The organism is Streptomyces sp. NPDC049597 (assembly GCF_040675505.1).
Taxonomy (GTDB): Bacteria; Actinomycetota; Actinomycetes; order Streptomycetales; family Streptomycetaceae; genus Streptomyces.
In genome coordinates, this window is record NZ_JBFAOY010000010.1 from 42,411 (window position 1) to 154,899 (window position 112,489).

Consider the following 112,489-nt stretch of genomic DNA (forward strand, 5'->3'; position numbering starts at 1 on the left):
TCCCCCGGCGAGGCGGCCACGCCCGCTGCCCCTCACTGTCGTACACCCGCAACAACCGGGCTGACGTGGACCTTCCATGACATCGCTTCCCCAACGTCGCGCCGGGTGCGCCGCGACGCGTCTCGCTCACCGCGAACCCGTGTTCGCCACCGCCCCCGAGCGCTTCACGACATGGCTGCTCGTCGAGCATCCCGGCCCCTGGCCGCCGCACGACCTGCCGCCCGGCCTCCCGCACGAGGCCGGCCTTGTCTGGAAGGCCGCCAAGGAGGCGGGAATCCGGCCGCAGTTCATCCGCAGGGTCCGCGACCGCCGCGGTCCCGTGTCGACCGTGATCACGGCCCACCACGGAGCCGGGGGAACCTGGCTGGAGCGCCGGTCCCTGGACGACCTCCGCGCGCTCGCCGACCTCGATGTCGACGCCCTCGCCGCCGGACGACCGCCGGGCTTCGGCGAGGCGAGCGAGGACCGGGTGGCGCTGGTCTGCACCCACGGCCTCAAGGACGTGTGCTGCGCCCGGCTCGGCCGCCCCGTCGCCGTCCTGCTGGACCAGGCCCTGCCCGGACAGGTCTGGGAGACCAACCACGTCGGGGGCGACCGGTTCGCCGCGAACGTCGTGACCCTGCCCGACGGCACGTACCACGGCGGCGTCACCACGGCCGACGTCAGCCCGCTGGCGGCGGCCTTCGGTTCCCGCCAGGTCATGCTCCCCCGCCTGCGCGGCCGTGCGGGGCTTCCGGCGCCGGTCCAGGCCGCCGAACACCACCTGCGCGAGCGTCTCGACCTCCGTTCCCTGGACGCGGTCCGGCCGTTGGACCACTCTGCGGTGGACCCGGACGGTACGGTGCGCGTCGATCTGGCGGCCCACGACGGCTCGCGGTTCCGCCTCCACGTCCGCCCGCGCCGGCCGGAACAGGAACGCCTCACCTCCTGTGCGAACGCAGGCACCTTCGACACCCCGGCCACGTTCGACCTGTTGCGGATGGAGACGCTGCCCCCCGGGACGTCCGGGACGTCAGACTGAGCGCCCCTGCTGCACCACCGGCAGACGAGGCCCTGCTGGTGCGGCACTCCCCGAACCCGGTCAGCCGGACGACTGGACGGACGTGTCGTCCGCGCCCGCGAGCATGCGCAACTCGAGCGCCGCGTGCCTGGCCGGGTCCGGCCTCTCCCGCCCCATCACCGAACCGAGCCATCCCAGCAGAAAGCCCAGGGGGGCCGAGACGATGGTCGGGTACTGCATCGGGAACAGACTGAAGTCCATGTCCGGGAACAGTGCGGTGGGGCCTCCCGACACCGCGGGTGACAGCACGGCCATGACCACCGAGGAGACCAGTCCGCCGTAGATGCTCCACAGCGCGCCGGTGGTGGTGAACCCTCGCCAGTACAGCCCGTACAGCAGCGCGGGAAGAATCGCCGAAGCGGCGACGCAGAACGCCAGACCCGCGGCGAAGGAGACGTTGAGGCGCTCGGCGAGAAGGGACAGACCCACCGCCGCGCAACCGATCAGCACGACCGCACAGCGGGCGACCATCAACTCCCTCCCCTCAGTCGCGCGCCCGCGCTTGAGCACCGCCCCGTAGATGTCGTGCGCCACGGAGGTCGCGGCGGCGAGGGCGATGCCCGCCACCACCGCCAGAATCGTGACGAATGCGACGCAGGCCATGACGGTGAGCATCCACGACCCGCCGAGGGAGTGGGCGAGCAGCAGGGTGGCCGTGTTCCCCGAGGGGCTCCCGGCGAGGATCGCCTCCGGGCCGAGCACTGCCGCGGCGCCGAATCCCAGCACTCCCGCGGTCACGCAGAAGACGCACGTCAGAACTGCCGTCCACTGAACGGAGCGCCGGGCGGCGCTCGCGGAGGGCACCACACACATGCGCATCAGGAGATGCGGGAGTCCAGCCGCTCCGAGCAGGGCTCCGAGCTGGAGGCTCAGCCTGTCCAGCGTCTCCCAACCGGTCCCCTGGGAACGGGCGCCGGGGGCGAGGAAACTCTCCCCGACGCCGCTGCGGCGGGCCGCGGTTCCCAGCAGGTCACTGGGGTTCCAACCGAACTTCGCCAGCACCAGCACCGCCAGGAAGACGCTCGCCACCAGCAGGACGGCCGCCTTGAGCAACTGGACGAGCGTCGCTCCGTGCATACCGCTGAGGGCCACATAGATGATCATCAGGATGCCGAGGAAGACCATAAGGCAGTTCTGGGCCGCCTCGCCGGAAATGCCCAGCAGCGGTGCCGCGAGCGCGCCCGCCCCCACGAGTTGGGCGGTGAGGTAGAACAGTGAGATCACCAACGTGGCGAGGCCCATGGCCAGTTGGACGGGCCGTGGCCGCAGCCGGCGCGCCAGCACGGCGCCCACGGTGTAACCGCCGGCGTTGTGGAACGGCTCGGCGACCAGCAGCAGAATGACGGCCCAGACCACAACGGGCCCCACCAGATACGGTATGCCGTCGAAACCGGCCAGCGCGATGAGCCCCGGAGTGCCGAGAAGCGTCGCCGCGGAGATGAAGTCACCGAACAGGGCGATTCCATTGCGCGCGGCCGGCAGTTCGCGGCCGCTGACGAAGAAGCGACGGGGGCTGTCGCTGTCCGCCGCACCCCACAGGGCGATGAGGATGACGCAGACGACGAACACCGCGAAGACGATCAGGGTCGCTCCGTTGCCCGCGACCTGCGAGGAAATCTGAGAGGCGCTCACCGACGGCTCCCTCTCGGCCCGAGCCCTGCCCGCACCCTCGCGGCCAGCGGATCCAGAGTGGTGCCGGCGTGACGCGCGTACCAGCGGCACACCAGGAGCGTGCCGGCGCACTGCAGGAGCGCGAGGGCGAGCCCGATGTTCAGGTGGCCGACCAGCCGCGCAGCCATCAGTCCGCCGGCCAGGTTGGCCAGGAGGGCGTTGAGCAGGTAGAGGCCGACCACAGCGGCGGCAACGGGAAAGACCCTGGAGCGGCGCTCGCCGCGCAGCCGTTCGACGTCCGTCGGGACGTCCGGCTCGGCGTGGGGGGTGTGCGGATAGGGGCTGTGCGGATAAGGGCCGTGGACATACGACGGTGGCCGTTGGAACGGGTCGAAGGGACTGGACATGACGACGTCAACTCCTCTTGGCTGCATGCCGCGGCGAGGGCGAGGCGTCACGGCAGGGGCAGTCGACCGGGTCGGTGTCTGCCAGGGCACGACTCGGTGTCCGAGTCGTGATGCAGTGACGTGCTCAGCTCTTGTGGGTCCTGATCTCCTCGATCAGCGAGGGATGTCGACCACGGTCCTGAGGCTCACGGGCGGCCGCCGTGGAACAGAACGAACGGGCGAAGGACACGCCGCACGGCATCGACTATGCCGAACAGCGTTCGGTTGGCGAGCTTAGAGGTGCCCGGGGCGCAGGACAAGACGTCGTCGCGCAGTCACCCTCCGCGTCCGCCTCGGACACGCCGGCCGCGGCGCCGTGACGATCAGGAACCGGCAGACCGCTGCGGTGCCGTGACGCGGGCGTGCAGAGCGGTGAGGCCGTCGAGGAACATCTCCAGGGCGAGTTCGAAGCTGTCCCGGTCGATCACGTCTGCCCGGCCGCGCAGGCGGTGAGCCCCCGTCAGGTGCGGATAGCGCTCGACGTAGACCTGGACGTCCTCCTCGAACCCCCCGGCGAACGAGCTCATGGCGGAGCCGACCACCAGGTACTTGGTCGAGGCTCCGATCAGTGTGGCGTAGCGCGGCGGCCAGCCGGCGCCCACCAGGCCGCCGTGGATGACGTCGGCGCGCCGCAGGGAGGCCTCACGGCGGGCGGGGCCGTACGCCAGGAACGGGACGATCTGGGGATGGGCAGCCAGCGCGGCGCGGTAGGAGCGGGCCCAGGAGGCCAGCCCGTGGCGCCAGTCGCCGGTCTCGAAGCCGGAGACGTCCACGTCCTCCATGATGGTGTTGGCGACCTCGTGGAGGACGTCGTCCTTGGTCTTCACGTGTTCGTACAGCGAGGAGACCTGAACCCCGAGTTCCCGTGCGAGTCCGCGCATCGACAGTTCGGTGAGCCCGTCCCTGTCCACGATCGCGAGCGCCGTGGCGCAGATGCGCCCGCGGCTGAGAATCGGCTTGACCGGTCTGCCCACCGACGCACCCCCACACCGTGAGGCGCCGCAGTCAGCAGCGCCCTGCTTCTGGTTTCACCTTACATGCATTCCACTAACCGAATACTGTTCGGTGGGTTGTCCGGCCGCGATCCAAGCGGAGGCGCGCGCCGGTCACCCGGGACGTTGCGACAGGTACGCCAGGATGCCGCAGACTTCCTCGATGATCTCCTGAGCCTCGGCCCTGTCCGGGCAGTCGCTCAGCTCTCTGGCGGCACCCGCGATCACCGTGGTCAGCACGACGCCCCGGACACGGCCGATGCGCCGCGTCTCGTCCACCTCGAGCAGCCTGGCGTTGCGCCGTACCCACGAGCGGTCCCACCGGCGCCGCAGTGCGTCGAAACCAGGAGGACCGTCCTCCTGCTGCAGGAGCCCGCCGATGCGGCGGCGCACCCAGGCGCCCTCCAGATAGGCCCGCGCCCCGGTGAGGAACACCGCGACCGGGTCGGTCACGCCCTGGCCGCGCGCCGCGGCGACCCCCGCCGCGGTCCGCTGCTCCTGCTCCTCCTGGAACTCCTCCCACAACGCCAGATACAGGCCCCTCTTGCCCCCGTAGTGGTGGAAGAGACTGCCGACGGCGATGCCCGAACGCGCCGCGATCTCCGTCACGCTCGCGTTGGTGTAGCCGCGCTCGGTGAACACATCGAGCGCTGCGTCCAGCAACGCGCGCCGCGCCGAGACCTCCGCGGCGGCCGCGACCTCCGCAGGAGTCCGCGTCGTCTCCACCGCCGCCTCCACCCCCTCCACCACGTTCTTCGCCGACGCCTTCGGCGAGTCGGCCGTCCGCTCCGGATGGGTCCGGCTCACTGCACGTCCTCCGTTCCCGAGGCCCCGTCACGGATGGCGAGAGCGACCAGCAGTTCCATCAGATCGGCGATCCGGCGGGGGTTGCGCCCGGTGCGCTCCTCGATGCGGCGCAACCGGTAGTGCGCCGTGTTGTGGTGCACCCGCAGCCGCTCCGCCGCCAGCCTCAGGTTCAGATCCGCCTCGGCGAACGCCCGTACCGTCGCCGCGAGCACACCGCCGCGCCGGACGTCGTCCTCCAGCAGGTCGCTGATCCGCGGGTCGACCAGCTGGCGGGCGATGTCGTCCGCACGCAGGGCGAGGTACTGGAACGGGGACAGCCGCGGCAGGGCCGCCACCCCTCCCCCGCTGGGGACGAACTCCAGGGCGGCTCTGGCCTCCTGGTAGGCCCGCGGCAGCTCCGCCACGCCCCCGGCCACCGTGCTGATCCCCATCGCCAGGACCGTTCCGTCCCTGGCCAGCTGCCGCTGCACCTCTTCGAAGCGCGCGCATACCTCGTCCGGCTCGGTGCCCGTACGCAGCACCGGCACGGCCACGACCTCGCCGTGCCGCACGACCACCAGGACCCTGGCTGCCCGTACGCCGGCGGCGGAGATCGCCGCGCTGGTGATGTATCCGCTCTCGGCGGCCGAGTCCGCGCTCCCGTGCCCCGCGCCGTCGACGCAGACCGCCGTGACCACCATCATCGGCACCTGGGCGCCGATGCCGTAGGCCTGCGCCGCGGCCATGAGAGGCCCCCGGACCGGCATGTGGCCCGCGAGCAGTTGCTCGAGCAGGTCCCGGCGCTCGCGGTCCGCGTCGGCCACGACATGCTGTTGGAACTCCAGGTACGCCTGTGCCGCCTGGCTGCTGGCGAAGTCCATGTACCGCATCAGCGGGGCGACCAGGGTGAGCACGGCGTCCTGCCCGGCGGCCGACGGCCCCGCGCAGTCACGCAGGGCCTCCCAGAAGGCCTGCCGGCCGACCCGGTACGCACTGATGAAGTCCTCCAGCGCGAACCCGGCGCGTGCCCTGCGCATCGCGCCCGCCCGGCTGAAGGCCAGCTCCTCCAGGGCGAAGCTCCGCTCGCCCGCGAGCAGCGCCAGCTGGACCCGGTAGTGCGAGAGCAACTGCTGGCGCACGTCTTCGAAGAAGTGCTCGTCCTGCACCGCGTAGGCCGGGATCTCGGCGCGCATCATCGCGAGCGCGGACTCCGCCACCTGCTCCACCTGCTCTTTTACGGCGCACAGAATCCGCAGCCGCTCCTGACGCAGCTGCTCGGTCATGGGAGGCACGCTCGGCACTATCGCGTGACGCATGGGGGGATCGTCGCCTCCGAATCGTTACCAGTCAACAGGTTCGGAGCCTGTTGCTCCCCGCGGACTGTGCGCGGCGCACAGTCCGCGGGCCGCGAAGTTGAGTGCTCGCACCCAATGCCCGCGTGGAGCGGCCGCACCTACTGTGACGCTCTCCCACCCCCCAGAGACCTTGTTCGAAAGGGCGGCCCGCATGCTCGCGGTCGACGGCATCACCATGCGTTTCGGCGGAATCACGGCTTTGGACGGCGTCGGATTCGCTGTCGACCAGGGCACCGCAGTGGGCCTCATCGGGCCCAACGGAGCAGGAAAGACCACGCTCTTCAACTGTCTGACCCGGCGGTGCACGCCCGACGAGGGCACGGTGCACTACGAGGGCCAGGACCTGCTGGCCCTGCCCCCGCACACCGTTGCCGGGCAGGGCATCGCCCGCACCTTCCAGAATCTGGGCCTGTTCCAGCACCTCACGGTCCGGGAGAACGTGATGGTCGGCGCTCACCACCGGGGCAGCGCGGGATATATCGCCGCCGCACTGCGCCTGCCGCGGGTGCGGCGTGAGGAGGCGCGGCTGCGCCTTCTCGCGGAGGAACTGCTGCAGCGGCTGGGCCTGGCCGACGTCGCGGACCATCCCGCCTCCGGCCTGCCCTTCGGCACGCTCAAACGGGTCGAGCTCGCCCGGGCGCTGGCCGTGGAGCCCCGGCTGCTGCTGCTCGACGAGCCGGTCAACGGCCTCAGCCACGGCGAGGTCGATGCCTTCGCCGACCTGATCAGGGAGCTGCGCGAGGACTTCGACCTCACCCTGGTCGTGGTCGAGCACCACATGGGGTTCGTCATGGGTCTGTGCGACCGCGTGGTGTGTCTGGACTTCGGACGCACGATCGCCGACGGGCCGCCGGAACAGGTGCAGCGCGATCCCGCCGTCATCGAGGCGTACCTGGGGGCGGCGGCATGAGCGAGGAGACGAAGGACTCTTTCGCCGGCGAACCCGCGGCACCGGCCTTCCTCGAGGTCTCGGACCTGCACGCCGGCTACGGCCAGGCCCGCGTCCTGCACGGCATCGGCTTCTCCGTCAGCCGCGGCGAGGTCTGCGCGGTCCTCGGGCCCAACGGCGCGGGCAAGACCACCATGCTGAGGGCGCTGAGCGGCATGGTCACGGGACGCGGCTCGGTGACGCTGGACGGCGCCCAGTTGCTGGGGCGCTCCCCCGAGCAGGCCGCCCGGCTCGGTGTGGCCCACGTACCCGAGGGCCGGGGCACGTTCAACGACCTCACCGTGGAGGAGAACCTGCGCGTCGGCGCGTATCTGCGCCACCGTCGAGGGCGCGGGAGCGATCGGGCGGCCGTGGCAGCGGACCTGGAGCGGGTCTACGGCTACTTCCCCAAACTGCGCGATCGCCGCCGGCAGGCGGCGGGCAGCCTCAGCGGCGGCGAGCAGCAGATGCTCGCGATCGGCAGGGCGCTGATGCTCCGCCCCGCTCTGCTGCTCCTCGACGAACCCTCGCTGGGCCTGGCGCCCCTCGTCACCCGCGAGCTCTTCCGGATCGTCCGTACCGTCAACGAGGAGGAACGCACGACCGTGGTCGTCGTCGAGCAGAACGCCCAGCTCGCGCTGGACATCGCGCATCAGGCGCACGTACTGGAGTCCGGCCGCCTGGTGCTGTCGGGCGCGGCCGAACAGATCCGCCAGGACGGCCAGGTCGCCGAGGTGTACCTCGGCGTCTCCGTCCGGTCCGGCCGGGCGGGGGGTGGCTCGTGAGCGAGTTCCTCCAGCAAGTGGTGGAAGGACTGGGTGCCGGCTCGGTCTACGCGAGCCTGGCACTGGCCCTGGTCCTGATCCACCGGTTCACCGGCATCGTCAACTTCGCCCAGGGCGAGCTCGCCATGATCTCCACCTATGTGGCGTGGCAGCTGGTCGCCTCGGGGATGCCGTTCTGGCTGGCCCTGCCGGTCACGCTCGTGATCTCCTTCGCGGGCGGCATGCTCATCGAGCGAGTGCTCATGCGGCCGGTCGAGGGAGCGCCGGAGCTGACCGTCGTCATCGTCACCGTGGGCCTGTTCATCTTCGTCAACGCGGCCGCGGGCCTGATCTGGTCGTTCACCGTGAAGGACTTCCCGCAGCCGTTCCCCGACGGCGGTCTCGCCGTGGCCGGGGTCGGCATCAGCTGGTCGACGCTGGGCGTCATCGGCGTCGTGGCCGTGGTGATGGGGTTGTTGTATCTGCTGTTCCAGCACACCAGGACCGGCCTGGTGATGCGGGCGGTCGCCGTCAATCCCGTCTCGGCCAGGCTTTCGGGCATCCGGGTGGGCCGGGTGCTGATGCTGGGCTGGGGACTGGCCGCGACGGTGGGCGCTCTGTCCGGCGTCCTGGTCGCCCCCCTGCTGTTCCTGGAACCCAACATGATGGGCGGCGTCCTCATCTACGCCTTCGCGGCGGCCACTCTCGGCGGCTTCGACAGCCCGGTGGGAGCGGTGGCGGGCGGCCTCGTCGTGGGGGTCGCCGAGACCCTGGCCGGGGCCTACGTCGGATTCGTCGGAGCCGACCTGAAGATCGGCGTACCACTGCTGATCATCCTCGTGGTGCTGCTGGTGCGGCCCCAGGGGCTGTTCGGCCGAGCGGCGGTGGAGCGGGCATGAGCACAGCAGAACTGATCACCACTCAGGTGGCGCGCACCGCGCGCCGGGCACGTCCGCTCGCGGCGCTGGCCGTCGCGGCCGCTCTGCTCGCGGCGCCCTACTACTTCGCCCCGTTCCGGGTCTTCCAGCTGACCATGGTGCTGCTCTACGCCGTCGTCCTGGCGGGCCTGAACCTGCTCGTGGGCTACGGCGGGCAGATCTCCCTCGGACACGGCGCCTTCTTCGCCGTGGGCGCCTACACGGCGGCCGTCACGCTCGACCGGTTCACCATCGGCCACCTGGCCACGCTGCCGATCGCGGCCGCGGGATGCTTCCTCCTCGGTCTGGGCTTCGGGGTGCCCGCGCTACGGCTCCGCGGCCTGTATCTGGCCCTGGTCACCTTGGCGTTCGCCGTGTTCCTCCCGCCGCTGCTGAAGCGGTTCGAGCACGTGACGGGCGGCTCCATGGGCCTGACCGTCCCCAAGCCGCAGCCGCCCTCCTGGACCGGTCTGGCCGAGGACCAGTGGCTGTACTTCCTCACCCTCGTCGTCGCGGTCGTGACGCTGCTGGTCGTGCGCAACCTGGTGCGCTCTCGGGTCGGCCGGGCGCTGCTCGCCATCCGGGAGAACGAGCCCGCGGCGGAGGTGATGGGGGTGCGGCTCTCCTTCCACAAGACGCTCGCGTTCGCCTGGAGCGCGATGTTCGCGGGTGTCGCCGGGTGCCTGTACACCTGGGTGATCGGCTTCGTGTCTCCTGACTCCTTCAGCATCAACCTGTCCATCACCCTCCTGGCCGGCCTCGTCGTGGGCGGCCTGGCATCGCCGTACGGGCCACTGCTGGGCGCGGCCTTCGTGATGTATGTGCCGAATGTGGCGCAGGACATCAGCCCGGCCGCCCCAGGCGTCGTCTTCGGCCTGCTGATCATCGCCGTCATGTATCTGGCCCCCACCGGTCTGGCCGGCCTGGCGGCCCGTGCCGGACAGGGGGTCCGGAGGCGTGTGGAGCGACGCCTGCGCCACACCCGCCGCCGACCGGAGCCGGCCCCTCCCGAGGAACCGCCCGGCACCCCACAGCCCGACCCTCAGCCCCTCACCGCACCGCCCACCACCGAAAAGGGATGATCCGGATGCGCCACACCACCGCCCTGCGGGCAGCCGCCGCAGGCGTCGCCGCCCTCCTCACCGCCACCGCCTGCTCCAGTCAACGCACCGAGGAAGACGCCGCCGCCTCGGCCGACGGCGCCTGCAAGGGCCAGCAGACCACCGGCATCACCGACAAGAGCATCAAGCTCGGCGGCATCTACCCGATGTCCGGACCGGCCTCCGCGTACGGCACCATCAGCAAGGGCGTCAGCGCGTACTTCCAGTACGTCAACGCCGAGAAGGGCGGTATCGGCGGCCGCAAGGTCGAGTTCGTGGTCCGTGACGACGGCTACCAGCCGCCGAAGGCCGTGGAGGAGGCCCGAAGACTGGTGGAGCGGGAGAAGGTCTTCGCCGTGTTCCAGACGTTGGGAACGCCCTCCACCTCAGCCGTGTGGGACTACCTCGACCAGCAGAAGGTGCCGCAGCCGTTCGTCGCCACCGGCGCCTCCAAGTGGGGTACGGACACCAAGCACCCCTGGACCATCGGCTGGCAGCCCAACTACGTCGCCGAGTCCCGTATGTACGCCGACTACCTCAAGAAGGAGAAGCCGAAGGCCAAGGTGGCCGTGCTCTTCCAGAACGACGACTTCGGCAAGGACCTGCTGGGCGGCTTCCGAGCGGCAGTCAAGGGCAGCGACATCACGATCGTCGCCGAGGAGAGCTACGAGGTCACCGACCCGTCCGTCTCGGCCCAGATGACCAGTCTCGCCCGCTCCCGGGCGGACGTGCTGCTGAACATCACCACGCCCAAGTTCGGCAGCCAGGCCCTGGCCGCGGACGCCAAGAACACCCGGTGGAACCCGCTGCACATCGCCAACAGCGTCTCGGCGTCGACCAGCGTGCTGAAGCCCGTCGGCTTCAAGAACGTGCAAGGCGTCGTCTCCGCCACCTACTTCAAGGACCCGGCCGATCCCCAGTGGGCCGACGACCCGGAGATGCGGACCTACCGCACGGCGATGAAGAAGTACGCCCCGGACACCGATCCCTCGATCCAGTTCAACGCCTACGGCTGGGCCGTGGCCTCAAGCCTGCACAAGGCGCTCGACGCCATGGAATGTCCGACGAGAGAAGGGCTGAGGGACTCCCTCCAGAAGCTCCAGAACGTCGAGGTGGGCATGCTGCTTCCCGGCGTCGCACTGAACACCGGCCCCGACGACCGGTTCCCCATAGAGACCATGCAACTCGTGCGCTTCAAGGGCGAACGCTGGGTCCTGTTCGGTGAACCCCTCGACACCCGCGCGAAGTTCGGCCCCGTCACCGGCTGACACCGGCCGACCGGGAGGGACCGGCCCTCCCAGAGCGGCCGGCCCTCCCTGTCCCCGCGGACCTGCCACGCCCGTCCCCGCCCACGCGCCCGGTCACACCGCGCGGTACGCACCGCCCTTCGGCGCGCGTGGGCACCTCACTTTGGAGGCTCCATGCCGGAGCGACACCCTGTACGGCACGGCAAAGCCCTCCCGCGACTCGGGCCCCTGCCCGAGGACGACTGGGATGCGCGGACCCGCCACCTGCTGGCCGCCGCGCCTCGGGACCCGGGGGGCCGGGTTCCGAACATCTTCACCACTCTGGTGCGTCATCCCGAGCTCTACGAGCGGTTCATGCCCTTCGGAGGTCAGTTGCTCCGCCGGGGCCGGCTGCCGGGAAGGTTCCGTGAACTGCTGATCCTGCGCACCTCGTACAACACCGGCGCTTCGTACGAGTGGGGACGCCATGTCCCCCTGGCCAAGGCGTCGGGCCTGACCGACACGGACATCGACCGCATCGTCCAGGGCCCGGAGGCCGGCGGGTGGACCGACCTCGAAAGGTGGCTCATCCGGGCCGCCGACGAGCTGAACCGTGATGCGCGGCTCGGCGAGGCCACGTGGGAGGCGCTGGTCGAGCACTTCGGCGACGAGGAAATGATCGAGATCACCATGCTGGTGGGCCAGTACCACATGGTGGCGCTCTTCTTGAACTCCGCCGGTGTGGAGCTGGATCCGGGCTTCGACAGCGCGGGCCTTCCGGAAGGGAGCGGAAGCGATGAGTGAGGCACACCCGGACCGCGCGGCCCGACGGCTCGCGGGCCGCAAAGTGCTGGTGGTCGGCGCGGGCACCCGTCCCGGCGACGCTCCGCGGGCGCCCGTCGGCAACGGCCGCGCGATCGCCGTACTCGCCGCCCGCGAAGGTGCGGACGTGGCCTGCGCCGACCTCGTCGGCCCCGCCGCCGCCGTGACCGCCGACCTGGTCATTGCCGAAGGCGGCCTGGGTGTTTCCGTGGTCGCTGACGCCACGGACGCGGAGCAGTCGGCCGCCATGGTCGCCGAGGCGGTGCGCGGGCTGGGCGGGCTGGACGCGCTGGTGGTCAACGTGGGGGTGGGCCTCGGCACCGGGCTCGCGGGGTCAACACCCGAGGAATGGGAGGAGGTTCTCGGCGTGAACCTGCGTGCGCCCTTTCTCGCCGCCAAACACGGGCTTCCGTCGATGGCTGACGGCGGTGCCGTCGTGTTCATCGGCTCGGTCGCCGGACTGCGTGCCGCGACCGACTCCCCCGCCTACGACAGCTCCAAGGCCGGCCTCTTCGGGCTGACCCGCCATGTCGCGAGGGAGGGAGCGGCACGAGGCATCCGCGCCAACATGGTCGTCCCCGGCCTGATCGACACGCCGATGGGCCGCCAGGCATCGGCGAAACGGGCCTCCCGGACGGCCTCCTTCACCCGCATCCCGCTCGGCCGTCAGGGCACCGCCTGGGAAGTGGCGGAGGCCGTCACGTTCCTGCTCTCCGATCGGGCCTCGTACATCACCGGTCAGAGCCTGGTGGTGGACGGCGGTCTCACGGCGGTGTGACAGCGGGGTCGTCCGGGACGACGTCCTGGGCGCGGGCCGGACAGCGGCGGCCGCCCCACGGTCGGACGGCTGCGGCTGTCCCACGGTCGGACGGCCGCGGCTGCCCCACGGTCGGACGGCCGCGGCTGCCCCTTCGACCGCGAACAGAGGTCACTGGCCGCCGCTCAGGACTGGCTGTTGAGGAACCCGATCGCCACAGCCCCCCACCAGCCCACCTGGGACACGGCGGCGGACATCGCCCCTCGCACCAGCAGGCGTCTGTCCACCCGCCCTCCCGCCTGCTCCGCGAGGGAGCGGTGCAGAGCGTGCGCGTGCACGCCGTTGAGAGCGACCAGGAGAACCAGCCCCAGCTTCACCCGGGTGGCTGCCAGTGCCAGGTCCGGGCCGAGGACGGCACCACTGATCACCATGCCGGTCAGTCCGGACCAGACGAGCACCTGCAACGGCCTGGTGAAGTCCAGCACTTGACGCAGACTGCGCCGTCCCAGCAACCAGAGCAGCCCGTAGTAGTCAATGGTCTGCACGGTGCCGAGCCCCAGGATCAGCGCTGCCAGGTGCACGAAGAGTGCCGCGGCGCGCAGCGCTGGGCCGGCTTCGAGGTGCGGCGCCACCCACACGCCGGCCGCCCACACCAGACAGACCAGGGCGCCGGCCGCCCCAGCCGTCCGGCCGGGTGCCGGTCCCCGGAACCGATCCGTCCCACGCCCCTGCGGCACTGGTCAGTCCTCGGCCACCCAGCCGGCCATGATGCCCATGACGCCGCCGTGCGCGTGTCCTGCGCTCTCGTACCTGCTGGTGATCTGCAGCACGTCACCCCGCTTGACGGTGCCGAGCGCATCTCCGCTGCACGGCGGCATGGCCGATATCTCCGTGTTGCCGTGGAGGTCGATGAATTCGGGGCTTCCGCCCTCCTCCGCCACGATGTTGCACAGCAGCTTTCCCGTGCTGAGGTTCTCCGTGCGGACAGAACGGCCGGCGTGGTGGAGGTGGCCGCGCATGTGGACGAGCCTTCCGGAAATGGTGGAGCGCCACCGCCTGACCTTTTCGCTGGTGCCCACCGGAGCGTCGTACACGCTGCCGAGACAGCCGCCCGCATCCAGCCAGATCGGCGTCACGGGCTGGAGCCGCGAGCCGGCGGCGGGTTCATGGGTGAAGGTGAAGGTGATGTAGACGGTCTTGCTCTGGGGTGCGTGGTTCATGAGGTCGTAGAGCATGTTCCAGCGCTCGCCCCGGCGCACCTCGATGCCGTATCCGGCGGGCAGGACACTTTCCACTCGCTCGTTCCCGGAGGCGAATTTCCGCTGAGGCCCGCGGCAGACGACATCGCTTTTCGCGTGGGTGCCCAGCACCGCGTGGTGGAGCATCGGGCCGGTGTTGACGTTCGCGTTCGACCCGTCCGCGTACACGAGGTTCGGCTTGAAGCCCGTGATGAAGCAGTCGTCGCACGGCTTCTGGACGTTCAGCGCAAGGCGGTTGCCGGTTTCACCGTGGTCGTGCCCTGAGGCGGCGGGAAGGGCGAACGGCCCGTAGCGCACGGTCGTTGTCGTGCCGGCCTCAGGGGCTCGCTGCACTGCGGACGTGGACGCCTGCGCCGTGGCGGGGACCGGGGCGGCCGCGGTGACGACCAGTGCCGCAGTGGCCCCTAAGGCGGTAGCGATCAGTGGGGCAGTGCGGGGCAGACTTCGCCGGGACATGTCTGTCTCCTTTTCGGATCGGAATTCGGCTGCCGGAGCGGGCAAGGACCTGACACGGAACATCGGTGCGGTATTCCCGGGCCGCCGAACCGGTTTCTCCGCCGATCACGCTCCGAGGAGGAGATCGGCTTTACCGAAAGGGGAAATACGGCCCTGAATGTGCGCCGGTTCACGTGTGTACGGCCTTGCCGCGGCTCACCGGTAGAGTGACGCGCGCCTTATGCGGTGTCAACGCAGAGTAATGGCAGGGAAATCCGTGTGCGGCGCACGTGAGGCACTGACCAGCATTCTTCCTGAATTCCAGGCAGCACTGACCGGCACAGGACCGGTGACTTCACCGATTCGCGGCCGTGCCCCGCCGGTGATCGAGGTGGCGCGGACCCGTCACCGCGCCGCCGCGGCGGGCCACTTCACGAAGTCATTCGGCAGCGCCCAGCTGTGCGAACAGGAGGTGCACCAGCGACCTCCAGGCACCGTGGTCCGGCCTCTGCGCCCTCACTGCGGCAAGCACGTCCATTCCCAGGGACACGCACAACACGAGGCGGGCGCAGGCCGCCGCATCGATCTGCGGGCCGAACCTGCCGCTTCGCTGGGCGAGTTCGACCAGGCTCCTCAGGTTGCTCTCCACCCGGCCCAGCGCGGCGTGGACCCTGCGGGCGACCTCGGCGTCCCGCCTGGCGGCTGTGAGCGCTTCGCTGACCAGCGGCGCCCAGGTCTGCTGACGTGGATCGGAGAGATCCGTGACGACCAGCGCGAGGACATCGGCGGGTCCGGCACCGCTGCCCAGGGCCTGGGTCAGCTTGTGCGATGCCGCCCCCAGGCCGTAGTCGACCGCCTCGGCGAGCAGTTCGGCCTTGTTGCGGAAGTTGCCGTAGATCGCACCGGTGGACAGGCCGGCCCGGCGGGCTATGTCCTGCACCCTCGCGCGGTCGTAGCCCTGCTCGACGAACTCCTGGACAGCAGCCTCGACGAGGCGTTCACGGATCACCGGCCTGGACGGCCTCGCGAAGGATTCAGGCTCTGCCACGAGCCCAGCCTAGGCCCTCTCCCGTGCCTCTCGCGCGGCTCGTCCGCGTCTCGGCCACGAGCGCCGGACAGGGCCGCTCTCTTGCACTCACGGCCGCGAATAACCACTATTCTTGCGCGGGGTCAGCCTATCCAGGAGGCGTACGTCATGGCGTACGGCACCGAGCACACCATCGTCGGCAGAGGGGCCGAACTGCGGCAGCTGATCGCGTGGATCGAGGCCTGCCGCAGTGCGAGGAAGGGCGGTGCCCTGCTGCTGACGGGGGATCAGGGAATCGGCAAGACCACACTGATCCGGCACGCCACGCACCTCGCGCAGGGGTTCCACACCGTGCGCGCCGACGGAGTGCAGGCGGAGCAGGGCCTGGACTACGCAGCGGTACAGCGCATGGTCCGTCCCTTGGCCGCCGGTGTACGCCGTCTCCCGCCGCACTTGGCCGAGTTGCTGGAGGGGGTACTTCTCGGCATGGTGCCGCCGCCCCGGGAACGGTCGCTGGTCTCCGTCGCGGTGCTGGCCCTGCTGTCGCGGAGTTCCGTCAGGCGACCGGTGCTGATCACGGTCGACGACCTGCAGTGGGTCGACGCCGAGTCACAGCACGTCCTCGGTCTTGTGGCCCGTCGGATCAGCACCGAAAGGGTCCTGGTCCTGGCCGGCGCGGACGGCGCGGAACCCCTGCTGATGCCGGGGGTACCGGTGCTGCGTCTGACGGGCATGAGCGACCGCGACTGCCTGCGGTTGATCGCACAGCACCACCCGTCAGCGGTGGCGCCCGCCGTCTGCGAGGTACTCGTCCATGCCGCGCACGGCAATCCCCTGGTCCTTCTCGAGCTCCTGCGGACGCTGAAGCCCGGTCAGCTGGCGGAGCTGCCGCAGCTGCCCGATCCGCTTCCGCTGGGGCCGCGAGCGACCCGGCTCAGACTCGCGCCGCTGCGCGGGCTCTCCGACGACTGCCGCCGACTGCTCACACTGCTGGCCACGGAACCGCGTCTGGATCCCCCGACGCTGTACCGAGTGGCCCGGCTGGCGGCGATCGATCCCGCGGCCTTGAAAGGCGCCGAGGTGGCGGGGCTCGTCACCGTGTCCAGGACGACCGTGTCCTTTCGCGACGCGGCCCTCGCCCGGGCCGTCCGCCAGAGTCTGGATCTGGCCGAACGGCACTGGGCACACGAACTCCTGGCGCGCGCGTTCGCGGCCGGCCACGACGACCGTCGCGGCTGGCACGAGGCCGCCCTGTCCACGGAAGCGGACGCGGGGCTGGCCGACGAACTGGAGCGCCAGGCCGCCCGTGCGCGTCGGCACGGCGAACCGTGCCACGCTGCCGCGCTGATGGAACGCTCGGCGGAGTTGACCCGTGAGGACGGTCCGCGGGCCGGCCGCCTCGTCGCCGCCGCCGCCTGCAGCAGCATGGCCGGGCGTCTGCGGCGTGCCGCCCGGCTGCTGGAGCAGGCGGAGGTGCTGGCCGGTGCGCAACACCCCTCCCTGCGCGGGGACATCGCTCTTCTGCGGGGCGTGCTCTCGCTCCACCAGGACCCACCGGACGACGCCTTCGACGCACTGCTGACCGCCGCGGACGTCCTGGCGGACGGCGACACCCGTCTCGCGGCCAAGGCACTGGCCGCGGCGGGAGAGGCCGGTCTCTACGCGGGAAGCGAGGGCATGCCGGTACGGGCGGCCCGGCGGGCGCGGGCGCTGCTCGGCGGGTCCGAGGTGCCGGACGAGCCCGACGCCCGGCTCGCCGCCCACTGCCTCCTCGGAGTCGCCGAGTCGTTACGGGGACTGCCGACCGCCGGCATCCGGCTGCGCACGGGCGTCGCGGATGCCGCGCAGGCGCAGGACCCGCTCCTGCTCGCCTGGGCGGCCCATGGAGCGCTGTTCACCGCCGACGACGCCCACGCCCGTTCCCTCGCGGCACGTGCGGTGGCACTGGCGCGCAGGGCGGGCGACATCCCGACCGCGGCGCACGCCATGCAGTACCTGGCCTATTCGGAGTGCTGGTTGAGCGGACCGGACTCCGCGCGTCTCGTCGCGACCGAGGCGCTGCGGCTGGCCCGCGGAACGGGCCAGCTCACCTGCGTACGCAACGTGATGGGGATGCTGATGCTCGCCGCCGGGCTCGCCGGTGACACCGAGACCTGCGAGCGGTACGCGGACCGGGTGGTCGACGAGGCGACGGAACACGGTAACGGGCTCGCCTGCGCCCTCGGCCTGTGGGGCCTGGCGCACATCGATCTCGCCTCCGGACGGTGGGAGGAGGCGGCTGCGAAGCTGCGCCGGATCACCCGCATGAAGCCGGGGCACCCCGGTGTCGCGCTCCAGGCGGTGCCCGCCTACGTGGAGGCCGCCGTCCGCGCCGGGCTCCGGCCGCGGGCGGAACGGGCCGCCGCGGTGTTCGCGCGATGGGCGGAGGGGGTCGGCCGGGGCTGGCCGACCGCGGTGGCGGCCCAGTGCCGCGCGGTCCTGGCAGGCGACGACCCCGAGGAGCACTTCCGGCTCGCGCTGCGCCTGCATGCGCCTGGTGACCGTGAACTGGAACTGGCGCGCACCGCCCTCCTGTACGGCGAGTACCTCAGGCGCGAACGCCGGCGGGCGGAGTCCCGTGCCCAGCTCCGGGAGGCCGCGGAGATCTTCCGCAGGCACCGTGCCCGGCTGTGGCTCGACCGGGTCCGTGCGGAGCTGCGCGCCGGCGGTGACCACGCGAATGCCGAAGCCGGGGACGGAACGCACGCGGCCGATGCGGCGGGAACGGAGAGCCTGACCGCCCGTCAACGCGAGATCGTCCGGCTGGTCGCGACGGGCGCGACCAACAAGGACGTGGCAGCGCGGCTCTGCCTGAGCCCGCGCACGGTCGACTACCACCTTCGCCGCGTCTTCCAGCAGTTGCGCATCACCTCGCGCGCCGAACTCGTCCGGTGGTTCGGCGCCGAGTCCGTCCGGAGCCGGTGACTCGGCTCGGCCGGCCGGACGTCCCCGGCGCGAGAGGGGCTGCCTCGGAGCAGCCGTTCGCCGCGGCGAGGCAGTGAGCGGGCGGTGTCATGACGTCCTCGGCGGCTGGATCCACCCCAGGGACCGCTCGACGGCTCGCTGCCAGCAGTCGTACTCGCGCTCCCGCCGTTCGGCGTCCATGGCCGGCAGCCACTGGGCGGCCCGGTGCCAGTTGCGGCGCAGGACCTCCATGTCCGGCCAGTAGCCGGCCGCGAGGCCGGCGGCGTAGGCGGCGCCGAGCGAGACCGTCTCGGCGACCAGGGGCCGTACCACGGGAACGTCGAGCACGTCGGCGAGGAACTGCATCAGCAGGTTGTCGGAGGTCATGCCCCCGTCCACCTTGAGCTGCTTCAGGGCGAGGTCGGAATCGGCGTTCATGGCGTCGACGACCTCCCGCGTCTGCCAGCCGGTGGCCTCCAGGACGGCTCTGGCCAGGTGGCCCTTCGTGATGTACGAGGTGAGGCCGACGATGACGCCGCGGGCGTCGCTTCTCCAGTGCGGTGCGAACAGACCGGAGAACGCGGGGACGATGTAGCAGCCGCCGTTGTCCTCGACGGTGCGCGCCAGGGTCTCGATCTCGGGTGCGCTGCTGATCAGACCCAGCCGGTCGCGGAACCACTGGACCAGCGAGCCGGTGACGGCGATCGGCCCCTCCAGGGCGTAGACCGCGGGCTGATCCACGATCTTGTAAGCGACGGTGGTGAGGAGACCGTGGCGGGAGCGGACGACGTCGGAGCCGGTGTTCATGAGCAGGAAACTGCCCGTCCCGTAGGTGCACTTCGCCTCGCCGGGCGAGAAGCAGGTCTGCCCGAACAGGGCCGCCTGCTGATCGCCGAGAGCGGCCGTGATCCGGGTCCCCGGGAGCACGGAGCGGGCCTCGCCGTAGCACTCGGCCGATGGCCGTATCTCCGGCAGCATGCGGCGCGGAACGCCGAAGAAGTCCATGAGCGCGCCGTCCCAGGTCAGCGTCCGCATGTCGATGAGCATGGTGCGGCTGGCGTTGGTGGCGTCGGTGATGTGCAGGCCGCCGGCCGCTCCACCGGTGAGGTTCCAGATCAGCCAGCTCTCCATCGTGCCGAACAGCACCTCGCCGTCCCGGGCCCGCTGCTCCAGCCCGTCGACGTGATCGAACAGCCAGCGGATCCGGGGCGCGGAGAAGTAGGTCGAGGGAGGCAGGCAGCAGCGTTCGAGGAAGAACTCGTCCCCGGGCCGGTTTCTCAGCTCGTCGACGAGCGGAGCGGTGCGGGTGTCCTGCCAGACGATCGCCTTCCCCAGCGGAGCACCGGTGCGCCGGTCCCAGAGCACGGTCGTCTCCCGCTGGTTGGCGATCCCGATGGCGGCGATCTGCCCGGCGTCCACACCGGCGTGGGACAGCGCCTCGGGCACCACGCGCTGCAGATTGCGCCAGATCTCGACGGCGTCGTGCTCCACCCATCCGGGCTGGGGGAAGTACTGGCGATGCTCTCGCTGGGCGACCGACACCAGCCGCCCGCTGTGGTCGAACAGGATGCATCGAGTGGAGGTGGTGCCCTGGTCGATGGACATCACATACCGAGCAACCATGATCGGGCCTGCCTTCCGATGTCGCGCGAGCCGCGGGTGCCTACCAGCGGGCCGCGCCCAGGTCTCTGGAGATCGCCCGTGCGGCCTCCCTGAGCAAGGTGATCAGGGCCGGTTGCGGCCGTCCTCCCGTGTCGCAGATCCGCTCCACCGGGCCGGACACGCCGAGCGCGCCCACCACGAGGCCGCCGTGCCCCCGGATCGGCGAGGCGATTCCGGCGTCACCCATGCTCATCTCCTGCACCTCGCAGCCCCAGCCGAGCTCGCGGATCTCGCCGAGCGCCCGGTCGAGCTCCTCGGGGAGCACCAGGGTGTGCCGGGTGTACGCCTCCAGTCCGGCCTTCAGCAGCGGCTCGACGGGCGTGGCCCCGAAGGCCAGCAGGACCTTGCCGAGCGAGGAGGCGTGGAGCGGCAGCAGCGCGCCGACGTCCAGGGTCTGGAGGGTGTCGTCCGGCCGGAAGACGTGGTGGACGATGAGCACCTTCCCCTCCAGGGGTGTGCCCAGGCGGACGGCCTCCCCGCTGCGGGCGGCCAGGGCGTCGGCCCAGTTGATCGAGCGCGAGCGCAACTCGTTGACGTCGAGGTAGCTGGTGCCGAGATGGAGCAGAGCCGCTCCGAGCTGGTACTTGCCCGTGGCCGCGTCCTGCTCCACGAAGTCCACGTGCTGGAGGGTGCGCAGGATGCCGTGGGCGGTGCCTTTGGCCAGTCCCAGCGACGACGCCACCTCGCCCAGCCCCAGCCTGCGAGGACCGGTGGCGAGCAGACGCAGGATCGCCGCCGCCCGTTCTATGGACTGGACCGGGCCGACCATAGAACGATGGTAGTCCGAGTCTTCGACCGAAGACCTCCGTTCGACAATGCCGACCGCTGTTCATTGACCGACCGCTGCCCCCTCCTTAGTTTTTCATCACGCCCGGCCACCGGCCGGCAGCGCTTCCCGAGGAGGACGGGCCATGACAGTGGTGCAGCTCAGCGCAGAGCTTCCCGAAGAGGTCACGCACGTCTTTCCGCTGCTGCACGCCCCCATGACCGCCTCGGTCGTGCGTCGGCGTGTACGCGCGGTCCTCACGGACTGGCGCCTGTCCGCCGAGGTCGCCGAGGACGTGCTCCTGCTCGCCTCGGAGCTGCTCACCAATGCGATCACCCACGCCCTGCCCCCGGCGACGCTGCGGCTGTCGCAGGTTCTGGTGGACGGGCTCAAAGCCGTGCACATCGAGGTGACGGACGCGGGACCCGCGGCCCCGGCCGACCCGCCGGCTTGCGGTCCCGACCCGGACGAGCACGGCCGGGGCATCGGAATCGTCATGGCGCTGTCGGCCAGGTACGGCGTGCGAGAGCATGCCGACGGGACCAGCTGGTGGGCGGACGTGGTCGTGAGCTGACCTCGGCGCGACAGGATCTGCCCGACGGGAGTGAGACCCAGACGGGAGGGAGACCTACCCGTCGAGCGGCCGCACCCGCACAGGCCCCACGCGCACGGTCGCACCCCGGAGGGGGAACCACGGCCGGGGACCGAGGACCACCACCGCCCGGAAGGCGTACACCACCGGTTCCTCCGGCTCGACGTGCGGCGGCCTGGCACGTGCGGGACGAGGCGTCGTGGCGGTGCGCGTCGCGTCGTACGCCGCGCGCCGCCGCGGGTCGCGCAGGACGTCGTACGCCGCCAGCACAAGATCCAACTGCTCCCGGCGTCCCTGGGGGTCATCGGGGCGGACATCAGGGTGCAGCGCCCGGACCAGCTTCCGGAACGCGGTCGTGATCTGCGTCGGCGACGCCGTGGGCGACACCCCCAGCACCGCGTAGTGGCTCTCGTGTCCCTGCTTCGGCACTGCTCTCACCTCCCCCAGGAAGGCTGCGGCGGCTCCCGGCTCCCTGAACGGGGCCGGGCGCTGGACGGCCGGAAACCGGCGGTGACCTTTCCTTTATACAACCGGCACCTCTCGACTTGACAAGGGCCCACTCGACCCGGCACACACGACAGTGACGGCCGACGAGTCCGGCCCGTCGGCCGGGCCGGGAGGGACATCCCCCAGGCCTCCTTGGCCGGCCGCACCCCCCGCTGGCTCACACCGCCTCGTGGGGCGAGCATGAAATAGCGCTTTCCCGGCAGCACCCGGAGACTCGACGGATCAGGGAGGCATCATGAATGCCGACACCACGTGGGGCGGAGTGACGCCCGACAAGCATCTCCACGCCGGCTCGGAGGGAGAGGTGACCGCAGAGGACGTGGTTCTCGCCTCGGGCCGGGAGATCACACCGAAGAATCTGGAATGGGCGCAGCGCCGCATTGCGGAGAAGGGCCGCGCCGCTCTCGACGAGTTGCTTCCCTGAAGGCTTCGCCCCGCCCCGGGGGAAGCCGGCTGCGCGCTCGGCACCTTCCGGGGCAACGGCTCCCGGCGCTTCGCATCAGGGTCTGGCGACGTATGCCACGATGAGGGACCGTCCGGGCCGCCCAGCCCGGCCCCAGCAAGAGCGGTCCCCATGAAGGAACACATCCACGTCCGCCTCAACCGGGGCATCGCCGTCTCAGAAGAAGGCGAACTCGTCGAGCAGCTCGGCTGCCGATGCGGAGCCACCTGGACCAGGACATATCGAGCAGGAACCACAGAGCCGGAGTAGGGGCGGCCCGCCGGGCACGCGCCAGGCGCCCGCACCCGTCGCCGCCCGGCTCGACGCGGTGACCGCGCCGACCGACCGGAAGGATCACTCGTGCGTGTGGGCGTGTCGTCGCCACAGGAAGCCGGACAGCCATGACGATCGCTTCGCACCCCGACACGGATTCGTCCCGTGTCCGCACGGAGGAGAACAAGCACGATGGCTACCGGCACCGTGAAGTGGTTCAACCCGGAGAAGGGCTTCGGCTTCATCGCGCAGGACAGCGGCGGCCCGGACGTGTTCGTCCACTACTCGGCCATCAACGCGACCGGATTCCGCGAGCTCATGGAGGGGCAGAAAGTGCAATTCGAGGTCGTCCAAGGGCCGAAGGGGCCCCAGGCCGAGAACGTCACCCCCGCCTGACCCTCTCCTGCTCCGGCGCCCCGCGATCAACCGACGCGGGGCGCCCGCATGTGCGTACCGGGATCCCCGCCGCACGGCGTCAGGGAAGGGGCTGCTCGGTCCAGATGACCTTGCCGTCAGGCGTGTAGCGGGTCCCCCAGCGCTCGGTGAGCTGGGCGACCAGGAACAGTCCGCGTCCGCCCTCGTCCTCGCTCCTGGCGCGCCGCAGCCGGGGCGAGGTGCTGCTGCCGTCGCAGACCTCGCAGATCAGCGCACGGTCGCGGATCAGCCGCAGCTGGACCGGGCCGGTGGCGTGGCGGATGGCGTTGGTGACCAGCTCGCTGGCGACCAGTTCCGTCGTGAAGGCCAGCTCGTCGAGGCCCCAGGCGGCGAGCTGACCGGTGACCGTCGCACGGGCCCGGGAGACGACCGCCGGGTCGCTCGGCAGGTCCCACTGCGCGACCCGCTCGGGCCCGAGCACGTGGGTACGGGCGACGAGCAGGGCCACGTCGTCACTCGGCCTGCTCGGCAGCAGTGCGTCCAGAACCGCCTCGCAGGTGTCCTCCGGCGGCCGGTCGGCGCGGGTCAGGACAGTGCGGAGCCGGTTCAGGCCGGAGTCGATGTCCCGGTGCCGGTCCTCGATCAGACCGTCGGTGTACAGCACCAGCTGGCTGCCTTCGGCCAGGTCCAGCTCGACGGTCTCGAAGGGCATCCCACCGAGCCCGAGCGGCGGCCCGGACGGCAGATCGACGAACTCCGCCGTGCCGTCGGGCCGGACGACCGCGGGCAGCAGGTGCCCGGCGCGGGTGAGACTGCAGCTGCGCGACACCGGGTCGTAGACGGCGTACAGACAGGTGGCTCCCACGATCCCGGAGTCCGGCTGGGTGTTCTCCGCCGCCCAGCCGTCTTCCCGGTCGAGCCTGCCCACCAGGTCGTCGAGGTGGGTGAGGAGGTCCTCGGGCGGCAGGTCGAGGGAGCAGAAGTTGTGGACCGCGGTCCGCAGTCGGCCCATCGTGGCGGCGGCGTGCAGGCCGTGACCGACCACATCGCCGACGACCAGCGCCACCCGGGCGCCGGAAAGCGGGATCACGTCGAACCAGTCACCGCCCACGCCGGCCTGCGCGGGGAGATAGCGGTAGGCGACCTCGACGGCACTGTGCTCGGACCGGCCCCGTGGCAGCAGGCTGCGCTGCAGGGTGAGGGCGGTGTTGTGCTCGCGGGTGTAGAGGCGTGCGTTGTCGATGCAGACGGCCGCACGGGCCGCCAGCTCCTGGGCCAGCGACACGTCGTCGTCCTCGAACGGAGCGGGCTTCTCGGAGCGGTAGAAGCTCACCACGCCGAGGCTCACGCCCCGGGCCCGCAGCGGCACCGTGATCAGGGAGTGGACGCCGGCCGCCAGGACCCGCCCGAGGCGCTCAGGGTCCTGGGCGATCCAGCCGTCGGCCCGGGGCAGTACGGGTTCCAGCACCGACTTCCTGCTCTCCAGGCTGCGGGCCTGCGGGGTGGACGGGACGTAGCGGACCGTGTCGCCGACGCCGTACAGATGCGACTCCTCGTGGACGGCTCCCAACGCGACCCTGCGCAGCGAGGTGTCCGCGCCGAGCGGTCCCGGCTCGTCGCCTTTCAGCACGGCGTCGGGCAGATCCACGGCGGTGAAGTCGGCGAACCGGGGGACGGCCACCTCGGCGAGCTCCTCCGCGGTGCGGGTGACGTCCAGCGTGGTGCCGATCCGGACGCCGGCCTCGTGCAGGAGCTCAAGGCGCCTGCGGGCCAGCACGGCCAGCCGGCCGACGCCCGGCTCGCCGAGGAGCAGCAGCCGGCCGGTCGCGCCGTCGTCCGTGACCGGTACCGGACGGGCGGTGGGTGCGGGCGGCCGTGCGGGGGTGAGGGGGACGGTGGGCACGGCGGGCACGGTCACCGGTGCCGGAACGGCCGTCTCCGCGGGCACTACGGAACGCAGCCGTGGACCGCCGAGGACGCGTGCCTCGACGACCACGCCGGTCTCGCCCGCGGCGGCCTCGACCTGGCGGCGCAGCAGGATGGCGGTCCGGCCACCTGAGAGGGTCACCTCCTCGTGGGTGCGCTGGGGGGAGGCGATGAGTTCCTCGGCCTTCTCCCGCAGCACGACGCGGTCGATCCGGCTGAGGTCTCCGCCGTCGTGGCCCCTCCCCCGTCCGCCCGGAGGTGCGGACTCGGGCTGCCTCGGCCAGTCGCCCGGGGAGGGGCCGGCCCGCTGGTAGGCGGCGAGAAGGGCCCGTTCACGTTGGGTGGCCTGCTCGAGCAGCCGCGCCTCGATGTCATGGGCGGCTTCGCGGACCAGCCGCAGCATCGCGGGGTCGCCGTTGTCACGCAGGCAGGTGAGATCGAGGATGGCCTCGATACGCCCGCTGAGGGGGTCACGGACGGGCGCTCCCGCGCAGGCGAAGGGCTGCAGGCAGTCCGCGAAGTGCTCACGTCCGACGACGTAGAAGGGCTTGCGCTCGGCCAGGGCGGTGCCGACGCCGTTGGTGCCGATGACCAGTTCTGAGGCATCGAATCCAGGGGCGAACCGCACATCGTCGAGGCGGCCGCGCAACTGCGGATCGCCGCCGAGCCGCTGGACCATGCGGCCCTGTCCGTCGCACAGCACGACCGTCATGCCCACGTCGGACAAGGACGCGGTCAGGTTCTTGAGGACGGGTTCGGCCGCCAGCAGGAACCGGTCGTCCAGGGCCAGGTCCGACGCGTAGGGGGCAAGCAGCCGGTCCGGGGCGAGCCCCGCGTGCCGGCACCGCTTCCAGGAGTCGAGCACCGAGTCCCGGACATCCGTGTCGACCCGCGCGCCGGCGAGGAAACGCTCGTGGGCATCGACGAGCCCGCCGATGTCGTCCCAGGCGACGGACAACGGGATCACTTCCCTCACCCGGGGGCCCGTCGCGCGCCGCCACTCGGCTCGCCGGCCGGCGGGGTCTCCCGGCCCATTCACCCTAGACCTTCCGTGAGCCATATCACAACATCGGCAAAACGGCTTCCCCGGGGGGTCGAGCAGCCGCGGTTCCCCCACGCCGACGACGTCGACCCGGTCGTGGCCTGCGCCGTCTCCGCGCGTTCGCCGACGTGCTGCTCGTACAGGCCACCGGGGCGACCGCGCACGGCGTGGACCGAGGGCGAGCAGAGGGCCGCGACCGACCGGGGGTTCACGGCCCTCGCTGCGCGCGGTTCCGAGAGGCACCGCCCAGCCCTCAGGGCATGCGCAGCCGCACCACATCGCCGGCGTCTCCGCCCGCCAGCACCTCGATGCGGGCGCCGCTGTCCGGGTCCGTGAAGATCTGGCCCGAGGTGTGGGCCGCCAGGTCGAGCGCGGTGCACCCGGCGGGCGGGGTCTCGGACGGCTTGCCGTTCACGACCCGGATCGGGCCCTCGCCGGTCGGCGTCGCGGAGTCGACCTTGTAGATGAGGACGCCGGCCGAGCAGGCTCCCCGGTCGATCCCCTCGCGGCGGCGGGACTCCGCGACGTACGCCGTGGTCTCGCCGGTCCGCAGTACGGCGATCTTGGTACCGCCGGGCCGCTCGACCGGGGTCAGACGGACGGCACGGTGCCCGGAGGCGTCGAGGCAGGCGACCTGGGCGTCGCGGGTCCAGCCCAGCTTCCAGGTGTGCCAGCCCAGGTACTGGGGAGCGTGGCCGGCGATGTTGCCCATCACGTCCCAGCCGCCCACGTACTGATGGGTGGGGCCGGTGAAGGAGTACAGGTCGGGGAGGCCGAAGGTGTGGCCGGTCTCGTGGGCGACGACTTTGTGACCCCAGCGCCAGAGGTCCTGTCCGAAGGTCACCCCCCACTTCAGGCGGGTTCCGTCGGCGGTCACGCCGGGCGTGTGGGGATCGTAGAGGTAGGTCGGGGAGAAGGAGATCGCGGACGCCGCCCTGGTGGGAACGACATAGACCATGTCGTAGCGGGAGAAGTCCGCGTACGGGTCGGCGGACTCGATCGCGTCGCGTACGTACTTCTCGTGCGTCTCGAAGGTCAGGCCGCGTTCGAAGCCGTACGTGTGCGACTCCGCCGGCATGCGGATCCAGCGGTGCAGTGAGGTGAGGGACAGACGGGAGCGGCCGTAGCTGGCCGTACGCATCCAGTCGGCGGCCGGGGCCAGTTGGGCGGCGTACTCGTCCGTGGGCTCCGTCGCCCGCGCGTCGGGGAAGTCGACGAACAGGGTCAGCACCCGCCGAGTTCCTGTGGAGGGCTGGAACTGGACCGGATCGGTGGCGTGGCCTTCGTCGGTCCACCCGGTCTTGCCGGGGAGGGCACAGGCCGAGGCCGGAACGGCGGGCCGGTGCCCAGGAGTTGGGGCGGCCGCGTTCGCGTTGGCCGGGACGGTCAGGGACGAGCCGAGGACGAGAGCCGCCGTGAGGGAACGCAGGCGGATCGGCAGTGCAGGCATGAAACCCCCATCGGATGCGGGTGATTGCTGAGGGGAAAGGAGACGAAGGCGGGGAAAGCGGACGGCTATGCGCGGCCGGCCGCCAGGTCCATCAGCCGGGCGAGCACACGGCCACCGGAGGCGGTGACGCCGTCGTGTTCCCACTCGTTGGTGACCCAGGTCCGCGTGGCACCGACTTCGCGTGCCGTGCGCAGGGAGAGGCCCGCGTCAACGTACATGTCGTCGTGGTAGACGACCGCGGCCAGCGGGACCTGGTTGGCGGCCAGGCGGCGAGGGTCGTAGAGCGGCGGCCAGTCGGTGCGCCGGGCCAGGAGGTCCGCGGCGTCCGCGAAGGGGCGCAGGCCCTTGATCTCCCGGAACATCCAGGGGTAGATCATTTCTCCGGTGAGCAGGAGCGGGTCGGCCTCATCGGCGAACTCGGGGAAGCCGTCGAGCGCCCGGGAGGCCGCCCAGCCGGTCGGACCGGCGCCCTGCCCGTACAGCGTCTCCTGCAGGACGGCGAAGAGCGGGTTGTCGGTGAATCCGGTCAGGGCCTCGGCCTGGTGGAGGAAGGTGTCCGTCAACTCGCCGTTCGAGTCCAGGGATTCGTCGAGCAGCCAGTGGATCCGTTCGTGGCCGTCGCCCATGCCGAGCGCGAGGCCGAGGGTACGCAGGCGGCGGGTGGTCAGGCGGTCCCCTCCCGGCAGCCGGATGTCGTCGGTCGCCAGGAGATCGGCGATCCGGCGCAGTCGGGGGGCGTCGTCCGGATAGCGGGCGTAGAAGTCGAGGACCCGCTCCCGCACCCGGGGGTAGGTGCGGGCGTACACGTCGTCGGCGGTCGCGGTGAGGCCCGGCAGGCCGCCGCTGACGTAGCAGGCCCGCAGACCCTCCGGCTTCTGGGAGAGGTAGGTGAGGGTGACGAACCCGCCGTAGCTCTGGCCGAGCGTCTCCCACGGCTCGTCGCCGCACAGGCGGCGGCGTATCAGTTCCGCGTCGGCGACGATGGCGTCGGCACGCAAGCAGGCCAGATACGCGGCCAGTCGGGCCGGCGAGTCGAACCGGGCGGCCGTACGGGCGGTGATCGGGGTGGAACGGCCGGTGCCGCGCTGATCGAGGAGGAGCACCCGGTGGGTCTTCAGCGCCTGGGGAAGCCACCCCGGCGAGCCCGCCGAAGGCCGTGGCGCCTTGCCGCCGGGACCGCCCTGCAGATAGAGCAGCCACGGCAGTCGTTCGCCGGTGCGGGCCGGGTCGACGACTTCACGCGCGAACACCTGGATGGTCGGGCCGGCCGGAAGGGAGTGGTCCAGCGGGACGGTGAAAAAGTGATCGGTGACGGCGTACGCCGGGTTCATAAGTCCCTTCCCCCATGGGAGTTGCACACGGCGAGGACCGAGTGAAGTGTGACATTGCATGAACGAGCGTGATTCAGCGGGCTCGTTCCGAGAAGCTCTCACTCGGGCATAGCAGGGTGTTATGGGTCCTGGGGCGCCTCGGGCCGACCGCCGTGCCCCCTCAGGCCGACCGCTTGATCCGGGCCCTTCCCGAGCCTCCGGCCGGAGAGGACCCGCCCCCGCCGGCCCACAGAGAGCGCACATGACCCAAGTGCCGGGCCATGCACTTCTCGGCCCCCTTCGCATCACCCGCGAGCATCAGGTCGAGCAGCTCCAGGTGCTCCTCCGCCGAGGGGATCAGCTCGCCACCCTCGTCAAGGGCGGTGAGGCCGTACAGCCGGGAGCGCTTGCGCAGGTCTCCGACGGTCTCGACGAGGCGGTCGTTGCCCGAGAGCGCGAGCAGCGACAGATGGAACCGCCGGTCGGCCTCCAGGTAGCCGACCAGGTCGTGGTCGCGGGCGGCCCGGACGATCTCCTCCGCCACCGGACGCAGCGCCTCCAGCTCCTCGCGCGCCGCACTGCGGGTGACTCGGCCGACGGTGGGGATCTCGATCAGGGCACGGATCTCGGTGTACTGGTCGAGGTCGCGCTCGCTGACCTCCGTCACTCTGAAGCCCTTGTTCCGGACGGGCTCGACCAGGCCCTCACGGGCCAGGTCGAGCATCGCCTCGCGGACGGGGGTGGCGGAGACACCGAAGTCCTCGGCGAGAGCGGGCGCCGAGTACACCATGCCCGGGCGCAGCTCACCGGAGATCAGGGCCGCCCGAAGGGCGTGGCTCACCTGGTCGCGCAGCCGCTCGCGGGTGGCGTTGAGATCGGTCTGCTTCAGGTGGCCCATGGAGGTTCTGGTCCCTTCGGTCCGGTAAGCACCCACCGTACAATGTCATGTTGCCCGGGGAGGGGTCAGGGTGTAGGTGCGGCTTGAGGTGTAGAACTCCAGGGCCGCCCTGCCCTGTTCGCGAGGCCCGTGACTCGACGCCTTGGCACCTCCGAACGGCAGATGGAAGTCGACGCCGGTGGACGGTGCGTTGATCCTGATCATTCCTGTGTCGAGCCCGTCGAGTCCGCCGAGGGCGGTGTTCAGATCGGCGGTGTGGACCGACGTGACCAGGCCGTACGGCACCGAATTGGTGATCTGGACCGCGTGGGCCAGGTCCTCGGCGGGCAGCAGGGCCGCCACGGGTCCGAAGACCTCCGTGCGCAGCAGGCGGTGCTCCGAGGGGACCTTCTCGACCAGGGTCGGGGCCGCGAACCAGCCGGGACCCTCAGGCACGGTGCCGCCGACCAGTGCGCACAGGCCGTGCCAGGAATCGCGGACCTGGTCGCGGGCGTGCTGGTCGATGAGCGGCCCGCTCACGGTGGCCGCGTCGGCCGGATCGCCGAGGGGAAGGGCCCGGAGCGCTTCCGAGAGCGCCTCGCGCAGGGGGTTCAGGGCCGCTCCGACCGCGATGACACGGCTGGTGGCGGTGCATTTCTGCCCCGCGTAACCGGCGATCGCGGCGGCGATGTGGGCAGCGGCCGTCTCGATGTCGGCGTCGGGGAGGACCACCGCCGCGTTCAGACCCCCCATCTCGGCCTGGACCGGGATGCCCCGGGCCGCGCCGCCGCGTGCGACGGCCTGGCCGACGGCGGTCGAGCCGGTGAAGGAGACGACATCGGCGGAGGAGACCAGCGCGTTGCCCTCCGTCGCCCCGCCTGGCACGACGGTGAAGACGCCCTCCGGCAGGGCCCGCTGGACGATCTCGGCCAGGCTCATGGCGCACGCGGTGGCCTCGGGGGCGGGCTTGAGGACGACCGCGTTGCCGGCGGCGAGCGCCGGGGCGGCCTTCCAGCTCGGAATGGCGAAGGGGAAGTTCCAGGGCGTGATCAGTCCGGCCACGCCGTGCGGCCGACGGCGGGTGAGCAGCAGACCGGCGCCCACGGCGGGCTCGTGGACCGCCCCCACGGGCTCGTACGGTGCCTGGGCGTAGTAGCGCCAGATCGCGACCGTGCGCGCGACCTCGGCGCGGGCTTCGGTGAGGGGCTTGCCCACCTCACGGACGGCGAGCGCGGTCAGCTCGGGCCCCGCGGCCTGGATGGCGTCGGCGGCCGACGCCAGAGCGGCCGAGCGGGCGGCCGCCCCGCCGAGCAGCCACCTCTGCTGGGCGGCTCGCGCCCGCTCCACGGCGTCGGCCGACGCGGACGCGCCGGGCGACGGCATCTGCAGCAGCACGTCGGACGGGTCGGCGGGGTTGCGCGAGGTGATGACGGGGCGTTCGGTGGCGGTCACAGGAGGAAACCTCCGGGGAAGGGGTCGTCCGGATCGAGGAAGTACTGGGCTGTGCCGGTGATCCACGCGCGTCCGGTGACGGTGGGGACGACGGCGGGTCCCCCGCCGACCTCCGTCTCGGCGACCAGTCGTCCGGTGAAGCGGGTCCCGATGAAGGACTCGTTGACGAAGTCGCGGTGGAGCGGCAGTTCACCGCGGGCGTGCAGCTGCGCCATGCGCGCGGAGGTGCCGGTACCGCACGGGGAGCGGTCGAACCAGCCGGGGTGGATGGCCATGGCATGGCGGGAGTGGTGGGCGTCGGAGCCGGGGGCCGTGAGGTGGACGTGCTTGACTCCGGCGATCTGGGGCTGTTCCGGGTGGACGGGCCGGTCCGGCGATGCGTTGATCGCCTCCATGATCGCAAGTCCTGCCGTGAGCAGCTCGTCCTTGCGGGCGCGGTCGAACGGCAGGCCCAGCGCGTCGAGTTCGACGAAGCCGTAGAAGTTGCCGCCGAAGGCGAGGTCGTAGGTGACCGTGCCGTAGCCGGGCACGGTCACCTCGCGGTCCAGGCCGACGCAGAACGACGGCACGTTGGTGAGCGTGACCGACTTCGCCGCCCCGTCCTCCACCTGTACGTCGACACAGACCAGGCCGGCCGGGGTGTCGAGCCGCACGGTGGTGACCGGTCCGGTCACCGGGACCATGCCCGTCTCGACGAGGACGGTGGCAACGCCGATGGTGCCGTGGCCACACATGGGCAGGAGCCCGGACACCTCGATGTAGAGGACGCCGTAGTCGGCGTCGGGCCGGGTGGGCGGCTGGAGGATCGCGCCGCTCATGGCCGCGTGCCCGCGCGGCTCGTACATCAGGAGCGTCCGGAGCCGGTCCAGGTGCTCGATGAAGTGGAGCCGCCGCTCGGCCATGGTGGCACCGGGGATCACACCGACGCCACCGGTGATCACCCGTGTGGGCATCCCCTCGGTGTGCGAGTCGACGGCGTGGAAGACGTGACGCGTGCGCACGGGTCTTTCCCTTCCCTTCGGTCGGAGGCGGACCGGTCAGCGGTGACCGTCGGCCACGGCCTTCTCGGTGGCGCGCCGGACTCCCGCCTCGGTCTCCCCGGTCAGCGGGAAGCGGGGCGGGCGGGTGGGGCCGCCGGGCCGGCCGACGATGTCCATGGACAGCTTGATGGACTGGACGAACTCCGTCTTGGAGTCCCAGCGCAACAGGGAGTGCAGGGACCTGTAGAGCGGGAGGGCCGTCGCCAGATCACCGTCGACGGCGGCGCGGTACAGCGCGGAGCAGGCGGCCGGGAACGCGTTGGGGTATCCGGCGATCCATCCGACGGCGCCGGCCAGGGCGAGTTCGAGCAGGACGTCGTCGGCACCGATCAGCAGATCGAGTTCCGGGGCGAGCTCGGCGAGTTCGTAGGCCCGGCGGACGTCCCCGCTGAACTCCTTGACCGCGACGATGCTGCCGTCGGCGTACAGCCCCGCGAGCAGCCCGGGGGTCAGGTCGACCTTGGTGTCGATGGGATTGTTGTACGCGACCACGGGCACGCCGGCCCGGGCGACCTCGGCGTAGTGGGCGCGTACGGCGGGCTCATCGGCCCGGTAGGCGTTCGGGGGCAGCAGCAGCACCGAGCCGCAGCCCTCCACGGCCGCCTGCTCCGCCCAGCGCCGGGCCTCGCCGCTGCCGTAGGCGGCGACACCGGGCATGACCCGGGCCCCGTCGCCCGCTGCCTCCACGGCGGTACGGACGACACGGGCGCGCTCCTCGGCGGTGAGGGTCTGGTATTCGCCGAGCGAGCCGTTGGGCACGACGCCGTCACAGCCGTTGTCGATCAGCCAGCGGACGTGCTCGGCGTAGGCGTCGTGGTCGACGGACAGATCCTCCCGCAGGGGCAGGGTGGTGGCGACCATGATGCCGCGCCAGGGGGTGGCACTGTTCCAGTTCTTGGCAGTCATGTGAGGCCCTTTCAGTAGAGTGTGACATTTCATGAGCGTTCATGGCGTCCCAGGAGGGCGGGAACGCCTACCGCTGCCGGATGTCCCCGGCCTCGGCGCTTTCGGGATCGGCCCTGCCGGCGTCGGCCTGATCGAGGGCGGCCAGCACCGAGAGGGGAACCGGTGTGGCGAACGGGCGGCGTTCAGCCGGGGGCTCGGCGTCGCCGTCGCGCGCCGCGAGGCAGGCCACGGCCGTCCCGCACATCCGTCCCTGGCACCAGCCCATGCCCGCCCGCGTGAACAGCTTGACGGTGCGCGCGTCGCGCGCCCCGAGCTCGGCGACCGCCTCACGGACGCGCCCGGCGGTGACCTCTTCACAGCGGCACACGTCCGTGTCGTCGCTCAGCCACCCCGGCCAGCCCGACCCGGGTGCGTGGGCGGCGGCCATCACCTCGGCGAAGGCACGCATGCGGTCCCGACGACGGCTCAGTCCGCGGATGCGGCCCCCGGAAACCCGACTCCCCCGCAGCCGGACGGCGGCCGCGACCCCCGCCAGCTCGCCCTCCACACGGGCCAGTTCAGCGCCTCCCACGCCCCCGGCCTCGCCGGCCGCCCACAGGCCGCGCACCGAGGTCTCCTGGAGAGAGTCGAGGGCGAGCGCGAGGGTGCCGTCGGGCACTGTGCGGGTGGCGCAGCCGAGCGCCACGGCCAGTTCGATCTGCGGGACGAGCCCGTGCCCGACGGCCAGCGCGTCGCAGGCGATCCGCCGGCCCGACCCCTGTACGGGCCGCCAGTCGCCATCGAGGCGGGTGACCGTGACGGCCTCCACCCGGTCGGCGCCGTGCACCTCGGTGACGGCGCTGCGGGTCAGCGGCCGCACACCGTGCCGCAGCAGCGCTCCTGCGTGCAGGAGCGCCTCGGCCGCCTTGTGCGGGTTGGTGACGAGCGCCCGAGGGTTGCGGGCGTAGCGCAGGTACCCGGACGCCTCCACCACCGCCGGCACCCGCGCCCCCGCGGCGGCCAGCGAGGAGGCGACGGCGAGAAGCAGGGGGCCGCTGCCCGCCACGACGATCCGTCTGCCTGGCAGGACGAGGCCGGATTTGAGCATGGCCTGCGCTCCCCCGGCACCGACGACACCGGGCAATGTCCAGCCGGGAAAGGGAAGTTGCCGCTCGTACGCGCCGGCGGCGAGCAGGACGGCGCGGGCACGCACACGGGCGTGGCGTTCGTCCGCCCCGTCGGGGCCGACGACGGCGTGAACCGTCCAGGGGCCGTCGGCGGCCTCGTCGCTCCTGGTCACGCTCCATGCGTGGTGCCCGGCCAGATGGGTCACGTCGCTCTCGGCCAGGCGTCGGTGCAGGTCGCGGAAGGCGGACCAGTCGTGGTGCAGGGCTTCGGGCCGCACGGCGCCGAGGGTCGGCGCCGGATGCCGGTAGAACTGTCCGCCGATCTGCGCGGAGGCGTCCACCAGGGCGACGGACAGGCCGAGTTCACAGGCGGCGACGGCGCCCGCGATTCCGGCGGAGCCCGCTCCGATGACCACGAGGTCGTACGGTTCACACGCCGAGGCGGTCATGGCCGTGTCCTTCCTGGGTGGTGATCTCGTCGCCGGGGCGCGCGGGAACCAGGCAGGCGCGACGGTTGGGCTCCCCGTTGATGGTGGCCAGGCAGTCGTAGCACTGGCCGATGCCGCAGAACGCGCCGCGCGGCCGGCCACCCTTCCGGGTCGTGCGCCAGGCGAGGATGCCGGCTCCCCACAGGGCGGCGGCCACGGACTGCCCGGGCAGGGCGGCGACGGGACGTCCGTCGAAGGCGATGTCGAACGACGGATCGGGCTGCGCCCCGACCACGTCGGCGGGGGTTCGGGCCACGGATCCTCTCCTTTCGTGACGGTGCGCGTGGGTTCAGGAGGACGCCGAAGCGAATCGCCCGGGCCTGAACGGTTCGATGTCGAGCGGGAGTTCACCCCCGGTCAGGCACCGGGTGACGATCTGTCCCGTCACCGGTGCGAGACCGATCCCCGCCCCTTCGTGCCCGCATGCGTGCAGCAGGCCGGGGACGCGGGGGTCCGGACCGATCGCCGGCAGGTGGTCCGGCAGATAGGGCCGGAATCCGGTGTACGTGCGTATCGCCCGCACGCCGGCCAGCACCGGGAACAGGGCCGTGGCCCCGGCCGCGAGCCGCCGCACCACCTCGGCGGAGAGCGACCGGTCGAAGCCGACCCGCTCCCGGCTGGCACCGATGAGGACCGGTCCCGCCGGGGTGCCCTCGACCACGGCCGAGGTCTGCAGCGCCGCCGACCCGCTGGCCACGTCCGCCACGTAGTCGGCGGCGTACACCTTGTGGCGCACCACCCGCGGCAGCGGTTCGGTCACGAGGACGAGGCCCCGGCGGGGCAGGACGGGAAGCTCCACCCCGGCGAGACGCGCGAGGTCACCGCCCCAGGTTCCGGCGGCGTTCACCACGTACGGGGCGGAGATCTCCCCGGCCGTCGTCCGGACGCCGCGCACCTCTCCGGAGGCACCGGTGACGATCGCCTCGACCTCCTCGCCGAGCCTGAGCCGGACGGCATCGCGACCGCCGCCACGCTCTTGGCCCGCACGCAGCAGGTGGGCGGCGGCGAGGGCGGGCATGACCTGGGCGTCCTGCGGATAGTGGAAGCCGCCGGCGAGCCGGGGGGCGATGTGGGGTTCGAGCTCGGGCAGCAGGTCGGCCGGGACCTCCCGGGCGTCGACACCGGCCTTGACCTGTCCGGCGGCGAACGCCCGCAACGCGTCCATCCCATCCTCGTTCGAAGCGACGACGAGCCCGCCCTTGGGCTCGTACTCGATGTCCGGCGGGAGGAGCTCGGCCAGCTCTCGCCACAACGCGCTGGAGAGCAGGGCGAGTTCGAGTTCCGGGCCGGGCTCCTTGTCCGAGACCAGGAGGTTCCCCTCCCCCGCCCCCGTGGTGCCGCCCGCGACGGGGCCGCGGTCGACGACGGTGACGGTGAAGCCGGCCCGGGCGGCGTAGTAGGCGCAGGCCGCGCCGACGACGCCCGCGCCGACGACGACGAGGTCCGAGCTTTTTCTCGTGAGCACGGCAGTAACATTTCACATTGCACACCGCCCGACAAGTCCCCCGTCACCCCGAAGCCGGCGAGCCGCGTCGGACACGGATGGGTAACAGGGTCCCCGATGGGTTGTCAGTGCAATTTCACATTACTATGTTACGCGTCACGTTCCAGTCGCCGCTCGCCGCCGAGCCCGGCTGTCCGACTCTGCTCTCGGAGTGATCACTGATGGACAAGCGCACCCGTACCGCACTCGCCACCGCGCTGGTGGCCGCCCTCAGTCTGGGAGCGGCCGCCTGTTCCGGCGGCAAGAAGGCCGACGACGGCCGTGGAGCCAAGAATCCCGCGACCGCGAACAACGGCGCGGTGCTCGGCGGTACGCCGCAGAAGGGCGGCACCCTGACGATCCTGTCCAACCAGGACTTCACCCACCTCGACCCGGCCCGGAACTGGGTCGTCAGCGACATGGACTTCGGCACGCGCCTGCTCTACCGCACCCTTGTCACGTACAAGTCGGAACCCGGGGCGAAGGGCGGGGAGTTGACTCCCGACCTCGCCGAGGACCTCGGCACCTCGTCCAACGGAGCCAAGACCTGGACCTTCAAGCTCAAGAAGGGGCTGAAGTACGAGGACGGATCGCCCATCACCGCCCAGGACATCAAGTACAACGTCGAGCGGTCCTTCTCGCCCGACCTGCCCGGCGGCCCCGACTACGCCGCCCGCTACCTCGCCGGCGCCGAGGGCTACCAGGGCCCGTCCCAGGGCAAGCAGCTCGACTCCGTCAAGACCCCCGACGACCACACGATCGTCTTCGAACTGCGCAAGCCCTTCGCCGAGTTCCCCTACGCGACCGTGCTGCCCACCTTCGCCCCCGTACCGAAGGCGAAGGACAACGGCCCCCAGTACGACAACCGTCCCTTCTCCTCCGGCCCGTACAAGATCGAGTCCTACTCCCGCGACAAGCAGCTCACCCTGGTCCGCAACACCCACTGGGACCCGAAGACGGACACGGTGCGCAAGGCCTACCCGGACAAGCTCGTCATGACGATGGGCCTGAAGGCCACTCAGATCGACGACCGGCTCATCGCCTCCTCGGGCGCCGACGCCTCTGCCGTCCAATGGCGCAAGCTGAGCCCGGAGAGCACCTCCAAGGTGCTCACCAAGGCCGACGTCAAGGCGCGGCTGCTCGCCGAGTCCAGCAACTGCACCGAGATGGTGCAGATGCACACCGGCCGCGCCCCCTTCGACAACCTCAAGGTCCGGCAGGCCGTGCAGTACGCCCTGGACCGGGAGGCGGTCATGACCGCCTCGGGCGGCCCCGCCCTCAACGATCCGGCCACCGCCCTCATGCCGGGGTCCCTCTTCGCCGGCAAGCAGCCCGACACCCTGAAGATCCCGCTCACCGGTGACGTGGAGAAGGCCAAACAGCTTCTGAAGGAGGCCGGCCGGGCGAGCGGCTTCTCCACCAGCATCACCGTCTCCAACGGCGACAAGGGCGTCGGGGAGGCGATCCAGCAGTCCCTGGGCCGGGCCGGGATCAAGGTCGTCATCGAGACCGTCGACCCCTCGGCCTTCTACGACACCATCGGCGACACCAAGAACCGCACGGACCTCGTCTACACCGGCTGGTGCCCGGACTATCCCTCCGGCTCCACCTTCCTGCCCTTCGTCTTCGACGGCCGCTACATCAAGGAGAAGGGCAACTCAGGCAACCACTCCCTCTTCCGCGACGACGCGACCATGAAGCGGATGGACGAGATCGCCGCCATGACGGATGCCGGCCAGGCCGACAGGGCCTGGCAGGAGCTGGACGGCCAGATCCTGGCCAAGGCCCCGACCGCGCCCGCCGTCGTCGAGCGCATGCCCCTGCTGATCGGCACCAACATCGCGGGCGCCTTCGGCCACACCTCCTTCGGCGGTCAGCTCGACTACGCCACCATCGGCCTCAAGGACCCTTCCAAGAGCGGTAGCTGAGTGTCCGTCATGTCCACCACCTCCGCACCCGCCGCCACCGGCAGCGGCCCCTGGCAACTCGCCCGCGCGGAACTGCGCCGCCGCACCTCTGTGAAGCTCTCGCTCGCCGTGGTCGCGCTCTTCACGCTGATGGCCGTGGCCGCCCCGCTGCTGAGCGCGCTGGGCGGCTGGGGGCCCGAGGAGTTCGACAAGAGCGCCGTCGATCCGTACCTGGGCGGCCAGCCCATCGGTCCGCTCGGCGGAGTCTCCGCCGAGCACTGGCTCGGAGTCGAACCCGTCACCGGCCGCGACCTGTTCGCCCGGGTCGTGCACGGCGCCCAGGTCTCCCTGCTCATCGCCTTCGCCGCGACCGCGATCGTCGTCCTCGCCGGGACGGCGGCCGGCATCGCCGCCGGGTTCTTCGGCGGCCGCACCGACGCCGTGCTCTCCCGGCTGATGGACCTCACCATGTCCTTCCCCTCCCTCATCTTCATGATCGCGATGATGTCGGTGGCCCGGGACGTCAACCGGATCCTGTTGATGACCGCCGTCATCGGCCTCTTCGGCTGGCCTGGCATCGCCCGCGTCGTGCGCGGCCAGACCCTCTCGCTCAAGCACCGCGAGTACGTCGACGCCGCCCGCGTCGGCGGATCGGGGCCCTTGCGGATCCTGGTCCGCGACATCCTGCCGGGTGTCGCCGGGCCCGTCATCGCGTACACCACCCTGATCATCCCGGGGATGATCGCCACCGAGGCGGCGCTGAGCTATCTCGGCGTCGGCGTGCGCCCGCCCACCCCCTCCTGGGGCCAGATGATCGCGGAGAGCGTCGCGTACTACGACACGGATCCCATGTACTTCGTCGTCCCGAGCATCTGCCTCTTCCTCACGGTGCTCGCGTTCACCCTGCTCGGGGACGCGCTGCGGGACATCCTCGACCCGAGAGGAAGCAGCGCGTGATCCTCTACCTCGGCCGCCGGCTCCTCGGCGTGCTCGGCGTCCTGATCGCCATCGCCGCCGTCACCTTCACCATCTTCTACGTCCTTCCCTCCGACCCGGCGGCCTCGGCGTGCGGCAAGTCGTGCAGCGTCGAACGCCTGGAGGCGATCCGCGCCCACATGGGCCTGGACGACCCGCTGTGGCGGCAGTTCACCGACTTCGTCACCGGCATCTTCACCGGCCGCACCATGGGCAGCGGGCAGTACGCCCTGCACTGCGAGTTCCCGTGCCTGGGCTACTCGTACGAGAACAGCCAGGGCGTCTGGGACCTGCTCGTGGACCGGCTTCCGGTCTCCGCCTCGCTGGCCCTGGGCGCTGCCGCGATATGGCTGCTGCTCGGACTCACCGCGGGGGTCACCGCCGCCCTGCACAAGGACACGTTCACGGACCGCGCCCTGATGGTCGGCGCGGTCGCCGCCGCCTCGCTGCCCGTCTACTTCACCTCGGTGATGCTGATCTACGGACTGATCCGGGTGGCCGGACTGCTGCCCTATCCGCAGTACGTCCCCTTCGGCTCCGACCCGGTCGCCTGGGCCTCCAACCTGCTGCTCCCCTGGCTGGCGCTCGCGATCCTGTACGCGGCCATGTACGCCCGGCAGAGCCGCAGTTCGATGATCGAGAGCATGGCGGAGCCGTACATCCGCACAGCCCGCGCCAAGGGTCTCCCGCGCCGCACGGTGGTCGTCAAGCACGGACTGCGGGCGGGCATGACGCCCATCCTCACCATCTTCGGGATGGACCTGGGCGGTCTGCTCGCGGGCGCGGTGATCACCGAGTCCATCTTCGGGCTGCCCGGCATCGGACGGCTCTTCTACGGCGCCCTGTCCACCGGGGACCAGCCGGTCATCCTCGGGGTCACGCTGCTCGCCGCCGCCTTCATCGTCGTCGCCAACCTGGCCGTCGACCTGCTGTACGCCGTCGTCGACCCGCGAGTGAGGTACTGATGGCCGACTCCTCCCCCCTGCTGTCGGTACGAGCCCTGACGGTCACCTTCCCGACGAAGCGCGGCCCGGTCCGGGCCGTCGACTCCCTCGCCTTCGACGTGCCGCGCGGCCGCACCCTCGGCATCGTCGGCGAGTCCGGCTCCGGCAAGTCGGTCACCTCGCTGGCCGTGATGGGCCTGCACACCGGCGCCGAGGTCACCGGCTCCGTCACCCTGGACGGGCAGGAGCTGATCGGTCTGTCCGACCGCGAGCTGAACGCTCTGCGCGGCCGGAAGATGGCGATGATCTTCCAGGACCCGCTCTCCAGCCTGCACCCGTACTACACCGTCGGGGAGCAGATAGCCGAGCACCACCGGGTCCACTTCGGCTCGGGCCGGAAGACCGCCCGTGAGCGGGCCGTGGAGGCGCTCGCCGAGGTCGGTATCCCCGAACCTCGGCGCCGGGCCGGCGAGTACCCGCACCAGTTCTCGGGCGGTATGCGACAGCGGGTGATGATCGCCATGGCGCTGGTGTGCGAGCCCGAACTCCTCATCGCCGACGAGCCGACCACCGCCCTGGACGTCACCGTCCAGGCCCAGATCCTGGAGCTGATCGCCCGCCTCCAGCAGGACCGGGGGCTCGCCGTCGTCATGATCACCCACGATCTGGGAGTGGTCGCCCGGGTGGCCCACGACGTCCTGGTGATGTACGGCGGCCGGGCCGCCGAATGCGCCCCGGTGGACGACCTGTTCGCCGCGCCCGCCCACCCGTACACCCGTGGTCTGCTCGACTCGCTGCCCCGGCTCGACGACCACGACGACGCCCCGCTGCGGGCGATCCCGGGCAGCCCGCCGTCTTTGCTCGACCCGGCACCGGGCTGCGCGTTCGCGCCCCGCTGCCCCCGGGCGGCCGCCGGCTCCGCGGAGGAGCGGGCGCGCTGCGCCGGCGAACGCCCGCTGCTCGGCGGCCCGGACGGGCATCCGGCCGCCTGCCACTTCCCCGCGTACGAAGGCATCGCCTCATGACGACGACCACGACCACAGCCACTGCATCCCCGCCCCTGCTCCGGGTGCGGGACCTGACGATGACCTTCCCCGGGCGGCGGGCCCGCTCGGCCCCGGTACGGGCCGTCGACGGCGTCGGCTTCGACGTGGCGGCGGGCGAGACCCTGGGGCTCGTCGGCGAGTCCGGCTGCGGCAAGTCGACCACCGGCCGCCTGATCGTCCGGCTCCTGGAACCCACCGTCGGCTCCGTCTCCTACGAGGGACGCGACATCAGCCATCTGTCCCAGCGGGAGCTCAAGCCGCTCCGCCGCGATCTGCAGATGGTCTTCCAGGACCCGCACTCCTCGCTCAACCCCCGGCACACGGTGGCCCGGATCATCTCCGACCCGCTGATGGTGCAGGGGAGTTCGGCGTCCGATGCGCGCAAGCGGGCCGTGGAGCTGATGGATCTGGTCGGACTCATTCCCGAGCACGTCGACCGCTATCCGCACGAGTTCTCCGGCGGTCAGGCCCAGCGCATCGGCATCGCCCGCGCGCTGGCCACCAGCCCCCGGCTCGTCGTCGCCGACGAACCCGTCTCCGCCCTGGACGTCTCCGTCCAGGCCCAGATCGTCAACCTGATGGAGCGGCTCCAGCGCGAACTCGGGCTCGCCTACCTCTTCATCGCCCACGACCTGTCGGTCGTCAAGCGGGTCTGCGACCGGGTCGCCGTGATGTACCTCGGCCGGATCGTGGAGATCGGCACGAAGGAACGGGTGTACGCGGCCCCCGCCCACCCCTACACCCGCGCGCTGCTGTCCGCCGTGCCGCTGCCCGACCCCGCGGCCGAGCGGACCCGGGAGCGGATCACGCTGCTCGGCGACCCGCCGAGCCCGGCTGCTCCCCCGTCCGGCTGCACCTTCCACCCGCGCTGCCCCAGGGCCCAGAACATCTGCCGGACCGAGGCCCCGCTGTTGCGCGTCGCCTCGCCCGGCGAGGCTCGCCAGGTCGCCTGCCACTTCCCCGAAGCAGGCTGAGGCACGGCTGTGCCCCGGCTCCTGTCGAGGAGCCGGGGCACAGCCGTACGCGTACGGGTCACGACTTGGTGATCCGCACGGTCTCTCCGTACCCGTCGGCGCTCACCACGTCGATCCGGACACCGGCCATGGCGTCGTGGAAGGACTCGCCCGCCCAGTAGGGGGCGTCGTCCAGCGGGCGGCAGCCTGCGGCCGGCGTGGCAAGCGGCTTGGCGTCCATGACCCGGATCGGCCCTTCGCCGGTCCGCACCGAGGTGTCGATGCGGTAGATCAGCGCCCCCGTGGAACAGACGGCCGTGTCCGCCTGGACGCCCCGCCTCGATTCGACGACGTACGCGGTGGTGGAACTGGTGCGAACGACGGCCATCTTGGTCCCGGATCCGTACTCCACGGCGGTGAGATACACCGTGTCGCTGCCTGCCGAGGCCCGGCAGACGACCTGGTTGTCCTGTGTCCAGCCGAGCTTCCAGGAGTGCCAGGCGAAGTACTGCGGCCCCGCGCCCCCGACCAGGCCCATCACGTCCCACCCGCCCACGAAGCGGTGCGCGTCGGTCCCGGCGTCGAAGGCGTACAGATCGGGCAGCCCGAAGGTGTGGCCGGTCTCGTGCGCCACCAACTTCCTCCCCCAGTGCCACATGTCCTGACCGAACGTCACCGCCCACTTGATCCGACTCCCGTCGGCGACGACGCCCGCCGTTCCCGGGTGGTACACGTAGGTGGGGGTGAAGGAGATCGCCGCCGCGTTCCTCGTCGGCACGACGTACACCATGGCGTATTCGGAGAAGTTCACGTAGGGGTCGGCTGCCCTGACCGCGTCCTTGACGTACGCCTCGTGGGCTTCGTGCGTCAGCCCTCGCGCGTAGCCGTAATCGGTGGACACGCGCGGCATCCTCACCCAGCGCTGATGCTGGGTGATGGCCAGCCAGGCCTTGCCGTACGAGGCGTTCCACAGCCAGTCCGCACCGGGAGTGATCTGTGCCGCGTCCTGTGCGGGCGTCTCGGTGGCGGGCGCGTCCGGGAAGTCCACGAAGATCATGGCGACCCTGATGTTTCCCGACGGGCGCTGGAACACCGAATAGTCCGTGTCGTGTCCCTCGTCCGTCCAGCCGGTGGTGCCGCGCAGAGCGCAGGCCGACACACTGTCCGCGGCCGTGGCGGCGCGGGCGTGAGGAGGGCTGAGAAGAAGCGGGAACGGAAGCAGGCCGGCGAGCAGCAGTGGCGACAGCGACGGCCGGTGGATCGACGGGAGACGCAGGAATCTCACGTGATCACCACCTCTCCATGAATGGTGTGTGACATTTCACTTACGATTGCGGACGCACGGGGCTGTCCGGAAGCTGTCGCCGGTCCATAACATCCGCGCCATGGACCTGGAGATACGGCACCTGCGCGTGGTGTGCACGATCGCCGATGCGGGGAGCCTCACCCGCGCCGCCACCGAACTCCACATGACACAGCCGGGGATCAGCGCCCAACTGCGCCGTATCGAGGCCATGCTGGGCGGGTGCCTCTTCGACCGGCGACAGCAGGGCACGGTCCCCACGCCTCTCGGCGAGCTGGTACTGGGCCGAGCCCAGGCCATCCTGCCGAGCATCGACGAGCTGCTCACCGACACGGCCCGCGCCACCCGGCGCATGTCGGCCGCCGCCCGGATCCGCGTCGGCTCGGTCGGAGCCCCGCTGCTCGGGCATCTCCTCCTGGCCGTGAAGGCGTTGCTGCCGGAGGCGGAAGTGACCTCCCGCTGCCGGTACTCCCCTCTCGACCTCCTCGAGGACCTCGCCGCGGGCCGGCTGGAAGTGGCGGTGCTCGGCGATCATCCCGGCCAGGAGCTGCCGCGGCCCGAAGGGGTGGCACTCCACACGATCGCCACCGAGCCGGTCTTCGCGCTCCTGCCGGCGACCCATCCGCTCGCGGCGCGGGACGAGGTCCCACTGCCCGAACTGCTTCAGGAAGACTGGGCGGTTCCCCGGCCCGCTGCCGACCGCACCCGCGAATACTGGTCCTCCGTCTCCGCTCTGACGGGCCGCACGCCGTGCGCCCCCTATGAGGCGGAGGGGCGGCAGCTGATCGAGATCGTACGGGCGGGCCTGGCCGTCAGCCTCTGCCAGTGCACGTTCATCGAGGTACCCGGCGTGGTGGTCCGCCCCTTGGCCGGGAACCCTCTGTGGTACCGGCACATTCTCGCCTGGCGCGACGACGGACCTCTGGCGGCCGCCGGGACCGAGATCCTCAGCCGTGTCGTCGAGGACTACCGGTCCGCCTGCACCACGAGCCCCGCTTACGCGCTCTGGCAGGAGCGGAACCGGGGCGCGCCGCGCGCCCCGCACCACTCCTGACGATCGCCCAGGGGGTGCGAGGGGACAGCGCGGAGGGCGCCACTGGAGCGAGGCACCAACGCTCGGACTACTCGGTGATCTCGACGGCTCCGTTCGGGGACGGCGTGGCAGCCGCGCCCCCGGCCGGTGCCGGCTTCTTGTGGGTGAGGCCACTGCCGGAACACGGCAACCGTCACGCTCCCTTGATGCCGTACTCGTGAGAAGGCCGAGCGCATCGGGCGCGTTCGCTGTGCCGGCGACGGCCCGGCGGGGGCAGCCCCCGCCGCGGAGGCGCTGCGCTGTCCTTTGCGCGGCTGGGACGATCGCCCTAGCCGCCCGGCGGGCGGGCCCAGGCGAACCGGTGCTCGGGGCGGCCCTTCTCGCCGTAGCGCAGGCTCAGACGGACCCGGCCGGCCTGCTCCAGCAGCTTCAGGTACCGCTGCGCCGTCTGCCGGCTCAGCCCCGACCGGGTGGCGATGTCCTGGGCCGAGAGGGGGCCCTCGGCCTCCCGCAGGACCTCCCGCACCAGATCGGCGGTGAGTGCCGAGTGCCCCTTGGGCAGGTTGGCCGGGCCCGCGGCGGCGCCGCGCAGCGCGGCGAAGATACGGTCCACCTTGTCCTGTTCGGCCTCGTCCCCGCTGTCGAGCGCGCGGCGCATCGACGCGTAGCCCTCGAGCTTGACGCGCAGCCCGACGAAGGTGAACGGCTTGACGAGGTACTGCAACGCTCCGTGCCTCATCGCGGCCTGGACGGTGGCGATGTCGCGCGCCGCTGTCACCATGATCACGTCTGTGTGCAGCCCGCACTCCCGCATCCGCCTCACGAGCGCGAGGCCGGTCTCGTCCGGCAGGTAGTGATCGAGGAGGATGAGGTCGACCTCGGTGTGCTCGAAGAAGGCCAGCGCCTCGGCGGCCGAGTGCGCCCGCCCCGCCACGCGGAAACCGGGCACCTTCGTGACGTAGGCGGAGTTGATCTCGGCGACGCGGAAGTCGTCGTCCACGACGAGTACGTTGATCACGGCCGGTTCCCCACCGTCGCAGGGCTCCGCAGTGGGAGCACCTGGGGAATGCCGCCGCGAGGCCGGCCGATACGCATCCGTCCGCCTCCGTCCCGCCGCGGAGCGTCCTTCCGTACCGGTCGTCTGCACGAGGGGTACGGGGGCAGCGGCAATCCCTGCTGTCATTGCTCATGGGAGTTGTAACGCGAGCGAAATGAGCACAACAGGGGCGTGCGCCAAGTCGTTACCGAGACCTCCTGCTGATCACCGAGCCGGCGAGGCTCGCGGCGTCGACGACGATCCGGGCGGCGGGCCTCCGACGTGCCCGCCGGCTGGGGCCCGGCTCCCCGTCCGAGGCGCCCGCCGTGCTCCCGGCAGCCGGTTGAGTCGCCCCGAGCAAAACGAGATTCCGAGAGCAGAAAGAGCAGAAATCCCGTACGTGTCGGGACCTCAGGGCACCGACCTAAGCTTCGGTCTCAGCGCTTTGTGATCGGCGCGGCAGGGAAATGCGGGAACCCGTACACACGATTGGGTAGCCAGTGCTCTTCAGAACCTTCGGCTGGTCCTTCGGCGTCACCGCCGCCGGACTCGCAGGCGCCGCCGTCCTCTGGGGCTGGGAAGGCTTCGCCGTGGTGGCGATTCTCAGCATCCTCGAGATCTCGCTGTCGTTCGACAATGCGGTTGTCAACGCGGGCATCCTGAAGAAAATGAATGCCTTCTGGCAGAAGCTCTTCCTTTCTGTCGGAATTCTCATCGCCGTTTTCGGAATGCGCCTGGTCTTTCCGGTCGTGATCGTCTCCCTCACCGCCGAGGTCGGCCCGATCGATGCCGTCCGGCTGGCGATGGACGATCCGGAGCGGTACGAGATGCTCGTGACCGACGCCCACCCGGCGATCGCCGCCTTCGGCGGGATGTTCCTGCTCATGATCTTCCTCGACTTCATCCTCGATGAGCGCGAGCACACCTGGCTCGGCCGGATCGAGCGCCCGCTGGCCAGGCTCGGCCGGATCGAGGGACTGTCGATCTGCACCGGGCTGATCGTCCTTCTGGTCACCGCGACCACCATCGCCCACGAAGCGGCACAACACGGCGGCACGCACGTCGACAAGTCGGCCACGGTCCTGCTGTCGGGCGTCGCGGGGATGATCACGTACCTCGTCGTCGGCGGACTGTCCGGACACTTCGAGAACAAGCTCGAAGAACAGGAGGAGAAGGAGCACGAGGCCGAGGGAGCGGCCCGGAAGGCGGGTCGGGAGCCCTCGGTGGTGGGCCTTGCCGGCAAGGCCGCGTTCTTCATGTTCCTCTACCTCGAAGTGCTGGACGCGTCCTTCTCCTTCGACGGCGTCATCGGGGCCTTCGCCATCACCAATCACATCTTCTGGATGGCGCTGGGTCTCGGCATCGGCGCGATGTACGTCCGCTCCCTGACCGTCTACCTGGTCCGCCAGGGCACCCTCGACGACTACGTCTACCTGGAGCACGGCGCCCACTATGCGATCGGCGCGCTGGCCGGCCTGCTGCTCGTCAGCATCAAGTGGCACGTCAACGAGGTCGTCACCGGCCTCATCGGTGTGGCCCTGATCGCCGCGTCCTTCTGGTCGTCGGTGCGACACAACGGCAGTCAGGCGGTGACGCGGACGGGTTCCGACGAGAGGCGCGAGGTGACATCCGGCGTCTGACGGTCACGCCGGGGTGCGATCACCTCACGGCCGGCACGGACTGCCGGCGATCGGCGCGGAGAGTGCGGAAGGAAGAGAGCGGGACGATGGCGTGCGTGACTCGGGTCGTGATCATCGGTGGCGGCCCCGGCGGCTACGAGGCTGCCCTGGTGGCCGCCCAGCTCGGTGCGGAGGTGACCGTCGTGGACCGCGACGGTCTCGGCGGGGCGTCGGTGCTGACCGACTGCGTGCCCTCGAAGACGTTGATCGCGACGGCTGAGGTCATGACGGCCTTCGACTCCTCCTACGAGGAACTCGGCATCGTCGCCACCTCAGGCATGCCGCACGCCGGCAGGGCAGCGCGCGTCATGGGTGTCGACCTGGGCAGGGTGAACCACCGTGTCAAGGGGCTCGCTCTCGCCCAGTCGCACGACATCACCACCGCCGTCACCCGCGCCGGCGTCCGCGTCGTGCGCGGGCGCGGGCGGCTGGAGCCGGGGCAGGCGCCCGACGGTTCCCGCAGGGTGACCGTGACGGCCGCCGACGGCTCGACCCGGACGCTGGTCGCCGACGGGGTGCTGGTGGCGACCGGCGGGCATCCCCGCGAGATCCCCGACGCCCGGCCCGACGGCGAGAGGATCCTGAACTGGACGCAGCTGTACGACCTGGACGAGCTGCCCGAGAAGCTCATCGTGGTCGGTTCGGGTGTGACGGGCGCCGAGTTCGCGGGCGCGTACCAGAGCCTCGGATCCGAGGTCACGCTGGTCTCCTCGCGCGACCGGGTGCTGCCGGGCGAGGACCCGGACGCGGCCACCGTGCTGGAGGACGTATTCCGGCGGCGCGGCATGAAGGTCATGGCGCGCTCGCGAGCCCGGTCGGCCAAGCGCACGGGCGACCGGGTGGAGGTCACCCTTGCCGACGGGCGGGTCATCACCGGCACGCACTGCCTCATGGCTGTCGGCGCGATCCCCAACACCTCCGGCGCGGGTCTGGAGGAGGCCGGGGTCGAGCTGACGGACTCCGGGCACATCCGGACCGACGGTGTGTCGCGTACCACCGCGCCGGGCGTGTACGCGGCCGGTGACTGCACCGGTGTCTTCGCTCTCGCTTCGGTCGCGGCCATGCAGGGCAGGATCGCGATGTACCACCTCCTGGGCGAATCGGTCACGCCGCTGAACCTCAAGACCGTCTCGGCCAACGTCTTCACCGACCCGGAGATCGCCACCGTCGGCCACACCCAGGCCGACGTCGACAACGGCCTCATCGACGCCCGTGTCGTCACGTTGCCGTTGCGGCGCAACCCGCGCGCGAAGATGCAGGGCATCCGGGACGGCTTCGTCAAGATCTTCTGCCGGCCCGGCACGGGCATCGTGATCGGCGGCGTCGTCGTCTCGCCGCGTGCGAGCGAGCTGATCCATCCGGTGTCGATCGCGATCGACGGCAACCTCACGGTGGAGCGGGTCGCGAGAGCGTTCACGGTCTACCCGTCCCTGTCCGGGTCGATCGCCGAGACCGCCCGGCAGTTGCACGGACACGGCCTCTGAGGGGCCGGCCCCCACCGGGCCGGTGCCCCGGAATCCGTGTGCACGGCCGGCCGGGACCCGGGCACGCGCGGTCCGGCTGGTCGGTTCGGCCGACGGCGACGACGGTGCGACAGCCGTCCGCCGGCTGCCGCCCGTCGTCGCGTCGTCACGGCGCCATCTCGTACGCCCCGGACAGGGCCTCCACTCGCTCCCAGACCCGGGCCGAGCGGCCCTGGTCGGCGGCCGGGCGCCGGATCGCGCCGAGTGCCCAGATCTGCTGCTCCTCCGTGGCGGAGTCCTTGCCGTGGAGTTCGACGGCGTGCACGGAGAAGTCGCGTACGAGGACGGCGAACAGTTCGTCCAGCACGTCCTCGTCGAGGCCGGTCAGGCGCGCCTGCTCCAGGATCAGCTGACCGTGGACGACGAGCGCGAACAGCTGGCCGACGGAGAGCAGGAGATCGAGGTCGCGGCTCTGCTCCTTGTCGGGCGCCGCGGTGGTGACGAACTCGCACAGCGCGTCCGCCTGTTCGCGCAGCAGGGTGACGTTGGGCAGGGCCGCGTAGGCGTCGTATGCCGCGCGCCAGTCGTGGAAGCGGACGGATCCCAGGCCGCGGGCCGGTCCCTGCTGGAAGAGGAAGGTGTCGTCGGCCGCGTCGAGGCGGGTCGGGACGGGCGCGTACTCGGCCGGGTCCAGCAGGTGGTTGCGCATGAACTTGAGGATCAGCGCGAGATTGACGTGGACCGTGCCCTCCAGCTTGGGCAGGCCGCGGATCTCGACGGCCGCCTGGGCGAAGTAGTTGTCCTTCTCGAAGCCCTTGGCCGCGATGACGTCCCACATCAGATCGATGACCTTCTCGCCCTCCGTGGTCACCTTCATCTTCGTCATGGGGTTGAAGAGCAGGTAGCGGCGGTCGTCGGGGCCGGCGGTGCGGAAGTAGTCGACGGCGCGGTCGCTGAAGAGTTTCATGCCGACGAGACGGACGTACGCGTCGGTCAGCTCGCGGCGCACGTGCGGGAAGGCGGTGACCGGGCGGCCGTAGAGGATGCGGTTGTGCGCGTGGGTGACGGCCTCGTACATCGCGTGCTCGCAGATGCCGATGGAGGCGGTGCAGAGGTTGAACTTGCCCACGTTCACGGTGTTGAGGGCGGCGTCGAACGCGGCGCCGCCGGTGTGCAGGACGTCGTCCGGGCCGACCGGGTAGTTCTCCAGGCGGAACTCGCTGACGTACTTGGAGGAGTCGACGACGTTCTTCACGAGGTGGTAGGCGGGGTGACGGCTGTCGGCCGCGAAGAAGACGTATCCCTCCGGGCCCTCAACGTCGGTGCGGCGGCCGAAGACGGAGACCAGCCCTGCGGCGTTGCCGTTGCCGATGTAGTACTTGGAGCCGCTGGCGAGGAAGCCGCCGTTGCCGTCGGGCTCCAGCAGCATGTCGGTGGAGTAGATGTCGGCGCCGTGCGCCTTCTCGGAGAGGCCGAAGGCGAACACCTCGCCCTGGGCGAGGAGTTCGGCCGCACGGGCGCGGGCGTTCGCGTTGCCGCTCTGCCAGACGGGGCCGAGGCCCAGGATGGTGACCTGCCACGCGTACCAGTAGTCGAGCCCGTAGAAGCCGAAAATCTCGTTGAGGGCGGCGATGCGGGCGGTGTCCCACCGCTTGTCCTGGTGCCCGTCGGCGGCGGAGGCCGGGGTGAGGAACGTCGCGAAGAGGCCCTCCTTGGCCGCGAACGCCAGGAAGTCCGCGAGCCAGGCCCGCGAGCGGTAGTCCTCGATCAGCCGGCGCTTGCCCCGCTCCTCGAACCAGTCGACGGTGGCGCGCAGCAGCCTGCGGGTCTCGGGGTCGAAGTGCGCCGGGTCGTAGGTGCGCGGGTTGAACAGCAGGGTGTCGGCCATGGAGGTTCGCCTTCCGGGGAGTCGAGAGGTGCGGGTTGCCGGTCGGGAGGAGAGGACGGGCAGTTCAGGTACGCGGGCGTGACGCGACGAGCCGGTGGACGGTGGCGAGCACGTCGTCGAGCCAGGCGATCGTCATCCGTTCGTACGCGATGCCGCCGCGCAGCACGACATGCTGCAGTTCCCGGCCGGCGTCGGGCGGTGCGGGGGCGCCGGGCCCGGTGAAGTCGCGCATTTCCCCGGCGAGGTAGTGCGCAAGCCGGTCCCTGTGCACCTGACGGTGCCGCTCGATCTCCCTGATCAGCGCGGCCGGGTCGTCGAAGGCCGCGCCTCGGATCTTCACGGCGAGATCGTGCCGGAGGCTCTCGGGTTCGATCGGCTCGTGCAGCCACTCGGAGAGGGCCGCACGGCCGCGCACGGCGACGGAGTACTCCCTCTTGTCCGGCCGGCCCTGTTGTGCCACGTCGCGGACGTCGAGCAGGCCGTCGCTCTCCATGCGCTTGAGAACGCGGTAGATCTGCTGGTGGGTGGCGGTCCAGAAGTAGCCGATGGACCGCTCGAAACGCCGGGCCAGCTCATAGCCGGAGCCCGGCTTCTCCAGAAGCGAGACGAGTATCGCGTGTTCGAGCGCCACGCGGCGATCCTGCTATGCAACTTGTTGCATAGACAAGCGGCGGCGCCCAGGTGAGACGCGGCTCACCCGGGGCATGCCCACCGCGTCCGGCCGGTTCCCAGGTCGCCGAGGTGTGTCAGAGCTCGGGCCCGTCCTCCGCAGGCACGCGCACGAGCAGGAGAGCGACGTCGTCGTCGTTGTCCTGGGGGCGGGATCGTTCCATGAGGAGGTCGGTGAAGGCCTCCAGCGGCCGGTGGGCCAGAGAGGCGGCATTGCGGCGCAGTCTCTCCAGGCCGTCGTCGAGCGAACGGCCAGGGGACTCGATCAGGCCGTCGGTGTAGAGCACCAGGGTGGACTGCGGCGGCAGGACGGCCGTTCCGTCCTCACGGGGCATGCTGACGTGGGAGCCGAGAAGGATGCCGTGTCCGTCGTCGAGGTAGCGGCTCTGGCCGTCGTAGGTGACCAGCAGAGGCGGCGGGTGGCCGGCGTTCGTCCACCGCAGCCTCCACTGCCCGGCACCGTCCCTCTCCAGCCGGCCGAAGATCACGGTGGCCATCTCGACTTCCGAGATGTGCGAAAGGGCCTCGTCGACATGGCTCATGACGACGCTGGGCGGTTCCTTCTGCGACCAGGCGTAGGCCCGCAGGATGTTGCGGAGCTGGGCCATGTCGGCCGCTGCGTCCAGGTCGTGCCCGACGACGTCGCCGATGACCAGCGCGAGGGCATGGTCCGGAAGACGGAAGGCGTCGTACCAGTCTCCGCCGACCTGGGAGGCGTGCGGCGCGGGCAGGTAGCGAGCGGCCATTTCCAGGCCCGGTACGCGGGGCATCTGGGGCAGCAGGTGGCGCTGCATGGTCTCGGAGACCTTCCGCTGCCGCTGGTAGAGACGCGCGTTGTCGAGTGCCAGACCGGCGCGGCGGGTGATGTCCTCCAGCAGGGGGATGTCGGCGCCTGTGAAGGCGTCGGGGCGGTCGGATCTGCCGAGGGTGAGAGCCCCGAGGACCTCTCGCAGTCCGCGGATCGGTGCGATGACCGCGGAGTGCATGTGCGTGCCCTCGAAAAGCCTGCGCTGTTCGACGGCGATGCCGGAGTCGGGCGGCCCCTGATATGTCTCGGGCGTCGCCAGGGTCGACCCCGCGCCCCTCAGCGCCCGGGACAGCGGCTGGGGAGAGGCGGCGGGCACCGGCGGCATGGCCCCCTCCAGGTCCTCGCGGCGCACGAGCCGGCCGTCCTCCTCGTGCGCGACGACGGCGCGCCACACCTCGTCGTTGTCCCTGATCAGGTCGACGATCGCCCAGTCCGCCAACAGCGGAACGACCAGCCGCACCAGTCGGTCCAGCGCCTCCTCGACATCGAGTGTGGAGGTGAGCTGCGTCGTGGTCTCGGCCAGCAGCGCCAGACGTTCCAGCTCCGGCAGCAGCTCCATGCTGAAGGCCGAGTCCTGCAGGTGCGGCCCGGTGGTCTCGTGCTCGTGGAACACCACGAGGGCACCCACCTCGTCGGCGCCGAGGCGCAGGGGCGTCGCCAGCCAGGACATCGTCAGCAAGGTCCCGTCACCGCGCTCGAAGTAGCCCAGTTCCTCCTGCCGGGTCCGCCGCGCGACGAAGGCTTCCATCATCGAGCAGCGGGTCCTGGGAATGCCCATCCCGTTGCTGTCCCGGTGGAGCAGATCATGCGCGTCCGCGCCGAGGAGATCCTCGGCGCTCCGTCCCAGCAACGCCTCGGCCGCACCGTTCACCGCAACGATGGCGCCGTCGGCATCCACCGCGTACGCGCCGGCCTCGAGTCCTGCCAGCCAGCTGCCCAGCCGGTGCTGCGCGAACTGCTCCGCGTCTCCTGCCCGACCACCATGCTGCGCGCCCATCTCCCCGCACCTCCGCACTCATGCCGGCCCTGTCAGCGGTCTCCGGCGGCCTGCCCGGCTCCCGGCCGGCGCCCCGCGAAACATACGGGAACCACTCTCGCGACACCCGGATTCTCCTACGGGCAGGCACTCGGTGGTGGACGACCGGCCACGGCGCACACCGCGCCACAGACGGTCCTACTCGACGTGGGCGATCTGGATGAGGTTGCCGCAGGTGTCGTCCAGCACCGCCGTGGTGACCGGGCCCGTCTTCAGGGGCTCCTGGGTGAACTGCACTCCCAGCTCCCGCAGTCTGGCGAACTCCGCGTGCACGTCGTCCACGGCGAACGAGGTGACCGGGATGCCGTCCTCGACGAGTGCCGATGTGTACGGCTTCACCGCGGGATGGCTGTCCGGCTCCAGCACCAGTTCCGTGCCGTCGGGGTTCTCGGGAGAGACCACGGTCAGCCACCGGTGCTCGCCCAGCGGGACGTCGTTCTTCTTCACGAAGCCCAGCACCTCGGTGTAGAAGCGCAGGGCCTTGTCCTGGTCGTCGACGAAGACGCTGGCCAGATTGATTCTCATGGCGTTCACTCCGATGCGTCGGGCCTGAGCCATCGGGCGATGACGCGCTCAAGCGGTTCGGTGTTCAGGTCGTGGAACTTGTAGCGGCCCTGGCGTCGGGTCCGTATCAGATCCGCGGCTTCCAGCACCGCGAGGTGCTGACTGATCGCCTGGCGGGACAGCCCGAGCCCGTGTCTGGCCGTCAGCCGTGCGCAGATCTCGAACAGGGACTGGCCGTCCCGCTCCACCAGCTCGTCGAGGATGCGCCTGCGGGTGGGGTCGGCCAGAGCCTTGAAGACATCACTCGCCACAGCCCCATCGTAGGCAAGCATTCACTTGCCTATCAAGATGCGAAACACCGCCGCCGGCCCGAGTGACGCACCACAGCGTCAGCGGTCCGGGAGCCGGGCCCAGAAGTGGTTGACGATGTCGTCGATGTAGCGCCGCCCGTTCTCCCCGGAGGCGATGGCACCGCCCGCCCGGCTGAGGGTGGCGGCCATGAGGGCCTGGTACTCCTGGTGCATGGCGCGCAGGGGTTCCTGCAGGTCACGGCGTTCCATGGAGACGAGGCGCGCGATGGCGCGGATGTGGGCCTGCCAACGAGTGGAGACGGCTTCGGTGAGAAGGGCGGCGAGTTCGCCCTCGAGGCCGGTGATGGCGATGAAGTCGCGCGGGGGAAGGCTGAGGACGGCGCCCAGTGCGGCGGACTGCCGTTTGTCACCGGCCCATCGGCCGGTTTCCTCCATGTGGTGGTAGGCGTCGAGGGCGACGCCGGTCGCGCGCGCGACGTCCTCGGCGGCGAGTCCGCGGGCCAGACGGTGTTCCCGCAGGGTCCGGGGTGCGCCCATGAGATCACGGGGGTCGCACCACAGGGCGCCGGCGAGGGCGGTGAGTTCGTTGGCGGTGGGCAGGGCGGTGCCGCGTTCCCACGCGGCGATGTGATCGGGGGTGATGTGGTTCATGCCGTAGGAGGCGCGCATGCCGTAGGCGACGTGGCCGGGGGCCATCCCGAGTTTCTCGCGCAGGATGCGGGCAGCGCGCGCGTTGAAGGGGAGCGGTGGATGCACAGGCTGAGAGTAGGCAGTCACCACGGGTGAACTCCACGGCCGCTGTCGTCCGCATCCCGTTTTGGCGGGATAGGTCGTCGGCGATTCTGTAGGAAACAACAGGGGCGGCAGCAGAAGTCAACCCCTGGCCATCGCAAGGTAATTGAGATCACGTCCCTGACGCGTATGATCCGTTTGCAAGGTGCCGTATGTGTGTTCGCACAACTGGCTGCCTCACGCGCCCGGCACCACCGCCATGCCTTCCCCCTCGCACCTGCAGGTCCAGGAGACGCAGTCATGCAGACCAGCACGACCGGCCCGGCCGACGCCGCGGCCCCCAGAGCGCACGGCCCGCTCGACCGGTTCTTCCGCGTCAGCGAACGCGGCTCGACCTACGGCCGGGAGATACGCGGCGGGTTCGCCACGTTCTTCACCATGGCGTACATCCTCGTGCTCAACCCGATCATCCTCGGCAGCACCGAGGACAAGTTCGGTGAGCAGCTGGACGCCGCGCAACTGGCCACCGCGACAGCGCTGGTGGCCGCTGTGATGACTGTGATCATGGGCGTGGGCGGCAACCTGCCACTCGCCCTGGCCGCGGGCCTGGGTCTCAACGCCGTCGTCGCCTTCCAGGTCGCGCCGCTGATGAGCTGGGACGACGCGATGGGCCTCATCGTGCTCGAAGGTCTGCTGATCTGCGTCCTGGTGATGACCGGCCTGCGCGAGGCCGTCATGCACGCCATCCCACAACCCCTCAAGCAGGCCATCAGCGTCGGCATCGGCCTGTTCATCGCCTTCATCGGGTTCGTGGACGCCGGGTTCGTCACCCGCATCCCGGATGCCGCGAACACCACCGTGCCCGTCCAGCTCGGCACCGGTACCCTCACCGGCTGGCCCATGCTCGTCTTCTGCCTCGGCGTGCTGGTGACGATCGTCCTCCTGGCCCGCAAGGTGAAGGGCGCCATCCTCATCAGCATCGTCCTGATGACCGTCGTCGCCGTCATCGTCAACGAGATCGCCGACGTCAAGACCTGGGGCCTGACCGCGCCCTCGCTGCCCGGCAATCCGGTCGCCGCCCCCGACTTCGGGCTCCTGGGCCAGTTCGACCTGCTCGGTTCGTTCGGTCAGGTCAGTGTGCTGACCGTCGTCCTGCTCGTCTTCACCCTCATCCTGTCCGACTTCTTCGACACCATGGGCACCGTCGTCGGTGTCACAGCCGAAGCCGGCCTCCTCGACGAGCGCGGTCAGGTCCCGGGTCTGGGCCGCGTCCTGCTCATCGACGGCGCGGCCGCGGTCGCCGGCGGCGCTTCCTCCGCCTCGTCGGCCACCACCTACATCGAGTCCGCGGCGGGTGTCGGCGAAGGCGCGCGCACCGGATTGGCCAATCTCGTCACCGGCGGCCTGTTCGCGCTCGCGCTGTTCCTCGCCCCTGTCCTGACGATCGTGCCTCTCCAGGCCGCGGCCCCGGCCCTCGTCGCGGTCGGGTTCCTGATGATGACCCAGGTCAAGCACATCGACTGGGACCGCTACGACGTCGCCGTCCCCGCCTTCCTGACCATCGTCGTCATGCCGTTCACCTACTCGATCACCAACGGCATCGGCGCCGGCTTCATCGCCTACGTGGTCATCAAGGCGTGCCTGGGCAAGGCCCGCGAGGTGCACTGGCTGCTCTGGGGCACCGCAGCGCTCTTCCTGGTCTACTTCGCCATCGACCCGCTGGAGCAGCTCCTCGGCATCAAGTAACCGCACCACCACACCGTCGGTGGGACGGCTCCGGCCAGCCCGCCGGCGGTGTGTCGTCGGCGCTCCGGGCGACCGCGTCCACGGAGTCCGCCGTTCTCCCCGTCGACGCGGTGTCCGTCGCCGCGAACACCGCGTTGTGTCGCGGCGCCGAAGAGGCCGTGGAGACGGTCCGCCGCGTGACCGAGTCCCGGAGGTCACGGGCGTGGACGACCACGCTGGGCACGGCGGTCTTCTGGGACCCGCCCCTCGACCGGAGAGGACCACGATGACTCCCGACAGCCGTATCGGTCCGCCCCGCTTCGGCAGCGAACGCGAGATGCTGCGCGCCTTCCTCGACTACCACCGCGCAACACTCGCCATGAAGTGTCACGGGCTCACCGACGAGGAGTTGCGGCTGCGGTCGATGCCGCCCTCGACTCTCTCGCTGCTCGGCCTGGTCCGGCACATGGCGGAAGTGGAGCGCGCGTGGTTCCGCCGGGTGTTCGATGACAACGATGCGCCGATGGTCTGGTCCGAGACGATCGACTTCCAGGCCGCGTACGACGCCGGCGAGTCGACCAGAGCCGAGGCGTTCGCGGCGTGGGACGCCGAGGTGGAGAACTCACGCCGCATCGAACGCGACGCCGAGTCACTCGACCTGGCCGGATACCAGCCGCGGTGGGGCAAGGAGGTGTCCCTGCGCATGGTGCTGATCCACGTGCTCCTGGAGTACGCCCGCCACAACGGACACGCGGACTTTCTCCGCGAGGGTGTGGACGGGGTCGTGGGAGCCTGAGCGGTGTGTCCGGCGTGCTCGGATCACCGGGGCATCCGCCATCCCGACTCCCGCCTCTGAGCCCGCCGGCCTGGTCCCTGACGGATCCGGCCGGCCGCGGAGGGCGGGCGGAACAGCCAGCGAACTCGGCGTGGGCGTCACCGGCTCACGCCCGACGGGGACGCGGCTGCCGGGCGCTGCCGCGGCCGACGTCGGCCCAAGGGGCGCTGCTTCAGCGGGACGGTGTGCCCGGACGTGGGCCCGTCCGTCAGAACTCCACGGTGACGAAGCCGTCCTCGTCGGCCGGTGCGGGTGCCAGTACGCGGTAGCCGAACTGCTCCTTCAGGCCGTCGAGGTCCCAGTCGGCCGCCCTGCCACGGTAGTTGAAGACGAGATCCTTCGTCGCCCCGCCGTGCTTGAGGATCCGGGCGATGGCGATGTCGTCCGGGTGGCCGTGGACTCTTCCGTTGGTGGAGATCAGGTAGCGGCCGCAGTCGAGGAGGCCGAGCAGGTCGTTCGAGAGGTTCTTGGCGCTGCCGTGGTGGGCGACCTTCAGGGCGTCGATCCGCAGTCGCCCGCCCTCGGCCTCGGCGCGCGGCCGGAGCGAGGCCACCAGGCGCGGGTCGTCCGCGTCGCCCGTGAAGACGATCCGGGTGCCCTCGAACTCGAACAGCAGGCCGATGCTGGTCGGATTGGTCGGGGAACCGTCCCGCTTGAACGGCATGGCGGCCAGTTCGTCGACGTCGATCACGCCGAAGCGTTCGACGCCCGGCACCGGCTCCCGTTCCAGGGGGTCCACTCCCGGGATCAGCCCGGCCTCCCGGCACTTCGTCTTCCATGTCGTGATCAGCGACTCCAGCAGTCGGCGGTCCGGCGCCAGCACCTCCATCGAGGATCCGTCGTCGAACCAGGTCAGCGGATGGCCCACCTCGACACTGCGGCCGTCGAACGCCTTGTTCCAGGGCAGGCCCTGGCTGATGAGCGCGGTGGTGAGCAGTTCCCCGTCCACCGCGCCGAAGATCTCCCGGTCGTGGAGATGGTCGAAGCCGTTGAACCACACGTCCCCGAACTCCACCGGCCGGTCGGGGTCGTCGAGCAACGCCAGCACACCGAGGATGTGGTCCTGGTCGACATGGGTCACCACGAGCAGGTCGATCCGGCCGCCCAGACCGGCGAGCAGCGGTTTGATCCGCTCGTAGGTGCCGTGTCGTCCGCCGTCGACGAGAATCCGCCGGACGAACTCGTCGTTGCCGTACTCGAGGAGCAGACAGTCGCCGTCCTCCGCCGGCAGCATCCTGAGCCGGATCATCACGCACTCCCTTGCCGCAGGTCGAGAATCAGGAACGGCTCGCGCACGTCGGCCAGCCACGACAGCCGGCGCGCCTCGTGGAGGCGGCGTACGCACTCGGGGTCGTCGGGGAAGGCGGAGAGCCCGTCGATGAGCCAGGCGAGGCCGAGCGTGCAGTACGGGATGCCGCGGTCGAAGGCCTCGATCAGCCCGTCCCGGGCCCGCCGCCTGTCCTGCGAGGCCCGGCGCAGCAGCCGTACCGCCCGCAGGATCGCCCCGTCGCTGAGCCAGGGGAAGCCCTCGGACAATCGCTCCAGCCACGGGTCCCAGTACGTCTCGTCCGCCGAGTGGTCGGTGCCGACGAGGACATAGGCCCCGGCTGCCGCCCCGATGGGGTTCCGGGACGTGGAGTGGAGCATTCCCTCCACATCGGTGAAGAGCTGGGCCGCGGTGGCGAGGGCGCCCTGGGACATGTAGGCGAGGCCCGCGCCGACGGCCGGGTCGCGGACGGCCACGGCGACGGCGCTGCCCGTCGGGCTCTGCCGCAGATTGACCAGCACCTCGACCTCGCGGGTGCCCCAGGGCAGGGGAAGCGTGACCAGGCGCAGGGATCCGGCTGCCTCCACGACCAGGAACTGCCGCTCGCCCACGGGCGCGTCGGGGGTTCCGACGGGGCCGCTGGGGCCGAACCGGTAGAGCGGTGTGACCGCCTCCCCGCGCGCGTCGGGCGCAGGCAGGACACGGGGCTCACCCCGCGCGATCGCCCGGGCGACGGCGAGCCCCGGCGCGTCGTCGTTCTCCGCCAGTGCCAGCATCGAGGCGAAGGACCAGCTCGTGGGGCGGGAGTCGCCGATCCAGGTGGCGAGTTCGGTCAGGTCGACGGCCGTCTCGGGGACGGAGCCGTCCGGTCCGGCGAGGGGGGCGACCATGGACCGTGAGGCGATCGACCGGGCGAGCGGGATCCGGCCGGGACCGTGGTAGACCCTGCCCGGCTCGATGTTGCCCATGAGGTACTGCCAGGAGTGGGTCTCGTACGGCGAGTCCGTCATGACGAAGTCCACCGGGGTCTCCTCGCCCTCCACCGCCACGGCGTTCTGCGTGAGCACCAGCCCGGACGGCAGGGTCGCGGACACGAGGTAGCGTCCGGGTGTCACCGGATACGCCCTGGGCCGGGGCGAATCGCCGCAGGGGATCAGGATGTTGCGCCGGGTCTCGCCGCTGAGGTCGGCCGAGTGGATGTCGCCGACGATCACCGCGGCCTCGGACTCCCCGGCGGAGGCGAGGAAGAGCCTTATGGCGAGTGCGGTGCTCATGGCCGGGCCAGTCCGATGCGGAACAGCGGGGGCCGGGCGTCGAGTTCCTCCCTGCGCAGGTCCTCGGGACCGAGGACGGCCTCGACCTGGTACCGCCCGAACGGCAGGAACAGGGCCCACTCGCTGAGGTCGGGTTCCTCGCCGGGGGCGGGCGGCGGGCGTCGTCGCTCCTCCTGCCCGTGTCGCCGGCAGGTGAACTCGGCGCGCGCGTTGTCCTCCTTGGGCCTGCAGCCGATGTACACGGGGACGATCGGCTCGGCCTGAAGTTCGTGGAAGTCGAAGTCGAACGACTCGGGGCTGACCGGTACCGCGGCTCCCGCCAGGGTGCCCGCGAACGAAGGCTCTCTCATGAAGCGGCCGACCGCGCGCTTGAGCGTGTCGGTGGTCACCCGCCACACACGGTCCTCGGTGTTCTCGCTTCCGGCGCCGTCGAAGCTGCGCAGCAGCGCGTCGGTGAACAGGCTGACGGTGCCCGTGCGCGCGAAGGACTCCTCGCCGTGCAGGGTCGCGTAGATGACGGCGTGTTCTCGTGGCACGAAACCGGCGGGTCGCAGGTTACCGGCGACCGGCACCCGGCCGAGGACGTCCCTGCCCACCAGCTTGTCCAGTCTGTCGGAGCCGGCCCGGCAGGCGTCGACGAAGAAGACCTGCTGGGCGGCCCGGCAGCTGTTGAGTCCCCTGTGCAGTGCCTCGAAGTGCAGGGCGCCGTTCAGCGGACTGTTCCGGTCGGCGAACATGTCCGCTGCGAGGAGAGACGTGTCGAACCCCAGCGACACGCCATGGCCGCAGAAGTAGAAGACCAGCCGGGCCTCGTCGTGGTCTCCCCGCTCCTTCCACTCCGTGACGGCGTGCACGATGTTGTCGATGGTTGCCGCTTCCACCACGTGCGCCGTCTGCGTCCTCGGGTGGACGAAGGGGGCGGGATCCGCCTCGCTCAGCAGGAGGGCCAGGCTCCCCAGCGGTCTGCCCCTGTCGTGGTACGCGTCGATCATCCAGGTGGCGAAGGCGCGCGCCGAGAGGGGTGGCGAGGACAACTGCCGCATCCCCACGGCGCCCGGGTGGTCGGTCGGGGACTTCCCGCCGTCCAGATGCGTGTACGCCCCGACCCCGATGACGAGCGCGTGTGTGGACGAGGCCCCCGCGTGCTCGTCCAGGTGGACCGTGAAACCAGCCATGGAACCTCCGCGTGAGCATGGCAGGCCGGTCGGAGGCTTTGCTCCAGTATAGGAAGCAGTACACCATATGTCCCTCGGAGGCCTTGGGGAGCCCAAGGGCAGGGTGGTGTGCCTGGACGGAACGGGAGTTGAGCTCAAGGCTCGCGGCAGGACGAACGGGAGCCGGGCAGGGCGGGCCCGGTCCCGCCCGGACCGCAACCCCTGATCCCGGTGCCGCGACAGGCGGGCACCGGGATCGGAGGGAGTCCTTCGGAACGGAATCAGACCGCCGGAGCCGGGTAGGTCGGGTACTCCACCCCGGAGACGTGCTGGACGACGCGGATGACCTGGCAGGAGTAGCCGAACTCGTTGTCGTACCAGAGGTACAGGATCGCGTTGTCACCGTCGACCTTGGTGGCGCCGGCGTCGACGATCGAGGCGTGGCGCGAGCCGACGAAGTCCATCGAGACCGCGTCGGGAGCCGTGGTGAAGTCGATCTGGCGCTTGAGCGGCGAGTGCAGCGAGACGTCGCGCAGGTAGTCGAGGACCTCGTCGCGGGTGGTCTCGCGGCCCAGGCGCAGGCTGAGGATCGCGATCGAGACGTCCGGCACCGGCACCCGGATCGAGCTGCCGGTGATCGGCGCCTTGAGGTCGGGCAGCGCCTTGGCGACGGCCGAAGCGGCGCCGGTCTCGGTGATGACCATGTTGAGCGGCGCGGAGCGGCCCCGGCGGTCGGCCTTGTGGTAGTTGTCCAGCAGGTTCTGGTCGTTGGTGAACGAGTGGACGGTCTCCACGTGGCCGCGCAGGACGCCGTACTCGTCCGCCATCGCCTTCAGCGGCGGGACGATCGCGTTGGTGGTGCAGGACGCGCAGGACAGGATCTGCTCGTCCGGCTTGATCGTGTCGTGGTTGACGCCGTGCACGATGTTGGGGACGTCGCCCTTGCCCGGAGCGGTCAGGACGACCTTGTCGATGCCGGGGCGCAGGTGCTTGGACAGACCCTCGCGGTCGCGCCACTTGCCCGTGTTGTCGATCAGGATGGCGTTGTCGATGCCGTGCGCCGTGTAGTCGACCTCGGACGGGTCGTTGGCGTAGATGACCTTGATCTCGTTGCCGTTCGCGACGATCGTGCTGTTCGCCTCGTCGACCGTGATCGTGCCCTGGAACTGGCCGTGGATCGAGTCGCGACGCAGCAGCGAGGCGCGCTTCACGAGGTCCTGCTCACCGCCGCCGCGCACCACGATCGCGCGCAGCCGCAGGCCGTTGCCGGAGCCGGACTTCTCGATGAGGAGGCGGGCGACGAGACGGCCGATGCGGCCGAACCCGTACAGGACGACGTCACGGCCGGCGCCGCGCTCGATCTTGTTGGCACCGGTGGCGCCCGCCACGGCCTCGGCCGTGAACTCCTCGACGGCCAGTCCGCGGTCGTCGGCCTTGTAGGCCTCCGCGAGCAGGGCGAGGTCGATCTGGGAAGGGCCGAGGTCGAGCGTCGTGAGGGCCTGCAGGAACGGCATCGTGTCGGTGACGGAGAGCTCCTCACCGGCGATCTGCCGGGCGAACCGGTGGGTCTTGAGGATGCTGACCACCGACTTGTTCACCAGGGAGCGGCTGTGAAGCAGGACGGTGACGTCCCGCTCCCTGTGCAGCTTCCCGATGAGCGGGATCATCGACTCCGCGATCTCTTCGCGGTTCTTCCAGTTGGTGAACGAGTCGTCGTTGACAGTCACAGGTTTATCTTTCGAGCTAGGCGGCGCTCATATGCTAACCCCCCACCATTTCGATCATTCAATCGACCCCGTGTGGGCGGCGATTCGTCCCTGTTTGGCCCGAAATACCCCCACGTCATTGCCGTCCTCCCTCAGGGACCGCCTCAAGAACCGGGTGATTCCGGCGGCCCTTCCCGCAGCGTGCGCAGGACCTTCCCCAGCCGCAGGTGCCGCGAGCGCGCCGTACCCGCCTGCAGCAACGGCAGCATCAGCAGGTACCGCTCGGTCCTGTCCAGCGCCTCGAACGCTTTCCTGGCTCCGGGATCCGCCTCCAGCGCGGCCATGAGGTCGGGCGGCACGGCGGCCGACTTCTGCGACTCGTACGCCCGGGCCCAGCGCCCGTCCTCCTGCGCTCTGCGGACCTCGGCCAATCCGGGCTCACGCATGCGTCCCTCTGCCGTCAGCCGCACGACCTTGTCGACGTTCACCCGGGACCAGAGGCTGTTGGGCCGCCGCGGAACGTACTTCTGCAGGTAGTGCCGGTCGTCGAGCGACCGCCGCTGTCCGGAGATCCAGCCGTAGCACAACCCCGTGTCCACCAGTTCGTCGCTGGTGACCGACGGGATGCCGGAGTTTCGCCTGGCGACCTTCACCCACACGCCCTCCTGGCGCGTGTGGTGGTGTGCCAGCCAGTCCTCGAACGCCCGGGTGTCCGGGACAGCGATGATCTCCACGCCGTCGAGTTCGTCCACGCGCCTCAGGCTATCGCCCTTCGTACGGCGCGGCGTTGGGGTTGTACCGGGACATGCGGTGGGGGTCCCAGCGGGCCCTGATCCGGGCGAGCCGGCCGGATCGGAGACGGGGGCGCCGCGTGGCGCGCCGCGGACGCGCGGCGGAATCCGGCCCGGGACGGCGGGCCGGGGGCGCGAACAGGCGCCGGGTCAGACGCGGGTCACGCCGCGAGCCCCAACTCCTGCCGCACCACGACGGCGTCGAGCCGGATCGCGAACGGGGCCACGTCCGAGACCTCCAGGGCGTCGACCTCGCTCCTGCCCAGGCCGACGGTCACATCGATGCACATCGCGATGGCATAGAGGTGTTCACCGGTCTCCTCGTCCTGCAGGGCGAAGAACAGGTCCCGGTAGTAGCGGGTGCGGTCGGCGCCCTCCTCGTAGAAGGAGAGCCCCGGTTGGCCCTTCTGCGCACCGAGACCGGCGAACGCGCGGACGAGTTCCTGTTCGACGGTGTCCCAGCAGGAGGCGTCGGCGAACGTCGCCGGGAGCGCCTGGCGGACGGCTTCCTTGAGTGAGAGCACCATGACCATGACGGGTGCGGTCTCCTGGAGCCCCCAGCCGCGGACCATCTTCACGATGGCGCTGCCGGGAAGCGAGGCGGCGGCCTGCCGGATGTTGTCGAAGTCGAAGTTGACGGTCGCCGGGGCGATCGCCTCCTGGAACAGCCGGTCGACGGCGCGGGCCTGGTCGAGACGGTCCGGGTCCACCCGGATGACGGTCTTGAAGGCGGCGGCCAAGGTTCCTCCTGATGAGTCGCGGTGATCAGGAGAGGTCAGTATGCCGAGCGGGCCGCACCGGGGCGACGGCGTCCCGCCGTGCGGACGGCGCCCGTACGAACCCCCGTCGGCAACCGCGGTCGACACCGTCGCCATCGCCTGGCGCAACGAGCGCGGCCAGGCCGTCGCCGAGGTGCTCGCGCTCGGGACGGGTTGGTCCACCGGGCCCCGGCACCTGCGTCCCCGGCGCTCCCGGACTGGCTGGTCCACCGGCGCCTCGGCGCCTGCGTCCCCGGCGCCCGAACCGCTCTCCGGCCGGGGGCCGCGCGCCCTACGGGGACACGAGCCCGGCCTCCGGTCGGCAGATCTCGCACGGCCTGATGCCGGCCTCACCGAGAGCGATCACCGCCTCCTCGCGGTTCAGCCGGCCGTGCGGACGCCTGTACATGTGACAGCCGCCGCGGTGCAGGATCGCGAAGTCGTCCGCCGTCGCCCGGGACGGCTCGATCTTCCACGAGGCCCCTTCGCGCGCGGCGCGCTCCTGTTTCAGCCGGCGCCGCTCCGCGGCCTCCAGTTCGCTGATCGCGGCCCGGGTGCGCGCCAGCTGGTACGCCTGGTACTGCTCCACGATGCGCAGCTTCTGGAGGCGGGACAGCTGGGGTGTCGGATCGGACATGGCACAAGAGGTGTCTCGGTCGATCGCTCTACGCGGCGGTCTCGACGTCCACGACGGGCACCGCCTCGGGCCGGGTGGCGGCCTTCAACCGCATCCGGGTCTCGACGGTCTTCTCCCGTTCGACGGTCTTCCAGTACGGGTGCGTGGCCACGGTGGCGGACAGCGCGAGGCACTCCGCGCGGAGCCTTTCGACGGCCGCCTTCTGCTCGGGTGTCCAGCCGGGGCTGTCCTCGCGGCCGCCGGTGACCTCGCCGGTGTGCGGATGCGCCTGACCTTCCCACCCGGCCTGGGGTTCCACGCTCCACGGCAGGGCGCGGCACAGCGCGGCCAGCTCCGATGTCGCCTGGTGGAGGCGGGTCTGGGCGGTGCGCAGATCGTCGGGGAAGTCGGTGTCGGCCATGACCGAAACCATACTCCTGTTCGAATTTGCTTGGCGAGTGCGACACGGGGTGTCGAACCGTGTCACCGGGCTCGCTCCGGGCGCCTCGGCTCCTCACCCGGCGCCGCTTCCGGCCCGTCCACCGCGTCGCGCGGCGTCGGCGCTACGACCGGCGGCGCGGCCTGCCGCGCTTGGCGCCCCTGGTGGCGCCGGAACCGGTCCTGGGGCTGCGGCCGGCCGACGTGCCGGCCGCGGGCTTCCGCCGGCCGCCGCCCTTCGCCTGGCTCCTGGCCTTGGTCTTGTCCTTCGCCTTGGGCTGGGCCTCGGCCGGGGGGCGGCCCCGTGTGCTGTTGACCGTGCGCCCGCGCACGATGCCGATGAACTGCTCCACCAGGTCGGTGGTCTCCTCCTGCGGCCAGGACAGGGCGACACGTGACTGGGGCGCGTCCGACACCGGCCGGTAGGTCAGGTCCTTGCGGTGGTGCAGACGGGCCAGGGACTGCGGTACGACCAGCAGCCCCACCCCCGCCGCCACCAGCTCGACCGCGTCGGCGGTCGTGGCGGGACGCTCGATCGCGGGCCGTCCCGGAGGGCGCTCCCAGTCGAGGGTGTCGTCGAGCGGGTGCAGCACGATGTCGTCCGCGAGATCCTCGCTGGTCACCTCGTCGACCGCCGCGATGAGGTGGTCCTTGGGGACCACGACCACCGTCGTCTCGGTGTAGAGGGGGATGGCGCTGAGATCCGTCCGGTCGACCGGCAGCCGGACGAAGCCGGCGTCGGCGCCGCCGCCGCGCAGCGTCGCGAACGCCTCCGCGGCCGCCACCCCGACGAGGGTCAGCGGGACATCGGGCAGCCGCTCGTTCCAGATCCGCACCCACTTCGTGGGCGTCACTCCCGGGACATAGGCGAGCCGGAACGAAGGGGATGCATCCGAGCCTGTCACGCCGCAAGGCTACCTTCCGTGGTCAGAGGCAGCACACACGCTCGATACCCTTGACGCATGACGTCGCACCAGAGCACCCAGACGATGAAGCCCGCGACCGCGGCGAAGAAGCTGGGTGTGTACCTCGAGGCCACCCCCGCCGAGTTCCAGGAGGGTGTCGTCTCGCGCGCCGAGCTGAACGCTCTGCAGGCCGACCCGCCCCAGTGGCTGCAGGACCTGCGGCGCAACGGCCCGCACCCCCGGCCGGTGGTCGCGGCGAAGCTGGGCGTCTCGATCGCGGGCCTCGCCCGGGGCGGGGTCACCGAACCTCTCACCACGGAGCAGATCGACGCGCTGAAGAAGGACCTCCCCGAGTGGCTGCAGAAGGAGCGGGCCACCCAGGCCGAGGTGCGGAAGGAAGCGGCGCGCGTCAAGGCGAAGAACGCGGAGCGGGCCGACCAGGCGCGCCCCTGACCCCGACCCGGCCCTGACCTCGCGTTTCGCGCGGGGCGGTCCGGTTCCCGGATCACCCGGCGGCGCTCCTGCGGCGTCGCGGACGTGCCGGGGGTCCGCCAGGTGCACGCCGTGGCCCGGCGTGCAACGTATCCGCAACCCCCGGCGGAGTTGACTGGTCGCCGTCCGCGTCGTCAGCCGTCGAGAGGGGTCGTCCTGTGAACGAGCACGGGAGCCGCCCGGTGGAGCTCACGCCCGCGGCCGCCGGACTGCTGCGGCGGCTGCGGGCGGCCCACGGGCCACTGATGTTCCACCAGTCGGGCGGGTGCTGCGACGGCAGCGCGCCCATGTGCTACCCGGCCGGGGAGTTCCGGACCGGGGCGTCGGACGTGCTGCTGGCCGAGCTGCGCGTGACGGGGGTCGGGGAGCCGGTGCCGTTCTGGATGTCCCGCAGTCAGTACGAGCGGTGGAGCCACACGCGGCTCGTGGTGGACGTGGTCGACGGCCGGGGCAGCGGCTTCTCGCTGGAGGCCCCCGAAGGAGTGCGGTTCCTGATCAGGTCGTTCATGGCCTGAGGCTGCCGACGACGTCGGCCGTCGCCGCGATGCCCTCGTGAATGGTCGGCGCCATGCTCGTGCTCGCGAGAAAGAACCCGAGCAGGGCGCAGACCAGGGCATGGGACATCTTCAGACCACCGTTGCGCAGGAAGATCACTGCGAGAACGAGGAGCAGAAGCACCAACGAGATCGAAATGGCCATCGCCAACCTCCTCAGCCGCGCCGGAATTGCGGCATTCGGCGGCCAGTCTGGCGCAGCCGCGGTCCCGTACGGCCGACTGGCGTGTCCGCCGTACGGGTGAGAGGCTCAGCGGTCCTGCGAGCGCAGGAACCTCTCGAGTCCTGCCAGGTCGTCGGTGTTGATGTGGTCGACCTCGGCGGCCAGCAGTTCACGCCACACGGCGTCGCGCGCCGGACCGGGCGTGTCGGGGGTGGCCCAGAAGCGGACCCGCCGGCCGCGCCCGTGGGCGGTGGCGGCGAGGGAGCGCAGTCTCTCCCGTTCCGCCGCGGGGAACTCGCCCGTGCCGAGCCAGCTGAAGCTGTGGGTCCAGTTGCCGGAGATCAGCGGGATGAAGGAGGCGGGGGCGGGTGACGGGGCGGCGAGGTCGTCGAGGCGCCCGTCGTAGAAGGCGTACCTGCGGCGCTGCGCCTCCATGGGGGCGCGTGCCGCGCGGTCGCCCGAGACGACGGGAGTGACCGCGCCCAGGCGGACGCGGCCGTCGGTGCAGCTGCTCAGCATCTCGCGGTACTGGCGCAGTTGGCGGTCGAGTTCGAGGTAGGCGGCGACGCCGTCGGTCTTGATGTCGACGAGCAGTTGCACCGGCCGGCGGTAACCGCGGTAGACGCTGCCGTGGTTGGCGCGCACACGGGCGAGCAGCGGTTCCAGATACAGGCCGCGCAGGGTGCGGGCGGGGTCGAGCTCGGCGGGCTCGTGGGCGACGAGCAGGTCGCCGTCGACGAGGAAGACGTCGGCCTCGACGCTGGTGAAACCGTGCGCGAGGGCGTCGTGGAGCGGCCGTCCGTGCAGGTAGTCGTTGTGGGCGTGGGCCCGGCGGAGCGGCCTGGGCCCGGCGGGGCCGCCCCCGCGCTCGGCGTTCTTCGCGTGGGCGGGGACGGCGACGGCGCCCGCCAGTGCGGCGGCGATCGTCGTGACGGCTCTGCGACGGGTGGTCGGCACGGTGGCCTCCGGGCTCGGCGAGTCGGACGGGACTCGGTGAGTATCCGACGGCGAGGCGCCAAGTGGCAGTGCGGGGACAGGAGTTCGGCCATTCGTCATCCGCGCGTGCGACACCGCACCCAGCGCGACGGATGCCTGACGCGTGGTCAGCGGGCGATGTCGGACCAGTGGACGGTGCGATCGCACCAGCGCTTCAGCAGGGCGTGGTCGTGCCCCACGGCGAGGAGGCCGGCGCCGCTGTCCTGCCGGTAGCTCTCGACGGCGGCCACGAGGGCCGCCGTGGTGGAGGCGTCCAGCATGGCGGTCATCTCGTCGCAGACCAGCCAGCGCGGCCTGAGCACCAGCGCGCGGGCGAGGCAGGCGCGTTGCAGCTGGCCGTCGCTGACCTCGTGGGGCCGGCGGCCGAGGAGTTCACCGTTCAGGCCCACGGCGTGCGCGAACTCCTCGACACGGCCGGCCGCTTCGGCGCGCCGTCCGGTCGCCCGCAGCGGTTCGGCGATCGCGGCGCGCAGCGTCAGCCGGGGGTCGGCGGACAGCCGGGGCTGCTGGAACACCACGCCGATCGCCGTGCGCAGCTCCCGGGGGGCGGCGTGCCGCCAGCCGCGTACCGTCTCGCCGTCGACGACGACACGGCCCGCGTCGGGGCGGTGCAGCAGCGCGGCCACCCGGGCGAGGGTGGACTTGCCGCAACCGCTGGGCCCGAGGAGCCCGACGGCCTCGCCGGGCGCGAGACGCAGGGAGGCGCCGTGACGTCCTGGAGGTCAAACACGGTCGGGCTCCTCGGCGTGATGGCAGGCGACGCCGTCGGCGAGCAGGGGCAGGGCCGCGCAGGCGTCCGACGCGCGGGCGCAGCGCGGCGCGAACGCGCAGCCGGGCGGCAGGTCTGCGAGTTCGGGCGGAAGGCCGGGGATGGGCGCGGAACTCCCGTTCCGGGAGGGCGTTCAGCAGGCCGCGGGCGTACGGGTGGCGGGGGCCGGGTGCGCCGAAGAAGCTCTCTGCGCCGGCGATTTCGACGATCCGTCCGGCGTACATGACCGCGTCGAGGGCGAGCAGTCCGTCGAAGATCTTGGAGTTGCCGTCCTTGCCGTAGCCGAGGAGCGGGCTGAGGGTCTCGGGTTCGTGGGCGATGCCGACGACCGCGGAGTCCACGGCCCGCGCGCCGGTCCCGCCGCCGCTGCCCGGGTGGGAGCAGGCCGCCGCGCCGAGGGTCAGCGCGGCGGCGAGCGCCGTGGCGGCCGCAGCCCCTATCGATCGGCCCGTCATGCTCGTACACCCCTGTTGAAGATCAACTGTTATTGCAAATCACTCGCAATTAACAGCACGTAAAGGGCGTGCCGAGACATGGGGTGTTACGGAGCCGGGAGATCGACGAGCGCGGCCAGAGCCTCCTTGTGCAGGCCCGGCGTGCCGAGCGCGATCTCGTCGGCCTTGGCCCGCTTCAGGTAGAGGTGCGCCGGGTGTTCCCAGGTCATGCCGATCCCGCCGTGCAGCTGCACGCACTCCTCGGCGGCGTGCACGGCGGCCCCGGAGCAGTACGCCTGGGCGACCGCCACCGCCACCGCCGCGTCGGGGCTGCCGGTGGCCAGTGCGTCCGCCGCCGCGCGGGCGGCGGCGCGCGCCGAGACGACCTCCAGCCACAGCTGGGCCATCCGGTGCTTGAGCGCCTGGAACGACCCGACGGGCCGGTTGAACTGGTGCCGCTCGCGTGTGTGCCGGACCGTCTCCTCCAGGCACCATTCCGCGACGCCCAGTTGCTCGGAGGCCAGCAGGCCCGCCCCCGCGAGCAGCCCCCGCCGCACGGCCGCCTCGCCCGCCTCGCGGTCCGCGATCCGGGTGCCCGCCGTGCCGGGCGTGACGGCGGCGGGCGGACGGGTCAGGTCGAGCGCGGTCTGCGGCTCGACCGAGACCCCGGAACGCTCCAGCAGATACAGGCCGTCGGACCGGAGCACGAGGAACACATCGGCGCGGACGGCGTCCGCGACGCCGGTGACGCGTTCCGTGCCGCCCGGGAGCGGTCCGTCGGCGGCGGCCGACAGCGGCAGCGCGGCCACGGCGGTGCGGCGGCCCGCCGCGAGGTCGCCGAGCAGCGCGGTCGCCTCCCCCACGTCGTCACCGAGTGCGAGCAGCACCTCCGTCGCGACGACGGAACTGGTGAGGTACGGCGCCGGGGCGACGCTGCGGCCGAGCTCCTCCAGGACGACCGCCGCCTCGCGGTGGCCGGCGCCCTGGCCGCCCAGCTTCTCGGGCACGAGCAGCCCGGCGGCACCGATGCCGGACGCCAGGGCCTTCCACAGACCGACGTCGTACGGGCTGCCGCTCTCGGCGGCGCCGGCGACGAGCGCGGCGGGGTCGGCGTGGTCGGAGAGCAGCGAGCGGACGGCTGCCCGCAGATCGGTCTCGGCCTCGGAGTACAGCAGGTCCGTCATCGCGCGAGGTCCTTCCAGGCGATGTCCTTGTCGCTGCGCGGTTCGGCCGGCAGGCCGAGGACACGTTCGGCGACGATGTTCAGCAGCACCTCGCTGGTGCCGCCCTCGATGGAGTTGCCCTTGGAGCGCAGGTAGCGGTAGCCGGCCTCACGTCCGGTGAAGTCGACGAGCTCGGGGCGGCGCATGGTCCAGTCGTCGTACAACAGCCCCTCCTCGCCGAGGAGTTCGACCTCCAGGCCACTGATCTCCTGGTTGAGCCGGGCGAAGGCGAGCTTGGTGCCGCTGCCCTCCGGGCCGGGCTGGCCGGCGGCGAGCTGCTGACGCAGCCGTTCGCCGGTGAGCCGGGCGACCTCGGCCTCGACCCACAGCGTCAGCAGCCGCTGGTGCAGGTCGTGGGTGCGCAGGTCCGGGCGTTCGCGCCAGGTGCGGGCGACGGGGCCGATCATCCCGCCCTCGCGGGGCAGCCGCATGCCTCCGATGGAGACCCGCTCGTTCATCAGCGTGGTCTGGGCGACCTTCCAGCCCTCGCCGACCTCGCCGAGCCGGTGCGCGTCGGGGATGCGCACATCGGTGAGGAAGACCTCGTTGAACTCCGCCTCGCCGGTGATCTGCCGCAGCGGGCGGACCTCGACGCCGGGGTCGGTCATGTCGCAGACGAAGTAGGTGATGCCCTGGTGCTTGGGCACGTCGGGGTCGGTGCGGGCGATGAGGATGGCCCACCGGGCGATATGGGCGCTGGAGGTCCACACCTTCTGCCCGGTCACCACCCACTCGTCGCCGTCGCGGACCGCGCGGGTGCCCAGCGCCGCGAGGTCGGAGCCCGCGCCGGGTTCGCTGAACAGCTGGCACCACACCTCCTCGCCGGTCCACAGAGGTTCGAGGAAGCGCTGCTTCACCTCCTCGGAGCCGTAGGCGAGGATCGTCGGCGCGGCCATCCCGAGGCCGATGCCGATGCGGCGCGGGTCGTTGTCGGGCGCGCCGGCGGCGGCGAGCTCGGCGTCGACGACGGCCTGCAGGGTGCGCGGCGCGCCGAGGCCGCCGAGGCCCTCGGGGTAGTGCACCCAGGCCAGGCCGGCCGCGAATCGGGCCCGGAGGAAGTCGTCCCGCGCCGTGGTGGCCGGAGGGTGTGCGGCGAGCAACTGCCCTGTGCGTTCCCGCAGTTCGGCTGCGTCCGGTGCCTTCTTCATCGGTTGGCTCCTTCCGGGACGACGACGAGGCGGCCGGTGGTCGTGCCATCGGCGACGCGCTGGACGGCGTCGGCGGCGTCCTCGAAGGGGACCCGCTCACTGACGAGAGGCTTGATCAGTCCCTTGGCGGCGTACTCGGTCAGCGTCCGGTGGCATTGCGCGATGGACGCGGGGTCCTTGAGGGCGTAGAGGCCCCAGTGCAGGCCCATGATCGAGTAGTTCTTGACCAGGGCGTGGTTGAGCGCGGGCGCCGGGATGTCGCCACTGGCGAAGCCGACGATCACGATGCGGCCCTCGAAGGCCACGCACTTCGCGGACTTGGCGTAGGCGTCACCGCCGACAGGGTCGTAGATCACGTCGGCGCCGCGGCCACCGGTGGCCGCCTTGACGGCGGCGACGATGTCCTCGCTGCGGCGGTCGACGACCACGTCGCAGCCCAGTTCGCGGGCCACGGCAGCCTTCTGCGGGCCGCCGACGACACCGATGACCGTGGCTCCGGCCGCCTTGCCGAGCTGCACGGCGGCACTGCCGACGCCTCCGGCCGCGGCGTGGACGAGCAGCGTCTCGCCCTCCTTGAGTCCGGCCCTGCGGTGCAGTCCGAACCAGCCGGTCTGGTAGCCGATGTGCAGGGCCGCGGCCTCGGCGTCGTCCAGGGCGTCGGGCGCGGGCAGCAGCGCGGCCTCGTCCGCGACCACGTACTCGGCGAGACCACCGTGCGGCAGCGCCGGGTTGGCAATCACCCGGCGGCCGTCCTCGGTCTCCCCGCAGATCTCCACGCCCGGGGTGAAGGGCAGCGGCGGCTTGATCTGGTACTGGCCCCGGCACAGAAGCGCGTCGGGGAAGTTGATGTTCGCGGCACGGACCCGCAGGAGGACCTGCCCTTCGCCGGGCGTGGGCCGGTCCACCTCCTCGAGCCGCATCACCTCGCTCGGCTCGCCGCTCCGGTGCACTTGCCATGCCTGCATGTCAGGGCCTCCCACAAGCCGTAGGGCGTACTGTGCTGCGCCGCATACTAAGCGGTCGCTTGCCCATGGTGGAAGACCCCTTCCGGCCGCGCCGGATTCTCAGCCGCGCTTCGGCTTCGCCCGGACGTGCATCCGCTCTCCCTGCGGGCCGAACAGGCTCAGGAACTCCACCGGCTGGTCGTCGGCCGTGCCGAACCAGTGGGGCACCCGGGTGTCGAACTCCGCCGCCTCCCCCTGGCCCAGCACCACGTCATGGTCGCCGAGCAGCAGCCGGAGACGGCCGGAGAGCACGTAGAGCCACTCGTACCCCTCGTGCGTGCGCTGCTCGGGGGGCTCCTCGGCCGGCCTGTGCACCACCTTGTACGCCTGGAGCCCGCCGGGCCGGTTGGTGAGCGGATACATCGTCCGGTGACCGCGGACGATCGGCTTCGACCGCACCCGCGGATCACCGACGGGCGGGGCCCCGACCAGTTCGTCGAGCGGCACCTGGTGGGCTCGGGCGATGGGCAGCAGCAACTCCAGACTGGGCCTGCGTCCGCCCGACTCCAGCCGGGACAGGGTGCTCACCGAGATGCCGGTCGCTTCCGACAGGGCTCCGAGCGTGGCGCCTCGCTCGCGCCGGATCCTGCGGAGCCTCGGCCCGACCTCGTTCAGTACGGCGTCCAGCCGTGCGTCGTCGTCCATGCATTCCATTGCAGAAACGGCAAGACTGTTTGTCAATCTCGCGCGGACGGGTGACCCGAAGCTGTCGTCGAAGTGTCACGCCCCCGTCAGCGGTGGGAGCTCCTTCCGTAACCGAGGCCGTGGCCCGGGCCTCTTCGGGTGCGCCGCCGCCCGAGCCGGTTCTGTGGGCCGTCTGCGGCAATACAGACCGCGTCCGCTTGCGCCTGCCGCCGGGCCACCACACCACGCTGAACAATGGGCCGGTCACAACGCAGGGACATGTGCGAGCGGCATGAGGGGAACGACCGATGGACAGAGCCGGACGTCCGGATCGCAGGGCGCTGCTTGCCGGCGGACTCGCGGGCGCCGCGCTCGCCCTTGCGGGGTGCTCATCGACGAGGGCCGCCCCGTCGGCGACCACCTCGCCGGAAGCGCGGCCCGCCACGCCCGCCGCCGCGTTCGCGAGGTTGATGGAGGGCAACAAGCGCTGGGTGAGCGGGGACCTTCAACACCCCGACCGGGATCCGGACCGGCGTCAGTTCGTGGCCCAGGAGCAGGCGCCTTTCGGGGCGGTCCTCTCGTGTATCGACTCCCGGGTGCCGCCGGAACTCCTCTTCGACACCGGCCTGGGTGACCTCTACGTGATGCGCACGGGTGGCGAGGCGGTCGGCCCGGTGGTCACCGGTTCCGTCGAGTACGGGCCCATGACGAGTGACACCCCCCTGGTCGTGGTCCTCGGGCACCAGCGCTGCGGCGCCGTCAAGGCCGCGTACACGTCCCTTCGGGACGGCAAACCGCTGCCCGGCAACCTGCAGGCGATCACCAATGCCCTGCGGCCGGCGTACGAGCAGGCAGTCCGGGAGGGTGGGGCCGACCCGGTCGAGACCATGGCCCGCGCCCAGGTCAGGCTGACCGCGGCCGATCTGCGCTCCAACCAGGACCTGGCCCCACTCGTGGGAAAGGGCGCCCTTGCCGTGGTCGGCGCCTACTACTCGCTCGACACCGGAAAGGTGGAAGTCCTGGCCGGCGCGCCCTCCTGACCGGCGGGCGGCCGGAGCGACACCCCGGCCGACCCGACCGCGTGACGCATGGACGAGAATTCCTAGCGGACGATCACCTCGGCGATCCGCGGCGTCCCGCTCTGCCACACCAGGCGGACCGCGTCGGCCGTGCGGCTGCCCGTGTTCAGCTGCGAGTACGGCCGCCGGATCTCGCCGGCCCTGCGCCACGTGCCGTCCGGTCCGCGCAGCTCGACGAGTGCGCGTGCCGCGGTGTCGCCGGGCTGGAGCACCTTCACCGTCCGCACGGACCGCGTGCCGCCGAGGTCCACGGTCAGCGTCTCGTCCGGCTCGGGGGCGCGTGCGGCCCGGTAGGCGGTGTCCGGGTCGCCGTCGGCCGCGGCGCGCAGTGCGGAGCCGGGCGCCGGCGGCGGGCCCCCGCTGACGGAGGCGCTGTCCGTGGCCACCGAGAACTCCCTGACGACGAGCCAGTTGGTCTGCCGTGCCGTGGCTCTTGCCCGCACATAGCGGGCGGTGGTGCCCTCGGGGGCGGTGGCCGTGACGTTCGGTGTCCCGGAGAAGGCAGCCAGCTGGTGCCAGTTGGCGCCGTCCGACGAGTACTCCAGTACCCCCTGGCGCAGGTAGTCGTTCGGGCTGGTCGGCTTGCCCATGGCCAGTCCGACGGTGCCGATCGGGCGCTCCTCGCGCAGGTCGACGCCGACGTGGTCGCCCACGGCGGGCGCCCTGCTGCTCCAGTAGAACGTGGTGTCGTCGTCGTCGATCATCCGCGCTGGCACGTTGTCCCGGTAGGTGCCGATGCTGCTGACGGCCCTGACGCCGCCGGGCACGCCGAGGATGCGGTCGTGCTCGGCCCGCGCGTCCTCGACGAACCTGTCCAGCACGCCCTCGCCGACGACCACGGGCACCTCGGTGCCGCCGAGCCCCGTGTAGACGAACGACCTCGCGGTGGCGAGCAGTCCGGGCAGGCGCCCGCGCAGCTCCCACGCCTCGGCGGCGTCGCCGTGGCGGGCGGCCTCCACCATCCGCAGCGCGGTGCCTGCCGCCACCGCCCACGCCTCGGTCGCGTCCAGCCAGGGACCGGCGTCGTCGACGAAGCCCGGCTCGGGAAGGCGGTCGCGCAGCACCGACGGCGCCGTACGCAGCCCGTCCAGGGTCGCCTGGAGCCGGTCCGCGTCGCCGTCCTGCCAGAACTCCGCGGAAGCGGCGGCCAGTTCGGGTGCCTGCTGTGCGTTGAGCCGCGAGCCGTAGTTGACGTCCGCGAAGGCCCGCAGGGCCCGTTCTGTGCGGCCGTCGCCGCCCGCGTACCACCGCAGCGCGGCCAGCCATGAGGCGCGTGGGTCGTAGGCGGTGTCGTTCCAGGTGTAGTCGGCGACCGTGAACAGCGCGATCTTCGACGCGTACGGCTGGATCATCGGATTCGCGGTGATGCCGGCCAGTTCGGCGGGCAGGCCCTTCTCCCGGCCGCTGAAGGGGCCGAGCAGCAGGCGGTTGGTGACGTAGTCGTTGACGGGGTAGTTGTCCCAGGTCAGGATCGGGTGGGCGAAGACCGAGCGGGCGGCGCGCGCCTGGGCGACCGTCATGGTCGGCGCGATGACGCCGATGCCGGTCCACTCGACGACGACGTCCGCGTCGAGCTGTTCGGCCAGCGCCTTCTTGTAGGCGGTCGCCGTCACGTTGTAGTACTCGGTCGGCACCATCTGCAGGGGCTCGGCACCGGGGTGGGCGGCGATGAACTCCCGGTTCACCCGGTTGAGCAGGTGCGCCTGCGCCGCACCCGCCGCGCCCCCGCCGGTGCCCCATCTGGCCTGGTCCCCCGGGCAGTTCCACTTCGTGTAGCTGATGTCGTCCAGCGGGACGGCGAAGGTGCGCACGCCGATGTCCCACATCGTCCGGAACTTGTCGATGAGGGCGCGGGTGTCGGCCTCGGAGCTGTAGCAGACGGACAGGCCCGGGGACAGGGCGTAGGTGAAGTCCACGTGCCGCTGCTCCGCCCGCTCGACCAGCTCCTCCATGCGCGCCAGCGCTGAAGCGGGGTACGGCTCACGCCACTTGTCGCGCAGATAGGGGTCGTCCTTGGGCGAGTACACGTAGATGTTCATCTTGTGCTCGCCGTAGAAGTCGAGCTGGTCCAGCCGGGCCGCGTGCGACCACGGGGTGCCGTAGAAGCCCTCGATGACGCCGCGCAGGGGGGTGGCGGGCCAGTCGCGGACGATCACGCCGCGCACGTGGGCGCCGGGGCGGTCGCGCTGCGGCAGGACCTGGCGCAGGGTCTGAGCGGCGTAGTAGGTGCCCGTGGCGTCCTTGCCGGCGAGGACGATCCGGTCGCGGCCGATTCCGAGGACGTAGCCGTCGGCGGGCAGTCGCTCCGGTCCCTCGGCGTCGAGCGCGGACAGGGCGTCCAGGGCGCCGGCGGAGCCGACATGCACGGTCAGCCGGTCATCGACGGCACTCCCGCCGCGCACGATCCGCTCGGCGCCCGCCTCGCGCAGGGCCCGCTCGGTGACGCCGAGCGCCTGCGGGTCGGCGTCCTCGTCGGCGACCAGCGTGACGGTCGAGGTGACGGTGACCCGGTCGTCCAGGGGCTGGACGTCACGCGGGGTGGGGCTGACTGCCGGGGACCTGCCGTCCGTCCCGTACCCGTCGGCGGCCTCGCCGACGGCTGGGGTACAGGCGAGCGTGAGGACCGCGACCAAGGCGGCTGTCCGCAGGCGAAGCGTCACATTTCCTCCATGGGCCGCTCGGGTCGCACAAGGAAGTCGCGCATCACATCACTGCCAGTGATGTGCCCGACGACCAGCCGCGCCAATCCGCAGGCCGCGCCGTCCCGTGCCCGCACGGTCCCTTCGCGGCGCGTCAGGTCGCCGACGCGGGCGCGGCGCCGTTGGAGGAGACGACGCGGCCCCGGGCCGCGTGGCGCGGTCCGGGGCCGGAGTGCGGGCGCGTCAGCGCGGGAACACCTCGAACGTGACGGCGGGCCGGCCGCCGAAACGCGGCGCCGCCGCCTCGGCCATGCCGGTGAGGAAGGTGCGGCAGTACTCCTCCGGGTCCTTGTCCGTCAGTCCCTCGATGTACAGGCGGTGCTCCAGCAGCGAGCGCACCGACCGCTCCAGACCGGGTCCGGCGTCGACCGCGTGGGTGGGGTTGTCGGAGCCCGCCACGGCCACCCATCGCACGCCGTCCCACGGTTCGAGCCCGTGCTCGGAGATGAGCTCGGGGAAGATCCAACGGTTGCCGGCGTCCCCGGCGGCGTCCAGGGTGGCCCGTCCCACGGCGCGGTGGTCCGGGGTGTTCCAGACCGTGCCGCCCCAGGTGTCACGGTGGTTGAGCGTGATGACCAGCTCGGGGCGGTGGCGGCGGATGGCCGCCGCGATGTCGCGCCGCAGCCCGGTCCCGTACTCGATGACGCCGTCCTTGTGGTCGAGGAACTCCACGGTGGGGACCCCCACGACCGCGGCGCTGGCACGCTGTTCCTGCTCGCGCAGGGCTGCGCAGTCGCCGGGGGCGATGGAGTCGATGCCCGCCTCGCCGCGGGTGGCGAGGACGTAGACGACCTCGCGCCCCCCGTCGGTCCACCCGGCGATGGCGGCGGCGCAGCCGTATTCGAGGTCGTCGGGGTGGGCGACGACGGCCAGGGCGCGCTGCCAGTCGCCGGGCATCTCCTGGAGCTGTTCGGTCACTTGATCCGTCATGGCCGCAGGATACGGCCCCGGCTCGACGGCGGAACGTATGGTTCGTCAGACCTCGTCACGGGCGAGGGCCAGCAGGCGGTCGAGGACCCTGGTGCCGCTCGCCCTCACCCCGTCGTGCTCGTACTCGTCGGTCACCCAGGTGCGCAGCCCGCGGACGGCGCGGGCGGTGCGCAGGGAGTCGGCGGTGTCGACGTACATGTCGTCGTGGTAGACGGCCGCGGCGACCGGCACCTCGTTCACGGCGAGCCGTGCCGGGTCGTAGAGCGCGGGCCAGTCGGTGCGGGCGGCCAGCAGTTCGGCGCACTCGCGCAGCGGGCGCAGCGCGGGGTCCGCCTGGAAGTGCCAGGGATGGATGGTTTCCCCGGTGAACAACAACGGGCTCTCCCCGGCGAGCGCCGTCGCCGCGCCGAACTCCGGGAACTCCGCGCGTACGCGTTCGGCGGACCAGCCGGTGGGCCGGCCGCCCTGGGCGTAGATCGCTTCGTGCAGCACGGCGTACAGCGGGTTGGCGGCGAACGACAGGACGGGACGCACGGCTTCCTGGAAGGCGTCGGACAGTTCGTGGCCCGACGCGGTGCGCACGAAGGCGTTCTCGAGCAGGTAGTGCAGCTGGTGGCTGCCGTCCTGGCCGCCGAGGAGGATGCCGAGCGACTGGAAGGCTTCGGGCGTGAGGGTGTAGCCGCCGGGCAGCACAGTGGGACGGTCCATGAGGTGGGCGGCGATGCGGCGGGCGCGCTCGACGTCCTGCGGGTACCGGGCGTAGTGGGCCTCCACCTTGCGCCGGATGCGCGGATAGGCGGCGCGGTAGACGTCGTCGGCGTGCGCGTCCAGGGCGGGCAGTCCGCCGGTGATCAGAGCGGTGTGCAGTCCTTCGGGGGCCGTGGACAGGTAATGGGTGGCGCAGAAGCCGCCGAAGCTCTGACCGAGCACGGTCCACGGCGCCCCTCCGGTGAGCCGCCGCCGGATGGTCTCGCAGTCGCGGACGATGGAGTCGGCGCGGAAGTGGGCCAGGTGCTCGGCCTGTTGGCGGGGTCCGCCGCGCAGCGGGAGCGTCTGGCGGTTCAGAGGCGTGGAGCGGCCGGTGCCGCGCTGGTCGAGGAGGAGTACGCGGTACTCCTCGACGGCGCGGGCGAGCCAGGCCTGCGCCCCGGTGAAACGGCGGGCGGCGTTGCCAGGGCCGCCCTCCAGGTACAGCAGCCAGGGCAGGTCCTCCCCCGTACGGCCGGCGGCGGTGACTTCGCGGCCGTAGAGCTCGATCCGCTCGCCGTCGGGCTCGTCGTGGTCGAGGGGGACGGTGAAGCGGTGGTCGGCGAGGACGACTCCCGGCTGCCGGTAGGTGGTCAATGCTGCTCCTGACGTGTGACCTGCGTTCGCTGCGCCCCCGCCCGCCCAGTGGATCACAGGGGCGGGCAGGGCCGTGCGAGGGGCCGGTCAGCCGGTGGGGAAGCCGTCCGGTGTCCTGATGCGGTCGCGCACCCAGACGCCGGCGGGCTTCAGCGACGCGGTGCCGGTCCAGGGGCCGTTGCCGGCGCAGGTCCCGGCCTTGAACACGGCGCCGGAGCGGTGGTCGTCCGAGTAGTTCCAGTTCACCCAGCTGATCTTCTTGCTCGCCATCAGATCGAGGTAGCGCTGGGACATGGCGAAGTCGTCCGCCCCTTCGCCCGCGTAGTCCTGGGTGCCGAACTCGGTGACGAACACCGGCAGTTCGTCGGCCGCGCGGGACAGGGTGGCCAGGTACTCGTCCCGGTGCGAGGCCGCGTAGAAGTGGAACGTGTACATGATGTTGGGCGCGTCGACCGGGTTGTCCACCACCTCGCTCTCGTCGGAGCCCTCGGAGACGCCGAGTGAGGACCAGGCGCGGGTGCCGACGAGGATCGGGGTGTCCGGGTCGTTCTGCCGGATGACGGGGACGAGTCGCTCGGCGTAGCGCTTGATCGTGGACCAGCTCACGCCGCTGGGCTCGTTGGCGATTTCGAACAGCAGGTTGTTCTTGCTGCGGTGGCGCCGGGCGATCTCGGTGAAGAACGTCTTTGCGCGGGTGAGGTTGTGGTTCGGGTCGCCCGGGCTGAGCATGTGCCAGTCGACGATCGCGTACATGCCGCGTGCGGTGGCCTGCTCGATGATCGAGTGGACCTTGTCGGTGAAACCGCGGGGATCGGTCTCGTAGCCGCCTTCCTGGACGTAGAGGGAGATGCGCAGGACGTCGGCGTTCCAGTCGGTGGCCAGGGCGTCGAGGGAGCCCGTGGTGACGCACCGGCTGTACCACTGCAGGCCGTGGGTGCTCATGCCGCGGAGCTGGACGGGCTTTCCGTGCTGGTTGCAGAGCTTGGTGCCGCACACCTTCAGCTGTCCGTTGACGGCGACGGGCGTACCGGCGGAGGCGGCTGCGGTGTCGAGGGGGAGGTGGTCGGCGTCGGGTCCGCCGTCGGAAGCGGCGGTGACGGGTTCGGGGGCGGGGGTTGCGGGCGCCGTGGGCGCGGCGGTCAGGGCGAGCGTCAGTGCGGTACCGATCACGCCGAGGGCGGTGAACGGGTGCTTCCAGAGCCGTGCCGGTCTCATGGGGGGTCTCCGTTGGCTGGGGGACGGGCCGGGACAGAACCGGTGCAACGTGCGTGGCGATGGCAAGGATTGGAAGGAAACTTTCCTAACCAAGAGGGATAGCAGGAGCGCTCGTCGGTCGGCAAGGGCCCTGCGGCGGGAGCCCGTCCGCCGCGGCAGGGGCGCGTCGCTCGTGAGCCGCGCTCTTGCCAGGCGATGGCAGAACATGTTGACCTGCTCCCTGCTCCCGTGGCGAAGGCGGTTCTCATGGCCCTGTTCGATCTCCCGCTCGACGAGCTGCGCAGGTATCGCAGCGCCTCCGCCGAACCGGCGGACTTCGACGCGTTCTGGACGAAGACGCTGGAGGAGTCCCGCGCCCACGCCCTCGGGGCGCGCTTCGAGCCCGTGGCGACCGGACTGACGTCGGTGGAGGTCCACGACGTGACCTTCGCCGGATTCGGGGGGCACCCGGTGAAGGGCTGGCTGGTGCTGCCCGCCGGGACCGCCGAACCGGTACCGGTGGTCGTGGAGTTCCTCGGTTACGGCGGCGGACGCGGACTGCCCCACACCCATCTGCTGTGGGCGTCGGCGGGCTTCGCGCACTTCGTCATGGACACCCGGGGCCAGGGCAGCGGCTGGACGAACGGCAGCACACCGGACCCGGTGGGCAGCGGGCCCGCCTGCCCCGGCTACCTCACGAAGGGCATCGAGGACCCGCACGACTTCTACTACCGGCGGGTGTTCACCGACGCCGTACGCGCGGTCGAGGCGGCGCGCTCGCACCCGCTGACGGACGCCACCAGGACGGCGGCCGTCGGGGTCAGCCAGGGCGGCGGCATCGCGCTCGCGGTGGGCGCTCTGGTGCCGGACCTGGCGGCCGTCGCCCCGGACGTGCCGTTCCTGTGCGACTTCCCGCGCGCCACGACGCTCACCGACCGCGACCCCTACCGGGAGGTCGGCAACTACCTGCGGACCCATCGCGGCCGGAGTGCGCAGGCGGCGCGCACACTCGCGTACTTCGACGGGGTCCACTTCGCGGCGCGAGGGCGTGCGCCGGCGCTCTTCTCGGCGGCCCTGGAGGACCAGACGTGCCCGCCGTCGACGGTGTTCGCCGCCTTCAACGCCTATGCCCACGAGGAGAAGCGGATCGCGGTCTACGACTTCAACGACCACGAGGGCGGCGGCCCGCACCAGGAGGCCACTCAACTGGCATGGCTGCCCGGCGTGTTGGGAGGATGACGGGCCCGGTGCGGTAGGCGGCGGCGGTCTTGACCGGGCCGCGATCGAGGGCTTCACCGCGCTGCGCGCGGCGGCCGCGCCGGGGACCCGGAGCCGCTGACCGCGTTCCACCGGGCGGCGGCCGCCCTGGTGCGCCCGCCGGCGGACCGCCGGCGCGAGCGGTGGCTGACGGGCCCGCGTCGGCCGCCACCGGCGGGCAGTTGGCGCGCCGGGAACGGGGCGACGCCGGCTGCCTCACGGACGCCGTCGTACGGGCGCAGCGGCCGGCGGCAGGCGGCCGGTTCGGGATGTGCGGCCGCCTGGACGTGTACGACGCGGGGTCCGCGGCCGCAGGCGACGCGTAACCGCAGGAGACGTGGCCGCGGGGGCGGGCCATGGGCCGGGCCGAACCACCCCGACGCGGCGGCGGCCGGGCCGGGGCGCTCGGGCGCCGACTACGCGGCCGCGGCCGCCGGCGCGGCGAGGAAGCGGTGCAGCGAGGTCTTCAGCGCGGCGACGAACGCCTCGCGGGTCGTCTCGTCGACCAGGTCGAGGGACAGGTACGGGTTGAGGTCCTCGAGTTCGACGAGCAGCAGTCCGAAGTCGCGGGTGCGGCAGGCGTCGACGCGCTGGATGCCGTGGTCGACGGTGTTCCAGGCGATGAACCGCCGGGCGAAGTCGAGGTCGGCCGCGGTGGGCTCGTACGGCTGCAGTTCCCAGCGGCGGGCGGGGTCGGGGGCGTGGAGGGCGTACTGGAAGCTGTCGTCCACGAAGTAGAAGGAGACCTCGTAGAGGAAGTCGATGCGCGGCTGTATCAGCACGTCGCCGCGCGTGAGACCGGGGAGCCGCTCGGCATCCGCGAAGTGCAGGCCGATGGAGTCGGCTCCGGCCTTGGGCTTGACCGCGTACTCGTCGACGGCCGGCAGCAGGCGGAGGTCGTCGAGCCGGTCCACGGTGGGGATGACCGGGTAACCGGCCCTGGTGAGGTCCAGCAGGTACTGCTTGCCCGCCATGTCGCCACGCGCGGTCAGCGGGTTGTAGACCCTGGTGCCGGTCCTGAGCGCCTGCCCGCGGAAGGCGTCGTACGCGTCCTGGTAGTGCAGGACGGGCCCGCTGTTGCGCACCACGACGCCGTCGAAGCCGTCCATCAGCGCGGCCGCGTCCGCCGGATGGACGAGGGCGATGTCGAAGTCCTCGCGCAGCCGGGAGGACAGGTGGATGTCCTCGTCGCAGTACCGCCGCCCCTTGGCCGGGTAGGCGAGGTCGGTGACGTACAGCAGGCGGGGCCTGGCGGACACGGGCGGCTCCTGAGATCGGTTGACCGCAAAACTACCCCGGCCCGGTCACAGGCGGTGCAGCAGGACCTCGGCCAGCACGCCGTCCTCCGCCCGCGCGGTCATGTACGTGTGGTGGGGCTGTCGTCTGCGGTCGGTCGGGGAGCCGGGGTTGAGCAGCCGCAGGCCGCCGGGGGCCGTGGTGTCCCACGGGATGTGGCTGTGGCCGAAGACCAGCACGTCGAGGTCGGGGAACCTCTCCGCGCAGCGCCGCTCGCGTCCGGCGGCGGGTCCCGTCTCGTGCACGACGCCGAACCGGAGACCGCCGAGCTCGGCCCGGGCCACCTCCGGCAGCCGGGCGCGCAGCTCGTCGCCGTCGTTGTTGCCGTACACGGCCAGGAGGCGGGCGGAGCGGTTCTGAAGGAGGTCGAGGGTCGCGGTGTCGACCCAGTCGCCGGCGTGGATCACCGCATCGGCCTCCTCGACACGGGCCATCACCTCGTCGGGCAGGCGGCGGGCGCGCCGGGGCACATGGGTGTCGGAGATCAGCAGCAGTCGCATGTCTCCACCTTCCCGCTGCCGGCGCCGGGCGAGCACATGGCCGCGCCGGGCGCCGCACTGACGTGTTGTCAGAGCGGGCGCCCGGCGCGATTCCATCTGCAATCGAAGCCGCGAATGCGGGGCTACGGTCAGTACGGGCCGTTCACATTGTCGATGGAGCCGTACCTGGCGGCGGCGTAGTTGCACGCGGCGGTGATGTTCGCGACCGGGTCGAAGCTGTCGAACGGCGTGCCGGGCACGTGGTAGGCCCGGAACGTCGGGTCGATCACCTGGAGAAGGCCCTTGGAGGGCGTTCCATTGATCGCGTTGATGTCCCAGTTGTTGATCGCCAGCGGATTTCCGGAGGACTCGCGCATGATGTTGCGGTGGATTCCCTCGTAGGTGCCGGGAATTCCGTGCTTGGCCATGATGTCGAGGGATTCCTTGATCCAGCCGTCGAGATCGTTGGAATACGTCTTGGCCTTGGCGGCCGGGGCCTTCTTCGCCACCGGGGCGGTGCGGGCCGCGGAGCGGTCGGCGCGGGCGGCGTCGGCGGCGCGGTCCGCGGGCACGGCCTTGGCGCCGATGGTGAGCTTCAGACCGGGACGGATCAGCGCCGGGTCGGCGCCGATGTTCCGGCGGTTGTCGTTGTAGAGCTTCTTCCAGCCACCAGTGAGGGAGTGCTCCGCGGCGATCTTCGCCAGCGAGTCGCCCGCGACGACGGTGTACGTCGCGGGGGCCTTCTTCGCCGCGGCGGGCGCCGTGGCGACGGCCTTCGCGGTCGCGGCCTTGGCCGGCTGCGCGGCACCGGCGGTGGTCGCGACGAGCAACGGCAGGGCGAGCGCGGCGCCGCCCGTGCCCGCGGCGACGAAACCGCGGACGAGTCGGCCGGACTTGGGACGGCGGTGCTTACCCAGTGCAGGCATGACGCATTCCTCTCCGTCGCCTGCGAGGTGAGCTGTCGGGTTCGGGCTGGAGATGCCCGGTCGCATGGTCGGTGCGACTTCACCCCGAGCCGTTCCGGTTTCCGGATCGGCGGCCTACCTGGGTCCCCCGCTCCTGCCGAACGTGAGTGCGTGTGGTCGGATTCCCGGACAGCGGCAGGATTCGGCGGTCCGTCCGGATTGCGGTGACCGTAAGCGAGAGCGGCCCGACGTAACAAGCCCTGAATTCACAACCGCAATTCCCGACCCGGGAAAAGGGAAGGAAATGACCTTCCTCCTTTCCTGTCGGCAACTCAACTTTCCTTCTGCGCAAGGGATGCACGGCCACCTCCCGGCGCCGTGGGGCGTGCGTCACGTGACCGACGTCACGGATCCGAGGACAACAAAGACCAGTCACCCGTTTCATGAATAAACGGACATAAAGGCAATGGGAGAGGAAAGTCCCGCACGGAAATACCGGCGCTCCATTGGGCACCAATAGTCCGTTTTCTTCCGTATGTAATAGCCTCGCCCGTGTATGTAATGCCATCACCCGCTTCGGGTACTCGCCCGTGGCGGCCGGGTGCGCGGCGCCGCCCGTACGACCGCCGCAGGCCGCTCACCGGAAGGCAACACGGGAGGACACGATGCGCGCACTGACATGGCAGGGCCGGCGGGACGTCCGGATCGAGACCGTCCCCGATCCCCGCATCACCGAGCCGAAGGATGTGATCGTCCGGGTGACGTCCACCGGCATCTGCGGTTCGGATCTCCACCTCTACGAGGTCCTGGGCCCGTACCTCGACCCCGGCGACATCCTCGGCCACGAGCCCATGGGCATCGTGGAGGAGACCGGTCCCGAGGTGACGGCCCTGTCGGCCGGCGACCGCGTCGTCGTGCCGTTCAACATCTCGTGCGGCGAGTGCTTCATGTGCGCCCAGGGCCTCCACTCGCAGTGCGAGACGACCCAGGTGCGGGACCGCGGCACGGGCGCGTCGCTGTTCGGCTACACGAAGCTGTACGGGCAGGTGCCCGGCGGGCAGGCCGAGTACCTGCGGGTGCCCTTCGGCGACACACTGCCGGTCAAGGTGCCCGAGGGGCCACCGGACGAGCGTTTCGTCTACCTCTCGGACGTCCTGCCGACGGCATGGCAGGCCGTGGAGTACGCGGACGTCCCGCCCGGCGGGTCGCTGACCGTGCTCGGGCTCGGACCGATCGGCGACATGGCCTGCCGCGTGGCCCTGCACCGGGGCGCCGGACTCGTCATCGGTGTCGACCTCGTGCCCGAGCGTCTCGACCGGGCCGAGGCGCGGGGGGTGACGGTCCTCGACCTGCGCGAGCACGACGAGGTCGCCGACGCCATCCGTGAGCTGACCAACGGCCGCGGCTCGGACGCGGTCATCGACGCCGTGGGGATGGAGGCCCACGGGGCACCGGTCGCCAAGGCCGGCCAGTGGGCGACCGGTCTGCTGCCCGGACGCGTGGCCCGGCGCGTCATGGAGCATGTCGGCGTGGACCGGCTGGAGGCGTTCTACACGGCCATCGACGCTGTACGGCGCGGCGGCACGATCTCCCTGGCCGGGGTCTACGGCGGCATGGCGGATCCCGTGCCGATGCTCACCCTGTTCGACAGGCAGATCCAGCTCCGTATGGGGCAGGCCAACGTCCGGCGCTGGGTGGACGACATCCTTCCGCTGCTGACGGACGCCGATCCGCTCGGCGTCGAGGGCTTCGCCACGCACACCCTGCCGCTGGACAAGGGCCCCGAGGCGTACGCCACGTTCCAGGCCAAGCGCGACGGCATGGTCAAGACCCTGCTGAAGCCCTAGCGACGCACCCCCTGGCGGCGGCGAAGCCCCGGCGACGCGGGCTCCCTGCGGCCGCCCGCTCCGCGCGGCTCAGCTCTGGTCAGCTCTGGCAGGCGGGGCACCACACGGAGCGGCGGCCGCCGGTGCGGCCGGAGCGCAGCGGCCCGCGGCAGCGCGGGCACACCGGGTCGCGGTCGTCCCGCCGTCCGGTGAGCCAGCTCCGCCGGGGCGGCACGCGGGCGGCCGGGACGGCGGACCGCAGGACCCGGCCCATCGCGGCGTGGATCCGGCGCAGCTCGGCCTCGTCCAGGTCGCGCGCGGGGCGGTCGGGCGCCACCCCTGCGCGCCAGAGGATCTCGTCGCTGAGGAGGTTGCCCAGGCCGGCGAGCACCGACTGGTCCATCAGCACGTTCTTGACGGCGCCCCGCCGCCCCGCGACCCGTTCGAGGAACGTGTCCCGGGGCAGGCCCAGAGCGTCGGGCCCCAGGTCACCGAGGACGTTCCCCACGGCCTCGTCGCTGCCGGCCAGGTGGACGCCCTGGAGCTTGCGCTGGTCGCGGTAGTGCAGCCTGCGGTCGTCGTCGAGGGTGAGCACGATCCGGTCGTGGTCCGCCACGGGGTCGTCGGGCGATGCGGCCAGGAGCAGCCCCGTCATCCCGAAGTGCCACACGACGCGGGGCCCGTCGGTGGGCGCCACGAGCCATTTGCCGTGCCGCCAGGGCTCCTCCAGCCGCCTCCCCTCCAGCTCCTTCCGCAGCCGCCGCACGGTCACCCCGCGCAGCACGCCCGGGTCGCGCACGTCGACTCTCCTGATCCGCCGGCCCGTGCCGCAGGAGCGCAGCACCTCGCGGAACCCTTCGACATCCGGCAGCTCGGGCATGTCCTTCTCCGTCGTCGGCCGCCCCCGTGTACGACGCGCCGCGCGGATGCGGCGCCGGCCCTGACGGGTACCCCGCGGCAGGGCCGGCATCCCGGCGGAGAGGCGTACCGGCCGGGGCGCGTCCGGGGGTGAAGCGGGGCGGAGCGGGTAGCCGCGTACCGGAACACCGGAAGGAGAGTCCATGCGCCTGCGTACCAGCCGGCCCGCCGGCCCCGGCCTCCGGCGCGTGAGACACGGCCGCGGGTTCCGCTACCTCGACGCCGAGGGCCGCACGCTCGTGGACGGCGCGGAGCGGTACCGGGTACGCGCCCTGGCCATTCCGCCGGCGTGGACCGACGTGTGGATCTGCCCCTGGCCCAACGGACACATCCAGGCCGTCGGCACCGACGCCGCGGGCCGCCGCCAGTACCTGTACCACCAGCGGTTCCGCGAGCAGCAGGAGGCCGCCAAGCACGAACGGGTGCTGGAGGCCGCCGCCAGGCTCCCCCGCGTCCGCCAACGGGTCTCCCGGGACCTGCGCGGGGGCGGCCTCGGGCGCGGCCGGGTGCTCGCCCTCGGGGTGCGGCTGCTGGACCTCGGTTTCTTCCGCGTCGGCGACGAGCACTACACGGAGACCAACGACTCGTACGGGCTCACCACCGTGCTGCGCGACCAGGTGACGTGCCGCGGCGGGGAGATCGGCTTCGACTACCCGGCCAAGAGCGGACGCCGCTACTGCCGGGAACTCGTCGACGAGGAGTCCTTCACCGCCGTCCGGGCGCTGCTGAGGCGGGGCGGCGGGGGCGACAGGCTGCTGGCCTACTGGGAGGACCGCATGTGGCACGACGTGAGCGGCGACGAGCTCAACCGGCATCTGCACCGGCTCGCGGGCCGCCCCCTCACCAGCAAGGACTTCCGGACCTGGCACGCCACCGTCCTCGCCGCCGTGGCGCTGGGCGTGTCGGCGCCCGCCGCGAGGACGTCGCAGGCGGCCCGGCGGCGCGCGACCTCCCGTGCCGTGCGGGAGGTGGCCGACTACCTCGGCAACACCCCCGCCGTGTGCCGCTCCTCCTACATCAATCCGCGGCTGTTCGAGCTGTACGACGAGGGCGTCACCATCGAGTCGGCCCTCGGGGACCTGGGCCGCGAGGACCGGCCCGGCGTGCTGGCCACCCAGGGGCCGGTGGAGGCCGCGGTGCTGCGGCTGCTGACCTGAGGGGCGGCCCGCGTCAGCGGAAGTCCCACGGCGCGGGCGCACCGCGCACGAGGATGCGGCGGCCGGTGACCCGCTCGGGGGCGAGGACGATCCACAGGTCCCGCTCGCCGCCCGCCCACGGCGCGCTGTACGCCTGCCGCTCCAGCTCCCGTACGGCGGCCCGGTCCGTGACCGCCCGTGCCGTGCCGACGATCAGGACGCTCCAGCCACGGCTGAACGCCTCGTCGATGTGGTCCACCTCGAAGGCGATCTCCTCGCCCGCGCCCTGAGCGGGCCGCGCCTCCCGGGAGGTCCGGAAGGCCACCTCCCCTTCTGCGACCAGGTAGTTGACCGGCAGGATGGCGGGCCCGTCCCGTCCCGCGACGGCGATGCGCCCCACTCCGTGTGTGCCGAGCAGCGCCCAGCACTCGTCCTCGGCCAGCTCCACCAGTTCGGGCCGGTGCGCGGCGCGCCCCGAGCCGGGCGGCGCGTCCGCGCCGCCTCCGGTCAGGGCGGTGACGGTGGTCTCCAGGGCGTCGGCCAGCCGCAGCAGGAAGCCCATGCCCGGGGTCGCGGTCTGCTCCTCCAGGTACTCGATGTACCCGGGCGCGGATCCGGCGCGCAGCGCGACGTCCTCGCGGGACAGCCCGAGCTGCTGCCGGCGGGCGGCCACCCGGCGGCCGATGTCGCCCTTCGACGGCCCCGCGGCCGGGCCTCCCGTCTGCGGTCTCTCGGGCATGGTGGCACCTTCCCAGGTCGGCGTTCCCGGTGCGGCTCGCGCCTCGCGCCCACGGTAGTCAGGCGCCCGGCGGGCCGCACGGCGACGATGCCCGGCGCGCCGCCCCGCCGCGACCGGTCGGGGCGCCTCGGAAATACTTGGGTCCAGGAGCTGTCCGCAGGTGGAGGTGGAGCCATGACGCCGAGGACCGGTGCGGAATGAGACACCGCTGTGTCGCCGACCTGATGACGCCCGAGGCGGTGTCCGTCCAGCGCGGCACCGTCTTCAAGGAGATCGCCCGGCTGCTCGACGAGTTCGGCATCACCGCCGTGCCCGTGATCGACGACGACGGCCGGCCCGTCGGCGTCGTGTCCGAGGCGGATCTGCTGCGCCGGCACACCAGCGGTACCGGCTCCGACACGGCCGAGGGGCTGATGACGAGCCCCGCCGTGGTCGCGCGGCCGGAGTGGAGCGCGGTGGAGGCGGCCCGGGTGATGGAGGACCGGCACATCAAGCGGCTGCCGGTGGTCGACGGCTCGGGGCGGCTGATCGGGGTGGTGAGCCGCAGTGATCTGCTCCAGCTGTTCCTGCGGCGGGACCGGGCCATTCAGGAGGAGATCGTGGAGGACGTCCTCGGCGGCACGCTGGGCGTGTCGCCGGCAGCCGTCACCGTCCAGGTCGACCAGGGCCGGGTCACGCTCAGCGGGACGCTGGACCGCAAGAGCCTGGTGCGCGTCGTCGTTCGCCTGTGCCAGAGCGTCGACGGCGTCGTGGACGTGGTGGACCACCTCTCCTACACCGACGACGACACGCGCGCGGACTGAGCCGGCCCGAGCCGGAAGAAGGCGCCTAACCGACGGGGAACGGCAGCACGCGCGAGGTGCCCGGCTCCACCGACGCCGTGCGGTCGGTGAGGCGTACCTCGATCGGGGACTCGTCCGAGTCCGGCACGCCGATCTCCAGTTCCCCCGGCCGCATGCGCACGCGCACGCCCCAGTGCCCGTGGTAACGGATGGAGAACCCGTAGTCCGGGAGTTCGGGAGAGTGGACGGGGTCGAACCAGAGGGCCCCGCCGCGGGTCTCCATCCCTGTCAGGCCGCGCTGGACGAGGTCGAGCGTTCCGGCCATGGCGCCCAGGTGCACACCCTCCTCGGTGGTTCCGCCGTGCAGATCGGCGATGTCGCCCTCCAGCGCCTCGCGGCAGTACACCCACGCGTCCTGCCGGCGCACCCGGGCGAGGACCCAGCCGTGGACCAGGCCGCTCAGCGTGGAGCCGTGGCTGGTGCGCCCCAGGTAGTAGTCCACGGTCCGGCTCCAGGTCTCGTCGTCCAGTTCGTAGCCCAGGCGCCGGAAGACACCGCCCATCTCGGCGGGCGAGAACAGGTAGCCGAGCATGAGGACGTCGGCCTGCTTGGACGCCTTGTAGCGGTTGACGGTGTCGCCCTCGGCCTCCAGGACGCGGTCGAGACGGCGGATGTCGCCGTGGCGTGCGCGCAGTCCGGCCCAGTCGAGTTCCGCGAGGCCGTCGTAGCCGTGGAACTGGCTGATGACACCGTCGTGGAAGGGCACGTACAGCCGCCGCGAGACCTCGTCCCAGTGGTCCAGCTCGGTCTCGTCGAGCAGGGTGCGCTCGCTCAGTTCGCGCCGGCGCGGTGCGGGCAGTTCACGGATGACGTCGAGCGCGCGGGCGAGCACCCACGCGGCGGTGACGTTGGTGTACGCGTTGTCGTCGAGGCCCGGCAGCTTCGCTCCGGGGTACGCGTCGTGGTACTCGTCGGGTCCGACGACCCCGCGGATGCGATAGCGCTCCCTGTCCTCGTCGTAGGTGGCGAAGTGGGCCCAGAAGCGGGCGATCTGCGTCAGCATCTCCGCGCCCTTGGTGTGCAGGAACTCCGCGTCCCCGCTCGCCTCGCAGTACTGCCAGACGTTGTACGCGATGGCCGACCCGACGTGGTGCTGGAGCCTCGAGTGGTCGGGCAGCCAGCGCCCCGAGCGCGGGTTGAGATGCAGCTCCTGCGTCTCCTCGCGGCCGTCGCTCCCGCTCTGCCACGGGTACATGGCCCCGATGTGCCCGATGTCGCGGGCCAGCCGCAGTGCCGCCTCCAGGCGGCGGTGGCGGTACATGAGCAGCGCCCGGGACACCTCCGGGAAGTGCAGGTTCAGATAGGGCAGGACGAACAGCTCGTCCCAGAAGATGTGCCCGCGGTACGCCTCGCCGTGCAGCCCGCGGGCCGGTACGCCGACGTCGAGGTCGGCGGTGTGCGGCGAGAGGGTCTGCAGGACGTGGAAGAGATGCAGGCGCAGGATGCGCCCGGCCTCCCCCGGCACGTTTAGTTCGCCCCTGCCCCACAACTGCCGCCAGGCGGTGCGGTGGGACTCCAGAAGGGCGTCGAAGCCGGAGGCGCGGTCGACGCGGTCGACGGCGGCGTGCAGGGGGTCGCTGATCGCCGCGTCCCGGGAGGTGTGCAGGGCGACGGTCTTGTCGACGGTCCGGGTGCGGCCGTCCTCGAGGAACAGGCGCATCAGCTGTACGGCGCGCAGCGGTTCGTGGGCCGGGCGCAGCCGCTCGGTCTCCGCCCGCCGCGGGTCCCCGGGCTCGTCGGCGGTGGTGCGGGCCGCCATGCCGATGCGGATGTCGGAGGTGGTGGTGCGGCAGCGCAGCCACACCGCCCCCTGGTCGCCGTTCCCCGCGTTGACGTGGACGAGGTGGCTGCCGTTGAGCTCCCGGTAGCGGGCGACGCCGCTGTTGGTCACGGAGCCGTCGAGCGCGGCCTCCACCTCGATGTCCCCGGACCATCCCTCGGCCGTGAACTGGGTGCGCAGCACCGCCAGATGCGGGTCGCCCATGTGCACGAACCTCAGCTGGCGCACCGCCAGTACGCGTCCGTCGCCCGCCGCGTACCGCACGCTGCGTTCGAGCGTCCCGGAGTACAGGTCGAGTCGCTGGCGGTGTTCGCGCAGGGCGGGGCTGTCGGGGTGGAACCAGGGTGCGTCGCCGCTCGGGGTGTGCATGCGGAAGCGCAGCGGCAGCCAGTTGGGGAGGTTGACCATGTCCTCGTTGACGACCTGGCGGCCGGCGACGTTGGAGGTCAGCCGGTTGTAGCAGCCGGCCGCGTAGGTGCCGGGGTAGTGCACGACGTCGGCGACGGTTTCGGGGGCGGCGCCGCGGGTGGCGAAGTAGCCGTTGCCGAGCGTGCACAGGGCCTCCCGCAGGCGCTCGCGGCCGGGGGCGTAGCCCTCGTACGTCCAGATCCACTCGGGCATGGTCAGTCCTCGGGTACAGCCGGGAGCAGGTCGGCGAGGTCACGGACGACGAGGTCGGCGCCGTGTTCCAGCAGCGCGGTCCCCGTGCCGGGGCCGGCGGCGCGGTCGACTCCGACGACCAGGACGAATCCGCCGCGCCGGCCCGCCGCCACACCGGCCAGCGCGTCCTCGACGACGGCGCACCGGCCGGGCGGCACGCCGAGCCTGCGCGCCGCCTCCAGGAAGAGAGCGGGGTCGGGTTTGCCGGGCAGCCGCAGGCGGGCGGCCTCCTGTCCGTCCACCAGGACGTCGAAGTACGGCAGGGCGCCGGCGCGGGTGAGCAGTTCGCGGGCGTGGCGGGACGCGGACACGGCGGCGAGCGGCACGGCCCGGGAGCGCAGCTCGGTCAGGAGCCGTACGGTCCCCGGATAGGCGTCGACGCCCTGCTGCCGCAGCCGTTCGGTGAACAGCCGTTCCTTGTACGCGGCGACGGCGGCCACGGTGCCGGTGCCCGGCGGGTCGTCGGGACCGCCCGGCGGCAGGCGCATGCCGCGGGAGCCGAGGAACGCGGCGGCCCCGTCCAGGCGGGACCTGCCGTCCACATGGCGCCGATAGTCGTCGCGGACGTCGAACGGGCGGCGGTCCCGGGGGTCGTCCGGCGGATGCTCCGTCAGGCAGGCGTCGAAGGCGGTCTTCCAGGCGGCCGCGTGGAGACGGGCGGAGTCGGTGACGACGCCGTCCGTGTCGAGGACGACGGCCGCGGCGTCGCGCCAGAACCGACGGGCGCCCGTCCACGCGGCGTCCCGCCCCGCCGGACCCGTGACGCGGTCCGGCCGCAGGGCGCCCTCGTCCACGGTCATGGCGTCCCTCCCTGTCGTTCCCCCTGCGGCGCCGCTGCGTGCGGCGGCCCCGTCCTCCGTCGCCGGGCCGGCTCGTCACGGGTTACGAAGGTGCCCGGAGCCGTGCGGCCGGGGCGGGCGGGTACCCCGTGCCGCGCCCGCCGAACGAGGTCCCCGCGGCCGCCCGTGCGCACCGGCGGGGGGCTCGGGCGCAGGCGCGCGGTCGTGGGCCGCCGGGCGGACGCCGCCGGGCGCCGTCGAGCGGGACGCTGGAAAGTGGCCGCAGGAGCGATCCGAAGGAGGAACGAACCATGACGCATGTGACCGTCGGCCTGGACAACTCGCCCGAGAGTCTCGCGGCGGCCCACTGGGCGGCCCGGGACGCGGCGCTGCGCGGCGCGGACCTGCTCCTGGTTCATGTGGAGGAGTGGCCGCTGCCGGTGGCCGTGGCCATGCCCACCATCACCCGCGAGGACCACCGGACCTGGGCGGACCGGCTGCTGGAGAGCGCCGCCGGGGAACTGCGCGCTGCCCACACCGGCCTCCGGATCTCCACGCGCAGGGTGTCGGGGCGGCCCCCCGCCGCGCTCTCCGCCGAGGCCGCCGACGCCGATCTGCTGGTGCTCGGCTCGCGGGGACTGGGCACGGTGATGGGTGCCCTGATGGGCTCCGTCGGTCTGGCGACCATCGGGGCCACGCGGACGCCGGTCGTCGTCGTACGGGCCGAGGGCAACGTCGGCGGGCACGACCGGGCCAAGGACGTCGTGGTCGGAGTGGATCTCCACCGGCCTGCCGACCCGGTGCTCTCCTTCGCCTTCGGCGAGGCGGCGCGGCGCGGGTGCGCGCTGCGGGCGGTCCACGGCTGGAAGCTGCCGCTCGCGGTCGGGCACTCGGCCGACGCCAGGTCCGAGGGCGGGCGTGAGGCCGCCGCGGCGCTGGGCGACGCGCTGTCGCCGTGGCGCCGGGAGCATCCCTCGGTGGAGGTGGTGGAGCGGTCCGTGATGGGCTCCGCCGCCGAGGTGCTGGTGGAGGAGGCCGCAGACGCGGGTCTGGTGGTCGTCGGGCGCCATGTCCGCCACGCTCCCCTGGTGCCGCACATCGGTCATGTGGCCCACGCCGCGATGCACCACTGCACGGCACCGGTGGCGGTCGTCGCCCACGACTGATCCCGGCGCCTAGTGCGGGGCGCTCACGGAGTCGTGTAGGGCCAGCCGTATCCGGCCCCGGGCGGACTGCCTTCGCCGGCCCCGACCGCCTCGAGGTCCCGGTCGGCCGCCTTCATCAGCTGCCGTGTGAGGCTGTGCATCGCGCGGGCGGCCGCCAGCTCGTCGCCGATCTCGGGCACGTCCACGTCCTGCGGGTTGCGGTGGGCCGTGCCATGACCGGTGATCGTGGCGGTGCCGGTGTCCAGCACCGCCCGCGCCCTGGTCGTGCCGTCCTCCTCGACGAGGTCGATCACGACCTTCCACTCCAGCGTTCTTGCCATGACGCACTCTCCCGCCCTGTCGGAGGTCCTGCTTCCAGCATCCGTCCCGGACCGCTCTTCGGCGACCGGCTGCGGGGCCCGGAACCGGTGGGGGCACAATGACCGGCATGACGAGTTCGATGCTGCGGCCGCGGAACCGGGTCCGTACTGCCACGCCCGACGGGAGGGCCGCGGAGGGAAGCACCGAACCGACGCGGATCCTGGACTGGCGCCATCCGCGGGTCGGTGAGCTGCTCGGCAGCCTCGGCTCCGCGCCGGACCGCGACGTGTCCGCCGGCGATCGGCTGGAGGCTCTGCGCCGTGCGCACCGCAGGATCGCCGCGACCGTCCGGCCGGTCTACTCCGTGCAGGACGAACGCCCCGTGTCGGAGGTGCTGCGGCGCGGCCGCGGGTCGTGCAGCCAGCGGCTCGCGGTCCTCGAGTCGGTCGCGCGGGCCGGCGGTGTCGCCACCCGGGTCCGCGGTCTCGTCGTGGACGGGGCTCTGTGGTACCCCCGCTTTCCCCGGATGCGCAGGCTCGTCCCGGACCAGGTGCTGCTGGCGTGGCCCGAATTCCGGCTCGGGCCGGCCGGGGAGGCGGACGGCGGGTGGCTTGCCGTCTCGGAACTCTTCGGCGGACTCGACGAGTTGAGCGTGCACCCCGGCGGCGGCTTCACCAACGCGGGCCCCGAGACCCTGTTCGAGGCCCTGTCCCGTACGGCGATCGACTGGGACGGGCACACGGCCTGCCCGGCGGACGCCGCGGCCTGCGACCTGTCCGGGCACGTCGTCGCGGACCTGGGCCGTTTCGACTCGCGCGACGACCTCTTCGACCTCCACGGCCAGACGCTGTGCCGCACGGCACGCCTGGTGGCCGAGCCGGTGATGGGCCGCCGCTCGGCGGGGGCAGCGGCGGGCTGATCAAGGCCGGGCGGGGCGCTGCCCCGCAGGCCGCCGCCCCCTCTCCGGTCACTCCCGCCCCCCGTGCGGGCACAGTCAGGCGGGCCGGGCTCAGCCCGGCCCGCTCTCGGGTGCGGCTTCAGGCCGCCGCCGGCCGCGGGGCCTCCGGTGGGCCGACCCTGTCCGGGGCCGGGACGCGGGCCACCACCGGGAAGTGGTACGTCTGGTGTCCGCCACTGGCCAGCATCCGCACCTCGCCCCGGTCGCTGATCTCCGCGCGCACGATGCCGGTGTCGTCCTGGTAGACGGGGTAGCCACCCGCGCCCGTCCGCTCGGTGCGACGGACCACGACGACGTCGTCCTCCACGGCGGGCGCCTGGAACACGAGCTCATAGGTTTCAGGACTGCTTTTCATGAATGCCACCGCCTTCTTCCATCGTGGCCCGCCGGCTCGCGCGGCGCCTCCGGGGACGGCGTCTCGGCGCGGCCGCTGCGATGACCTGCCGCTGCGCATGCATGTCGTCCAGAATCGGGGTACCCGCAGGGTGTGATTTCACTCGGTCGCGGACCTGCGGCCGTCTCCACACGGGAGCACATCATGGCGAAGGACAAAGGCAGGGGCGATCGGCTGAAGGGCAAGGCCAAGGAGACGCTGGGCAAGGCCACCGGCAACGAGCGGATGGAGACCGAGGGCCGCACCGACCAGACGAAGGGCCGCGCCAAGAAGGCCGTCGGCGACGTCAAGGACAGGGCACGCGGCGCAGGCAAGTCCCTGCGGGACGACGAGGTCTGACCCCAGCGGCTCCGCCGCCGTCCCTCTCAGGGACGGCGGCGGAGCCTCGCTCACAGACCGAACTCGGTGGGTGACAGGCCGAGAACGGAGCACGCCTCGCGCAGGATCTGCTCCTCGGCGGGTGCGACGTATCCGTCCGCGCCCGCGACGACGAAACCGGTCTGGATCACGGCGCGCGCCTCCGCCGGCTTCTTCGCCGCCTTGGCCACCTCCTGCAGGGCCTCTCCCTTCCCCTGCGGGAAATTGAAGGCGAGCTGGTCGACGTGCTTGTTGAACCGCTGGCGCAGCTGGTCCGGCGGGAAGTTCTGCAGGACGTCGTTGCTCAGGATCAGCGATTCGACGTGCTGCCTCTCGGCCGGGTCCACATGGCCGTCGGCGGCGGCGACGAGGGCGCACATCGCCATGCTCGCGTCCCGGTAGGCGCCACTCTTCAACTCCGTCTTCAACGAGCTGAGCTGGGACTTGAGCGTGCTCACCAGCTGGGCCCGGGAGCCGCCCGAGGAGCCCGGGCCCGGCCTGCCGTGTCCGCCCGCGCCCCGCACGCCCTGGGACTGCTGCTGCAGGTTCTTGGCCTGGTCCTTGATCCGATCCCACATCGCCACTGGTGCACCTCGGCTTCTGCCCGTGTCGTTCCGGTCCGTACTCGGCGCGTACCCGCGCGTCACCATGGCAACGCCGCCGGGCACCGGGAAGTTCCTCGCCGGGTGCCCGGCCGTGCCGGCGGGGCCGCCTCGCGCCGCGGGGCCGGGTGACGCCAGACTGATCGCACCCGACCGACGTGGAGGAGTGGACGGATGCCGAACGAGCGCGCGGGACAGCAGGCGCGGCCCGAGGACCTCATCGACGTGGCGCGGCTGGTGACCGCGTACTACGCCCTGCACCCCGATCCGGCCGACCCGGCGCAGCGTGTCGCGTTCGGCACGTCCGGGCACCGCGGTTCCTCCCTCGCCACGGCCTTCAACGAGGACCACATCGCCGCCACGAGCCAGGCGATCTGCGAGTACCGGGCGCGTCAGGGCGTCGACGGGCCGCTGTTCCTGGGCGCGGACACCCATGCGCTGTCCGAGCCCGCGCGGGTGACCGCCGTCGAGGTCTTCGCGGCCAACGGGGTGACGGTGCTCATCGACGCGGCCGACGGCTACACGCCCACGCCGGCGGTGTCGCACGCCGTCCTCGCCCACAACCGCTCGCGTCCCGCCGGCCGGGCGGACGGGGTGGTGGTCACCCCGTCGCACAACCCGCCGTCGGACGGCGGTTTCAAGTACAACCCGCCCAACGGCGGCCCGGCCGGGTCGGAGGCGACCGGCTGGATCCAGGAGCGGGCGAACGAGATCATCGGCGGCGGCCTGAAGGACGTACGGCGGATTCCGTACTCGCGGGCCCTGGCAGCGCAGACGACCGGCCGGTACGACTTCCTCGGCTCCTACGTGCGGGACCTGCCCTCGGTGCTCGACCTGGACGCCGTGCGCGCCGCGGGCGTGCGGATCGGCGCGGACCCGCTCGGCGGTGCCTCGGTGGCGTACTGGGGCCGTATCGCGGAGGAGCACCGGCTCGACCTGACGGTGGTGAACCCGTACACCGATCCCACATGGCGGTTCATGACGCTCGACTGGGACGGCAGGATCCGGATGGACTGCTCGTCGCCGTACGCGATGGCCTCGCTGATCGAAGCCCGGAACCGCTACGCCGTCGCCACCGGCAACGACGCGGACGCCGACCGGCACGGCATCGTCACGCCGGACGGCGGACTGATGAACCCCAACCACTACCTCGCGGTCGCCATCGGCTATCTCTACCGCCACCGCGAGCAGTGGCCCGCGGGCGCGGCCGTCGGCAAGACGCTCGTGTCGTCCGGGATGATCGACCGGGTGGCCGCCGACCTCGGTCGCGACCTGGTGGAAGTGCCCGTCGGCTTCAAGTGGTTCGTGGACGGGCTGGCGGACGGCACGCTCGGCTTCGGCGGCGAGGAGTCGGCCGGCGCCTCGTTCCTGCGCCGCGACGGATCGGTGTGGACCACCGACAAGGACGGCATCATCATGGCCCTCCTCGCCGCCGAGATGCTGGCGGTGACGGGCCGGACACCGAGCGAGCAGTACGCGGAACTCACCGCCCGGTTCGGCGAGCCGGCGTACGCCCGGGTCGACGCGCCGGCCACGCGGGAGGAGAAGGCGGTGCTGAGCCGTCTGTCGCCGGGTCAGGTGACGGCCGGCACGCTCGCCGGGGAGCCGGTCACCGGCGTGCTCACCGAGGCGCCGGGCAACGGGGCGGCGATCGGCGGCATCAAGGTGACCACGGCCAACGCCTGGTTCGCGGCGCGCCCTTCCGGTACGGAGGACGTCTACAAGGTGTACGCGGAGTCCTTCCTCGGCCCCGACCACCTGGCCCGTGTCCAGGAGGAGGCCCGCGCGGTCGTCTCGGCGGCGCTGAACGCCTGAGGGACCTGTCCTGTCCTGTCCTGGGTCGACGGGGCCCCTCGTCGGCCGGGACAGGCGGCACGGATCCGCACCGGGGCCCGGTCTCGGTGATCGGCGTTGCGGTGCCCCGCGCCGGTACCCGCGCGCCGTCGATAGGCCGACTGCACCAACGCACCGCCGCCCGCCCCATGCCGCCGGTACCGCCTGTCACCTGGGCTTCCGCCCCTTCTCGGGGAAACGGCACGGGTGATGCGGGCGTGCCGCTGCCGGTGATCGTGCGCAGAGTGTGTACGGGAGGCAGCCAACGACACCCCCTGGGAACCCACGGCCATGCCTTCCGCCACCAGGCTGCCGTCCGTTGAGGAGTGTCATGCGTGTTTCACAGAGATGTGTCGGGCTGGCCGGAGCCGCTGTCGTCGGGCTGTTGACGCTCTCGCCGTCTGCGGCGTGGGCGGACGGCGCTCCCGCGGCGGGAGCGGGGCCGTCGAATGTGCGGGTGAGCCCGGGGCAGGTGCATCAGGGCGCGACGCTGTCGGTCACCGTCTCGGGCTGTCCCGGCGGCGGAACCGTCAGTTCGGCCGCTTTTCCCACCGTCACGCTGCCGGCGGGTGCGACGACGGTCACCGCGCGGGTGGACAACACCGCAACCCCGGGCGCGGCCAGGCTGACCGTGCACTGCGGCGGACGCACCGCCCACGCCACCTTCACCGTCCTTGCCGGCGCGGCGGCGCAGGGCGGCCTCGGTGGCTCCTACGCACCTGGCACCGGTGAGATCGCCGCGGGTGCCGCTCTGACAGGCATGGCCGCGGCGGCCGCCGGAGCCGTCCTTCTGCGCCGCCGCAGCAGCGGCCGGGTCTGACCCGGGCGAGGACCTGCCCGGGCCCGGTCCGACCGCTCATGCGTGGTTCCGTCCGCGGCACGGGACGAGAGCGCCCCGGACGGAGGCACGGTCGTTCGCCGAGTCCGGCTCCGACTCGTGGACGAGGCCGGGGCGGGTCCGCGCACGGCGTGCCTGCGCCCCGTTCCCCGCGGCCCGGGCGGCGGCCCGTGTCACGGAGGTGAGCCGGGCACCGAGAAGGCCGCACCGGTGCCCACCGGTGCGGCCTCGGCGTGAGGTGCCGCCGGGTCAGACCAGGACGCCGGGCACGCCGTCCTCGACCACGACGCTCGCGCGCGTGCTGATCGGGGCGCCGGGCCTGGTGACGTACGGCAGGACACGGAAGTCGCTGGTCCAGTGCCGGCGGTCGACGCGGACGCGCACGTAACCGCGCTGGCCGTTGAAGAACTTCATGTGCGGGTTGGCGGCGAGGAACGTCTGTCCCTCGGCCGTCATGTCGGCGCCGTCCCCGCCGCTGGTGACGGAGGTGCCGACGAACTCGGCCCCGACGGTGGCCGATTCCGGGTCCGCGTAGTCCCGCTTGAGGTCCCAGGCGTAGTTCTGGTGCCGGTCGCCGGTGATGACGACGAGGTTGCGCACCCCGCGGGAGTCCGCCTCGGCGAGCAGCCGGTTGCGCTCGGCGGCGTAACCGTCCCAGGGGTCCATCCACACCGTGGTCCCGGGGCCCGGGTCGTGGTCGGTCTGGCCCATGGGGGCCTGGTTGCCGAGGACCTGCCAGCGGGCCGGGGAGCGGCTGAAGCCCCTGAGGACCCAGTCGCGCTGCGGTGCGCCGAGCAGGGTGCGGTCGGGGGCGAACCGGTCGGCGCAGTCCGCCGATATGCCGTCGCCGCACGCCTGGTCGTCGCGGTACTGCCGGGTGTCGAGCATGGTGAAGTCGGCGAGGCGCCCGTAGGAGAGTCTGCGGTACATCTGCACGTCCGGGCCCTCGGGGAGCTGGGGGCGGCGCAGCGGCGCGTGCTCGTACAGGGCCTGGAAGGCGGCGGCCCTGCGCAGCATGAAGGCCGCGGGGTCCTGGTCCTTCTCGGGGATGCCGTCGGCCCAGTTGTTCTCCACCTCGTGGTCGTCGAACGTCATGATCCACGGGAAGCGGGCGTGGGCCTGCTGCAGCGGGGCCTCGGACTTGTAGAGGCCGTACTGGAGCCGGTAGCGCGCGAGGTCGACCGTCTCGGTGTGGAACTTCGGGTCGGTGGTGACACCGCGCCTGTTCGTCTTGACGCCGTACTCGTAGAGGTAGTCGCCGAGGTGGACCACCAGGTCGAGGTCCTCTTCGGCCATGTGCCGGTAGGCGGTGAAGTACCCGTCCTGCCAGGCCTGGCAGGAGGCGAACGCGAACGTCAGGTCGGCGGGGTTCGCCCACGGCAGAGGGGTGGTCCGGGTGCGGCCGACGGGCGAGATCTCGGAGCCCGCGCGGAAGCGGTAGTAGTAGACCCGGTCGGGCCGCAGGCCCTCGATCTCAGGGTGCACGGAATGGGCCAGTTCGGATGTGGCGACGACGCTGCCGCTGCGCACGACGCGGCGGAACCGCTCGTCCTCGGCGACCTCGTAGTGGACGCGGACGGGTGCGTCGGGCATGCCGCCCATGCCGTCCTGCGCGAACGGGTCGGGCGCCAGCCGGGTCCACAGCACGACGCCGTCGGCCCGAGGGTCGCCGGAGGCGACGCCGAGTGTGAAGGGGTTGCCGGTCAGGGTGGGGGCGGCGAACGCGGCGCCGGAGCTCCACTCGCCGGTGCCCAGCATCAGCGCCGCGGCGCCTGCGCCGCCGAGGCCGAGCAACTTCCGCCGGGACAGGGGACGTACGCCCACGGGGTCCTCCTTGGCTGTCCGTTGTGAACCGCCAGAACCCTCGTGCGGGTGGATGTCCCACGGCCGCCCCTGATGTGACCGGATCCCGAGAAGTACGTGAACTCAGCAGCCAGTTGGCGTGCACAGTGCGCCGTCCCCGCATCGTTGCCCTGTTGTTCTCCTGTGCCCGGGCCGTCGTTCAGGAGGCCGCGGCGTTCGCGGACGGGCCAGGCAGCGCACAGCGCGGCGGACACGGGCGGAGCCGACGCCGGAACACTCCTCTCCGGCGCCGGCTCCCCCGTCCCGCGGCGGCTTGCTGCTCAGCCCGTCGCGCGGCCTTCAGGAGCAGGCCCGGGCGGTGCGCGTCGATCCGCCCCGCAACGCCTGGGGCACGGCGCAGGTGAAGGCCGGTGGCGGCGTGCTCGACACCTTCCTCGCCCAGGCCAAGAGCCGTATGCGCTGACGATTCCCTCGGCGGGCCGGGACGCACGTGGCCGCATGAGCGGTGGACACCCGCTGGTGTTCCGGTAGTCGTACCGGGTAGTTGTCACAGACGAACACCTTGCGGCCGAAGAGCTTCGCCGCCCCCTCCGCCTGCTGGTTGGTGATGCTGGGCGGCACGACGTCGGTGCCGGTCCACATCACCTCGATCACGGGGTCGAGCGTGGCGCGCAGCGTCTGGTTGTAGGTTGTGATGCGTCAATCCAAGGTCTGCGTCAGTTCGCTCCGGCTCGCTGTGTGAACGATACGGCCGTACGCCCCGTTGACGATCGGCATGTAGGGCGGGACGTGACCGCACTCGATGTCGGCGATGATCGGCACGTCGAGAGAACCGAGTGCGTCGAGGACGGCCTCGTGCTGGCTGAGGGAACGGTTGTCGGGTGCGTTGGTCCGGCCGACGAGAACCGCGTTCGCCCGGTCGAAGAACCCAGCGAGCTTCATGCCATGCAGGGTTCCGGCAGATGGTGAAAGCATCGTCGCCGGCTGCCTCCACGTACACGAGGAGCCCATCCGGTGACTCGTTGCCAGCGAAGGCCGAGACGTCGAGGTAGGCCGTTCCCGCGAGATTGCACAGAGTTTCGATGCAGCCGCCGATCAGTCTTCCCTCGGCCTGCACGTCACCGCTCCCGTCGATCCGGGTCCAGGCGCCCACGGAGTCGAGCGTGTACTCGCGTATGTCGGGGCAGGCGGCGAAGTCGTCGAAGCCGGTGGTCCGGTGGCGACCGGGCGGAGTCTGGGTGAACTGGTGCCCCGGCGGCGCTGCAACGATGTCGAGCCACGATCGCAGTCCTTCAGGCACTCGGTAGGGCGTGTCCATGAGGTTGTTGCCATGGACGGTCGCCGTCCCAGTGATCAGAGTCATCGGCGTGATCAGGGTCGACATGTCGGAGAATCCAACGAGCCAGGTGGGCTCTGCCTCCCGCAGCCTGTCCCAGTCGAGCAGTGGTAGCAGGTCAATCGCAGTCTCTCCGCCCCACGGCGGCACGATGGCCTTGACAGTGGAGTCGGTCAGCATCGACATCAGCTCGCTTGCGCGGTCAGCGGCGCCGAAGAGCTGACGTGCCCGGAGCCGTCCATGCACCGGCCTATGACGACCTCGTACCCGCGATCCTGGACGTCACGAACGGCGACATTGAGGCGCTCCCGCAGTTCCTTCGCGACCCCGCTCGATGGAGCGGTAACACCAACACGGTCACCGGGACGCAGGGGGGACGGGTATCGAACAGCCATGCGCTGGATCTTGGCACAGTGACCTGTCCGGAGGACACGGAGTTCTCTGCGCTCCAAACGGCCCGGATATGTGGTCACCAGGTTCAAAAGCACCGAGTGAAGCGGTTGGCGTCCGTCACCTTGAGCCTCGCCCGCACGGGACTCGCCGTTCGACCGGTCGTACTCGGCGGGGTTCGCCGCACCGCCTGGTCCCGCGAGAACCGAGACGAGACCGAGCGGAGCGACAACCGCCCCCTTGCATGCGTATTGGTGATTGCGTGAGGCGCAATCAGCGCAACTACAAGCACATGGCTGGGGTGCGAGGGCCACGACCCCCGGTCAGCCGGGCAGGGTGTTACTGCGCGGTGGGCCGCGCGCTCGAGGGCGCGGAGGAACGGATGACGGCCCGGCCGGCCGGTGTCAGACGGCGATGACCTTGACTCCCGCGTCGGCCAGGCGGGCCGAGGTCTCCGCGGAGATGTTGGCGTCGGTGACGAGGACGTCGATGCGGTCGAGTCCGCAGATCCGGGCGAAGGCGCGCCTGCCCAGCTTGGACGAGTCGGTCACGACGATCACCCGGTGCGCCCGCTCGGCGAACAGCCTGCTGACGCTGGCCTCGTCCTCGTGGTGCGCCATGATGCCCAACTGCGGGTCCACACCGTCGACGCCGAGGACGACCGCGTCCAGCACGACCTCGTTGAGCACGCCCATGGTCAGCGGTCCCACGAGCTCGTAGGTCTGCGGGCGTGCCACGCCGCCGGTGGTCACGATCTTGATCTGCGGGCGCACGGCGAGCTCCCCCGCGATGTTGAGCGCGTTGGTCACCACGGTGAAGACGGGCGAGGGTGCGCCGGTCGTCTCCCGCTGCCCGCCGCTCGCCCGCAGCGCGAGCGCCCGGGCGACCTCGGTCGTGGTCGTCCCGCCGTTGAGTCCCACCACCTCGCCGTCCCCTATGAGGTCGGCGGCCGCCGCGGCGATCCGCTGTTTCTCCGGAGCGTGTCGCGAGGACTTGTAGCGCAGCGGCAGTTCGTAGGAGACGCCGTGCGCGATCGCACCGCCGCGGGTGCGGACGAGCATCTGCTGCTCCGCCAGCTCGTCGAGGTCCCGGCGGATGGTGGCGCTGGACACGTCCAGCGCGCTCGCGGCCTCCTCGACATCCAGACGCCCGTCGGCGGCCAGCAGCTCCAGCAGCGCGTTCCAGCGCTCGTGCTTGGACATCGTCGGACTCCTTGTCGCCGTGCAACCGCCCTGAGCTGCCACTGATCGTACTGGGGACGCCCGCGACCGGTGCGGGCAGATGCTCGGCGACCACCGCACCCCTCAGCGTTTTCGCTTACTTCTGCTTGAAACTCATGAGAAACGAGCAACTCTTGACAAGCATGGCGACAGTGCGACAGCGTGCTGAGCGCAAGGGACCCCGTGCAGGGTCGAGGTCTTGTGACGAAGGCGGTCTTGGCAGTGAACAAGCGCATACTCGCTCTCTCCGCGGCCTGCGCGATCGGCGCGCTCACGCTCACGGCATGCGGAGGGGGCGGCGGTTCGGCCGACGGGGAGGTGACGCTGAAGCTCGTCGCCGCCGATTACGGGGACAAGGCGTCCAACAGCTCCACGGCCTACTGGGAGGACGTGGCCAAGAGGTTCACCGCCGCCAACCCCACGATCAAGGTCGATGTGCGGGTCATCAACTGGAACGACATCGACGCCCAGGTCAAGACCATGATCCAGAGCGGGAACGTTCCGGACGTCCTCCAGACCGGCGGCTATGCCGACAAGGTCGCCGACGACCTGCTCCACAAGGCGGACGAGGTCCTCTCCGAGAAGACCCGCGCCAACCTCATCGACAGCTTCGCGAAGGCGGGAGAGGTCGACGGGACGCAGTACGGCATCCCGTTCGTCTCCTCGGCCCGCGCCCTGTTCTACAACAAGGGCGTCTTCGCGAAGGCCGGCGTCACCGAGCCGCCGAAGACGTGGGACGAGGTGAAGGCCGCCGCCGAGAAGACGACGGTCTCGGGCGCATGGGGGCACTCGTACGGGTCACCCTGCCGCTGGCGCTGCCGGGGGTCGTCACCGCGATGATCTGCACGTTCATCGCCGCGTGGAACGAGTTCGTCATGGGTCTGACCCTGTCGACCGTCCCCGAGAGCCAGCCGCTGACCGTCGGCATCAACAGCTTCATCGGCAATTACACCGTGCAGTGGAACTATCTCTTCGCAGGCTCGGTCATCGCCATCGTGCCCGTCGTCGTGCTGTTCGCTTTCATCGAGCGCAAGGTGGTGTCCGGTCTGACCGCCGGATCCGTCAAATAGCGGGCCCGCGGCCCTCATACGTCAACCGACCCTTCTGAGCAAGGAGTTCAGCCCATGACCGCCCCGGACGCCTCCCGCACCTCGGTCGAGATCGCCTCCCAACCGGACACCTGGAGGCGAGCGGCCGAGGCCGTCGGTTCGCTCCACGGCGTCCTGCCGCGCCGCGGCGAGCGTGTCGCCGTCGTCGGCTGCGGCACCTCCTGGTTCATGGCCCTCGCCTACGCCCAGCTCCGCGAGACGGGCGGCCACGGCGAGACCGACGCCTTCGCCGCCTCCGAGTTCCCCGCCGGCCGGGCCTACGACCGCGTCCTCGCCATCACCCGGTCCGGCACCACCACCGAGGTCCTCGACGTACTGGCCGAGGTGAAGGGGACCGTCGCGACGGCGGCCCTCACCGCCGACCCCGCCACGCCCGTCATCGACGCGGCCGACGCCGTAGCCGTCCTGGACTACGCCGACGAGCAGTCGGTCGTCCAGACCCGCTTCGCCACCACGGCGCTCGCCCTGCTGCGCGCGCACCTGGAGGCCGAGGACGCGCTGCCCGCGGGGGTGCGTCCGCTGGCACGGGCCGTCGAGGACGCCGAGCGCGCCCTCGCCGAGCCGCTCAGCGCCCAGGTTCGCGCGGCCGAGCAGTTCACGTTCCTCGGCACGGGCTGGACCTACGGCCTCGCCCTGGAGGCGGGACTCAAGATGCGGGAGGCGGCGGGCGCATGGACCGAGTCGTACCCGGCCATGGAGTACCGGCACGGGCCGATCAGCATCACCGGCCCCGGCCGCGTGGCGTGGCTCTTCGGTGCGACGCCGACGGGCCTGGCCGACGACGTCGAGCGGGTCGGCGGCACCTTCGTCGCCGGGTCCGGGGACGCGGCCGGTGGGCTCGACCCGCTGGCGGACCTGATCCGGGTGCAGCGGCTGGCCGTGCTGCTCGCCGAGGCGCGCGGGTACGACCCCGACCGTCCGCGCAACCTCACCCGGTCCGTCATCCTCGAGAACAGCCATGCCTGATCCGCACGGCACGCGCGACTGCGTCGTGGCGCTGGACGTCGGCGGCACCGGCATGAAGGGGGCGCTGCTCGACCGGGCGCTGACGCCCCTGGCCGTGCTGCGCAGGCCGACGCCCCGCCGGGACGGCCCCGACGCGGTGGTGGCCGCGATCACCGGCGCGCTGCGCGACCTCGCGGCCCGGGCCGCCGACCGGCACCTGACGGTCCGCCATGCGGGCACGGTGGTCCCCGGGACAGTCGACGAGGAGGCCGGACGGGCGGTGTACTCCGCCAACATCGGCTGGTCGGACCTGCCGCTCGCGGCACTGCTGCGGGACGCGACGGACCTGCCCGTCGCACTCGGGCACGACGTGCGCGCCGGCGGGCTCGCCGAGTGCCGTACCGGTGCCGCGCGCGGTGCGCGGGACGCGCTCTTCGTGCCGGTCGGCACCGGCATCTCGGCGGCCGTCGTGTGCGAGGGCCGGATGGTGCGCGGCCTCGGGTACGCCGGAGAGCTCGGCCACACCGTGGTGGAGCCCGACGGCGAGCGGTGCGCCTGCGGCGGCCGGGGCTGCCTGGAGACCGTGGCGTCCGCCGCGGCGATCGAGGCGGCGTACACGGCGCGTTCCGGGCGCGCCGTCGACGGCGCCGCCGGGGTGGCGCGCCTGGTGGCGCAGGACGACCCCGTGGCCGTGGCCGTGTGGGACCGCGCGGTCGACGCGCTGGCCGCGGCGCTGGCGACGTTCACGACGCTTCTGGCACCGGGTGTGATCGTGATCGGCGGCGGTCTCTCGGAAGCGGGCGGCCTGCTGCTCGATCCGCTGCGGGCGCGTCTCGGCGAACGGCTCACGTTCCAGCGCCGGCCCGAACTGGTCCGGGCCGAACTCGGCGACGAGGCGGGGTGCCTGGGCGCCGGGATCCTCGCCTGGCAGGCGGCGGCGGTCGAGCCGGTCCACCGCGGGGCCGTGACCGCGGGAGCCGCCGCGTCCGGGCCCGGCCGGCGGCCGGTGGCGGGAGCGGCGGCGCCGTGATCCTCACCGTGACCCGCGGGCCGGGCTGGTCGAAGACGCCGCCACCGCACCGGCGGCCGACTCTTCCCGCAGCCCGGCCGCGCGCAGCCGCGGAGGTCCTGCGCGCGCTCGGAGCGCAGGCCGTGGGGGCCTCGCGGGGGCCGGAGGGGCTGTACGCGGTCACCCCGCAGGGTGCGTGGCGGGCCGCTCCCCCGCGCCGTCTGTCCGGGGACCCGACGGGCGCGGGGGACGCCTGTGTCGCCGCGCCCGCCGCCTCGCTCGCGAACGGCGATCCGTGGCCGGTGCGGCGGCGCGAGGCCGTGGCGCTGTCGGCCGCCGCGGTCCCCTGCCCCACGGCCGGCGATGTCGACGCGGACGTCCACGCCCAGTTCCGTACCACCGTTTCCGTGGAGAACACCCATGCCTCTCACGTCCACTGACGAGATCGTCGGTCCGGCCCGCGCGAACACCTCGGGTGTCGGCGCGTTCAACGTCGTGCAGCTCGAACACGCCGAGGCGATCGTCGCCGGCGCCGAGCTCGCCCAGCTGCCGGTCGTCCTCCAGGTCAGCGAGAACACCGTCCGCTACCACGGCGGGCTCGCCCCGATCGGGCTCGCCTCCCTCGCCGTGGCCCGGGGGGCCGACGTCCCGGTGGCGGTCCACCTCGACCACGCCGAGTCCCTGGGCCTCGTGCGCGAGGCCGTCGACCTCGGCTTCACCTCCGTCATGTTCGACGCCTCCAAGCTGCCCTACGAGGAGAACGTGGCCGCCACGCGGGAGATCACCGAGCACTGCCACAGCGCCGGCGTGTGGGTGGAGGCCGAGCTGGGCGAGGTCGGCGGCAAGGACGGCGCGCACGCGCCCGGCGTCCGCACCGATCCCGACGAGGCCCGTGCGTTCGCCGCGGCGACGGCCGTCGACGCGCTGGCCGTCGCCGTGGGCAGTTCGCACGCCATGCTCACCCGGGACGCGGTCCTCGACTTCGAGCTCATCGCGCGGCTGCGCGAGGCCGTGCCCGTGCCGCTGGTGCTGCACGGTTCGTCGGGTGTCAGTGACACCGATCTGGCGAAGGCCGTCACGGCGGGGATGACCAAGGTGAACATCTCCACCCATCTCAACAAGCTCTTCACCCGCACCGTGCGGGAGCGTCTGGAGGCGTCCCCCGACGTCGCGGACGCCCGCAGGTACCTGGGCCCGGCCCGTGACGCGGTGGCGTCGGAGGTGGCGAGGCTGCTGGGCGTCCTCGCAGGGGTCTGAGACCCGCGAGGCGGGAGGAGGGCGGCGGGAGCGGGCCGCTGGTGCGGGCCGCTCCCGCCGTGCGTCCGGGGCGCCGCGTCCGGCGGACGCGAGAAGGCCCGCCGTCCGTGCTCCTCCCCTGGTGGCACGGACGGCGGGCGGCTTCGGTCGGTCGGTCGGTAGGCCGGTCGGTCGGTCGGTCGGTCGGTCGGTCAGGAGAACGTCTCGATGTACTCCTCGGGCGGGCCGAGTTCGGGGGTGTCGCGCAGCTCCACGGTGTCGCCGAGGCACTCCAGTTCGAGCACGGTGAGGGTGTTCTCGCCCGCGACGGTGAGCGGTGCCGGCAGGTAGAGCGTGACCTGCGGGCCGATGTTCCAGTAGCGGCCCAGCAGGAAGCCGTTGATCCAGACGAAGCCCTTGCCCGAGCCGGGGAACGCGAGGAACGCGTCCGCGGTCCCGTCCGCCGTGAAGGCCGCCCGGGCGAAGCCCGTCGTCCCTTCCGCCGGTGCGGCCCGCACGGCCCGGTCGAGGAGGCCGGCGGACCACTCGTCGAGCGGCAGCGGGTGCATCGTCCAGTTGTGGACGAGACGGCGTCCGATGCGCACTCCGCCGAGAATGCCCTTGCCCTGGCCCAGCAGCGGCCCGTAGTTGATGCGGCCCTGGTTCTCGACGAGCAGTTCCAGGCGGACGACGCGGCCGCCCTCCCCGTCGAGGGCGAGGGAAGCCGTCTCGCGTTCCAGCACGCCGACGGGGCTGCCGTCGACGAAGACCTGCGCGCGGTCGTGCAGGCCGGTCACGGTCAGTTCGATCGCACCGGGCGGGAGCACCGGGTGGGCGCGGTACAGGACGAGCCCGGACGCCTGACCGAGCTGCCCGAAGCTCAGCGGGTCGGGCGAGGCGACGGCGTCGGACACGGCCTCCAGCGCGCCGAGCAGTCCGGCCCGCCGTGTGAGGGGCAGGATGCGCGGGGTGAGCAGGCGCGGTGGTGCGGGCAGGGGGCGCGGCTCGGCACCGGTGGCCGCGAGCAGCCGGTCCCGCATCGCGTGGAACTTCGGGGTGAGCGCCCCGTGTTCGGCGACCGGCGCGTCGGAGTCGTAGCTGGTGACGGTGGGCTGGAACACGTCGCCGTCGTGGTTGGCACCGGCCCACAGCCCGAAGTTGGTGCCGCCGTGCGCCGGATAGAGGCTGACAGAACCGCCCTCGCCGAGGATCTCGTCCAATGTGGCGACCGCGCTCCCTGCGGAGCGGGTGTGGTGCTTCTCGCCCCAGTGGTCGAACCACCCGTTCCAGAACTCCGCGCACAGGAACGGCTCCCCCTCCCGGCGTGAGCGCAGCAGCCTGGCCGCCTGGTCGGCGCGCGAGCCGAACGTCACGGTGGCGAGCACGCCGGGCAGAGTGCCTCCGTCGAGCATCAGCGCGGTGGGCCCGTCGGCGGTGTAGAGGAGTTCGGTGATGCCGCGCTCCACCAGGGCGTCGCGCACCCAGTGCAGATAGGCCTGGTCGTCCCCGTAGCTGCCGTACTCGTTCTCCACCTGGACGGCGACGACGGGCCCGCCGTTCGCGGCCTGGAGGGCGGCGATCCGGGGAATGAGGACGTCGAACCAGCGGGCGACCTCCTCCAGGTAGGGGGCGTGCGAGGAGCGCAGCCGCATGCCGGGCCGGTCGGTCAGCCACGCGGGCAGGCCGCCGTTGTCCCACTCGGCGCAGATGTACGGTCCGGGCCGGACGATCACGTCGAGACCGGTCTCCTGGGCGGTGCGGACGAAGCGCTCGACGTCGTGCCGGCCGTCGAACCGGTGCTCGCCGGGGCGCCGTTCGTGGAAGTTCCAGGCGACGTAGGTGTCCACGGTGTTGAGACCCATGGCGGCCAGGCGTTCAAGCCGGTCGCGCCACTGGCCGGGGTGGACCCGGAAGTAGTGCAGCGTTCCGGCGAGGACGCGGTGGGGGCGGCCGGCCCGCAGCAGTTCGCCGTCGGGGTGGGTCAGCAGGGCGTTCGGGGCGGTGGGGCTCACTTGACGGCTCCAGCGGTCATGCCGGCGCGCCGAAGCGCTGCGGGGCGACGAAGGCCATGAGGGCCATGAGGGCCATGAGAACGACGAAAGCGACGATCAGGGGTGTCACGGAGACCAGCGACCCATGACGACGAGCGGGGCCGGTACGGCCACACGGCCCGCTTCCGGCCGCCGAGGCCGACGGTGACCGGCTGGAGCCGATCGCCGCCGAGCACCATGGCGGGCATGATGTTACCGCTCTCAAGAACGGCGTACCGTGCCAGGCCCGTCCCGGACCCGGCGAGCCGCAGGCCTCGGCCGCGTCCGCGCAACCGGGTGACCAGCGCCGGAACGTCAGCGATACCGGCTCACCGCCGCCGGAGCCCTTCTCGGCGGACGAGCATCCACCGATGCGTGCCGCCTGCGGCGGTTCCCACGGTGCGCGTACGACACTTCTTCACGGCCTCTCCTTGTGAACGTGGGCAGGGCCAGACCCGGACACGCTCGGCGGGGTCTGCTGCGAGATCGATGGGCACGGCACGGCCCCGGCCCCGCCTTGGCCCTCATGACCGGAACTATGGCAGAGAATGTTATCGATGCCAAAATTGGGATCGCCCGTCCCGATCACCCCGGCGCCGCGCGGATGAGGCCGGTATCATCCGGCCCGTAGGAACGGAAAGAGGGCCGCATGCAGACAGCGAACGGTGGCGAGGGCGCCGGACGGCCGCCCGGCATGGCCGACGTGGCCCGGGTCGCCGGGGTGTCCGCGCAGACCGTCTCGCGCGTCCTGTCCGGGCACCCGAACGTCCGGGAGCGGACCCGCGAGAAGGTGCTCGCGGCCGTCGACCAGCTCGGCTACCGCATGAACAGCGCGGCACAGAGCCTCTCGTCCGGGCGGAGCCGGACGATCGGCGTGGTGACACTGCAGACGACGTTCTACTCCCGGCTGACCCTGACCTTCGGCCTCGAGAGCGCGGCGCGGGCGGCCGGGTACGCGGTGTCCACCGCGTCGACCGCGTCCCTCGACACCTCCGCCGTCGAGGCCGCGCTCTCGCGGCTCGCGGACCAGCGCGTCGAGGGGATCATCCTGGCGATCCCGCTCATCCATGTGAGCCCGCGCATCGAACAGCTCACCGGTTCGCTGCCCACCGTCACCATCGACGGTTCACGCACCGAGGCGTCCGAGGTCGTGGCGGTGAACCAGTCGCAGGCCGCGCGACTGGCCACGCGTCACCTGCTCGACCTGGGTCACGAGACGGTCTGGCACGTCGCGGGGCCGGGCGAATGGCTCGACGCGGCGAGCCGGCTGCAGGGCTGGCGGGAGACGCTGGAGGCGGAGGGCAGGACCGTGCCGCCGGTGCTCAAGGGCGACTGGTCGCCTTCGTCGGGGTACCGCAACGGCCTGATCGTGGGCCGCATTCCGGAGGTGACGGCAGTCTTCGTGGCGAGCGACGAGATGGCGTTCGGCGTGATCCGGGCGCTGCACGAGCTGGGCCGGCGCGTGCCGGAGGACATCTCGGTCGTGGGGGTGGACGACATCGCCCTGGCCGAGTACTGCTCGCCGTCGCTCACGACGGTGGCACAGCCGTTCGCGGAGATGGGCGCGCTGGCGGTCGGCCATCTGCTGCGGCACATCGCCGACCCGCAGGCCGCACCCGAACCGGCGTCGGTGGAACCGAAACTGATCGTCCGCACGAGCACGGGGCCGGTGCGCGGCACGTCTCCCTGACCTCTCCCCAGGGCGCACGTACGAGGCACCTGCTCGCCGCCGGCCGGCCGGGTGGCGCATGCGGCGGCGCGGGGTGCGGGCCGTCGGGCCGTCGGGCCGTCGGGCCGTCGAGCCGTCGGGCC

102 protein-coding genes, 7 pseudogenes and 1 riboswitch are annotated in these 112,489 nt (G+C 71.7%); of the genes and pseudogenes, 43 read left to right on the forward strand and 66 right to left on the reverse strand.

All coding sequences use genetic code 11. From position 1 onward, the window contains the following. Positions 1-139 precede the first annotated feature (139 nt). Positions 140-1,021, forward strand: a complete 882-nt coding sequence (locus AB0K02_RS14005) for a sucrase ferredoxin (RefSeq protein WP_365992640.1) — start codon at positions 140-142, stop codon at positions 1,019-1,021. Positions 1,022-1,081: 60 nt separating this feature from the next. Here AB0K02_RS14005 and AB0K02_RS14010 read toward each other — a convergent pair whose 3' ends face one another. The 5 genes from AB0K02_RS14010 to AB0K02_RS14030 form a co-directional block, all read right to left on the reverse strand. Then, positions 1,082-2,692: a cation acetate symporter gene (locus tag AB0K02_RS14010; protein WP_365992641.1), complete on the reverse strand. Its 1,611-nt coding sequence runs from the start codon at positions 2,690-2,692 to the stop codon at positions 1,082-1,084. Beyond that, entirely contained in the window at positions 2,689-3,078 is a 390-nt protein-coding gene (locus AB0K02_RS14015) for a DUF485 domain-containing protein (protein ID WP_365992643.1), read from the reverse strand. The genes AB0K02_RS14010 and AB0K02_RS14015 overlap by 4 nt, the downstream gene beginning before the upstream one ends. 362 nt (positions 3,079-3,440) lie before the next feature. Further along, positions 3,441-4,091, reverse strand: a complete 651-nt coding sequence (locus AB0K02_RS14020; RefSeq protein WP_365992644.1) for a TetR/AcrR family transcriptional regulator C-terminal domain-containing protein — start codon at positions 4,089-4,091, stop codon at positions 3,441-3,443. A gap of 132 nt (positions 4,092-4,223) precedes the next feature. Next, complete coding sequence (locus tag AB0K02_RS14025) at positions 4,224-4,916, reverse strand: helix-turn-helix domain-containing protein (protein WP_365992645.1); 693 nt, start codon at positions 4,914-4,916, stop codon at positions 4,224-4,226. Beyond that, positions 4,913-6,178 (reverse strand): helix-turn-helix domain-containing protein, encoded by a 1,266-nt coding sequence (locus AB0K02_RS14030; RefSeq protein WP_365992646.1) that lies wholly within the window; start codon positions 6,176-6,178, stop codon positions 4,913-4,915. Before AB0K02_RS14030 ends, AB0K02_RS14025 begins: the two co-directional genes overlap by 4 nt. Before the next feature lie 223 nt (positions 6,179-6,401). Between AB0K02_RS14030 and AB0K02_RS14035 the strand changes: the two genes are divergently transcribed. The 7 genes from AB0K02_RS14035 to AB0K02_RS14065 all read left to right on the forward strand — a co-directional run bounded on the left by AB0K02_RS14035 (position 6,402) and on the right by AB0K02_RS14065 (position 12,785). Next, complete coding sequence (locus AB0K02_RS14035; RefSeq protein ID WP_365992647.1) at positions 6,402-7,160, forward strand: ABC transporter ATP-binding protein; 759 nt, start codon at positions 6,402-6,404, stop codon at positions 7,158-7,160. Continuing rightward, positions 7,157-7,963 carry an ABC transporter ATP-binding protein gene (locus tag AB0K02_RS14040; RefSeq protein ID WP_365992648.1) on the forward strand — a complete coding sequence of 269 codons (807 nt, stop codon included), beginning with the start codon at positions 7,157-7,159 and terminating at the stop codon, positions 7,961-7,963. The genes AB0K02_RS14035 and AB0K02_RS14040 overlap by 4 nt, the downstream gene beginning before the upstream one ends. Beyond that, positions 7,960-8,841: a branched-chain amino acid ABC transporter permease gene (locus tag AB0K02_RS14045; protein ID WP_365992649.1), complete on the forward strand. Its 882-nt coding sequence runs from the start codon at positions 7,960-7,962 to the stop codon at positions 8,839-8,841. Before AB0K02_RS14040 ends, AB0K02_RS14045 begins: the two co-directional genes overlap by 4 nt. Further along, positions 8,838-9,941: a branched-chain amino acid ABC transporter permease gene (locus tag AB0K02_RS14050; RefSeq protein ID WP_365992650.1), complete on the forward strand. Its 1,104-nt coding sequence runs from the start codon at positions 8,838-8,840 to the stop codon at positions 9,939-9,941. The genes AB0K02_RS14045 and AB0K02_RS14050 overlap by 4 nt, the downstream gene beginning before the upstream one ends. A gap of 5 nt (positions 9,942-9,946) precedes the next feature. Further along, positions 9,947-11,227 carry an ABC transporter substrate-binding protein gene (locus AB0K02_RS14055; protein WP_365992651.1) on the forward strand — a complete coding sequence of 427 codons (1,281 nt, stop codon included), beginning with the start codon at positions 9,947-9,949 and terminating at the stop codon, positions 11,225-11,227. 153 nt (positions 11,228-11,380) lie between these two features. Then, complete coding sequence (locus AB0K02_RS14060; protein ID WP_365992652.1) at positions 11,381-11,989, forward strand: carboxymuconolactone decarboxylase family protein; 609 nt, start codon at positions 11,381-11,383, stop codon at positions 11,987-11,989. Continuing rightward, positions 11,982-12,785, forward strand: a complete 804-nt coding sequence (locus AB0K02_RS14065; RefSeq protein ID WP_365992653.1) for an SDR family oxidoreductase — start codon at positions 11,982-11,984, stop codon at positions 12,783-12,785. The genes AB0K02_RS14060 and AB0K02_RS14065 overlap by 8 nt, the downstream gene beginning before the upstream one ends. Before the next feature lie 164 nt (positions 12,786-12,949). On the opposite strand, the gene AB0K02_RS14070 is transcribed toward AB0K02_RS14065, so the two are convergent. The 3 genes from AB0K02_RS14070 to AB0K02_RS14080 all read right to left on the reverse strand — a co-directional run bounded on the left by AB0K02_RS14070 (position 12,950) and on the right by AB0K02_RS14080 (position 15,506). Next, positions 12,950-13,501, reverse strand: coding sequence for a hypothetical protein (locus AB0K02_RS14070; RefSeq protein ID WP_365992654.1), 552 nt, complete (start codon positions 13,499-13,501; stop codon positions 12,950-12,952). A 3-nt stretch (positions 13,502-13,504) separates the two neighbouring features. Then, complete coding sequence (locus AB0K02_RS14075; RefSeq protein ID WP_365992655.1) at positions 13,505-14,479, reverse strand: hypothetical protein; 975 nt, start codon at positions 14,477-14,479, stop codon at positions 13,505-13,507. Between the two features lie 418 nt (positions 14,480-14,897). After that, positions 14,898-15,506: a helix-turn-helix domain-containing protein gene (locus tag AB0K02_RS14080; RefSeq protein WP_365992656.1), complete on the reverse strand. Its 609-nt coding sequence runs from the start codon at positions 15,504-15,506 to the stop codon at positions 14,898-14,900. A gap of 147 nt (positions 15,507-15,653) precedes the next feature. On the opposite strand from AB0K02_RS14080, the gene AB0K02_RS14085 reads away from it, so the two are divergent. Continuing rightward, on the forward strand, positions 15,654-18,449 hold the full coding sequence (locus AB0K02_RS14085) for a LuxR family transcriptional regulator (RefSeq protein ID WP_365992657.1): 2,796 nt from the start codon (positions 15,654-15,656) through the stop codon (positions 18,447-18,449). Between the two features lie 87 nt (positions 18,450-18,536). Here the strand turns inward: AB0K02_RS14085 and glpK are convergent, their stop codons facing one another. Next, positions 18,537-20,051, reverse strand: a complete 1,515-nt coding sequence (gene glpK, locus AB0K02_RS14090) for a glycerol kinase GlpK (protein ID WP_365992658.1) — start codon at positions 20,049-20,051, stop codon at positions 18,537-18,539. 40 nt (positions 20,052-20,091) lie between these two features. Beyond that, positions 20,092-20,859 carry an IclR family transcriptional regulator gene (locus AB0K02_RS14095; protein WP_365992659.1) on the reverse strand — a complete coding sequence of 256 codons (768 nt, stop codon included), beginning with the start codon at positions 20,857-20,859 and terminating at the stop codon, positions 20,092-20,094. A gap of 142 nt (positions 20,860-21,001) precedes the next feature. Here AB0K02_RS14095 and AB0K02_RS14100 point away from each other — a divergent pair, with 142 nt between their 5' ends. After that, positions 21,002-21,430, forward strand: a complete 429-nt coding sequence (locus tag AB0K02_RS14100; protein WP_365992660.1) for an ATP-binding protein — start codon at positions 21,002-21,004, stop codon at positions 21,428-21,430. Positions 21,431-21,484: 54 nt separating this feature from the next. On the opposite strand, the gene AB0K02_RS14105 is transcribed toward AB0K02_RS14100, so the two are convergent. Then, positions 21,485-21,877: a J domain-containing protein gene (locus AB0K02_RS14105; RefSeq protein WP_365992661.1), complete on the reverse strand. Its 393-nt coding sequence runs from the start codon at positions 21,875-21,877 to the stop codon at positions 21,485-21,487. Positions 21,878-22,190: 313 nt separating this feature from the next. On the opposite strand from AB0K02_RS14105, the gene AB0K02_RS14110 reads away from it, so the two are divergent. Both AB0K02_RS14110 and AB0K02_RS14115 read left to right on the forward strand, forming a co-directional pair. Further along, complete coding sequence (locus tag AB0K02_RS14110; RefSeq protein WP_365992662.1) at positions 22,191-22,379, forward strand: hypothetical protein; 189 nt, start codon at positions 22,191-22,193, stop codon at positions 22,377-22,379. 483 nt (positions 22,380-22,862) lie between these two features. After that, positions 22,863-23,066, forward strand: coding sequence for a cold-shock protein (locus AB0K02_RS14115; protein WP_365992663.1), 204 nt, complete (start codon positions 22,863-22,865; stop codon positions 23,064-23,066). Between the two features lie 79 nt (positions 23,067-23,145). On the opposite strand, the gene AB0K02_RS14120 is transcribed toward AB0K02_RS14115, so the two are convergent. The 10 genes from AB0K02_RS14120 to AB0K02_RS14165 all read right to left on the reverse strand — a co-directional run bounded on the left by AB0K02_RS14120 (position 23,146) and on the right by AB0K02_RS14165 (position 36,107). Then, positions 23,146-25,938 (reverse strand): SpoIIE family protein phosphatase, encoded by a 2,793-nt coding sequence (locus tag AB0K02_RS14120; protein ID WP_365992664.1) that lies wholly within the window; start codon positions 25,936-25,938, stop codon positions 23,146-23,148. Positions 25,939-26,266: 328 nt separating this feature from the next. Beyond that, positions 26,267-27,463, reverse strand: a complete 1,197-nt coding sequence (locus AB0K02_RS14125; protein WP_365992665.1) for a M6 family metalloprotease domain-containing protein — start codon at positions 27,461-27,463, stop codon at positions 26,267-26,269. A 65-nt stretch (positions 27,464-27,528) separates the two neighbouring features. After that, positions 27,529-28,794, reverse strand: a complete 1,266-nt coding sequence (locus AB0K02_RS14130) for an alpha/beta fold hydrolase (protein WP_365992666.1) — start codon at positions 28,792-28,794, stop codon at positions 27,529-27,531. Positions 28,795-28,954: 160 nt separating this feature from the next. After that, on the reverse strand, positions 28,955-29,671 hold the full coding sequence (locus AB0K02_RS14135) for a GntR family transcriptional regulator (RefSeq protein WP_365992667.1): 717 nt from the start codon (positions 29,669-29,671) through the stop codon (positions 28,955-28,957). Between the two features lie 45 nt (positions 29,672-29,716). Further along, on the reverse strand, positions 29,717-31,033 hold the full coding sequence (locus AB0K02_RS14140) for an aldehyde dehydrogenase family protein (protein ID WP_365992787.1): 1,317 nt from the start codon (positions 31,031-31,033) through the stop codon (positions 29,717-29,719). A 65-nt stretch (positions 31,034-31,098) separates the two neighbouring features. After that, a complete protein-coding gene (locus AB0K02_RS14145; protein ID WP_365992668.1) occupies positions 31,099-32,103 on the reverse strand; it encodes a proline racemase family protein in 1,005 nt (334 codons plus the stop codon). A 36-nt stretch (positions 32,104-32,139) separates the two neighbouring features. Next, positions 32,140-33,048 (reverse strand): dihydrodipicolinate synthase family protein, encoded by a 909-nt coding sequence (locus AB0K02_RS14150; RefSeq protein WP_365992669.1) that lies wholly within the window; start codon positions 33,046-33,048, stop codon positions 32,140-32,142. Between the two features lie 67 nt (positions 33,049-33,115). Further along, on the reverse strand, positions 33,116-34,603 hold the full coding sequence (locus AB0K02_RS14155) for an NAD(P)/FAD-dependent oxidoreductase (protein WP_365992670.1): 1,488 nt from the start codon (positions 34,601-34,603) through the stop codon (positions 33,116-33,118). Continuing rightward, positions 34,584-34,898, reverse strand: coding sequence for a (2Fe-2S)-binding protein (locus tag AB0K02_RS14160; RefSeq protein ID WP_365992671.1), 315 nt, complete (start codon positions 34,896-34,898; stop codon positions 34,584-34,586). Before AB0K02_RS14160 ends, AB0K02_RS14155 begins: the two co-directional genes overlap by 20 nt. 33 nt (positions 34,899-34,931) lie before the next feature. Beyond that, complete coding sequence (locus AB0K02_RS14165; RefSeq protein ID WP_365992672.1) at positions 34,932-36,107, reverse strand: FAD-dependent oxidoreductase; 1,176 nt, start codon at positions 36,105-36,107, stop codon at positions 34,932-34,934. A 200-nt stretch (positions 36,108-36,307) separates the two neighbouring features. Here AB0K02_RS14165 and AB0K02_RS14170 point away from each other — a divergent pair, with 200 nt between their 5' ends. Genes AB0K02_RS14170 through AB0K02_RS14190 form a run of 5 tightly spaced genes read left to right on the forward strand, consistent with a single transcriptional unit; the run spans position 36,308 to position 41,971 of the window. Beyond that, positions 36,308-38,053 (forward strand): ABC transporter substrate-binding protein, encoded by a 1,746-nt coding sequence (locus AB0K02_RS14170; RefSeq protein ID WP_365992673.1) that lies wholly within the window; start codon positions 36,308-36,310, stop codon positions 38,051-38,053. A gap of 9 nt (positions 38,054-38,062) precedes the next feature. Beyond that, complete coding sequence (locus AB0K02_RS14175) at positions 38,063-38,989, forward strand: ABC transporter permease (RefSeq protein ID WP_365992674.1); 927 nt, start codon at positions 38,063-38,065, stop codon at positions 38,987-38,989. Then, positions 38,986-39,972 (forward strand): ABC transporter permease, encoded by a 987-nt coding sequence (locus tag AB0K02_RS14180; protein WP_365992675.1) that lies wholly within the window; start codon positions 38,986-38,988, stop codon positions 39,970-39,972. Before AB0K02_RS14175 ends, AB0K02_RS14180 begins: the two co-directional genes overlap by 4 nt. After that, entirely contained in the window at positions 39,972-40,976 is a 1,005-nt protein-coding gene (locus AB0K02_RS14185; RefSeq protein WP_365992676.1) for an ABC transporter ATP-binding protein, read from the forward strand. Before AB0K02_RS14180 ends, AB0K02_RS14185 begins: the two co-directional genes overlap by 1 nt. Continuing rightward, positions 40,973-41,971, forward strand: a complete 999-nt coding sequence (locus AB0K02_RS14190; RefSeq protein ID WP_365992677.1) for an oligopeptide/dipeptide ABC transporter ATP-binding protein — start codon at positions 40,973-40,975, stop codon at positions 41,969-41,971. Before AB0K02_RS14185 ends, AB0K02_RS14190 begins: the two co-directional genes overlap by 4 nt. A gap of 58 nt (positions 41,972-42,029) precedes the next feature. Here the strand turns inward: AB0K02_RS14190 and AB0K02_RS14195 are convergent, their stop codons facing one another. Beyond that, positions 42,030-43,235 carry a M6 family metalloprotease domain-containing protein gene (locus AB0K02_RS14195; RefSeq protein ID WP_365992678.1) on the reverse strand — a complete coding sequence of 402 codons (1,206 nt, stop codon included), beginning with the start codon at positions 43,233-43,235 and terminating at the stop codon, positions 42,030-42,032. Positions 43,236-43,335: 100 nt separating this feature from the next. Between AB0K02_RS14195 and AB0K02_RS14200 the strand changes: the two genes are divergently transcribed. Continuing rightward, positions 43,336-44,307: a LysR family transcriptional regulator gene (locus AB0K02_RS14200; RefSeq protein WP_365992679.1), complete on the forward strand. Its 972-nt coding sequence runs from the start codon at positions 43,336-43,338 to the stop codon at positions 44,305-44,307. A 307-nt stretch (positions 44,308-44,614) separates the two neighbouring features. On the opposite strand, the gene AB0K02_RS14205 is transcribed toward AB0K02_RS14200, so the two are convergent. Then, positions 44,615-45,304, reverse strand: a complete 690-nt coding sequence (locus AB0K02_RS14205) for a response regulator (protein ID WP_365992680.1) — start codon at positions 45,302-45,304, stop codon at positions 44,615-44,617. Positions 45,305-45,822: 518 nt separating this feature from the next. Between AB0K02_RS14205 and AB0K02_RS14210 the strand changes: the two genes are divergently transcribed. Both AB0K02_RS14210 and AB0K02_RS14215 read left to right on the forward strand, forming a co-directional pair. Continuing rightward, positions 45,823-46,962 (forward strand): DUF475 domain-containing protein, encoded by a 1,140-nt coding sequence (locus AB0K02_RS14210; RefSeq protein ID WP_365992681.1) that lies wholly within the window; start codon positions 45,823-45,825, stop codon positions 46,960-46,962. Positions 46,963-47,048: 86 nt separating this feature from the next. Next, positions 47,049-48,485, forward strand: a complete 1,437-nt coding sequence (locus tag AB0K02_RS14215) for an NAD(P)H-quinone dehydrogenase (protein WP_365992682.1) — start codon at positions 47,049-47,051, stop codon at positions 48,483-48,485. Positions 48,486-48,630: 145 nt separating this feature from the next. On the opposite strand, the gene AB0K02_RS14220 is transcribed toward AB0K02_RS14215, so the two are convergent. The 6 genes from AB0K02_RS14220 to AB0K02_RS14245 form a co-directional block, all read right to left on the reverse strand. After that, entirely contained in the window at positions 48,631-50,352 is a 1,722-nt protein-coding gene (locus tag AB0K02_RS14220) for an acyl-CoA dehydrogenase family protein (protein ID WP_365992683.1), read from the reverse strand. 64 nt (positions 50,353-50,416) lie between these two features. Continuing rightward, positions 50,417-50,983, reverse strand: a complete 567-nt coding sequence (locus AB0K02_RS14225; RefSeq protein ID WP_365992684.1) for a PadR family transcriptional regulator — start codon at positions 50,981-50,983, stop codon at positions 50,417-50,419. Positions 50,984-51,098: 115 nt separating this feature from the next. Beyond that, positions 51,099-52,826: a SpoIIE family protein phosphatase gene (locus AB0K02_RS14230; protein WP_365992685.1), complete on the reverse strand. Its 1,728-nt coding sequence runs from the start codon at positions 52,824-52,826 to the stop codon at positions 51,099-51,101. 177 nt (positions 52,827-53,003) lie between these two features. Next, a complete protein-coding gene (locus AB0K02_RS14235; RefSeq protein WP_365992686.1) occupies positions 53,004-53,390 on the reverse strand; it encodes a VOC family protein in 387 nt (128 codons plus the stop codon). Between the two features lie 5 nt (positions 53,391-53,395). Next, a complete protein-coding gene (locus AB0K02_RS14240) occupies positions 53,396-53,680 on the reverse strand; it encodes a metalloregulator ArsR/SmtB family transcription factor (protein ID WP_365992687.1) in 285 nt (94 codons plus the stop codon). Between the two features lie 78 nt (positions 53,681-53,758). Next, positions 53,759-54,436, reverse strand: coding sequence for a helix-turn-helix transcriptional regulator (locus tag AB0K02_RS14245; RefSeq protein WP_365992688.1), 678 nt, complete (start codon positions 54,434-54,436; stop codon positions 53,759-53,761). A 276-nt stretch (positions 54,437-54,712) separates the two neighbouring features. On the opposite strand from AB0K02_RS14245, the gene AB0K02_RS14250 reads away from it, so the two are divergent. Beyond that, entirely contained in the window at positions 54,713-56,158 is a 1,446-nt protein-coding gene (locus tag AB0K02_RS14250) for an NCS2 family permease (RefSeq protein WP_365992689.1), read from the forward strand. Between the two features lie 265 nt (positions 56,159-56,423). Further along, positions 56,424-56,933 carry a DinB family protein gene (locus tag AB0K02_RS14255; RefSeq protein ID WP_365992690.1) on the forward strand — a complete coding sequence of 170 codons (510 nt, stop codon included), beginning with the start codon at positions 56,424-56,426 and terminating at the stop codon, positions 56,931-56,933. A 247-nt stretch (positions 56,934-57,180) separates the two neighbouring features. Here AB0K02_RS14255 and AB0K02_RS14260 read toward each other — a convergent pair whose 3' ends face one another. The 9 genes from AB0K02_RS14260 to AB0K02_RS14300 all read right to left on the reverse strand — a co-directional run bounded on the left by AB0K02_RS14260 (position 57,181) and on the right by AB0K02_RS14300 (position 65,881). After that, positions 57,181-58,221, reverse strand: a complete 1,041-nt coding sequence (locus AB0K02_RS14260; RefSeq protein ID WP_365992691.1) for an MBL fold metallo-hydrolase — start codon at positions 58,219-58,221, stop codon at positions 57,181-57,183. Further along, on the reverse strand, positions 58,221-59,513 hold the full coding sequence (locus AB0K02_RS14265) for a hypothetical protein (RefSeq protein ID WP_365992692.1): 1,293 nt from the start codon (positions 59,511-59,513) through the stop codon (positions 58,221-58,223). Before AB0K02_RS14265 ends, AB0K02_RS14260 begins: the two co-directional genes overlap by 1 nt. Beyond that, on the reverse strand, positions 59,510-60,688 hold the full coding sequence (locus AB0K02_RS14270; protein ID WP_365992693.1) for a caspase family protein: 1,179 nt from the start codon (positions 60,686-60,688) through the stop codon (positions 59,510-59,512). Before AB0K02_RS14270 ends, AB0K02_RS14265 begins: the two co-directional genes overlap by 4 nt. 260 nt (positions 60,689-60,948) lie before the next feature. Continuing rightward, the gene (locus AB0K02_RS14275; protein WP_365992694.1) at positions 60,949-62,394 is read right to left on the reverse strand and encodes a glyceraldehyde-3-phosphate dehydrogenase; all 1,446 of its coding nucleotides are present in this window, start codon (positions 62,392-62,394) and stop codon (positions 60,949-60,951) included. A gap of 143 nt (positions 62,395-62,537) precedes the next feature. Beyond that, positions 62,538-63,125 (reverse strand): YdeI/OmpD-associated family protein, encoded by a 588-nt coding sequence (locus tag AB0K02_RS14280; protein ID WP_365992695.1) that lies wholly within the window; start codon positions 63,123-63,125, stop codon positions 62,538-62,540. A gap of 200 nt (positions 63,126-63,325) precedes the next feature. After that, on the reverse strand, positions 63,326-63,904 hold the full coding sequence (locus tag AB0K02_RS14285) for a Type-2Aa cytolytic delta-endotoxin (RefSeq protein WP_365992696.1): 579 nt from the start codon (positions 63,902-63,904) through the stop codon (positions 63,326-63,328). Between the two features lie 310 nt (positions 63,905-64,214). Next, positions 64,215-64,559, reverse strand: coding sequence for a DUF6233 domain-containing protein (locus tag AB0K02_RS14290; RefSeq protein ID WP_365992697.1), 345 nt, complete (start codon positions 64,557-64,559; stop codon positions 64,215-64,217). Between the two features lie 28 nt (positions 64,560-64,587). Next, positions 64,588-64,959 carry a hypothetical protein gene (locus tag AB0K02_RS14295; RefSeq protein ID WP_365992698.1) on the reverse strand — a complete coding sequence of 124 codons (372 nt, stop codon included), beginning with the start codon at positions 64,957-64,959 and terminating at the stop codon, positions 64,588-64,590. A 142-nt stretch (positions 64,960-65,101) separates the two neighbouring features. After that, on the reverse strand, positions 65,102-65,881 hold the full coding sequence (locus AB0K02_RS14300) for a LysR family substrate-binding domain-containing protein (RefSeq protein WP_365992699.1): 780 nt from the start codon (positions 65,879-65,881) through the stop codon (positions 65,102-65,104). A 57-nt stretch (positions 65,882-65,938) separates the two neighbouring features. Between AB0K02_RS14300 and AB0K02_RS14305 the strand changes: the two genes are divergently transcribed. Further along, positions 65,939-66,334: a DUF5997 family protein gene (locus tag AB0K02_RS14305; protein WP_365992700.1), complete on the forward strand. Its 396-nt coding sequence runs from the start codon at positions 65,939-65,941 to the stop codon at positions 66,332-66,334. A 197-nt stretch (positions 66,335-66,531) separates the two neighbouring features. Continuing rightward, complete coding sequence (locus AB0K02_RS14310) at positions 66,532-66,888, forward strand: DUF779 domain-containing protein (protein ID WP_365992701.1); 357 nt, start codon at positions 66,532-66,534, stop codon at positions 66,886-66,888. Here the strand turns inward: AB0K02_RS14310 and AB0K02_RS14315 are convergent. The 9 genes and pseudogenes from AB0K02_RS14315 to AB0K02_RS14355 form a co-directional block, all read right to left on the reverse strand. Further along, entirely contained in the window at positions 66,878-67,072 is a 195-nt protein-coding gene (locus AB0K02_RS14315) for a hypothetical protein (RefSeq protein ID WP_365992702.1), read from the reverse strand. The two genes, AB0K02_RS14310 and AB0K02_RS14315, sit on opposite strands and share 11 nt — an antisense overlap. A 105-nt stretch (positions 67,073-67,177) precedes the next feature. Beyond that, positions 67,178-68,002: a phosphatidylinositol-specific phospholipase C/glycerophosphodiester phosphodiesterase family protein gene (locus AB0K02_RS14320; RefSeq protein WP_365992788.1), complete on the reverse strand. Its 825-nt coding sequence runs from the start codon at positions 68,000-68,002 to the stop codon at positions 67,178-67,180. 191 nt (positions 68,003-68,193) lie between these two features. Beyond that, positions 68,194-68,787, reverse strand: a pseudogene (locus tag AB0K02_RS14325) (ATP-binding cassette domain-containing protein); the annotation flags it as partial. A 21-nt stretch (positions 68,788-68,808) separates the two neighbouring features. Continuing rightward, a pseudogene (locus AB0K02_RS14330) lies at positions 68,809-69,085 on the reverse strand (oligopeptide/dipeptide ABC transporter ATP-binding protein); the annotation flags it as partial. Next, a pseudogene (locus tag AB0K02_RS14335) lies at positions 69,077-69,310 on the reverse strand (ABC transporter substrate-binding protein); the annotation flags it as partial. The pseudogenes AB0K02_RS14330 and AB0K02_RS14335, both read right to left, overlap by 9 nt. A gap of 86 nt (positions 69,311-69,396) precedes the next feature. Then, positions 69,397-70,473: an acyl-CoA dehydrogenase family protein gene (locus AB0K02_RS14340; RefSeq protein ID WP_365992703.1), complete on the reverse strand. Its 1,077-nt coding sequence runs from the start codon at positions 70,471-70,473 to the stop codon at positions 69,397-69,399. Next, positions 70,470-71,660 carry an acyl-CoA dehydrogenase family protein gene (locus tag AB0K02_RS14345; protein ID WP_365992704.1) on the reverse strand — a complete coding sequence of 397 codons (1,191 nt, stop codon included), beginning with the start codon at positions 71,658-71,660 and terminating at the stop codon, positions 70,470-70,472. The genes AB0K02_RS14340 and AB0K02_RS14345 overlap by 4 nt, the downstream gene beginning before the upstream one ends. Further along, complete coding sequence (locus AB0K02_RS14350) at positions 71,657-72,625, reverse strand: NADPH:quinone oxidoreductase family protein (RefSeq protein ID WP_365992706.1); 969 nt, start codon at positions 72,623-72,625, stop codon at positions 71,657-71,659. Before AB0K02_RS14350 ends, AB0K02_RS14345 begins: the two co-directional genes overlap by 4 nt. A 99-nt stretch (positions 72,626-72,724) precedes the next feature. Further along, positions 72,725-73,318, reverse strand: coding sequence for an XRE family transcriptional regulator (locus tag AB0K02_RS14355; RefSeq protein ID WP_365992707.1), 594 nt, complete (start codon positions 73,316-73,318; stop codon positions 72,725-72,727). A 278-nt stretch (positions 73,319-73,596) separates the two neighbouring features. On the opposite strand from AB0K02_RS14355, the gene AB0K02_RS14360 reads away from it, so the two are divergent. Continuing rightward, positions 73,597-74,328, forward strand: a complete 732-nt coding sequence (locus tag AB0K02_RS14360; RefSeq protein WP_365992709.1) for a carbonic anhydrase — start codon at positions 73,597-73,599, stop codon at positions 74,326-74,328. A 62-nt stretch (positions 74,329-74,390) separates the two neighbouring features. Here the strand turns inward: AB0K02_RS14360 and AB0K02_RS14365 are convergent, their stop codons facing one another. The 4 genes from AB0K02_RS14365 to AB0K02_RS14380 form a co-directional block, all read right to left on the reverse strand. Beyond that, on the reverse strand, positions 74,391-77,027 hold the full coding sequence (locus AB0K02_RS14365; protein ID WP_365992710.1) for a beta-N-acetylglucosaminidase domain-containing protein: 2,637 nt from the start codon (positions 77,025-77,027) through the stop codon (positions 74,391-74,393). A gap of 222 nt (positions 77,028-77,249) precedes the next feature. Then, a complete protein-coding gene (locus AB0K02_RS14370; protein WP_365992711.1) occupies positions 77,250-77,996 on the reverse strand; it encodes a PIG-L deacetylase family protein in 747 nt (248 codons plus the stop codon). Positions 77,997-78,041: 45 nt separating this feature from the next. Next, positions 78,042-79,340: an alpha/beta fold hydrolase gene (locus AB0K02_RS14375; protein ID WP_365992712.1), complete on the reverse strand. Its 1,299-nt coding sequence runs from the start codon at positions 79,338-79,340 to the stop codon at positions 78,042-78,044. Positions 79,341-79,427: 87 nt separating this feature from the next. Next, on the reverse strand, positions 79,428-80,555 hold the full coding sequence (locus AB0K02_RS14380) for a glycoside hydrolase family 5 protein (RefSeq protein ID WP_365992713.1): 1,128 nt from the start codon (positions 80,553-80,555) through the stop codon (positions 79,428-79,430). Positions 80,556-80,801: 246 nt separating this feature from the next. Between AB0K02_RS14380 and AB0K02_RS14385 the strand changes: the two genes are divergently transcribed. Together AB0K02_RS14385 and AB0K02_RS14390 are read left to right on the forward strand one after the other, a co-directional pair. Then, positions 80,802-81,773 (forward strand): acetylxylan esterase, encoded by a 972-nt coding sequence (locus AB0K02_RS14385; RefSeq protein ID WP_365992714.1) that lies wholly within the window; start codon positions 80,802-80,804, stop codon positions 81,771-81,773. Between the two features lie 40 nt (positions 81,774-81,813). After that, positions 81,814-82,117: pseudogene (locus tag AB0K02_RS14390) on the forward strand (cupin); the annotation flags it as partial. A gap of 90 nt (positions 82,118-82,207) precedes the next feature. Here the strand turns inward: AB0K02_RS14390 and AB0K02_RS14395 are convergent. The 3 genes from AB0K02_RS14395 to AB0K02_RS14405 all read right to left on the reverse strand — a co-directional run bounded on the left by AB0K02_RS14395 (position 82,208) and on the right by AB0K02_RS14405 (position 84,492). After that, positions 82,208-83,050 (reverse strand): hypothetical protein, encoded by an 843-nt coding sequence (locus AB0K02_RS14395; protein ID WP_365992715.1) that lies wholly within the window; start codon positions 83,048-83,050, stop codon positions 82,208-82,210. 45 nt (positions 83,051-83,095) lie between these two features. Then, positions 83,096-83,587 (reverse strand): metallophosphoesterase, encoded by a 492-nt coding sequence (locus tag AB0K02_RS14400; protein WP_365992716.1) that lies wholly within the window; start codon positions 83,585-83,587, stop codon positions 83,096-83,098. 128 nt (positions 83,588-83,715) lie between these two features. Beyond that, positions 83,716-84,492 (reverse strand): LysM peptidoglycan-binding domain-containing protein, encoded by a 777-nt coding sequence (locus AB0K02_RS14405; RefSeq protein WP_365992717.1) that lies wholly within the window; start codon positions 84,490-84,492, stop codon positions 83,716-83,718. Between the two features lie 4 nt (positions 84,493-84,496). After that, a riboswitch (cyclic di-AMP (ydaO/yuaA leader) is annotated at positions 84,497-84,651 on the reverse strand. Between the two features lie 485 nt (positions 84,652-85,136). Between AB0K02_RS14405 and AB0K02_RS14410 the strand changes: the two genes are divergently transcribed. Further along, positions 85,137-86,318, forward strand: a complete 1,182-nt coding sequence (locus AB0K02_RS14410; RefSeq protein WP_365992718.1) for a zinc-dependent alcohol dehydrogenase — start codon at positions 85,137-85,139, stop codon at positions 86,316-86,318. Between the two features lie 79 nt (positions 86,319-86,397). On the opposite strand, the gene AB0K02_RS14415 is transcribed toward AB0K02_RS14410, so the two are convergent. Continuing rightward, the gene (locus AB0K02_RS14415) at positions 86,398-87,177 is read right to left on the reverse strand and encodes a DNA-formamidopyrimidine glycosylase family protein (RefSeq protein ID WP_365992719.1); all 780 of its coding nucleotides are present in this window, start codon (positions 87,175-87,177) and stop codon (positions 86,398-86,400) included. Between the two features lie 181 nt (positions 87,178-87,358). Between AB0K02_RS14415 and AB0K02_RS14420 the strand changes: the two genes are divergently transcribed. Beyond that, entirely contained in the window at positions 87,359-88,372 is a 1,014-nt protein-coding gene (locus AB0K02_RS14420) for a DNA topoisomerase IB (protein WP_365992720.1), read from the forward strand. Between the two features lie 13 nt (positions 88,373-88,385). Here AB0K02_RS14420 and AB0K02_RS14425 read toward each other — a convergent pair whose 3' ends face one another. Beyond that, a complete protein-coding gene (locus AB0K02_RS14425) occupies positions 88,386-89,090 on the reverse strand; it encodes a pyridoxamine 5'-phosphate oxidase family protein (RefSeq protein ID WP_365992721.1) in 705 nt (234 codons plus the stop codon). Positions 89,091-89,287: 197 nt separating this feature from the next. Between AB0K02_RS14425 and AB0K02_RS14430 the strand changes: the two genes are divergently transcribed. Next, positions 89,288-89,893 (forward strand): CBS domain-containing protein, encoded by a 606-nt coding sequence (locus AB0K02_RS14430; RefSeq protein ID WP_365992722.1) that lies wholly within the window; start codon positions 89,288-89,290, stop codon positions 89,891-89,893. Positions 89,894-89,918: 25 nt separating this feature from the next. On the opposite strand, the gene AB0K02_RS14435 is transcribed toward AB0K02_RS14430, so the two are convergent. Together AB0K02_RS14435 and AB0K02_RS14440 are read right to left on the reverse strand one after the other, a co-directional pair. After that, positions 89,919-92,333 carry a glycosyl hydrolase family 65 protein gene (locus AB0K02_RS14435; protein ID WP_365992723.1) on the reverse strand — a complete coding sequence of 805 codons (2,415 nt, stop codon included), beginning with the start codon at positions 92,331-92,333 and terminating at the stop codon, positions 89,919-89,921. Positions 92,334-92,335: 2 nt separating this feature from the next. Next, positions 92,336-93,172, reverse strand: a complete 837-nt coding sequence (locus AB0K02_RS14440) for an HAD-IA family hydrolase (RefSeq protein ID WP_365992724.1) — start codon at positions 93,170-93,172, stop codon at positions 92,336-92,338. Positions 93,173-93,462: 290 nt separating this feature from the next. Between AB0K02_RS14440 and AB0K02_RS14445 the strand changes: the two genes are divergently transcribed. Further along, entirely contained in the window at positions 93,463-94,317 is an 855-nt protein-coding gene (locus tag AB0K02_RS14445; protein WP_365992725.1) for a universal stress protein, read from the forward strand. 23 nt (positions 94,318-94,340) lie between these two features. Here AB0K02_RS14445 and AB0K02_RS14450 read toward each other — a convergent pair whose 3' ends face one another. After that, on the reverse strand, positions 94,341-94,637 hold the full coding sequence (locus AB0K02_RS14450) for a DUF1876 domain-containing protein (protein WP_365992726.1): 297 nt from the start codon (positions 94,635-94,637) through the stop codon (positions 94,341-94,343). Between the two features lie 107 nt (positions 94,638-94,744). Between AB0K02_RS14450 and AB0K02_RS14455 the strand changes: the two genes are divergently transcribed. Beyond that, positions 94,745-95,536: a transglutaminase domain-containing protein gene (locus AB0K02_RS14455; RefSeq protein WP_365992727.1), complete on the forward strand. Its 792-nt coding sequence runs from the start codon at positions 94,745-94,747 to the stop codon at positions 95,534-95,536. A gap of 118 nt (positions 95,537-95,654) precedes the next feature. Here the strand turns inward: AB0K02_RS14455 and AB0K02_RS14460 are convergent, their stop codons facing one another. Further along, the gene (locus AB0K02_RS14460; RefSeq protein ID WP_365992728.1) at positions 95,655-95,930 is read right to left on the reverse strand and encodes a DUF6296 family protein; all 276 of its coding nucleotides are present in this window, start codon (positions 95,928-95,930) and stop codon (positions 95,655-95,657) included. A 183-nt stretch (positions 95,931-96,113) separates the two neighbouring features. On the opposite strand from AB0K02_RS14460, the gene AB0K02_RS14465 reads away from it, so the two are divergent. After that, positions 96,114-96,308: a CsbD family protein gene (locus AB0K02_RS14465; protein WP_365992729.1), complete on the forward strand. Its 195-nt coding sequence runs from the start codon at positions 96,114-96,116 to the stop codon at positions 96,306-96,308. A 50-nt stretch (positions 96,309-96,358) separates the two neighbouring features. Here the strand turns inward: AB0K02_RS14465 and AB0K02_RS14470 are convergent, their stop codons facing one another. Further along, the gene (locus AB0K02_RS14470; protein WP_365992730.1) at positions 96,359-96,910 is read right to left on the reverse strand and encodes a TerB family tellurite resistance protein; all 552 of its coding nucleotides are present in this window, start codon (positions 96,908-96,910) and stop codon (positions 96,359-96,361) included. 192 nt (positions 96,911-97,102) lie between these two features. Here AB0K02_RS14470 and pgm point away from each other — a divergent pair, with 192 nt between their 5' ends. Both pgm and AB0K02_RS14480 read left to right on the forward strand, forming a co-directional pair. Continuing rightward, positions 97,103-98,743 carry a phosphoglucomutase (alpha-D-glucose-1,6-bisphosphate-dependent) gene (gene pgm / locus AB0K02_RS14475; protein ID WP_365992731.1) on the forward strand — a complete coding sequence of 547 codons (1,641 nt, stop codon included), beginning with the start codon at positions 97,103-97,105 and terminating at the stop codon, positions 98,741-98,743. Positions 98,744-99,092: 349 nt separating this feature from the next. Continuing rightward, positions 99,093-99,581, forward strand: a complete 489-nt coding sequence (locus AB0K02_RS14480; protein WP_365992732.1) for a hypothetical protein — start codon at positions 99,093-99,095, stop codon at positions 99,579-99,581. A gap of 267 nt (positions 99,582-99,848) precedes the next feature. On the opposite strand, the gene AB0K02_RS14485 is transcribed toward AB0K02_RS14480, so the two are convergent. Then, positions 99,849-101,423 (reverse strand): alkaline phosphatase D family protein, encoded by a 1,575-nt coding sequence (locus AB0K02_RS14485; RefSeq protein ID WP_365992733.1) that lies wholly within the window; start codon positions 101,421-101,423, stop codon positions 99,849-99,851. A 292-nt stretch (positions 101,424-101,715) separates the two neighbouring features. On the opposite strand from AB0K02_RS14485, the gene AB0K02_RS14490 reads away from it, so the two are divergent. Then, positions 101,716-101,865: a hypothetical protein gene (locus AB0K02_RS14490; RefSeq protein ID WP_365992734.1), complete on the forward strand. Its 150-nt coding sequence runs from the start codon at positions 101,716-101,718 to the stop codon at positions 101,863-101,865. A 49-nt stretch (positions 101,866-101,914) separates the two neighbouring features. Here the strand turns inward: AB0K02_RS14490 and AB0K02_RS14495 are convergent. The 3 genes and pseudogenes from AB0K02_RS14495 to AB0K02_RS14505 form a co-directional block, all read right to left on the reverse strand. Next, a pseudogene (locus AB0K02_RS14495) lies at positions 101,915-102,095 on the reverse strand (beta-N-acetylglucosaminidase domain-containing protein); the annotation flags it as partial. A 6-nt stretch (positions 102,096-102,101) separates the two neighbouring features. Next, positions 102,102-103,133 (reverse strand): annotated as a pseudogene (locus AB0K02_RS14500) (S66 peptidase family protein). A gap of 399 nt (positions 103,134-103,532) precedes the next feature. Next, positions 103,533-104,330 (reverse strand): DeoR/GlpR family DNA-binding transcription regulator, encoded by a 798-nt coding sequence (locus AB0K02_RS14505; protein WP_365992735.1) that lies wholly within the window; start codon positions 104,328-104,330, stop codon positions 103,533-103,535. A gap of 408 nt (positions 104,331-104,738) precedes the next feature. Between AB0K02_RS14505 and AB0K02_RS14510 the strand changes: the two genes are divergently transcribed. From AB0K02_RS14510 to AB0K02_RS14535, 6 genes and pseudogenes are all read left to right on the forward strand, one after another. Next, positions 104,739-105,188, forward strand: coding sequence for an extracellular solute-binding protein (locus AB0K02_RS14510; protein ID WP_365992789.1), 450 nt, complete (start codon positions 104,739-104,741; stop codon positions 105,186-105,188). Next, a pseudogene (locus tag AB0K02_RS14515) lies at positions 105,113-105,418 on the forward strand (ABC transporter permease subunit); the annotation flags it as partial. The gene AB0K02_RS14510 and the pseudogene AB0K02_RS14515, both read left to right, overlap by 76 nt. A gap of 54 nt (positions 105,419-105,472) precedes the next feature. After that, positions 105,473-106,423 carry a sugar isomerase gene (locus AB0K02_RS14520; RefSeq protein ID WP_365992736.1) on the forward strand — a complete coding sequence of 317 codons (951 nt, stop codon included), beginning with the start codon at positions 105,473-105,475 and terminating at the stop codon, positions 106,421-106,423. Continuing rightward, entirely contained in the window at positions 106,416-107,432 is a 1,017-nt protein-coding gene (locus tag AB0K02_RS14525; protein ID WP_365992737.1) for an ROK family protein, read from the forward strand. The genes AB0K02_RS14520 and AB0K02_RS14525 overlap by 8 nt, the downstream gene beginning before the upstream one ends. Further along, a complete protein-coding gene (locus AB0K02_RS14530; protein ID WP_365992738.1) occupies positions 107,429-107,851 on the forward strand; it encodes a PfkB family carbohydrate kinase in 423 nt (140 codons plus the stop codon). Before AB0K02_RS14525 ends, AB0K02_RS14530 begins: the two co-directional genes overlap by 4 nt. After that, positions 107,832-108,668, forward strand: coding sequence for a class II fructose-bisphosphate aldolase (locus AB0K02_RS14535; protein WP_365992739.1), 837 nt, complete (start codon positions 107,832-107,834; stop codon positions 108,666-108,668). Before AB0K02_RS14530 ends, AB0K02_RS14535 begins: the two co-directional genes overlap by 20 nt. Positions 108,669-108,859: 191 nt before the next feature. Here the strand turns inward: AB0K02_RS14535 and AB0K02_RS14540 are convergent, their stop codons facing one another. Next, complete coding sequence (locus tag AB0K02_RS14540; RefSeq protein ID WP_365992740.1) at positions 108,860-110,659, reverse strand: glycoside hydrolase family 35 protein; 1,800 nt, start codon at positions 110,657-110,659, stop codon at positions 108,860-108,862. 667 nt (positions 110,660-111,326) lie between these two features. Between AB0K02_RS14540 and AB0K02_RS14545 the strand changes: the two genes are divergently transcribed. After that, positions 111,327-112,367 carry a LacI family DNA-binding transcriptional regulator gene (locus AB0K02_RS14545; RefSeq protein ID WP_365992741.1) on the forward strand — a complete coding sequence of 347 codons (1,041 nt, stop codon included), beginning with the start codon at positions 111,327-111,329 and terminating at the stop codon, positions 112,365-112,367. The last annotated feature ends 122 nt before the right edge of the window (positions 112,368-112,489 follow it).

Excerpts from the sequence above, each read along its gene's own strand:
- AB0K02_RS14015 (WP_365992643.1), bottom strand. The coding sequence starts at position 3,078 with ATGTCCAGTCCCTTCGACCCGTTCCAACGGCCACCGTCGTATGTCCAC.
- AB0K02_RS14030 (WP_365992646.1), bottom strand. The coding sequence starts at position 6,178 with ATGACCGAGCAGCTGCGTCAGGAGCGGCTGCGGATTCTGTGCGCCGTA.
- AB0K02_RS14035 (WP_365992647.1), top strand. The coding sequence starts at position 6,402 with ATGCTCGCGGTCGACGGCATCACCATGCGTTTCGGCGGAATCACGGCT.
- AB0K02_RS14040 (WP_365992648.1), top strand. The coding sequence starts at position 7,157 with ATGAGCGAGGAGACGAAGGACTCTTTCGCCGGCGAACCCGCGGCACCG.
- AB0K02_RS14050 (WP_365992650.1), top strand. The coding sequence starts at position 8,838 with ATGAGCACAGCAGAACTGATCACCACTCAGGTGGCGCGCACCGCGCGC.
- AB0K02_RS14055 (WP_365992651.1), top strand. The coding sequence starts at position 9,947 with ATGCGCCACACCACCGCCCTGCGGGCAGCCGCCGCAGGCGTCGCCGCC.
- AB0K02_RS14060 (WP_365992652.1), top strand. The coding sequence starts at position 11,381 with ATGCCGGAGCGACACCCTGTACGGCACGGCAAAGCCCTCCCGCGACTC.
- AB0K02_RS14065 (WP_365992653.1), top strand. The coding sequence starts at position 11,982 with ATGAGTGAGGCACACCCGGACCGCGCGGCCCGACGGCTCGCGGGCCGC.
- AB0K02_RS14075 (WP_365992655.1), bottom strand. The coding sequence starts at position 14,479 with ATGTCCCGGCGAAGTCTGCCCCGCACTGCCCCACTGATCGCTACCGCC.
- AB0K02_RS14085 (WP_365992657.1), top strand. The coding sequence starts at position 15,654 with ATGGCGTACGGCACCGAGCACACCATCGTCGGCAGAGGGGCCGAACTG.
- glpK (WP_365992658.1), bottom strand. The coding sequence starts at position 20,051 with ATGGTTGCTCGGTATGTGATGTCCATCGACCAGGGCACCACCTCCACT.
- AB0K02_RS14095 (WP_365992659.1), bottom strand. The coding sequence starts at position 20,859 with ATGGTCGGCCCGGTCCAGTCCATAGAACGGGCGGCGGCGATCCTGCGT.
- AB0K02_RS14100 (WP_365992660.1), top strand. The coding sequence starts at position 21,002 with ATGACAGTGGTGCAGCTCAGCGCAGAGCTTCCCGAAGAGGTCACGCAC.
- AB0K02_RS14110 (WP_365992662.1), top strand. The coding sequence starts at position 22,191 with ATGAATGCCGACACCACGTGGGGCGGAGTGACGCCCGACAAGCATCTC.
- AB0K02_RS14115 (WP_365992663.1), top strand. The coding sequence starts at position 22,863 with ATGGCTACCGGCACCGTGAAGTGGTTCAACCCGGAGAAGGGCTTCGGC.
- AB0K02_RS14125 (WP_365992665.1), bottom strand. The coding sequence starts at position 27,463 with ATGCCTGCACTGCCGATCCGCCTGCGTTCCCTCACGGCGGCTCTCGTC.
- AB0K02_RS14130 (WP_365992666.1), bottom strand. The coding sequence starts at position 28,794 with ATGAACCCGGCGTACGCCGTCACCGATCACTTTTTCACCGTCCCGCTG.
- AB0K02_RS14135 (WP_365992667.1), bottom strand. The coding sequence starts at position 29,671 with ATGGGCCACCTGAAGCAGACCGATCTCAACGCCACCCGCGAGCGGCTG.
- AB0K02_RS14140 (WP_365992787.1), bottom strand. The coding sequence starts at position 31,033 with ATGCCGTCGCCCGGCGCGTCCGCGTCGGCCGACGCCGTGGAGCGGGCG.
- AB0K02_RS14150 (WP_365992669.1), bottom strand. The coding sequence starts at position 33,048 with ATGACTGCCAAGAACTGGAACAGTGCCACCCCCTGGCGCGGCATCATG.
- AB0K02_RS14155 (WP_365992670.1), bottom strand. The coding sequence starts at position 34,603 with ATGACCGCCTCGGCGTGTGAACCGTACGACCTCGTGGTCATCGGAGCG.
- AB0K02_RS14170 (WP_365992673.1), top strand. The coding sequence starts at position 36,308 with ATGGACAAGCGCACCCGTACCGCACTCGCCACCGCGCTGGTGGCCGCC.
- AB0K02_RS14175 (WP_365992674.1), top strand. The coding sequence starts at position 38,063 with ATGTCCACCACCTCCGCACCCGCCGCCACCGGCAGCGGCCCCTGGCAA.
- AB0K02_RS14185 (WP_365992676.1), top strand. The coding sequence starts at position 39,972 with ATGGCCGACTCCTCCCCCCTGCTGTCGGTACGAGCCCTGACGGTCACC.
- AB0K02_RS14190 (WP_365992677.1), top strand. The coding sequence starts at position 40,973 with ATGACGACGACCACGACCACAGCCACTGCATCCCCGCCCCTGCTCCGG.
- AB0K02_RS14200 (WP_365992679.1), top strand. The coding sequence starts at position 43,336 with ATGGACCTGGAGATACGGCACCTGCGCGTGGTGTGCACGATCGCCGAT.
- AB0K02_RS14215 (WP_365992682.1), top strand. The coding sequence starts at position 47,049 with ATGGCGTGCGTGACTCGGGTCGTGATCATCGGTGGCGGCCCCGGCGGC.
- AB0K02_RS14220 (WP_365992683.1), bottom strand. The coding sequence starts at position 50,352 with ATGGCCGACACCCTGCTGTTCAACCCGCGCACCTACGACCCGGCGCAC.
- AB0K02_RS14230 (WP_365992685.1), bottom strand. The coding sequence starts at position 52,826 with ATGGGCGCGCAGCATGGTGGTCGGGCAGGAGACGCGGAGCAGTTCGCG.
- AB0K02_RS14235 (WP_365992686.1), bottom strand. The coding sequence starts at position 53,390 with ATGAGAATCAATCTGGCCAGCGTCTTCGTCGACGACCAGGACAAGGCC.
- AB0K02_RS14250 (WP_365992689.1), top strand. The coding sequence starts at position 54,713 with ATGCAGACCAGCACGACCGGCCCGGCCGACGCCGCGGCCCCCAGAGCG.
- AB0K02_RS14255 (WP_365992690.1), top strand. The coding sequence starts at position 56,424 with ATGACTCCCGACAGCCGTATCGGTCCGCCCCGCTTCGGCAGCGAACGC.
- AB0K02_RS14260 (WP_365992691.1), bottom strand. The coding sequence starts at position 58,221 with ATGATCCGGCTCAGGATGCTGCCGGCGGAGGACGGCGACTGTCTGCTC.
- AB0K02_RS14265 (WP_365992692.1), bottom strand. The coding sequence starts at position 59,513 with ATGAGCACCGCACTCGCCATAAGGCTCTTCCTCGCCTCCGCCGGGGAG.
- AB0K02_RS14270 (WP_365992693.1), bottom strand. The coding sequence starts at position 60,688 with ATGGCTGGTTTCACGGTCCACCTGGACGAGCACGCGGGGGCCTCGTCC.
- AB0K02_RS14290 (WP_365992697.1), bottom strand. The coding sequence starts at position 64,559 with ATGTCCGATCCGACACCCCAGCTGTCCCGCCTCCAGAAGCTGCGCATC.
- AB0K02_RS14295 (WP_365992698.1), bottom strand. The coding sequence starts at position 64,959 with ATGGCCGACACCGACTTCCCCGACGATCTGCGCACCGCCCAGACCCGC.
- AB0K02_RS14305 (WP_365992700.1), top strand. The coding sequence starts at position 65,939 with ATGACGTCGCACCAGAGCACCCAGACGATGAAGCCCGCGACCGCGGCG.
- AB0K02_RS14315 (WP_365992702.1), bottom strand. The coding sequence starts at position 67,072 with ATGGCCATTTCGATCTCGTTGGTGCTTCTGCTCCTCGTTCTCGCAGTG.
- AB0K02_RS14340 (WP_365992703.1), bottom strand. The coding sequence starts at position 70,473 with ATGACGGACCTGCTGTACTCCGAGGCCGAGACCGATCTGCGGGCAGCC.
- AB0K02_RS14345 (WP_365992704.1), bottom strand. The coding sequence starts at position 71,660 with ATGAAGAAGGCACCGGACGCAGCCGAACTGCGGGAACGCACAGGGCAG.
- AB0K02_RS14350 (WP_365992706.1), bottom strand. The coding sequence starts at position 72,625 with ATGCAGGCATGGCAAGTGCACCGGAGCGGCGAGCCGAGCGAGGTGATG.
- AB0K02_RS14355 (WP_365992707.1), bottom strand. The coding sequence starts at position 73,318 with ATGGAATGCATGGACGACGACGCACGGCTGGACGCCGTACTGAACGAG.
- AB0K02_RS14360 (WP_365992709.1), top strand. The coding sequence starts at position 73,597 with ATGGACAGAGCCGGACGTCCGGATCGCAGGGCGCTGCTTGCCGGCGGA.
- AB0K02_RS14370 (WP_365992711.1), bottom strand. The coding sequence starts at position 77,996 with ATGACGGATCAAGTGACCGAACAGCTCCAGGAGATGCCCGGCGACTGG.
- AB0K02_RS14380 (WP_365992713.1), bottom strand. The coding sequence starts at position 80,555 with ATGAGACCGGCACGGCTCTGGAAGCACCCGTTCACCGCCCTCGGCGTG.
- AB0K02_RS14385 (WP_365992714.1), top strand. The coding sequence starts at position 80,802 with ATGGCCCTGTTCGATCTCCCGCTCGACGAGCTGCGCAGGTATCGCAGC.
- AB0K02_RS14400 (WP_365992716.1), bottom strand. The coding sequence starts at position 83,587 with ATGCGACTGCTGCTGATCTCCGACACCCATGTGCCCCGGCGCGCCCGC.
- AB0K02_RS14405 (WP_365992717.1), bottom strand. The coding sequence starts at position 84,492 with ATGCCTGCACTGGGTAAGCACCGCCGTCCCAAGTCCGGCCGACTCGTC.
- AB0K02_RS14410 (WP_365992718.1), top strand. The coding sequence starts at position 85,137 with ATGCGCGCACTGACATGGCAGGGCCGGCGGGACGTCCGGATCGAGACC.
- AB0K02_RS14415 (WP_365992719.1), bottom strand. The coding sequence starts at position 87,177 with ATGCCCGAGCTGCCGGATGTCGAAGGGTTCCGCGAGGTGCTGCGCTCC.
- AB0K02_RS14420 (WP_365992720.1), top strand. The coding sequence starts at position 87,359 with ATGCGCCTGCGTACCAGCCGGCCCGCCGGCCCCGGCCTCCGGCGCGTG.
- AB0K02_RS14425 (WP_365992721.1), bottom strand. The coding sequence starts at position 89,090 with ATGCCCGAGAGACCGCAGACGGGAGGCCCGGCCGCGGGGCCGTCGAAG.
- AB0K02_RS14430 (WP_365992722.1), top strand. The coding sequence starts at position 89,288 with ATGAGACACCGCTGTGTCGCCGACCTGATGACGCCCGAGGCGGTGTCC.
- AB0K02_RS14435 (WP_365992723.1), bottom strand. The coding sequence starts at position 92,333 with ATGCCCGAGTGGATCTGGACGTACGAGGGCTACGCCCCCGGCCGCGAG.
- AB0K02_RS14440 (WP_365992724.1), bottom strand. The coding sequence starts at position 93,172 with ATGACCGTGGACGAGGGCGCCCTGCGGCCGGACCGCGTCACGGGTCCG.
- AB0K02_RS14445 (WP_365992725.1), top strand. The coding sequence starts at position 93,463 with ATGACGCATGTGACCGTCGGCCTGGACAACTCGCCCGAGAGTCTCGCG.
- AB0K02_RS14450 (WP_365992726.1), bottom strand. The coding sequence starts at position 94,637 with ATGGCAAGAACGCTGGAGTGGAAGGTCGTGATCGACCTCGTCGAGGAG.
- AB0K02_RS14455 (WP_365992727.1), top strand. The coding sequence starts at position 94,745 with ATGACGAGTTCGATGCTGCGGCCGCGGAACCGGGTCCGTACTGCCACG.
- AB0K02_RS14460 (WP_365992728.1), bottom strand. The coding sequence starts at position 95,930 with ATGAAAAGCAGTCCTGAAACCTATGAGCTCGTGTTCCAGGCGCCCGCC.
- AB0K02_RS14465 (WP_365992729.1), top strand. The coding sequence starts at position 96,114 with ATGGCGAAGGACAAAGGCAGGGGCGATCGGCTGAAGGGCAAGGCCAAG.
- pgm (WP_365992731.1), top strand. The coding sequence starts at position 97,103 with ATGCCGAACGAGCGCGCGGGACAGCAGGCGCGGCCCGAGGACCTCATC.
- AB0K02_RS14480 (WP_365992732.1), top strand. The coding sequence starts at position 99,093 with ATGCGTGTTTCACAGAGATGTGTCGGGCTGGCCGGAGCCGCTGTCGTC.
- AB0K02_RS14505 (WP_365992735.1), bottom strand. The coding sequence starts at position 104,330 with ATGTCCAAGCACGAGCGCTGGAACGCGCTGCTGGAGCTGCTGGCCGCC.
- AB0K02_RS14520 (WP_365992736.1), top strand. The coding sequence starts at position 105,473 with ATGACCGCCCCGGACGCCTCCCGCACCTCGGTCGAGATCGCCTCCCAA.
- AB0K02_RS14525 (WP_365992737.1), top strand. The coding sequence starts at position 106,416 with ATGCCTGATCCGCACGGCACGCGCGACTGCGTCGTGGCGCTGGACGTC.
- AB0K02_RS14535 (WP_365992739.1), top strand. The coding sequence starts at position 107,832 with ATGCCTCTCACGTCCACTGACGAGATCGTCGGTCCGGCCCGCGCGAAC.
- AB0K02_RS14545 (WP_365992741.1), top strand. The coding sequence starts at position 111,327 with ATGCAGACAGCGAACGGTGGCGAGGGCGCCGGACGGCCGCCCGGCATG.